Annotated in this window: 109 protein-coding genes, 5 pseudogenes, 2 riboswitches and 1 other annotated feature (1 of these 117 cut by a window edge); of the genes and pseudogenes, 66 read left to right on the forward strand and 48 right to left on the reverse strand. The window is 35.5% G+C overall.

Translation table 11 applies throughout. From position 1 onward, the window contains the following. From ABH961_RS23980 to ABH961_RS24030, 11 genes and pseudogenes are all read left to right on the forward strand, one after another. Nucleotides 1-193 carry the 3' portion of a class I SAM-dependent methyltransferase gene (locus ABH961_RS23980; protein WP_098076051.1) on the forward strand. Its footprint begins 386 nt before the window's first position, so 193 of the gene's 579 nt are visible here — the last part of the coding sequence; its start codon lies off the left edge, out of view; its stop codon occupies nt 191-193. Beyond that, the gene (locus ABH961_RS23985) at nt 193-807 is read left to right on the forward strand and encodes a DedA family protein (RefSeq protein ID WP_098076049.1); all 615 of its coding nucleotides are present in this window, start codon (nt 193-195) and stop codon (nt 805-807) included. The genes ABH961_RS23980 and ABH961_RS23985 overlap by 1 nt, the downstream gene beginning before the upstream one ends. A gap of 28 nt (nt 808-835) precedes the next feature. Then, nucleotides 836-1,537 (forward strand): response regulator transcription factor, encoded by a 702-nt coding sequence (locus ABH961_RS23990; protein ID WP_000033681.1) that lies wholly within the window; start codon nt 836-838, stop codon nt 1,535-1,537. Beyond that, nucleotides 1,521-3,029 carry a sensor histidine kinase gene (locus ABH961_RS23995; RefSeq protein WP_098076047.1) on the forward strand — a complete coding sequence of 503 codons (1,509 nt, stop codon included), beginning with the start codon at nt 1,521-1,523 and terminating at the stop codon, nt 3,027-3,029. The genes ABH961_RS23990 and ABH961_RS23995 overlap by 17 nt, the downstream gene beginning before the upstream one ends. Nucleotides 3,030-3,141: 112 nt before the next feature. After that, complete coding sequence (locus ABH961_RS24000; RefSeq protein WP_048541174.1) at nt 3,142-3,507, forward strand: YxeA family protein; 366 nt, start codon at nt 3,142-3,144, stop codon at nt 3,505-3,507. A gap of 183 nt (nt 3,508-3,690) precedes the next feature. Then, nucleotides 3,691-4,452: a rod shape-determining protein MreC gene (gene mreC, locus ABH961_RS24005; protein WP_176374057.1), complete on the forward strand. Its 762-nt coding sequence runs from the start codon at nt 3,691-3,693 to the stop codon at nt 4,450-4,452. Nucleotides 4,453-4,994: 542 nt separating this feature from the next. Then, nucleotides 4,995-5,117, forward strand: a complete 123-nt coding sequence (locus tag ABH961_RS24010; RefSeq protein ID WP_255256183.1) for a hypothetical protein — start codon at nt 4,995-4,997, stop codon at nt 5,115-5,117. Beyond that, entirely contained in the window at nt 5,092-6,954 is a 1,863-nt protein-coding gene (locus tag ABH961_RS24015) for an FtsX-like permease family protein (protein ID WP_404520159.1), read from the forward strand. Before ABH961_RS24010 ends, ABH961_RS24015 begins: the two co-directional genes overlap by 26 nt. Before the next feature lie 80 nt (nt 6,955-7,034). Then, the gene (locus tag ABH961_RS24020) at nt 7,035-7,856 is read left to right on the forward strand and encodes a peptidoglycan-N-acetylglucosamine deacetylase (protein ID WP_048541094.1); all 822 of its coding nucleotides are present in this window, start codon (nt 7,035-7,037) and stop codon (nt 7,854-7,856) included. Between the two features lie 17 nt (nt 7,857-7,873). Further along, nucleotides 7,874-8,530, forward strand: a complete 657-nt coding sequence (locus ABH961_RS24025) for a YkyA family protein (RefSeq protein WP_048541092.1) — start codon at nt 7,874-7,876, stop codon at nt 8,528-8,530. 145 nt (nt 8,531-8,675) lie between these two features. After that, nucleotides 8,676-8,789 (forward strand): annotated as a pseudogene (locus ABH961_RS24030) (LPXTG cell wall anchor domain-containing protein); the annotation flags it as partial. A gap of 537 nt (nt 8,790-9,326) precedes the next feature. Here ABH961_RS24030 and ABH961_RS24035 read toward each other — a convergent pair. The 3 genes and pseudogenes from ABH961_RS24035 to ABH961_RS24045 all read right to left on the reverse strand — a co-directional run bounded on the left by ABH961_RS24035 (nt 9,327) and on the right by ABH961_RS24045 (nt 10,454). Then, nucleotides 9,327-9,506 (reverse strand): cold-inducible protein YdjO-related protein, encoded by a 180-nt coding sequence (locus ABH961_RS24035; RefSeq protein ID WP_048541090.1) that lies wholly within the window; start codon nt 9,504-9,506, stop codon nt 9,327-9,329. 229 nt (nt 9,507-9,735) lie between these two features. Continuing rightward, nucleotides 9,736-9,951: pseudogene (locus ABH961_RS24040) on the reverse strand (Rpn family recombination-promoting nuclease/putative transposase); the annotation flags it as partial. A gap of 44 nt (nt 9,952-9,995) precedes the next feature. After that, entirely contained in the window at nt 9,996-10,454 is a 459-nt protein-coding gene (locus ABH961_RS24045) for a helix-turn-helix transcriptional regulator (RefSeq protein WP_048541088.1), read from the reverse strand. A gap of 216 nt (nt 10,455-10,670) precedes the next feature. Here ABH961_RS24045 and ABH961_RS24050 point away from each other — a divergent pair. From ABH961_RS24050 to ABH961_RS24060, 3 genes and pseudogenes are all read left to right on the forward strand, one after another. Then, nucleotides 10,671-11,022, forward strand: a pseudogene (locus tag ABH961_RS24050) (YxeA family protein). A 74-nt stretch (nt 11,023-11,096) separates the two neighbouring features. Continuing rightward, a complete protein-coding gene (locus ABH961_RS24055; protein WP_002096244.1) occupies nt 11,097-11,276 on the forward strand; it encodes a hypothetical protein in 180 nt (59 codons plus the stop codon). 43 nt (nt 11,277-11,319) lie between these two features. Beyond that, complete coding sequence (locus tag ABH961_RS24060; RefSeq protein ID WP_048541171.1) at nt 11,320-11,538, forward strand: hypothetical protein; 219 nt, start codon at nt 11,320-11,322, stop codon at nt 11,536-11,538. 39 nt (nt 11,539-11,577) lie between these two features. On the opposite strand, the gene ABH961_RS24065 is transcribed toward ABH961_RS24060, so the two are convergent. Continuing rightward, nucleotides 11,578-12,549: an Rpn family recombination-promoting nuclease/putative transposase gene (locus ABH961_RS24065; RefSeq protein WP_098137021.1), complete on the reverse strand. Its 972-nt coding sequence runs from the start codon at nt 12,547-12,549 to the stop codon at nt 11,578-11,580. Between the two features lie 151 nt (nt 12,550-12,700). Here ABH961_RS24065 and ABH961_RS24070 point away from each other — a divergent pair. After that, nucleotides 12,701-12,820, forward strand: a pseudogene (locus ABH961_RS24070) (DUF7003 family protein); the annotation flags it as partial. Between the two features lie 69 nt (nt 12,821-12,889). Here the strand turns inward: ABH961_RS24070 and ABH961_RS24075 are convergent. Both ABH961_RS24075 and hpt read right to left on the reverse strand, forming a co-directional pair. Then, on the reverse strand, nt 12,890-13,792 hold the full coding sequence (locus ABH961_RS24075; RefSeq protein WP_048541084.1) for a diacylglycerol/lipid kinase family protein: 903 nt from the start codon (nt 13,790-13,792) through the stop codon (nt 12,890-12,892). Nucleotides 13,793-13,878: 86 nt separating this feature from the next. Continuing rightward, a complete protein-coding gene (hpt, locus tag ABH961_RS24080) occupies nt 13,879-14,406 on the reverse strand; it encodes a hypoxanthine phosphoribosyltransferase (RefSeq protein ID WP_001047287.1) in 528 nt (175 codons plus the stop codon). 161 nt (nt 14,407-14,567) lie between these two features. Here hpt and ABH961_RS24085 point away from each other — a divergent pair, with 161 nt between their 5' ends. From ABH961_RS24085 to ABH961_RS24110, 6 genes are all read left to right on the forward strand, one after another. Then, nucleotides 14,568-14,783, forward strand: coding sequence for a hypothetical protein (locus ABH961_RS24085; RefSeq protein ID WP_048541082.1), 216 nt, complete (start codon nt 14,568-14,570; stop codon nt 14,781-14,783). 183 nt (nt 14,784-14,966) lie between these two features. Beyond that, nucleotides 14,967-15,296: a hypothetical protein gene (locus ABH961_RS24090; protein WP_048541080.1), complete on the forward strand. Its 330-nt coding sequence runs from the start codon at nt 14,967-14,969 to the stop codon at nt 15,294-15,296. A gap of 176 nt (nt 15,297-15,472) precedes the next feature. Further along, nucleotides 15,473-15,961 (forward strand): LPXTG cell wall anchor domain-containing protein, encoded by a 489-nt coding sequence (locus tag ABH961_RS24095; protein WP_048541079.1) that lies wholly within the window; start codon nt 15,473-15,475, stop codon nt 15,959-15,961. An 89-nt stretch (nt 15,962-16,050) separates the two neighbouring features. Beyond that, nucleotides 16,051-16,671, forward strand: a complete 621-nt coding sequence (locus ABH961_RS24100) for a class D sortase (RefSeq protein ID WP_048541077.1) — start codon at nt 16,051-16,053, stop codon at nt 16,669-16,671. A 39-nt stretch (nt 16,672-16,710) separates the two neighbouring features. After that, a complete protein-coding gene (locus tag ABH961_RS24105) occupies nt 16,711-17,400 on the forward strand; it encodes a response regulator transcription factor (RefSeq protein WP_048541075.1) in 690 nt (229 codons plus the stop codon). After that, entirely contained in the window at nt 17,397-19,247 is a 1,851-nt protein-coding gene (locus ABH961_RS24110) for a sensor histidine kinase (protein WP_048541073.1), read from the forward strand. Before ABH961_RS24105 ends, ABH961_RS24110 begins: the two co-directional genes overlap by 4 nt. A gap of 205 nt (nt 19,248-19,452) precedes the next feature. Here ABH961_RS24110 and ABH961_RS24115 read toward each other — a convergent pair whose 3' ends face one another. Beyond that, the gene (locus ABH961_RS24115) at nt 19,453-20,127 is read right to left on the reverse strand and encodes an energy-coupled thiamine transporter ThiT (RefSeq protein WP_048541017.1); all 675 of its coding nucleotides are present in this window, start codon (nt 20,125-20,127) and stop codon (nt 19,453-19,455) included. Nucleotides 20,128-20,212: 85 nt separating this feature from the next. Next, a riboswitch (TPP riboswitch) is annotated at nt 20,213-20,314 on the reverse strand. Nucleotides 20,315-20,508: 194 nt separating this feature from the next. Here ABH961_RS24115 and ABH961_RS24120 point away from each other — a divergent pair. Genes ABH961_RS24120 through ABH961_RS24130 form a run of 3 tightly spaced genes read left to right on the forward strand, consistent with a single transcriptional unit; the run spans nt 20,509 to nt 22,905 of the window. Next, nucleotides 20,509-20,736 (forward strand): FeoA family protein, encoded by a 228-nt coding sequence (locus ABH961_RS24120; RefSeq protein ID WP_000060518.1) that lies wholly within the window; start codon nt 20,509-20,511, stop codon nt 20,734-20,736. Next, on the forward strand, nt 20,733-22,721 hold the full coding sequence (gene feoB / locus ABH961_RS24125; RefSeq protein ID WP_098642334.1) for a ferrous iron transport protein B: 1,989 nt from the start codon (nt 20,733-20,735) through the stop codon (nt 22,719-22,721). The genes ABH961_RS24120 and feoB overlap by 4 nt, the downstream gene beginning before the upstream one ends. A 16-nt stretch (nt 22,722-22,737) precedes the next feature. Continuing rightward, on the forward strand, nt 22,738-22,905 hold the full coding sequence (locus tag ABH961_RS24130) for a FeoB-associated Cys-rich membrane protein (RefSeq protein WP_000989599.1): 168 nt from the start codon (nt 22,738-22,740) through the stop codon (nt 22,903-22,905). Nucleotides 22,906-22,940: 35 nt separating this feature from the next. Here the strand turns inward: ABH961_RS24130 and ABH961_RS24135 are convergent, their stop codons facing one another. Beyond that, the gene (locus ABH961_RS24135) at nt 22,941-23,519 is read right to left on the reverse strand and encodes a lipoprotein BA_5634 family protein (protein ID WP_098076029.1); all 579 of its coding nucleotides are present in this window, start codon (nt 23,517-23,519) and stop codon (nt 22,941-22,943) included. Nucleotides 23,520-23,921: 402 nt separating this feature from the next. On the opposite strand from ABH961_RS24135, the gene ABH961_RS24140 reads away from it, so the two are divergent. From ABH961_RS24140 to ABH961_RS24160, 5 genes are all read left to right on the forward strand, one after another. Next, entirely contained in the window at nt 23,922-24,587 is a 666-nt protein-coding gene (locus ABH961_RS24140) for a PspA/IM30 family protein (RefSeq protein ID WP_000110287.1), read from the forward strand. Between the two features lie 79 nt (nt 24,588-24,666). Then, nucleotides 24,667-25,071, forward strand: a complete 405-nt coding sequence (locus tag ABH961_RS24145) for a DUF350 domain-containing protein (protein ID WP_000220323.1) — start codon at nt 24,667-24,669, stop codon at nt 25,069-25,071. 21 nt (nt 25,072-25,092) lie between these two features. Next, nucleotides 25,093-25,599: a DUF4178 domain-containing protein gene (locus ABH961_RS24150; RefSeq protein ID WP_000051749.1), complete on the forward strand. Its 507-nt coding sequence runs from the start codon at nt 25,093-25,095 to the stop codon at nt 25,597-25,599. Nucleotides 25,600-25,611: 12 nt separating this feature from the next. Then, complete coding sequence (locus ABH961_RS24155; RefSeq protein ID WP_098076027.1) at nt 25,612-26,427, forward strand: DUF4247 domain-containing protein; 816 nt, start codon at nt 25,612-25,614, stop codon at nt 26,425-26,427. A gap of 98 nt (nt 26,428-26,525) precedes the next feature. Then, the gene (locus ABH961_RS24160; protein WP_087984897.1) at nt 26,526-26,744 is read left to right on the forward strand and encodes a hypothetical protein; all 219 of its coding nucleotides are present in this window, start codon (nt 26,526-26,528) and stop codon (nt 26,742-26,744) included. A gap of 95 nt (nt 26,745-26,839) precedes the next feature. On the opposite strand, the gene ABH961_RS24165 is transcribed toward ABH961_RS24160, so the two are convergent. Continuing rightward, nucleotides 26,840-27,712, reverse strand: a complete 873-nt coding sequence (locus ABH961_RS24165; protein ID WP_000411242.1) for a YitT family protein — start codon at nt 27,710-27,712, stop codon at nt 26,840-26,842. A gap of 187 nt (nt 27,713-27,899) precedes the next feature. Next, nucleotides 27,900-28,937, reverse strand: a complete 1,038-nt coding sequence (locus ABH961_RS24170) for a YdcF family protein (RefSeq protein ID WP_404520162.1) — start codon at nt 28,935-28,937, stop codon at nt 27,900-27,902. 710 nt (nt 28,938-29,647) lie between these two features. On the opposite strand from ABH961_RS24170, the gene ABH961_RS24175 reads away from it, so the two are divergent. Further along, nucleotides 29,648-30,397: an S-layer homology domain-containing protein gene (locus ABH961_RS24175; protein WP_098642336.1), complete on the forward strand. Its 750-nt coding sequence runs from the start codon at nt 29,648-29,650 to the stop codon at nt 30,395-30,397. 104 nt (nt 30,398-30,501) lie between these two features. Beyond that, nucleotides 30,502-30,735, forward strand: coding sequence for a spore germination protein (locus tag ABH961_RS24180; RefSeq protein ID WP_098076023.1), 234 nt, complete (start codon nt 30,502-30,504; stop codon nt 30,733-30,735). 167 nt (nt 30,736-30,902) lie between these two features. Here ABH961_RS24180 and cydB read toward each other — a convergent pair whose 3' ends face one another. Together cydB and cydA are read right to left on the reverse strand one after the other, a co-directional pair. Beyond that, nucleotides 30,903-31,931, reverse strand: coding sequence for a cytochrome d ubiquinol oxidase subunit II (gene cydB / locus ABH961_RS24185; protein ID WP_000017650.1), 1,029 nt, complete (start codon nt 31,929-31,931; stop codon nt 30,903-30,905). Next, complete coding sequence (gene cydA / locus ABH961_RS24190) at nt 31,921-33,270, reverse strand: cytochrome ubiquinol oxidase subunit I (RefSeq protein WP_048541033.1); 1,350 nt, start codon at nt 33,268-33,270, stop codon at nt 31,921-31,923. Before cydA ends, cydB begins: the two co-directional genes overlap by 11 nt. A 224-nt stretch (nt 33,271-33,494) precedes the next feature. Here cydA and ABH961_RS24195 point away from each other — a divergent pair, with 224 nt between their 5' ends. Then, nucleotides 33,495-34,058, forward strand: a complete 564-nt coding sequence (locus ABH961_RS24195) for a beta-class carbonic anhydrase (protein WP_048541035.1) — start codon at nt 33,495-33,497, stop codon at nt 34,056-34,058. Here the strand turns inward: ABH961_RS24195 and yidD are convergent. Beyond that, nucleotides 34,055-34,291, reverse strand: coding sequence for a membrane protein insertion efficiency factor YidD (gene yidD / locus ABH961_RS24200; RefSeq protein ID WP_000809334.1), 237 nt, complete (start codon nt 34,289-34,291; stop codon nt 34,055-34,057). The two genes, ABH961_RS24195 and yidD, sit on opposite strands and share 4 nt — an antisense overlap. Before the next feature lie 128 nt (nt 34,292-34,419). Between yidD and luxS the strand changes: the two genes are divergently transcribed. From luxS to ABH961_RS24220, 4 genes are all read left to right on the forward strand, one after another. Continuing rightward, nucleotides 34,420-34,893 (forward strand): S-ribosylhomocysteine lyase LuxS, encoded by a 474-nt coding sequence (gene luxS / locus ABH961_RS24205; RefSeq protein WP_001141371.1) that lies wholly within the window; start codon nt 34,420-34,422, stop codon nt 34,891-34,893. A gap of 128 nt (nt 34,894-35,021) precedes the next feature. Then, a complete protein-coding gene (locus tag ABH961_RS24210) occupies nt 35,022-35,786 on the forward strand; it encodes a MerR family transcriptional regulator (protein WP_404520165.1) in 765 nt (254 codons plus the stop codon). Further along, entirely contained in the window at nt 35,783-36,478 is a 696-nt protein-coding gene (locus tag ABH961_RS24215) for a DMT family transporter (protein WP_000126254.1), read from the forward strand. The genes ABH961_RS24210 and ABH961_RS24215 overlap by 4 nt, the downstream gene beginning before the upstream one ends. A 1-nt stretch (nt 36,479) precedes the next feature. Continuing rightward, the gene (locus ABH961_RS24220; protein WP_000312450.1) at nt 36,480-36,794 is read left to right on the forward strand and encodes a DMT family transporter; all 315 of its coding nucleotides are present in this window, start codon (nt 36,480-36,482) and stop codon (nt 36,792-36,794) included. A 26-nt stretch (nt 36,795-36,820) separates the two neighbouring features. Here the strand turns inward: ABH961_RS24220 and ABH961_RS24225 are convergent, their stop codons facing one another. Genes ABH961_RS24225 through ytzI form a run of 6 tightly spaced genes read right to left on the reverse strand, consistent with a single transcriptional unit; the run spans nt 36,821 to nt 38,205 of the window. Further along, the gene (locus ABH961_RS24225) at nt 36,821-37,051 is read right to left on the reverse strand and encodes a YczI family protein (RefSeq protein ID WP_071721099.1); all 231 of its coding nucleotides are present in this window, start codon (nt 37,049-37,051) and stop codon (nt 36,821-36,823) included. Nucleotides 37,052-37,062: 11 nt separating this feature from the next. Next, nucleotides 37,063-37,302: a hypothetical protein gene (locus ABH961_RS24230; RefSeq protein WP_000548108.1), complete on the reverse strand. Its 240-nt coding sequence runs from the start codon at nt 37,300-37,302 to the stop codon at nt 37,063-37,065. A gap of 27 nt (nt 37,303-37,329) precedes the next feature. Next, nucleotides 37,330-37,563: a DUF3953 domain-containing protein gene (locus ABH961_RS24235; protein WP_098076017.1), complete on the reverse strand. Its 234-nt coding sequence runs from the start codon at nt 37,561-37,563 to the stop codon at nt 37,330-37,332. Nucleotides 37,564-37,591: 28 nt separating this feature from the next. Next, nucleotides 37,592-37,822 (reverse strand): YczI family protein, encoded by a 231-nt coding sequence (locus ABH961_RS24240; RefSeq protein WP_048541040.1) that lies wholly within the window; start codon nt 37,820-37,822, stop codon nt 37,592-37,594. A gap of 43 nt (nt 37,823-37,865) precedes the next feature. Then, nucleotides 37,866-38,063 carry a DUF3953 domain-containing protein gene (locus ABH961_RS24245; protein ID WP_048541071.1) on the reverse strand — a complete coding sequence of 66 codons (198 nt, stop codon included), beginning with the start codon at nt 38,061-38,063 and terminating at the stop codon, nt 37,866-37,868. After that, nucleotides 38,056-38,205 (reverse strand): YtzI protein, encoded by a 150-nt coding sequence (gene ytzI, locus ABH961_RS24250; RefSeq protein WP_000472802.1) that lies wholly within the window; start codon nt 38,203-38,205, stop codon nt 38,056-38,058. Before ytzI ends, ABH961_RS24245 begins: the two co-directional genes overlap by 8 nt. Before the next feature lie 83 nt (nt 38,206-38,288). Between ytzI and ABH961_RS24255 the strand changes: the two genes are divergently transcribed. The 3 genes from ABH961_RS24255 (at nt 38,289) to ABH961_RS24265 (ending at nt 39,820) form a co-directional block, all read left to right on the forward strand. Next, nucleotides 38,289-38,606 carry a hypothetical protein gene (locus ABH961_RS24255; protein WP_000448410.1) on the forward strand — a complete coding sequence of 106 codons (318 nt, stop codon included), beginning with the start codon at nt 38,289-38,291 and terminating at the stop codon, nt 38,604-38,606. An 84-nt stretch (nt 38,607-38,690) separates the two neighbouring features. Next, nucleotides 38,691-39,170 (forward strand): antimutator 8-oxo-(dGTP/GTP)ase, encoded by a 480-nt coding sequence (mutTA, locus tag ABH961_RS24260; RefSeq protein ID WP_000276386.1) that lies wholly within the window; start codon nt 38,691-38,693, stop codon nt 39,168-39,170. Nucleotides 39,171-39,283: 113 nt separating this feature from the next. Next, nucleotides 39,284-39,820 carry a DUF3267 domain-containing protein gene (locus ABH961_RS24265; protein WP_098076013.1) on the forward strand — a complete coding sequence of 179 codons (537 nt, stop codon included), beginning with the start codon at nt 39,284-39,286 and terminating at the stop codon, nt 39,818-39,820. A gap of 103 nt (nt 39,821-39,923) precedes the next feature. On the opposite strand, the gene ABH961_RS24270 is transcribed toward ABH961_RS24265, so the two are convergent. Next, a complete protein-coding gene (locus ABH961_RS24270) occupies nt 39,924-40,595 on the reverse strand; it encodes an HAD family hydrolase (RefSeq protein ID WP_098642337.1) in 672 nt (223 codons plus the stop codon). 93 nt (nt 40,596-40,688) lie between these two features. Here ABH961_RS24270 and ABH961_RS24275 point away from each other — a divergent pair, with 93 nt between their 5' ends. Both ABH961_RS24275 and ABH961_RS24280 read left to right on the forward strand, forming a co-directional pair. Beyond that, nucleotides 40,689-41,801 (forward strand): hypothetical protein, encoded by a 1,113-nt coding sequence (locus ABH961_RS24275; RefSeq protein WP_098642338.1) that lies wholly within the window; start codon nt 40,689-40,691, stop codon nt 41,799-41,801. 214 nt (nt 41,802-42,015) lie between these two features. Next, nucleotides 42,016-42,243, forward strand: a complete 228-nt coding sequence (locus ABH961_RS24280; RefSeq protein WP_000849118.1) for a hypothetical protein — start codon at nt 42,016-42,018, stop codon at nt 42,241-42,243. A gap of 33 nt (nt 42,244-42,276) precedes the next feature. Here ABH961_RS24280 and ABH961_RS24285 read toward each other — a convergent pair whose 3' ends face one another. The 3 genes from ABH961_RS24285 to ABH961_RS24295 are packed head-to-tail and all read right to left on the reverse strand — an operon-like array spanning nt 42,277 to nt 44,859. Continuing rightward, nucleotides 42,277-43,083, reverse strand: coding sequence for an ABC transporter permease (locus tag ABH961_RS24285; RefSeq protein ID WP_088064640.1), 807 nt, complete (start codon nt 43,081-43,083; stop codon nt 42,277-42,279). Further along, on the reverse strand, nt 43,076-43,840 hold the full coding sequence (locus ABH961_RS24290; protein ID WP_098047246.1) for an ABC transporter ATP-binding protein: 765 nt from the start codon (nt 43,838-43,840) through the stop codon (nt 43,076-43,078). The genes ABH961_RS24285 and ABH961_RS24290 overlap by 8 nt, the downstream gene beginning before the upstream one ends. An 11-nt stretch (nt 43,841-43,851) precedes the next feature. Continuing rightward, nucleotides 43,852-44,859 (reverse strand): ABC transporter substrate-binding protein, encoded by a 1,008-nt coding sequence (locus ABH961_RS24295; protein WP_142330271.1) that lies wholly within the window; start codon nt 44,857-44,859, stop codon nt 43,852-43,854. 120 nt (nt 44,860-44,979) lie between these two features. Between ABH961_RS24295 and ABH961_RS24300 the strand changes: the two genes are divergently transcribed. The 3 genes from ABH961_RS24300 to ABH961_RS24310 all read left to right on the forward strand — a co-directional run bounded on the left by ABH961_RS24300 (nt 44,980) and on the right by ABH961_RS24310 (nt 47,896). Then, nucleotides 44,980-45,276: a DUF3986 family protein gene (locus tag ABH961_RS24300; protein ID WP_048541057.1), complete on the forward strand. Its 297-nt coding sequence runs from the start codon at nt 44,980-44,982 to the stop codon at nt 45,274-45,276. Nucleotides 45,277-45,287: 11 nt separating this feature from the next. Further along, nucleotides 45,288-45,518, forward strand: a complete 231-nt coding sequence (locus ABH961_RS24305; protein WP_048541060.1) for a hypothetical protein — start codon at nt 45,288-45,290, stop codon at nt 45,516-45,518. A 227-nt stretch (nt 45,519-45,745) separates the two neighbouring features. Then, a complete protein-coding gene (locus ABH961_RS24310; protein ID WP_141519941.1) occupies nt 45,746-47,896 on the forward strand; it encodes an LTA synthase family protein in 2,151 nt (716 codons plus the stop codon). Nucleotides 47,897-48,104: 208 nt separating this feature from the next. Here the strand turns inward: ABH961_RS24310 and ABH961_RS24315 are convergent, their stop codons facing one another. Both ABH961_RS24315 and ABH961_RS24320 read right to left on the reverse strand, forming a co-directional pair. Further along, entirely contained in the window at nt 48,105-48,914 is an 810-nt protein-coding gene (locus ABH961_RS24315; RefSeq protein ID WP_098068483.1) for an alpha/beta fold hydrolase, read from the reverse strand. Between the two features lie 16 nt (nt 48,915-48,930). Then, a complete protein-coding gene (locus tag ABH961_RS24320) occupies nt 48,931-50,961 on the reverse strand; it encodes a catalase (RefSeq protein ID WP_098076003.1) in 2,031 nt (676 codons plus the stop codon). A gap of 182 nt (nt 50,962-51,143) precedes the next feature. Here ABH961_RS24320 and ABH961_RS24325 point away from each other — a divergent pair, with 182 nt between their 5' ends. Continuing rightward, on the forward strand, nt 51,144-52,400 hold the full coding sequence (locus ABH961_RS24325) for an ATP-binding protein (RefSeq protein ID WP_404520170.1): 1,257 nt from the start codon (nt 51,144-51,146) through the stop codon (nt 52,398-52,400). Then, nucleotides 52,397-53,614 carry an ATP-binding protein gene (locus ABH961_RS24330; protein ID WP_404520172.1) on the forward strand — a complete coding sequence of 406 codons (1,218 nt, stop codon included), beginning with the start codon at nt 52,397-52,399 and terminating at the stop codon, nt 53,612-53,614. The genes ABH961_RS24325 and ABH961_RS24330 overlap by 4 nt, the downstream gene beginning before the upstream one ends. A gap of 263 nt (nt 53,615-53,877) precedes the next feature. Here ABH961_RS24330 and ABH961_RS24335 read toward each other — a convergent pair. Together ABH961_RS24335 and ABH961_RS24345 are read right to left on the reverse strand one after the other, a co-directional pair. Next, nucleotides 53,878-54,818 (reverse strand): annotated as a pseudogene (locus ABH961_RS24335) (collagen-like protein). Between the two features lie 215 nt (nt 54,819-55,033). Beyond that, nucleotides 55,034-55,198, reverse strand: coding sequence for a hypothetical protein (locus ABH961_RS24345; protein ID WP_048540847.1), 165 nt, complete (start codon nt 55,196-55,198; stop codon nt 55,034-55,036). Between the two features lie 123 nt (nt 55,199-55,321). On the opposite strand from ABH961_RS24345, the gene ABH961_RS24350 reads away from it, so the two are divergent. Continuing rightward, entirely contained in the window at nt 55,322-55,645 is a 324-nt protein-coding gene (locus ABH961_RS24350; protein ID WP_048540845.1) for an iron-sulfur cluster biosynthesis family protein, read from the forward strand. A gap of 195 nt (nt 55,646-55,840) precedes the next feature. Beyond that, on the forward strand, nt 55,841-56,746 hold the full coding sequence (locus ABH961_RS24355) for a DMT family transporter (protein WP_098068486.1): 906 nt from the start codon (nt 55,841-55,843) through the stop codon (nt 56,744-56,746). 28 nt (nt 56,747-56,774) lie between these two features. Here the strand turns inward: ABH961_RS24355 and ABH961_RS24360 are convergent, their stop codons facing one another. Then, nucleotides 56,775-56,996: a hypothetical protein gene (locus tag ABH961_RS24360; protein WP_000639043.1), complete on the reverse strand. Its 222-nt coding sequence runs from the start codon at nt 56,994-56,996 to the stop codon at nt 56,775-56,777. A 291-nt stretch (nt 56,997-57,287) separates the two neighbouring features. Between ABH961_RS24360 and ABH961_RS24365 the strand changes: the two genes are divergently transcribed. Beyond that, nucleotides 57,288-57,671, forward strand: coding sequence for an ATP synthase subunit I (locus ABH961_RS24365; RefSeq protein WP_060486665.1), 384 nt, complete (start codon nt 57,288-57,290; stop codon nt 57,669-57,671). Nucleotides 57,672-58,278: 607 nt separating this feature from the next. On the opposite strand, the gene pckA is transcribed toward ABH961_RS24365, so the two are convergent. After that, entirely contained in the window at nt 58,279-59,865 is a 1,587-nt protein-coding gene (gene pckA / locus ABH961_RS24370; RefSeq protein ID WP_048540837.1) for a phosphoenolpyruvate carboxykinase (ATP), read from the reverse strand. A gap of 228 nt (nt 59,866-60,093) precedes the next feature. Continuing rightward, a riboswitch (SAM riboswitch) is annotated at nt 60,094-60,215 on the forward strand. Nucleotides 60,216-60,384: 169 nt separating this feature from the next. Between pckA and metK the strand changes: the two genes are divergently transcribed. After that, entirely contained in the window at nt 60,385-61,584 is a 1,200-nt protein-coding gene (metK, locus tag ABH961_RS24375) for a methionine adenosyltransferase (protein WP_000163113.1), read from the forward strand. Between the two features lie 41 nt (nt 61,585-61,625). Here metK and ABH961_RS24380 read toward each other — a convergent pair whose 3' ends face one another. Genes ABH961_RS24380 through ABH961_RS24390 form a run of 3 tightly spaced genes read right to left on the reverse strand, consistent with a single transcriptional unit; the run spans nt 61,626 to nt 62,222 of the window. Continuing rightward, entirely contained in the window at nt 61,626-61,805 is a 180-nt protein-coding gene (locus tag ABH961_RS24380) for a hypothetical protein (protein WP_098075997.1), read from the reverse strand. 6 nt (nt 61,806-61,811) lie between these two features. After that, nucleotides 61,812-61,991, reverse strand: coding sequence for a hypothetical protein (locus ABH961_RS24385; protein WP_048540832.1), 180 nt, complete (start codon nt 61,989-61,991; stop codon nt 61,812-61,814). Nucleotides 61,992-62,045: 54 nt separating this feature from the next. Further along, nucleotides 62,046-62,222 (reverse strand): hypothetical protein, encoded by a 177-nt coding sequence (locus ABH961_RS24390; RefSeq protein WP_176519546.1) that lies wholly within the window; start codon nt 62,220-62,222, stop codon nt 62,046-62,048. Between the two features lie 99 nt (nt 62,223-62,321). Here ABH961_RS24390 and ABH961_RS24395 point away from each other — a divergent pair, with 99 nt between their 5' ends. Continuing rightward, on the forward strand, nt 62,322-62,831 hold the full coding sequence (locus ABH961_RS24395; protein ID WP_098047254.1) for a MogA/MoaB family molybdenum cofactor biosynthesis protein: 510 nt from the start codon (nt 62,322-62,324) through the stop codon (nt 62,829-62,831). Further along, nucleotides 62,828-63,430, forward strand: coding sequence for a molybdenum cofactor guanylyltransferase (locus ABH961_RS24400; protein ID WP_048540827.1), 603 nt, complete (start codon nt 62,828-62,830; stop codon nt 63,428-63,430). The genes ABH961_RS24395 and ABH961_RS24400 overlap by 4 nt, the downstream gene beginning before the upstream one ends. A gap of 285 nt (nt 63,431-63,715) precedes the next feature. On the opposite strand, the gene ABH961_RS24405 is transcribed toward ABH961_RS24400, so the two are convergent. The 3 genes from ABH961_RS24405 to ABH961_RS24415 all read right to left on the reverse strand — a co-directional run bounded on the left by ABH961_RS24405 (nt 63,716) and on the right by ABH961_RS24415 (nt 66,058). After that, a complete protein-coding gene (locus ABH961_RS24405; protein ID WP_098047255.1) occupies nt 63,716-64,858 on the reverse strand; it encodes a glycosyltransferase family 4 protein in 1,143 nt (380 codons plus the stop codon). Nucleotides 64,859-64,870: 12 nt separating this feature from the next. Next, nucleotides 64,871-65,404, reverse strand: a complete 534-nt coding sequence (locus ABH961_RS24410) for a phosphatase PAP2 family protein (protein ID WP_098047256.1) — start codon at nt 65,402-65,404, stop codon at nt 64,871-64,873. Between the two features lie 141 nt (nt 65,405-65,545). Beyond that, nucleotides 65,546-66,058: a gamma carbonic anhydrase gene (locus ABH961_RS24415; protein WP_000640203.1), complete on the reverse strand. Its 513-nt coding sequence runs from the start codon at nt 66,056-66,058 to the stop codon at nt 65,546-65,548. A gap of 74 nt (nt 66,059-66,132) precedes the next feature. Between ABH961_RS24415 and ABH961_RS24420 the strand changes: the two genes are divergently transcribed. The 3 genes from ABH961_RS24420 to ABH961_RS24430 all read left to right on the forward strand — a co-directional run bounded on the left by ABH961_RS24420 (nt 66,133) and on the right by ABH961_RS24430 (nt 68,319). Continuing rightward, nucleotides 66,133-66,936: an alpha/beta hydrolase gene (locus ABH961_RS24420; RefSeq protein WP_404520176.1), complete on the forward strand. Its 804-nt coding sequence runs from the start codon at nt 66,133-66,135 to the stop codon at nt 66,934-66,936. Nucleotides 66,937-66,977: 41 nt separating this feature from the next. Then, nucleotides 66,978-68,042, forward strand: a complete 1,065-nt coding sequence (locus tag ABH961_RS24425) for a tetraprenyl-beta-curcumene synthase family protein (protein WP_048540822.1) — start codon at nt 66,978-66,980, stop codon at nt 68,040-68,042. Between the two features lie 70 nt (nt 68,043-68,112). Continuing rightward, complete coding sequence (locus ABH961_RS24430; RefSeq protein WP_404520195.1) at nt 68,113-68,319, forward strand: hypothetical protein; 207 nt, start codon at nt 68,113-68,115, stop codon at nt 68,317-68,319. Nucleotides 68,320-68,357: 38 nt separating this feature from the next. Here the strand turns inward: ABH961_RS24430 and ABH961_RS24435 are convergent, their stop codons facing one another. The 7 genes from ABH961_RS24435 to mnmL form a co-directional block, all read right to left on the reverse strand. Next, nucleotides 68,358-69,659 (reverse strand): PepSY-associated TM helix domain-containing protein, encoded by a 1,302-nt coding sequence (locus ABH961_RS24435; RefSeq protein WP_048540818.1) that lies wholly within the window; start codon nt 69,657-69,659, stop codon nt 68,358-68,360. A gap of 115 nt (nt 69,660-69,774) precedes the next feature. Next, nucleotides 69,775-70,299 (reverse strand): tetratricopeptide repeat protein, encoded by a 525-nt coding sequence (locus ABH961_RS24440; RefSeq protein ID WP_048540816.1) that lies wholly within the window; start codon nt 70,297-70,299, stop codon nt 69,775-69,777. Further along, entirely contained in the window at nt 70,296-70,970 is a 675-nt protein-coding gene (locus ABH961_RS24445) for an aspartate/glutamate racemase family protein (RefSeq protein WP_048540814.1), read from the reverse strand. The genes ABH961_RS24440 and ABH961_RS24445 overlap by 4 nt, the downstream gene beginning before the upstream one ends. Nucleotides 70,971-70,994: 24 nt before the next feature. Further along, nucleotides 70,995-71,675 (reverse strand): hypothetical protein, encoded by a 681-nt coding sequence (locus tag ABH961_RS24450; protein WP_000457772.1) that lies wholly within the window; start codon nt 71,673-71,675, stop codon nt 70,995-70,997. 18 nt (nt 71,676-71,693) lie between these two features. Continuing rightward, nucleotides 71,694-72,527 carry an ABC transporter ATP-binding protein gene (locus tag ABH961_RS24455; RefSeq protein WP_048540812.1) on the reverse strand — a complete coding sequence of 278 codons (834 nt, stop codon included), beginning with the start codon at nt 72,525-72,527 and terminating at the stop codon, nt 71,694-71,696. Between the two features lie 136 nt (nt 72,528-72,663). Beyond that, nucleotides 72,664-73,236, reverse strand: coding sequence for a tRNA 5-(aminomethyl)-2-thiouridylate-methyltransferase MnmM (gene mnmM, locus ABH961_RS24460; protein WP_404520179.1), 573 nt, complete (start codon nt 73,234-73,236; stop codon nt 72,664-72,666). Next, the gene (gene mnmL, locus ABH961_RS24465) at nt 73,233-74,192 is read right to left on the reverse strand and encodes a tRNA modification radical SAM protein MnmL/YtqA (protein ID WP_404520181.1); all 960 of its coding nucleotides are present in this window, start codon (nt 74,190-74,192) and stop codon (nt 73,233-73,235) included. The genes mnmM and mnmL overlap by 4 nt, the downstream gene beginning before the upstream one ends. 111 nt (nt 74,193-74,303) lie before the next feature. On the opposite strand from mnmL, the gene ABH961_RS24470 reads away from it, so the two are divergent. The 10 genes from ABH961_RS24470 (at nt 74,304) to leuS (ending at nt 85,793) form a co-directional block, all read left to right on the forward strand. After that, nucleotides 74,304-74,567, forward strand: a complete 264-nt coding sequence (locus ABH961_RS24470) for a YtzC family protein (RefSeq protein WP_000840869.1) — start codon at nt 74,304-74,306, stop codon at nt 74,565-74,567. 15 nt (nt 74,568-74,582) lie between these two features. Next, on the forward strand, nt 74,583-74,732 hold the full coding sequence (locus ABH961_RS24475; RefSeq protein ID WP_001129345.1) for a hypothetical protein: 150 nt from the start codon (nt 74,583-74,585) through the stop codon (nt 74,730-74,732). Nucleotides 74,733-74,900: 168 nt separating this feature from the next. Next, entirely contained in the window at nt 74,901-75,923 is a 1,023-nt protein-coding gene (locus ABH961_RS24480; protein WP_048540806.1) for a DUF418 domain-containing protein, read from the forward strand. Nucleotides 75,924-76,154: 231 nt separating this feature from the next. After that, entirely contained in the window at nt 76,155-76,916 is a 762-nt protein-coding gene (locus ABH961_RS24485) for an ABC transporter ATP-binding protein (RefSeq protein ID WP_048540804.1), read from the forward strand. 16 nt (nt 76,917-76,932) lie between these two features. Further along, nucleotides 76,933-78,792 carry an FtsX-like permease family protein gene (locus tag ABH961_RS24490; protein WP_048540802.1) on the forward strand — a complete coding sequence of 620 codons (1,860 nt, stop codon included), beginning with the start codon at nt 76,933-76,935 and terminating at the stop codon, nt 78,790-78,792. A 343-nt stretch (nt 78,793-79,135) separates the two neighbouring features. Beyond that, nucleotides 79,136-79,702, forward strand: coding sequence for a tyrosine-type recombinase/integrase (locus ABH961_RS24495; protein WP_048540801.1), 567 nt, complete (start codon nt 79,136-79,138; stop codon nt 79,700-79,702). 34 nt (nt 79,703-79,736) lie between these two features. Continuing rightward, nucleotides 79,737-80,234 (forward strand): cation:proton antiporter regulatory subunit, encoded by a 498-nt coding sequence (locus ABH961_RS24500; RefSeq protein ID WP_048540799.1) that lies wholly within the window; start codon nt 79,737-79,739, stop codon nt 80,232-80,234. Nucleotides 80,235-80,237: 3 nt separating this feature from the next. Next, nucleotides 80,238-81,461, forward strand: coding sequence for a cation:proton antiporter (locus ABH961_RS24505; RefSeq protein ID WP_404520184.1), 1,224 nt, complete (start codon nt 80,238-80,240; stop codon nt 81,459-81,461). 256 nt (nt 81,462-81,717) lie between these two features. Further along, a complete protein-coding gene (locus ABH961_RS24510) occupies nt 81,718-82,911 on the forward strand; it encodes an MDR family MFS transporter (RefSeq protein ID WP_064474517.1) in 1,194 nt (397 codons plus the stop codon). A gap of 188 nt (nt 82,912-83,099) precedes the next feature. Continuing rightward, nucleotides 83,100-83,319 (forward strand) — a binding site (T-box leader). 65 nt (nt 83,320-83,384) lie between these two features. Continuing rightward, nucleotides 83,385-85,793: a leucine--tRNA ligase gene (leuS, locus tag ABH961_RS24515; protein ID WP_404520185.1), complete on the forward strand. Its 2,409-nt coding sequence runs from the start codon at nt 83,385-83,387 to the stop codon at nt 85,791-85,793. 26 nt (nt 85,794-85,819) lie between these two features. On the opposite strand, the gene ABH961_RS24520 is transcribed toward leuS, so the two are convergent. Further along, a complete protein-coding gene (locus ABH961_RS24520; RefSeq protein ID WP_064474519.1) occupies nt 85,820-86,248 on the reverse strand; it encodes a GNAT family N-acetyltransferase in 429 nt (142 codons plus the stop codon). Nucleotides 86,249-86,397: 149 nt separating this feature from the next. Here ABH961_RS24520 and ABH961_RS24525 point away from each other — a divergent pair, with 149 nt between their 5' ends. After that, nucleotides 86,398-87,570 carry a hypothetical protein gene (locus tag ABH961_RS24525; RefSeq protein ID WP_404520187.1) on the forward strand — a complete coding sequence of 391 codons (1,173 nt, stop codon included), beginning with the start codon at nt 86,398-86,400 and terminating at the stop codon, nt 87,568-87,570. 44 nt (nt 87,571-87,614) lie between these two features. Here the strand turns inward: ABH961_RS24525 and ABH961_RS24530 are convergent, their stop codons facing one another. The 5 genes from ABH961_RS24530 to ABH961_RS24550 form a co-directional block, all read right to left on the reverse strand. After that, nucleotides 87,615-88,037 carry a pyrophosphohydrolase domain-containing protein gene (locus ABH961_RS24530; protein ID WP_098080576.1) on the reverse strand — a complete coding sequence of 141 codons (423 nt, stop codon included), beginning with the start codon at nt 88,035-88,037 and terminating at the stop codon, nt 87,615-87,617. A 188-nt stretch (nt 88,038-88,225) separates the two neighbouring features. Beyond that, nucleotides 88,226-88,411 (reverse strand): hypothetical protein, encoded by a 186-nt coding sequence (locus tag ABH961_RS24535; protein ID WP_000038782.1) that lies wholly within the window; start codon nt 88,409-88,411, stop codon nt 88,226-88,228. Between the two features lie 90 nt (nt 88,412-88,501). Continuing rightward, complete coding sequence (locus ABH961_RS24540; protein WP_088047661.1) at nt 88,502-89,581, reverse strand: Ger(x)C family spore germination protein; 1,080 nt, start codon at nt 89,579-89,581, stop codon at nt 88,502-88,504. Beyond that, entirely contained in the window at nt 89,557-90,651 is a 1,095-nt protein-coding gene (locus ABH961_RS24545; RefSeq protein WP_141520099.1) for a spore germination protein, read from the reverse strand. The genes ABH961_RS24540 and ABH961_RS24545 overlap by 25 nt, the downstream gene beginning before the upstream one ends. Before the next feature lie 16 nt (nt 90,652-90,667). Then, on the reverse strand, nt 90,668-92,514 hold a 1,847-nt coding region (locus tag ABH961_RS24550), incomplete at its 5' end, for a spore germination protein (RefSeq protein ID WP_404520190.1).

Below are 92,514 nucleotides of genomic sequence, written 5' to 3' on the forward strand. Positions count from 1 at the left end.
AAAGCGCATTTTAAACAGTGTAATGGAAACGATACATGAGAATGGGGAATTTATTACATTTCAATATTCACTTGTAAAAAAGGGATTTATACAGCATTTCTTTCCTGAAATTACACTAGAAAAGGTGTGGCTTAATTTCCCACCAGCTTACGTCTTTAGTTGTAGAAAAGAGCTAAGGAGAGCATATGCATAATGGAGTTACATGAATTAATGTCATACATTGAGCAGTATGGTTATTGGGCACTATTTTTTTGTTTATGGCTTGGTATTATCGGTATGCCGATTCCAGATGAAATGATTGTCATGAGCGGTGGATTTGTATCATCAATGGGGATATTAAGTATGATTCCAGCCTTTTTATTAACGTATTTAGGTGTTGTATCAGGTCTTTCTTTAGGGTATATACTAGGGAAAATATTTGGCATAAAAGTGCTTAATAAATTGATGAAAAAGAAAAAGGCGAAGTACCTTTTAAAATCACAAGAAATAGTAGGGAAATATGGTCATTATGCATTAGTAATAAGTTATTTTATCCCCGTTGTGAGACATATCGTACCGTATTTGGTTGGAATGAATAATATGTCATTTAAAACGTATGCATTGTATTCCTATATGGCAGGACTTGTTTGGACGCTAGCTTATTTTATGATGGGCTCTGTATTCGGAAAACAGATAGAAACGATTGTAGCACTTGCGACGAAATATGGGATGTATTTAGGCGGGGGCATTATGATCATTACTATCATTTCTTATGTGTACATTCAAAAGAGGAATGCAGTAGTGAGTGAAATAAAGCAACATTCATAGTTTGGTAAATGATGCTGGAGGAGATTTTGTGAGTAAAGGAACGATACTTATCGTGGACGATGAGAAGGAAATTAGAAAACTTATCACTATCTATTTGAAGAATGAAGGTTACGAAGTATTACAAGCTGGAGATGGTGAAGAGGGTTTAGAAATAGTAAAGAAAAGAGACGTGCATCTAATCGTCCTTGATATTATGATGCCGAAAATAGATGGTATTCATATGTGTATGAAAGTGAGAGAAATAGCGGAAATGCCTATTATTATGCTTTCGGCAAAAACGCAAGATATGGACAAGATTTTAGGATTAACAACTGGCGCAGATGATTACGTAGCCAAACCATTTAATCCACTGGAACTCATTGCTCGTATTAAATCACAACTTCGGAGATATATGAAAATGAGCGGGACAAGTGTACAGGATGAAAATGAAATAGAAATTGGAGATATGAAAATTAATATAGTAACACGGCAGGTCATTATTGCAAATAAAGAGGCGAAATTGACACCTAGAGAGTTTGAGGTATTAGAATTGCTTGCACGAAATCAAGGAATGGTATTAAATGCAGCACAAATTTATGAAAGAGTATGGAAAGAGCAAGCTTTCCAATCCGATAATACTGTGATGGTACATATTCGGAAAATACGTGAAAAGATAGAGGCAATTCCAAGGAAGCCTCGGTACATTAAAACGGTATGGGGAGTTGGCTATAAGATTGAGAAAGATATTTGAACCGATAATATGGATGAATCAAGTTTTTAAAAAAATGATAGGTAAAATAGTGAGTCATTTGGAAAAGAGCATACGGATACAGCTAATGGCTACATTTACTTTTTGTACGTTACTCGGGGTATTAGTAGGATGGTCTTCATCTTCTTTTTTCGAGGATGCTAATAAAATTTCTATCATTGATTATGCATCAGGTATGGAAGCCATTGATGGACAGACACAAAGGCTTGTTGAAAGTATAACCGAGGAAGGTAAGGAAATTAATATACAAGAATTGCTTGATCAATTGAATCACCAAAATCAACTGAAGATTTTAATAATAGATGAGAATGGGAAAGTCGTTTATAAAACAAAGGGAGCGCCGGAAGAACAAATCAATCTTCATGAGACGATGCGTAATGTGATGGATTTTAAAATGGATCAAGTACGATATGTAGAGGCGCAAAGTTTAATTCAAGATGGAACTGAACAAAAGCGTAAGGAGTTTACAACTTTTTATCCGGTTACTGTTAATACGGAAAATATGTATATCATTGCAAGTGGTATACCACAAGGAAATGTGAAGTATATAGTGAATGATAGCAGCCCATTTCCATCTTTACTAGGTTTTATCACTTTTATACTATCTTTCTTTTATATAACGAAAAGGAAGATGAATCAGATTGAAGCGATGGCAGAAGGAGTAAGGGAGTTTTCGAAAGGTAATTTACAATATAAAATCAAACAGGCAGGTCAAGATGAAATAGGTTTATTAACTTCTAATATTAATCAAATGGCAGAAAAGCTTTTGGCTAATATAGAAAAGGAAAAACAAATAGAGAAGCAAAAAAGTGAATTAATTACAAATGTATCACATGATTTAAGAACACCACTTACTTCTATTATGGGGTATTTACGTTTACTAGGTGATGCGAAATATGAAAATAAAGAACAGCATGATGAGTATATAAAAATTGCCTTTTCAAAATCAGAGCAGTTGAAGATGTTAATAGAAGATTTGTTTGAGTATACAAAACTAACAGATGAAAATATGGCGTTAGATTCGCAAGAAGTGTGTATAAATGAACTACTTGATCAATTAATAGAAGAGCTAGTACCACAAGCGGAGGAGCATAATATTTCTTTTGTAAAAGAATTTCAGGAAGATCGTATATATGCTGTGGTGGACTCAGAAAAAATGGTACGTGTGTTTGAAAATCTTTTAATAAATGCAATTAAATACAGTATAGATAAAGCAGAAATTCGGGTTTTACTTCAAAAAGAAGAACAGCATATCAAAATTTCTATAGCGAATCATAGTGAAGAATTTACAAAAAAAGAATTAGAGAATTTGTTTGAGCGTTTTTATAAAAAAGATCAATCGAGAAGTAGAGCTGTAGAAGGTTCAGGATTGGGGCTTGCAATTGCAAAAAGCATCGTTGAATTGCACAAAGGAGAAATTCGAGCAGAATATGAAAATGGGGTTATTCAATTTATTATATTATTGCCAGTTTAATTAGAAGAGCATTAGGGAATTTGGTTACATTTTAATACGTAATAGTGCCGTAATTGATTTAGAGGAAGTCCTTTAAGTGGAAGTATCTGAGAAGAGGAGAATAGAAAGTTTCATGAAAAAAATAAGTGCGTTTATCGTATTGATTATAGTTGGAGTTACATTGCTTATAGTGAAGGGGGGGCCGATTGTAGATCAACTCAATCCATTTATTAAAGAAGATATTTATTATGCTGTTGTTGATAATGATGGTAAATATGGAGCTGAAAATAAAGGTTTTGCTAGATGGGAATATAAATTCAAAGGATATAATGAATCTGGTCAAGAGCAAAAGATTGCGATGACTGCTTCGAAACATTTAAGAATAGGAGCATATTTAAAGATTAGATCGAAAGGAAGTTATGGTATGAAATGGGAAGAAGTGCAGGGTGATGAAATACCAGCTAAAGCGAAAGAAAAAGTAACAATAAAACATATTTAGTTATAGAAATGATAAGTTGAACGATCAAGGTTCGAATGCAGTGGCAGTATATGATAGTTTCTAAATTTTTTATAAAGAAAATAAAGTTTATCTGAACTTTATCTAAACTCCATTTCTTCTGTATACAATCACTAGTATTCTATAGTGTGTGGATAAAAAGTGGTAAGGAGTAGCAGGATAATTATGCAAGTTTCTAAGAAGAAAATATTATTATTCCTTTCAATTGTTCTATTTGCTTTATTGATGATGTATGTATGTACGAATAATAGACATGTACAAAATATTATTCACAATATAGAAGACATCTATAAAGTATATAGAGAGAATCAGGTATTGAAAGGGAAAATTGAACATCAAGAATCGTTAAAGAGTAAAGTGCAAATATTAAGTGAGGAGAAAGAAAACCTTACTAAACTTATCAACAAAACGAAAGAATTAAAGGAACAAGGAAAATACAATTTAATTCAAGCTACAGTAGTAACTCGTGTAGCAGAAGAGTGGTATGGAGAAGTCACTATTGATAGAGGAGCACAACATGGTGTAAAGGTTGATATGGCTGTTATTACAGTGGACGGTTTTATCGGAAAGGTAGGGAGTATAGATCAATATACATCTGTTGTGAAATTAATTACGAATGATGAACGAACGAATCGTTTAGCAATCACCCTTCAAAATAATTCATCCATTTTAGGATTTGTTACAGGGTATGATAAGAAAAAACAGGCTCTTCGAATTGATAATATTCCATCAGATAAAGCGAAAGAAATAAAAATAGGTGATAGTATTATTACCTCTGAATTGAGTCAGAAAATACCACCTGGCCTTGAAGTAGCAGAGGTGATAGAGCAAGAACCGGATCAATATGGTCTTGCTTATATTATTTATGCAAAACCAAAGGCGAATTTATATGATTTAGAAGATGTAATTTTAATAGAACCTAAATAATAGTTTTATGTAGTGCCTTTGAGAGGTGAATTAGAAACGAAGAGAAGGAACGTAAAATAAAGAGTAAGAGGGATAAGGAAAAGTAAAACGGTACCAAATTTAATAATATATGGTTATATATTTATAATTTTTTTATTTTATCTTTATCTTATCTTTATCTCGGACAATTATAATGAAGAGGTAAACTGATGATAAGTGCAAAGTTATTAAGTATTACAGTGGGGCTTTTTTTTTGTACATTTTTAATATTAATTATTTATATAACCTCTTAAATAGGCTAGAAAACCTATTTAATATCCTTCGACTTTATATGTGTAAATATATTATTTGAGCGTGAGAATATTGATGTCAAAAGGTATATGAATCGGATTATAAAATGTTTGATTTGCATATTGTAATGTTTTTTCGGGAGTGTACATTACAAAAATGTAAGGATAATGTAAGAGGAATCAATATTGCTGTTTGTAGGGAAAAGATAAAATGATAGTTAGTGGCTATGAAAATAGCATGATCGCAGCACTAGTCAAATGACAGGAGGCAATATGAAAACTTTAATATTTGAAGAGAACGTTGTACAAAGAGGGTATAGTAAAAAGATGAATGTAGTACACCACACTGTAGAGAAGGTGGGTGTAGAGTGTGTTATTAAAACTTTCTATTTCTAGTATGAAAAAAATGATTAAGGATTATATCGTTTTATTAATAGGTCTTGTCATCTCAATTTCTATTTTTTATATGTTTCAAACGCTTGCGTTAAATAAAGAGTTTACAATGAATAACAGTATTATTGGTTCAATCGTATTTGTATTTCAAATAGGATCGATTTTGGTGGCGTTTATTACATTCTTTTATATTTTTTATGCAAACTCGTTTCTTCTCTCACTCCGGCGGAAAGAACTCGGCATGTATCTTGTTTTAGGGGCCAAAAAGAGTAAAATCAGCCAACTTTTATTTTTTGAGACATTGTCTATGGGAATGATTTCACTAGCATTAGGGAGTGTATTCGGAGCTATTCTTTCCAATTTCGTTAGCAAATTTCTAACGAAACAATTGGAAATTTCAGCGGAAGGTTATCAAGCATTTTATGGTCCTGCATTCAAAATAACATTTATATTCTTTAGTGCGTTATTTCTACTTACATCCGTTGTGAATGCCATTCGTATAGCACTTAAAACAGAACTAGATTTAATTCGTACAGAGCAGCAAACGGAGCGCATACGAATAAAAGGACCAGCCACAATATTGTTACTCTTATGTAGTTTGCTAGGACTAGGTGTAGGATATTATTTTGTAATCTTCGTAGGAATAAAAGATGCTGGTGCCATTATGCTTCCATTATTCACGATTACAATTGGAACATACCTTATATTTATTTCACTCTTACCTATGATTGTTAATAGGCTAAAGAAAACGCGCTATTTAAATGAGAAGAAATTAAATGCATTTACATTTGCACAATTGCAGTTCAGGGTAAGTAGATTGGCGAAAATATTAGGAACGGTAACGATGCTAATTGGACTAGGTGTGGGGGCAATGGCTGGTGGCATGTCTTTACAGAAAAATGTAATCCTTTCAGCAGAAAAAATGTCAGGGTATGATATTACAATTCATGATCCAGAAGCAGCGGATTATAAAGCTATGGAAAAAATGAAAATTGTAGATAAAAAACAATATAAATATAAAGTTGATAATGAGGCTGTTTACTATTTAAAAGAGGAATTATTAGCGAATCCTCCACTGTTGTTCGGAAAGAAAGAGACAACACATATTTTTGAACAACTTCCATCTTCGAGCTATAGGATGTTTAAGGGAGAGGAAGTTGATCCATCTAGTTCTACGTTACCGCTGAATTGGGATAAGAGTATGGATAGTGATTTTAGATCGAATATTTCTGTATATGATCGAAAAACTGTCTATATCGTCGACGAAAACCGGTATGAAGCAATTCAAGGTAATGAGCATATGTTTTTTATTGCTAAAATCGATAATATTTTACGGTATAAGACAGAGTTGAAAGAGATAGATAGTCGTCAAATCGAAAAAATAGCCGCTGCTATTAATAAGCCTAAGGAAGACGTATATTTACCAACAAACTATGGTGATTATGAATCTATGCTCGTCTTCTCAAAAGGAACTTCCTTTATGGGATTCTTTTTAGGTCTTGCTTTTTTAGCTATGATGGCAAGTTGTTTAATGTTTAAGATTCTTTCTGGAGCTACGAAAGATATAGGGCGGTATGAGATGCTCCGGAAAATTGGGGTACGTAAAGAATTACTTATACAATCTATGTATAAAGAATTAGGCATTGTATTTTTATTTCCAGCTATATTGGGTCTTATACACGTTTTGGTAGGAATGAATATATTTACATTTGTTAAGTTTTTTGTAAATCCATATGTGAATATTGGACTTCCGATTTGTATATTTTTAATCATTTACGGTGTCTACTATTTGATCACTGTTCAATTATATAAGAGGATTGTGCTTCCAAAGGAAAAATAGAATGGATGCCGGGGAAAGGGGTAAAAAACTAGAGTAATATTTTTATAAGTAAGTAATGGACGTAGAAAGGAATTAATAGAATGGGGAAACTGTTAAAGGTAAAGAATATAGTTGTAATGATGGTAGCTATAGTTGTAGTGGGAGGGACTTTTTTTGCATTTCAAGCGATAACTTCACCTGCAAAAGCGATAGCAAATCAAGAGAATCCAGTTCAAAATGCAAATGAACAAATAAAAGTGGAGATGAATAAGGTTGCACCAACGCAATTTAATGGTCAAACTAGGAAAATTGCCTATCTTACTTTTGATGACGGACCAGGAAAATATACGGCACAGTTACTAGACATATTAAAGGAAAATGATGCAAAAGCAACATTTTTTCTAATTGGTCAAAATGTAAAATCATACCCTGATTTAGTAAAACGAGAAGAAGCGGAAGGACACTACGTTGGTATGCATAGTATGACGCATAATAATAGAAAATTATATGCCCAAGGTGGCTACGTAGATGAAATGAAAGAGGATCAAGGCTTAATTGCTAGTATTCTCGGACATGCCCCAAAACTAACACGCCCACCATATGGTTCAAAGCCAGGATTACACGAAGAACTTCGTAATAAAGTTGTAGAAAATGGTCTTAGAGTATGGGATTGGACAATTGATTCATTAGATTGGGAATATAATAGTATATCAATTGATACTGCGAAAGCGAAAATTGTTCAAAATGTACTTGCTAGTGCGACAAATCCGAAAGAAGTTATTTTAATGCACGATATTCATCCGCAATCTATCGCTGCAGTACCGGCTATTATTAAAGGTTTAAAAGAAAAAGGGTATGAATTTGAAGCATATCATGAAGATGATCATTTCCCCTTGAACTTTATGCATGATAAACGAATGTAACATAGGAGGAATTGACATTGACTTATAAAGCGTTAACGATTACCGGAATTATATCTATAAGCTTATTGACAGGGTGTTTTGGCGCAAAGCCAGAAGCAGAATTGTACGTCGCATTTGAAAATGCAACGAAGCAAGAAAAGGCGGTTTCTGCAGATGCGAAAAAACTAGAGGGTTTAGAAAAACAAGGTCAAGAGTTATACAATCAAATTATAAATGATGGTAAAGATAGTAACCAAGCAATTATGCCGAAGATAGAGCAAGCTACAAAAAGCATGGACGAACGTGAAAAAGTATGGAACAAAGAAAAAGAAGCTTTTGAAAAAGCACAGGAAGTAATAAAATCAGTTCATAAAACTATAGATAAAATGGAAGATCCTGCTCTTCAAAAACAAGCAAAAAATATACAGGATATTTATAAAAAGCGCTATGCATCTTTTAATAAGATAAATGATTCGTATCAAAAGTTAATGGAATTTGAAAGAGAAGTATATAAAAGCTTAGGCGAAAAAGAAACGAACTTAAAAAAGATTAGTGAAAAAATTAAAGGTGTAAATCAAATGAATGAGAACATTCAACGAGAAAAAGAGAAATTTAATGGATTGACAAAAGAATATAACAAAGAGAAATTAGATTTTTATAAACAAGCGAAAATTAAAATTAAAGATGAGAAGTAAATACTTTATTCTTATATCATTTAATCTTATTTATTAAGTACAAAAGGAAAAAATCAAAAATAAAAGTTTGTTTCTTACTCAAAAATAGAATATAGAATTCAAGGGTCTCAAACTATTATAGTTTGGGGCTTTTTAATAGTCTTAAGGAGAAAAACTACCAAATACAGTATCAAATAGCGTAATAATGATGATGCTAAGTGCATGTCTTGTAGCGTTAGGATCTGTATTTGGATTTACTCGTCGTAAGATTCAAGCATAAAATTTTGTATGAGCCTATAAAAAATTGTCCTTCCGAAAGAGGTGTAGTATGTAATCCTAGATATAAATCTAGTAAAAGGTTATATTAGAGTGTTTTGAAACCATATAGAAATGATTGTAGCGAATTGATCTAATGAATATAGGCGTATAAAATATGATGTAAGATTTTCCGATATTTTACTTTTGTAAGAGAGGATACGTTATGTTATTGATTCTTAGCATCATTTTGATAGGAATTATGACCGGGATGAAAGTAGTAATTTCTTTGATAGTAGAGGTACAGAGAAAAAAGGTTTTTATGTATATTGTCTTAAGGGGAATGAGAGAACTCGAAATGGGAATTCTGCTCCTTTTTATTCAAAATGTAATTTATTTTTTAGTAAAGAATGATAGTTGGAATGAGTTTGAGATATTGAAAAAGCTTTGCGAGGATACGCAAAACTTTTTGTATAGTTTATTTGCTTTCGATGCACATTGTAAATAAGGAGAAAGAGAATCCTCTATGTTTCAGTTTATAGAAGGTGAAGAAGGGAATTTATTATATCTTTTGTAATAAGCGTTCGCTGCTTTCCATATCGCTTTTACATAACGGACATTTCGGTTCTGCTTCTAATGCAAAGTTTTTACGCATCCATCCACGGCAGTTTTCTTCTAGGCATTCCCATACAGCAATTGCTTCTGGTTCTACTACAGGTTTATCATTTTTTCTCCAATACATGTGATCGCTCCCTTAAATTGAAAAGTTTTTCAGAAAAACAAAAAAGGTTGTTAACGATTTTGTTAACAACCTTTTTTATATTAGTTCATTATACTTTATTTTTTGAAAAAATGCGAAGGTTAGTAATTGTTAAAGTATAGCAAAATAAGGATTATATAAGCTGAGGATTATAAATCATCGTTGAAAGCTTTGGTAATCATTCAATTTGATACAGTGTATACCGGCAACCTTCTCGGTGTTTTTCTACATCTTCTTCATGCCATTGTTTTGTTAACTTTGGAATTTCTATGTCATCACTTAGGCGTTTTTGCTGTTGTGTCTTCCATAGTATGCTTGTTGCATGGAAGACTTTTTGTTTTGAAAACATTATGAAGTTTAATAAATTTATCCGGCATAAATGGGTAAGTAGGGATCCCACCTCAAAATTTGGTTGGAGCGAAGAAGTTAGGTGGGAGTCGGGCTGCCCGGAAAAGCCCGATTAGTTGAACTTTATTGAGATGTTTTTGCCATTTCCATAAATCGCTTTTCAATTTCATCCAATTCGAATGAATGGCATATTCTGCGGTCTTCTTTATCTAAAATTCTATAATGTTGAGATAAAATATTTTGTTGTATTTGGTAACCATTTAATTCTTTTATTTGTCGCCACCACATTTTTCCTCCTAACGTCTTCGGGAAGGTCGTATTGTAATGTGTAAAAGCGATTGTTTTTATAATTTCATTCACATCATCCCCAAATGTCATCTGGACTGTATCGCTCTGTTCGAAGAGTGTTACGACGCAAACTGCACCTGACCATGTTAGCGTGCGTCTTCCTTTTTCAATTTCTACTAATGTTTTCTTCGATAAACCAATAACTTCTGACATTTTTTCTTGTGACAAATCGTTCTCAACACGAATGAGTTTTAATTTTGAATTAACGAGTTCAATAAATTCTTGTTTATCCATAATGCAGCTCCTTTTTTCTTGTGGTGTAAAATTACACCATGGATGTGATTTTGTCAATGGTAGTGTGAAAAGTTACTTTTTGCTGTTTGGATCTTTCTAATTAATATTTCACTTTTAGTTTAAGGAGATGTTAAGAAACCGTATGAGTTTTTATTAAGAAATACGCTCTATACTTAGAAACATCTTAAAGAAAACATAATGAAAGGCGGAATATAGATGAAAAGGTTTATTTTTGGAGCATTACTTGTTATCGTCGCAGGAGCGGCATATTTATTAAACGGGAGTGCTGCGATTGATAGAATGAATCCATCCATTCCTTGATTTAGAATATCGTTACGCAATTATTGATACAGATGAAAAAGAGTTAGGTGGAAATAAAGGGTTTGAATATACAGTTACAGCTTATGATGAGAATGGAGATAAGAAAGAAGTAACAATTGATGGAGTAGATAAATTACAAAAAGGCTCATACTGGCATGTCATTACGAGAGGTAAGTTTTTACATGATAAAGTAGAAATAGAGGTAGATAAAATTGCTGATGGCGCGAAGGCGAAGTTAGGATTATAAAGATAAAACCGATTCTCAATAAGGAAATTGGTTTTGTTATTTTATGGTAAAATATAAAGAGGGGAGTGAGGGTTATGCTACTCATCGTTAGCCTTATATTAATTGGGATTATGTGTAGTATGAGAGTCGTATCTTTACAGATGATAGAACGACAAAGGATAGAAGAGCGATATGTATATTGTCCAAAATGTGATGCGAAAATTCGGAGAGGAAATTCTGCTCCTTTTTGTTCGAAATGTAATTTAATATTTTAACTATAGGAAATCCGAAATCATTTTGTATGGTTTCGGATTTTTTATGTTGAAAATAGAAGAAATAAAGAGCGGAAAAAAATTTGAAAAAGGAATTGAGTATACGAATATTATTGAAGGATATCCCATTATTATGAAGTATTTCGTAGAGATAGATCGAGAAGTTTTGAGGGTGTTATTACCTGATGAAAGAGGGATTCTTTCTACTATGCTAGAGTGTAATGAATGTTATAAGACTAAATTGGATGATATCGAGAAAAGTTAATAAAAAAGAGCTTGAAACAACTCAAGCCCTTTTTTATTACTATTTATGTCCTAAGATGTGTTCAACCTCATGCACACTTAATTTACTTGCTTTAGCAATCGTTTCAAGTGGTATACCAAGATCATACATATTTTTAATCATTTGAATTTTCCCCTGTTGGACTCCTTCTTTTCGACCTTTTTCAATGCCCTGTTCAATGCCTTTTTCAATGCCTTTTTCAATGCCTTGTTTCATCCCTTGTTCCATTCCTCTTTTTATTCCTTCTGTCTCTGCATGGGCGAATTTTGCTGCTTCATCCATTAAAACTTTCTCCCTTGCATCATAGGCTTGTCGGAAAGAAGAATCTTGACTCATACGTTCCCATTTATTTATCGCTTTTTGTAAAATAGGGTCTTGGTTCATAGCAATATCCTCCAATAGTTTAGTTAAGTGCTCATCCTCATTGGCTGAAAGCAATAAGAGCCAACGAACAAATGGATCTTTCCACGGATTTACTTTTTCTTCATGCCATTGTTCAGTTAACTTTGGAATTTCTATAATGTGGATTTCTATGTCGTCACTCAGGAGTTTTTGTTGTTGTGTATTCCATAATATGCTCGTTGTATGGAAGGCTGGGTGTTCCGAAAACATTACGAAGTTTAGTAAGTTTATGGTGATGGTTTTGTGAAGTGCACTGTAGGGCATCCCTTTTTGTAGTTGAGATGTGTATAGTCTTCCCCAATAATATAAACTGCGTTTAACCATATCGTGATTATTATTGAGTTGTATTTCTACATTGACTTTTGTTCCTGTGTCTAATGTCGCTGAAATGTCTAAAATAGATAACTTATCTTCTTCATATTCCCTGTGTAAATGTGGATCTTCTAGTTGTAGAGAAGCAATGGGCGACTCTAAAGACTCTTGTAACATAGCGTTTAAAAATGCAATTAGAATATCTTCACTACCATTCGTACCAAACAATTGTTTAAATGCAAAATCAATGCGTAAATTAACTAACTGTTGGTTGAACAAAGTTTGTCCTCTCCCTTATATGAAGGTGCTTCTTTCCTTCATTGTATCTAAAAAGAACTAGGGCATGCAAACAGGAAAGTTTGCTATTTTTTTAGCAATATTATTAGAATGTCGCAAACAAATATGTCTATGTTATACTCTACTGAAAATTGAATTCTTCCAATCAGTAGCGGCTGCTATAGAGAAGAAAGATCCAAGTGTTATTGTGAATAAGGATTCTAATACGCACTGGAAAAATTGGGTGGAGTTTGATTACGAAAACTCATATTAAAAATGAAAGAGTAGACTAAAACCTTTCTAAGGAAAAAGACGAGCTAACATATCAGCTCGTCTTTTTGTATTACACAACCGCAGGATTATAAATCATCGTAAAGTGTCCTGGTAATAATTCAATGTGACAAGGTGTATGAAGCGAACTTTCTCCATCTGTATCTACTTCTTTTTCTTCTTCTGTTTCGATATGAATGGATTTCGCTTTTACGTGGAAGATGTCATTTTCATTTGAGTCTTCAAATAGTTTCTTTCCGATGTAATCTTTAAATGCTTGAATACCTGTTGATTTGACTACGAAAATATCAAGTGTTCCGTCATCACATTTTACGTTTGGAATAAAGGACGGGATACCGCCAAGATATTCACCGTTTCCAACTATAACAAGGACGGCTTCGTCTTCATATACTTGTCCATCGTACGTAATTTTTACGGGGAATGTTTCAGCATTTTTGACAGTTCGAATGGTGCTTAAATAGTAACCAATTTTCCCAAGCTTTGCTTTCTCTTCCGCATCGATATTGTTTGATACTTCAGAGACAAGTCCAATGCCCCAGAAGTTTAAGAAGTGTAGGTCATTTGCTTTTGCGACGTCAACTGGTTTTACATGTCCTTGTGTAATAAGTTTTGCTGCTTCTGCAATGTTTTGCGGAACGCCTAGAGTACGAGAGAAGTCATTGCAAGTTCCGCCTGGAATGATTGCAAGTGTAGGTCTAGTTTCAAGAGGTGCTAAGCCATTTGTGCATTCAAATACAGTGCCGTCACCACCAAAGACGATAATTAAATCTACTTTACTAGCAAACTCTTGGCAATATTTTGTTGCATCACCTTGTTTTTTCGTATGAAGGATATGTAGATCAGGAAAAGCTGCGGCAAGAGGTGGTACAATTTTCGTTAAATTTGTATGTAAGTCACCTTGACCAGCTTTCGGATTTACGATGAGGAGTACTTTTTCAAATTTTGTCTTTGTCATTTTTATTCTCTCCCTTTGTCTTTTACGAATCGTGATAGAAAATAAACTTCCACCAGTAATTGATGGTGGAAGTTTATTCTATTATATTATTCCGTTACAACTGAAGCGATAAATGGTAAGTTACGATATTTTTCTGCGCAGTCGATACCGTAGCCAACGATAAATTCGTCTGGAATTTGGAAGCCAACATATTCAGCTTTTAAGTCCACTTTACGACGCTCAGGTTTATCAAGTAACGTACAGAATTTCAATGCTTTCGGTTTATGCATAAAGAAGTGATCTTTTAAGAAGTGAAGTGTTAAACCAGAATCGATAATATCTTCTACGACAATTACGTTTTTTCCAGTAATGTTTACATCAATATCTTTTAATAGTTTTACTTTTCCAGTTGTTTCTGTTTGATTTCCGTAGCTAGATGCAGAAATAAAGTCGATTGTTACATCGTTTTTAATGTGACGAATTAAATCGGCAGCGAATACGAAAGATCCTTTTAATACAGCGATTACTACGATTTCTTCTCCTTCAAAGTCACGTTCGATTTGAAGTGCTAGTTCTTTTACTTTTTCTTGTAATTGTTCTTCAGAAATTAAAGTATCTTTTATTTCAAGATTCATTGGAGTCCTCCTACAGTGTAAAACTTGTGAACATTTCGACTGTAAAGGAAAGAAGGGGAAAAGTCAAAGAAGATATAAGTTTTTTACAGAAATCCCCACAAAATAGTCAGATGATATGATATACTGATCATATAAAGAAAACGCTTCCAAAAAGGGTGATTATGATGAGAAAGAAAGAGTATACAAGTGCAACATTTATAAAAGCATTACTTTTAACAATTGTTCTTGGTAGTTTGGCTTACATAATTGATGTACCAGCGATTCGAATTTCACTAATTGGAATGACTTTAGTATTAGGCGCAATTTCCCACGGTATGATGTCACAGCTACAAGAAGCTGGAGTGGATCATATGAAAGATCATATAGATAAGAAATGAGAAACCTTCACGTATAGAGAGTGAAGGTTTTTTGTTTCTTACAAAAATGTAAGGTAGTTGTAAGGCAAATCGATAGTTGCATAGTAGTGTTTTGGATAAACTATAAGTGTAAGGTAAAAGGCAAGCATATTTTAGGTAAATTAAGTTTTAGGCACTCTATATGTGAAAAAGGAGTAGGAGGGCATGGAGAAACGTTGGACGACCTTTTCTTTTTTAGCAACTAGCAACACCGTAATGCTAGCTGGCGAAATGGATTTTTTGCACTTGTTTGATCGAGAAGACGATCATTCTTCTAAATTTACAATGAAATGGAATAAATGGAGCGAAAGTTGTAGGTTGGAAGAAGAGGCCCCTAACGAAGAGCAAAAGATTATTTTGACAAACCCTATTAAAGCGTGGGTTGTTCAACGTCGTAAGTGTAACGTCAAAAATCACTTAAAGAAAACTGAGCCGAGACAATTAGTTATCGCTCCGGCCCGTTCTACTTCTAAATCACGCGAAAGTAACATGTAAATATTGAGACACACACCCGAAAAAACATCGCATATATTGCGATGTTTTTTATTTTTCTACAATGAAATCTTTAAATGAAATATATTTCATCTGCATCTTATATTTATATCTCTTGTTTATTCTAGTGATACATCCGATGCGAGTTGATGTGAATAAAATATAAGGAGAGAATGAAGATGAAAAAGAGACTATTACCAATTTGTGCAATGGCACTTTTAACAGTAGGATATTCTTCAGTAGCGAGTGCGGATACTGGAACAGTAACAAAGGAAGAACAGGCGCAACTGCAGCAAGATAAAGCGAAAAAAGAAGCAGTGATTAAAGAACAGCAAAAAAGTGAAGAAGAGAAAAAGCGAATAGCGCAAGAGCAGTTGAAAAACGATAAGGCGAAAAAAGAAGCATTGATTAAGGAACAACAAAAAAGTGAAGAAGAGAAAAAGAGAATAGCACAAGAACAGTTGAAAAATGATATGGCAAAAAAAGAAGCAGCACAAGTACAACAAAAAAATGGTGCGGTAAAAAAAGAAGTAGCGAAGCCAGCTGTACAAGGTGAAAAATTACCAAACACAGCATCTAATAATGTAGCAATGATGGCACTAAGCGCATGTCTTGTAGGGATAGGGACATTATTTGGCTTGAAACGTCGCAATAAAGTTAAGGCGTAAATAAAATATTGTCCTATAAAGAATGGAATAATTTCATATATTAAAAATGGTAGGTTATTCCTACCATTTTTGGCATGGAGGGATGAAACATGAAGTTACTCAATTATATCGGTATCATATTGATGGCTATAGGACTATTTATGGGATCATATTATGCTATGGAATGGTATAAAGGAAAAAGCTCTGCTCAGCAACTAACGAAGGAAGAAATAAAGAGTCTTAACAATATACAACATGATCAACTTTTACATGAAACCCCCGTAACTTCTCAAGTGCCTTCTTCTCAAACAGAGCATAAAGAAGGAGAAAAGGTAGCACTGTTACATATACCGAAAATAAAGAAGAAGTTTTCTGTATATTGGGGAGCGGATGATGCAACGCTGAAAAAAGGGGTTGGAATGTTCGTTAGTGATGTAACGACAACGCCATCTGGAGGGGGCCATACTGTACTAAGTGGGCACCGGGATACTGTCTTTACAGATTTAGGAGAGTTAAAAGAAAAAGACACTCTTGTTTTAGAGTATGATAATAAAACGTACACATATGAAATTCAAAAGACGTGGATTACCCATGCGGATGATCGCACTGTTATTATAAAAAAAGAAGAATCGATATTAACACTAACGACTTGCTATCCATTTGATTATATAGGGGATGCACCAGATAGATATATTATCGAGGCGAAGTTAACAGCTAGTTATTCAAAATGAAGTGATAGTTTCTGAAAGCGGAAGGGGGATACATAAGTTATGTCAAAAAACATTTTAATTGTGGAAGATGAAGATATTTTGCGTGAAATATTAAAAGATTATTTTCTGAGCGAGCAATATGTGGTGTTTGAAGCAAGAGACGGGAAAGAGGCTTTAGTTGTATTTGAGGAAGAAGAGGTTGATTTAGTTATTTTAGATATTATGTTGCCAGAACTTGATGGATGGTCTGTTTGCCGAAGGATCCGTAAAACATCCGAGGTTCCTATCATTATGCTGACGGCACGTGTAGATGAAGATGATACGTTACTTGGATTTGAACTTGGGGCGGATGACTATGTGACGAAGCCGTATAGCCCACCAATTTTATTAGCAAGAGCGAAAAGGCTGTTAGAAAGTAGAAAAGTAACGAAGCAACTTCTAGAGAATGAAGATGATATATTATCCATCCATGGTATTCACGTCCACTTCCCATCGCGCACTGTTACGGTAGATAGGACAGACATTAATTTAACACATACTGAATTTGAAATATTAGCGTATTTCATGAAAAATCAAGGGATTGTTTTAACGCGAGAGCAACTCATTTCAAGAATTTGGGGATATGAATTTGCTGGTGACGATCGAACGGTTAATAGTCATATTCGTAATTTAAGAAATAAATTAGGAGAGAAAGCAAAGTGCATTACAACTGTAGTACGAACAGGTTATAAATTTGAGGGGAATGTATGAGAAAGGGGATTGTACTAAAATTATTTGCCCTCACAACAGCATTATGTATGTTAATTTTAGCGACGATATTTATTGGACAAACGATATTTTTTAAACAATATTATGCGAATCGAAAAGTAGAAGATATTAAAGTGAATTTAAATTCCTTTGAGAAGAATTATTTGAATTATGCAGGAAGTGCAGAAGGAATTCAGAAGCTGGAGCAAGATTTTTTAAGAGAAAATAATACGTGGATTACAACGTTAGATCAGAATGGGAATTTAAAACATGCGGATGATTTTTATTTTGAAGTAACGATAGATCGTAGGCAACAAAAGAGCTTTGGACAACAAATATTCAAAATTCCTTTATATAATCTCATCAATATAGAGGAGATTGATAACAAATCATCAGAGCATTTTTTAGGACAAGAGATTTATTTTTCTGGAGTGAAAAAAGAAGATAGTTTTATTCCATTCTCTTTCTCATTAGGTAAGCAAAATTTAAGTGGATCTAATAAACCGTTAGAAAAAGCATTTAAGGAGAAAATGAAATTAGATGAGGAGAAAAGGAGAGCTGCTGGGGAGCAACTTGCTAAGGAAAAGAAACCAGCTGTCCAGGAAGAATCTGCTCAAGAATTAGATGCTTACATAAGTGGGCGTGTTACGAAAGTTCAGCTTCCTGATGTAACAGGTCCTATAAATCCAATTTATAAAAATAGTATCTTCTTAGATAACATAAAAGAATTTCAAACTAATTTATTATTAAAAGAGAGCAAGCACATACAATATGCAATACAAACAATGGACTATGAAAAAAATGATATTAAATATAAATTATTAATCAAGCCAACAAAAGAAAAAGATGGATCAGTAACTTATATATATGCGATGGCTTCTTTACAGCCTGTAGATGAAGCTGTACAAATGGTGCAAGATTACTACATTTACATCATTGCATTTGTAGTTGTTCTTATTTTTCTAGCGTCATTCTATTATTCAAAACAAATTGCAAAGCCGTTATTAAAAATAAATGATACGACGAAGAAAATAGCGCATTTAGATTTCACAGAACAAATACCAATTACTTCAAAAGATGAAATTGGTGATTTATCGAAAAATATTAATGTATTATCCAATAAACTCCATTCCCATATTGGACAGCTAGAACAAGATATTGAAAAGGAAAGAAAATTAGAAAAGACGCGGAAAGAATTCATTTCTGGTGTTTCGCATGAACTAAAAACACCGCTGAGTATTATGAAAAGCTGTATTTCTATTTTAAAAGATGGAGTAGCTGAGCATAAAAAGGAGTATTATTTTCAAGCGATGGAACGGGAAGTAGATAAAATGGATACATTAATTTTGGATATGCTGGAGTTAGCTAAATTTGAGTCAGGCACATATAAAATGAAAATGGATTCATTTTATATCGATACAGTAATGGAAGATATATGTGAACACCTTTCTGTAGAAATAGAGAAAAAAGAACTTCGTGTTCATAAAAATATAGGTCCATTTGAAGTAGTCGCAAATCAAGGACGGATTGAACAAGTGATCGTGAACTTCATTACGAATGCCATACGTTATACACCAAATAAAGAAGATATTATCATTTCTACAATAGATGAGAAGGATCGTATAAAAGTGTGTATTGAAAATAAAGGCACTCACATTGAAGAAGAGCAATTAGATAAAATTTGGGATCGTTTTTATCGCGTGGATGCAGCTCGCCAGCGTTCACAAGGTGGAACTGGGCTTGGTCTAGCTATTTCTAAAAATATTTTAGAATTACACGAAGCTGAATATGGGGCAGAAAATACAAAAGATGGTGTATTATTTTACTTCTATTTACCGAAAAAAGCGTAGACAATGTAATCTACGCTTTTTTAATTTATTTTCATATTATCTTTACCTAATCTTTATTTTTAAGCGATATAATCTGGTTAGAAAATGAGGTTATGTAAGGAGTCGATGAACCGTGCATAGCAATTGGCTAAGTATAATGGTATTTATTTTCTTTTGTGTATTTATTGTATTTTTAATTGATATTACGATATGAAAAAAAGAGCGCTCATGAAGCGCTCTTTTTCTTCGAATTCAGTTGATAAGCATTGATGCTTTTGAATAAACGTGGTGAAGTGATAAATAAAAAGATAAGTAAAACGGTACATAGAATATAGGAACCAATCATTGTGCTACCGTTAAATATTAAAGAATATAGAACTGCTGATTGGCCTTTCGGTGCATATTGTCCCCAGAAAATAATACCGGCAATAAAGTGACAGAAGTAGCGAGCAAAGCTACCAACAAATGTGGCAACAATAATGTAACCAATAACTTTCTTTCCTTCGTTTTGTTTTTGTGAAGGTTTGTCTTTACGGCTACTTAAATTGGATTGTTCTAAGCTATTTACATTGGATGTTAAAAGTGCTTTTTGAATTGGTCGATAGAATAAACCAGCAAATCCAATGAATGCGAAAGCAACGAAGTATTCAATTAGTACTTGAATTGGTGTGACGATAATGGCATCGCCTACGACAATTTGTAATAATCCCCAAATTAAGCCTCCTAAGAAAGCCATTTTGAAGCCCCAGCGATATGCGATAATAAAAATAGGAATCATAGCGAATGAGATGGAACCACCTGTTGCTGATATTTTGATTGAAAGTGGTAAAATGTCGATGACCAGGGCGAAGGCTGCAAGAATTGCAGATTCGATCATCGCTTGTAAATTGGTGTTACGCATGTTGTCTCCCCCTAAATCCAAGTTGTACAAAAAAGAATAGATATCATAGGAGGATACGAAATACGTAAATAAAAAGAGGTATGTATTTCGGACGTTTGCACAATCCCTGCGTTAGCATTAACTAACAGGTTCGAAGGGTCGGAACGAAGTGTTCCCTCTCAGCGGCATGGCTCCCCCAGTGATAACGAGATTCTTTATTTGCTATTGTTTATTGTAAGCGAAATGGATGAGAATGGCAAACGAATACAGTATGACAATGATTGAAATAGAATTGTAGCGAAATATTAATAAATATGAAGCAAAAGGGTATAGTACAAGAGAAATAGAGTGTGCTATAATTTTTTTGAAAATAATTATCATTCTCTTCTGAGGGGGAAGGTTATGAGCTTAGTAGATATTAAAATCGGTGAGAAAGTGTTAGTAAAAAGCGTTCAGTCTTTAGATCATTTACTAAAGAGAAGATTGGCTGCTTTCGGTCTTTCTGAAGGAAGCGAACTTCGCATGAAGCAGAAAGCGATGTTCAAAGGTCCTTGTACATTGGAGTGTCGTGGACAGTTAATTAGTATTCGTCATTGTGACGCGAAAATGATAAAGGTGGAATTAGCGTGAATAAGGTAGCTTTGCTAGGGAATCCGAATACAGGGAAGACATCATTATTTAATGCACTTACTGGTTCTTATGAATACGTAGGAAACTGGAGCGGTGTAACAGTAGAAAAGAAGGTTGGTAAATTAAAAGATAAGCAAGGGACATTAATTGATTTACCAGGTGTTTATGATTTGAATCCAGTTTCGCGTGATGAAGGTGTCGTTACAAATTTTCTACTAACAGACGAATTTCATCATATGTTAAATATAGTGGATTCTTCGCAATTCGAGAGAAATATGCATTTAACGTTGCAATTACTTGAGTTTGGAAAGCCGGTTTCAATCGGATTAAATATGGTCGATGTGGCAAAGCAACGAGGCATTGTAATTAATGTAAAACGATTATCAGAGTTATTAGGTGTAACAGTCGTTCCTGTCGTTGCAAGAAGCGGAAAAGGTTGTGAAGAACTACTTACGACTCTTAAAGAAAATGAAAAAAACGAGAAAAAGCCATTCATAATTTCATATGGTGTACAGATGGATGAAGGAATTGGACAGGTAATTTCTCTTTTAGAGAAAGCGAATTACAAGCATCCAAGATGGTTAGCTCTTCAATTTTTAAGTAATAACGAAGTAGTAGAAAAAGAAATGAAAGCATTACCAATTTATAAGGAACTTGCAGCCATTCGATCTCGCTTAGAAGGAAAACTTGATTGTACGTTGGAGGAGCACATTTACAAAACTCGTGAAGCGTATATTGAAAAGTTAAAAACAAATGTTATGCGGCATGAGAAAGAAGGAAAAATTCCTTTTTCGGAAAAAATTGATAGATTAATTACACATAAAATTTTAGGACTTCCAATCTTTTTAGCAGTTATGTTTTTTATTTTTCAGGTTACGTTTACGTGGATTGGTACACCTTTATCCGATATGTTAGATGAGTTTTTTGGTGGCCAGCTTACGGATTGGGTGACGGCTGGACTTACAAGTATTGGAGCTTCTCATTTTATTCAAGCACTCGTTACAGAAGGTATTATTGCCGGTGTTGGTGCTGTATTAGTATTCGTTCCACAAATCTTTGCACTATTCTTTTTCATTTCATTATTAGAAGATTCAGGGTATATGGCGCGAATTGCAGTTGTTATGGATAGAATTATGGAGTTCTTCGGTTTAAACGGAAAAGCGTTCATTCCGATGATTATCGGTTTTGGATGTAATGTTCCAGGTATTATGGCAGCGAGAACGATTGAACAAGAAAAAGAACGTTTACTTACAGTTCTTGTAACACCGTTTATGTCTTGTTCGGCACGTTTACCTGTATATGCATTATTTGCGGGAGTATTCTTCCCTCAAAGTCAGGCAACTGTTGTGTTTTCTTTATATGTTGCAGGTATTGTTCTTGCGTTATTAGTTACAAAAATTATGTCTCTTACCATTTTAAAAGCGGAAAAATCTATTTTCGTTATTGAACTACCTCCTTACCGTGTACCACAAGCGAAAACGTTATGGTTAAGTACGTGGGAGAAAGGGAAAGGATTTGTTCGTAAAGCAGGTACATTTATCTTCGGTGGTTCTGTTGTCATTTGGTTATTAAACTACGCAGGTCCATCAGGATTTGGTGTTGACATGGGAGACAGTTACTTAGCGATGATTGGTGGATTTATCGCACCACTATTTGCACCACTTGGATTTGGAACGTGGCAAGCTGCGGCATCCCTTTTAACAGGATTTTTAGCAAAAGAAGTTGTCGTTTCTACAATGGCAATTATTTATGCGGTGAAAGAAGATGTGCTAGGAAATGTAATGGGAGCGCATTATACGGCGCTATCAGCATATGCATTTATGTTCTTTATTTTATTATATGTTCCGTGTTTAGCGACAGTAGCCGTTATTAAACGTGAAACAGGATCAGCGAAGTGGACGATTTTCTCTGTCGTATATCCACTCGTTGTTGCTTATGTATTAACGCTTATTATATACCAAGTTGGATCCTTACTCGGATTCTAGAAGGAGATGTATTAGGGTGATGGTCAATATTATAATTGGAGCTATCATTTTTGGTTATGCAGCATATACGTTAGTGAATTTTGTAAAGAGAAGTAAAAAGGGAAAATGCGCAGCATGTTCTTTAAATAAGTCATGTCAGTCGCAAACTTGTAGTCCGGATATGGAGCAAGTTGCTCATAAATAGAAAAAAGCTTTGCGAATTCGCAAAGCTTTTTTGTTTTACTTTTTAATTTTTACAAGTTGAGAAGCTTCTACGCCGTTGTAGCCAGGGAATTCTTTACTTGGGTCTTTATCGAATTTTAATACCCCAACAGATTTTTCATCACCTTTTATATTGCTGTAAGTTGCGTCATCAACAATTGCATACATATCTGTATATGCACGGCCACTTCCGATAATTGTATTGCCTTCGTATTTTAATTTTGCACCATCAAGTGTAGCATTTTCTACTTTTTCTTTAGCAAATAATACACCTTGCTCTGCTGTTATAGCTGGCAATTTATCAAGTGGTTTCGTGTCGTCTTTTTCATCAACTTTGCTAAGTAACTCTTTCTTCACCAGTTCTTCACCAGTTTTCTTATCCATAACAAGAACTTTTTTACCTTCTAATGTAGTCATTTTCATTTTATAGAAGTCTTTTTCTTTCACTTCTTTTTTGTTTTTATCTGTAATTTGTTGAACTTGTTCTTCTGATCCGTACAGTACAAAACCGTTTGCTTTCTCTCCTAATAAAGAACAACCTGATAATGCTCCAAGTGAAATTGCTGCCGCTAATCCGATTCCTACTAATTTTTTCATGATGATTTCTCCTTTTATATGTTTTATAGTCAATACATTTTTGTATTAGTTCCGAAATGATGAGAAGCTTGTTTGTTGCTTCTAGTATTAGTGTATAAGAAATATTGCAACGTAACTATCGAGTTAGCTTACAGTAACATTACACTTATGTAATTTAGTGAAAGTGCACAAAAGTAAGTTAATTTTAAAGAGAAATAATGAGGATATATTAGAAATACAATATTGTATCAAGAATGTCATATTATATTGGCTGTATTTTGGAAATAACATGTAAGGACATATTAGTTTTGTTATAATAAACACGTAGGCTGTAAAAATGAATATTCTTTACTGTTAAGGGAGATTTTTCAGTTTTCCAAGTAGTGAATTTGAAATATGAGGTAAGTCATAGGAGGAATTAGAATGTCTGTATTTAAACGATTACGAGATTTAACAATGTCGAATGTATATTCATTAATTGAAAAAGCGGAAGATCCAGTTAAGATGACGGATCAATATTTACGCGATATGCAAGCGGATGTACAAGAAGCTGAGAAAAGTGTAGCAGCTCAAATTGCACTTGAGAAGAAATTCAAAATATTATTTGAAGAGCAAGAAGCACTTGTGAAAAAACGTGAAGAGCAAGCTCATATGGCTGTTCAAGCAAGCAATCTTGACCTTGCGCGTCGTGCTCTTGAAGAAAAACAAAATGCAGAGCAAAAGATGAATGAATATAAAGCAAGCTATGAGCAAAATAAAGCTGCTGCTGATAATCTTCGCCTGAAGCTAGAAGAAATGCGTAAGCAATTAACAGAGCTGAAAAATAAACGTGAAACACTTGTAGCACGTGTAAATGCGGCGAAAGCACAAAAGAATATTAATCAGGCGATGTCTGGATTTGATTCAAACTCAGCAAAAGCTGGCTTAAGCCGTATGGAAGAGAAAGCTCTTCAATTAGAGGCTGAAGCAGAAGCAAGTGGCGAAGTTTATAAAAAAGAAAAGTCATTAGATGATGAATTCGCAAGCTTAAATAAAAATTCTGCTGTTGACGATGAATTAGCTCGTATTATGAAGCAGTATGAGAAATAATATAGAATAGACAAAGAAACCGACATGTCTGAAGAGAATTCATGTCGGTTTTCTATTACTTTTTAGAGGAGGTTTTGCAATGACATGGACAAATGTGTTAGCCATGCTTGTATGGACTGGAGCAAGTGCAGTACTTTTATTTGCAATTATGTGGGTTGATTCAATTTTTACTAAATACAATGATTTAAAAGAGATAAAGAATGGGAATACAGCTGTAACAACTCGTTTCGTTATGAAATTATTCGCGCAAGGGTACATTTTATCTCAATCCATAACGAAAGCAAACGACTTATGGCAAGCACTACTTGCATCAGCAGTTTCTTTCGTTATTTTATTAGTGGTAGAAATGTTTATCGAATTTGTGTTAAAGAAAATGTCCGGTTTAGATTTAGAAGAAGGTACGAAAGAAGGCAGTGTTGCGCATGCGATGTTGGCCGGATCATTACATATAGTTGGTGCACTTATTTTAGGTGCTTGTTTATAAAGAGAGAAGGAGGGGTAAATCATGAGTTTATTTAAACGAATTAAAAATATAATGAAGAGCCCAGAACCGCCGAAACCGGAGAAGAGTTTGTTAACGTTAGCTCCTGGCGATATGATTGAAGTTTCATTAGTCATGTACGAATTAACTGGAAAAACGAGTATGCATTCTCGTAAAGAAATTGTTTTAACACTGCAAGACGGGAAAGATATTCGTTATTTAAAAATTGAAGACCGTGAAAATACGTATTACAAATTATATACACCAATTGATGGTCGTTTAGATTCGATTGATGAAATTCCGACAACAATTGAAATGGATGATACGGAGTACCATATGGAAGAGCAATATAACGGACGTGTTGTTGTGATGGGAAAAACACCATTCTCTGCTTCAGAAGAACAGCACGTATGGGAATTCCAATCAGATAATCGAAAATTATTACGTATTGAATGGCAAAATGGTCGCACAATGATGTATGAGGGAGAAGCAATTATTCCTGCTGATGTACAAATTATAAGAGCAACGTAAGGGGGCGTAATCATGTCAAACCGATTGTTTACCATGATTAAATCGTTCGTAATCCCTATACTTGCTATCGTTCTATTACTTGTTGTTGCTGGATATGCCTTATCAGGTTGTCAAGGCGGACAGACAAAGTCGATTCAAGACCGTTATCCACTAGAATCTGTCGCAAAAGAAGGTAAACAAGAATCTTACGTGTATAGGGCCGCCAATCGGTCAGTTCCTGAAGTCGCAAAGGAACTCATTAATGAAAGAGAACCGAAGCAAGCATCTAAAGAAGACGAAAATCAAATGTTCCTCGTTTATTCTGATAAGATTTATAACCTGCAAAAGGATAAAGAGAAACCTTCTGATACGTTAATTGAAATAAGTAATAAAGAATTTGTCCGTCAAAATTATCAACCATCCTTCCTGCAAGGATATATTATGGGAAGTATTTTAAACGATATATTCGGTTCACGAAAATCATCATACGGTGATTATCGCGGATATAATGACAGACAAAATCATAAACCGGTTATTCCAGAGAGACCGCCTACGAAAGAAGAAAAGAAAACCCCGCCTCCAATTACGAAGGAAGGGAAAGGATCTATCATTAAGCGAGGCGATAATGTAGATTCGAAACCTTCCGTAGGAGATACAGGAAGTATTACGAAAAAAGGAAGTAGTCCGCCTCCGCCTTCTACTGGAAGCAAAGGAAAAATTACAAAAACACCAGGTGGCTCGAGCGGATCAGATGTGAAGCCGAAATCATCTATTAAAACGCCGCCAAGGAATACATCTCCTCCGAAAACGAGGGTCGGTGGTTCAGGAAAAATTACGAAGAGAAGATAGTTATAGAGACCGGAAAGTAGCATGTGCTTTTCGGTCTTTTTATTATGGGAATTAATTCCTTTTAGCTGGTGCAATTAAGTTATAAGGGGGAGATTAGTATGACTATATATAAAAGGTTTAGTTTGATTATGTTCCTCGTCTTATTCCTCAGTTTGCTTATTAGCACAACGATGAAATTTCACTTTGTGGTAGGTATTCTATGGATACTATGTACATGTACTCTTTTTCTATATGTTCCGCTGCGCTTTCAACATGAAGTGCCTGCCTTTCAAAAATATGTAGCATGGATTAAGAGAGGAAGAAGATGGGGAGAGTAAAATTATATCAGCGATTATTAGAATATATCGACCGCAACTTAATAATAAGAAGAGGGTGTGCCAAATTGTTGGCACACCCTCTTTATTCATAATGATTAATGAATATCACGTTTCTTAAAGTTACCGCCTTTTACTTCTGCTACGTCATAAACTGTAATAAAGGCATTTGGATCGATTTCATTAATCAAGTCTTTCATTTTACTTTCTTCTAAACGGTTAATTACACAAGAAATTTCTTTGAATTTCTCTCTTGAATAACCACCATAGACTTCATTGTATGTTGCGCTTCGGCCTAAACGATCGCGAATTGTTTCTACCATTAATTCAGGTTCTTTCGTAATGATTTTAAATGTTTTCGAACCACTTAAACCAACTTCAACGATATGAATCACTTTAGAAGCGATAAAGTAAGCAATTGCCGAAAGGATAGCTCCTTGAAGACCGAATACTGTTGATACGAAAATAAATACGAACATGTTTAAGAATAAAATAAGGTCACTTGTTCCAAAAGGTAACTTACGAGAAAGTAATACAGCTAGCATATCGATTCCATCTAATGCGCCGCCGTTACGTAATGCTAGTCCCATACCGAAACCGATAATAATACCACCAACAACTGTAACGAGTAGTGTATCGCCTTCAATAATAGTAGGTATTCCGTGCATAACAACGGTACCTATTGCTAATGAAGCAATCCCGATAATAGAATAAATTGCAAAGCTTTTACCTATTTGTTTATATCCTAACCAAACGAAAGGAATGTTAATAACTGCGATTAGAGCTCCTAATGGCAATCCAAATAATCTTGAACTAACGATACTTAAACCAGTCACACCACCGTCTGATACGTTATTTGGAATTAATACCGCTTCTAATCCGTATGCTGTGATAAATGCCCCAATAATAATCATCAAAGCTTTTGAAGCGATTTTTAGCTTATTGGGCTTGTTTTTGATAATTTTCTCCATGTAATTTCCTCGTTTCAAACTAGTTTCTTATTTGTTACGTAATTCACACCTAAATTTCATTTTAACATTTAATTTGAAAAATTTCTCCTTTAATGGATGTATGCAGGGAATATTATCACCATATTATCTTTAAAATATTTTTGAAATGAGTATAAGAAATCCCATCCTTTCAAAGGATGGGAGGTTATTAAGAAATGATAAAACTAAGCACGGATAGGAATAAAGAAAATCCTAAAATAGCTCCGCAAACTTTCATATGACGTTTACGTCCCATCACAACGATTGCGACATACTCACGAATCATTGCATTAGGCCAGTAATAAAATGCAGTTTTTGATCCGATTCCTTGGCTATTAAGCCCCGCTTGTCTTGCATATATACCAGCGCGGAAAAGATGGAAATTATTCGTTGTAAAAATACTTCTATACTTACCTTCAGGTTTTAAAGACTCCATAATTTCTTTAGAGAACGACATATTTTGATATGTGTTTACAGAGCGATTTTCTTGCACTGTATGTTCAAGCGGAATACCTTTTTCAACAGCGTACTTTTGCATCGCTTCCGCTTCTGGAAGACCTTCATCTGGACCTTGTCCACCAGAGAAAATGATTGTTGGTGGTGTATTCACAGCGGCTTGTTTCCAGTAAAAGTCGATTGCTTTATTAATACGACTTGCAAGTAAAGGTGGTACTTTATCATTAATTAAGCCACTACCAAGAACGATGATGAAATCTTGATTACGTCTTGGTCTGTTGAATTGGTATAGAAAATAAGCACTTAAAAAGTTAGATAAGTGTATAAAGAAATATACGGTTATAAGGGAAATACCTGCAAAAATAGGCTCTAAATGTGATGAGACCAAACTTGCTGGATTTATGATAGGAAGTAACATAAAGAATAATATCCCTAAAGCAGCAAGGAGTGTTAAACAGTTAGTGAAACGTCGTCCTTCTCGCTTCAGTAAAATTCTAGCATTAAGAAATAACCCAAACATTAAGGCAATAATACCGAAAGGAAGCATAATGAGAAGTGCTAAAATAGGTAAAATTATAATATAGCGTAAGACATCACTACTTGAATTCACAGATATAATTACACAAAAAAGAAGGAAAAAACAGATAAAGGTATTAAATAAAAAGCCGTTTATTATTTTTCGTGGATCTTTTAAATAGGAGATAAGAAAAATAATAAACAATATAAGAGGAATAATTCCGAAATACAGCATAAATATAGTACACCTCGACTTGTATAAGAATTTGACATACCTTTTATATTACATGATTTTATAAGTGAAAATGAAAGAAAAAGGATTTTGAATTTTCTCAATAAAATGTATGGATACATATGTTAAAATGTATGTAAGGCGATATATTAAAAGTAAAATGGTTGAAAAGGCACTCTATGGAGTGTCTTTTCTTTTTTTCATGTAATTATGCATATTATATTTATTTTCAAGTGAAGAGGATTAAAATATAAGTGATAGGCAGACTATATAAAGCAGAATTTCTTACAAACATTTCCCTCTACTTTTTGTATCTAACAATCGTATAACAATAAATAATTCTGTTTTATAGCGTCTGTTTATGAAAGGTGCCCTCTTTGAAGGCACCTTTTTATTGTTTCATGTAGATACTTTTCACTGTTGATATAGTGGAAAGTATCTATACTAAACATTAGCAATCTTCCGTATAAACATTATCAATTTACTATATATTCCAGTGGTGTTAACCTACATATGAAAGGCTTTCTTTTTCAAAATATTACCCCTAATAAATTTTTGAAGAAGTCAACTGTCTCCAAAATTGCCATTCATGCTTAGCAAAAAAGAATCCAATTGGATTCTTTTTTGTGTTCGACATAATGTGACAAAAATATATTCAATTAATTTATTATACTGTTATACGGTTATTGTAGTAAAGAGAAGGAGACTTAAGTATGGGATTTAAAAAATTAATTTTAACAGGTGCAATTGTTGCAACTACAGCATTTACTTCAATTGGAACAGCGCAAGCAAGCGCAGATTTTAAAGATGTTCCTAACAATCATTGGTCTTATAAAGCAATTTTAGATTTAACAAGTAAAAATATTGTTAGTGGGTACGGAAATGGAATTTTTGGGTTTGGTGATGATGTGACTCGTGAGCAAGTTGCTAGACTTATGTATCTTCAGCTAAAGCCGGAATCGAAAGAGAATTACAATAATCCGTATAATGATATTAATGATCATTCAACAAATTTTAAAAAGGAAATTTTAGCATTAATAGAAATGGGGATTTTTGCAGGGGATGAAAAAGGAAACTTTAGACCAAAAGCTTCTTTGACTCGTGAAGAAATGGCTCAAGTATTAACAAATGCATATAAATTAGTGGCAAAATCAGAGCATGCATTTGTAGATGTAGATAGAAAATCATGGTCGAATAAAGCGATTAGCGCTGTGCAATCTAATAAAATTTCCGCGGGAACAGGCGATAATATGTTTTCACCTAAGATGAATGTGACCCGTGAACAATATGTACAGTTCTTATATAATGCGACATTACCATATGAGGAAAGACCAGGAGTAAATCAAGAGCCAAAGCGCTGTGCTAATTGTAAAGAAGCAAACGATGCTGGATTTTATGATATTACAAGAGATAGTCCGTACTATGGTAAGCATTTAGATCGTGATGGCGATGGAATTGCTTGAGAGAGAGAGAAGAGCGGTAAATAAAAAAGCACTCACCCTGAGTGCTTTTTCTTATGGAAACATGCTATTTTTTTAGGCGATTCTCATAAACTAAAAGTAAGGAAATGAAAGTAGGTGACAAAATGCCGTCAGTTGTGGAAGGGGTTATTATTGAAAACTGCAATGGAACGATTAATTTAGGAGATAAATATAACGTGCAGCCGATTGAAAAAACGAAAGCTTATAATGGATCAGGATCATCGAATACAGGAAAAAAAGTACAAACATTTAGTGGTATTAGTACAGCAGATGTAATGGATAGCGATGTGTATGATCAAGTCATTCAATCCACGTTATAATTTTTATATGCAAAATTGCATAAAGTAACATGTTTGTTGTGTGTTACACTTTAGCTGTGAGCTGTTAATGATTCTTCTTTATTATAGTTGTTAGATTAGAAATATAACATCTTATCGAAAATCATACGTACAAAAAAGGCACTTCAAACGAAGTGTCTTTTTTTATTTTAGTGATACCCTTTAGCAGAGTCTTTATGAATTTTATTTTTAAAGATACTGTAGCTCCAAAGTTGATATCCAATAACAATTGGTACCATAACCATTGCAACGAAGAACATAATTTTTAAGTTTAATTGACTACCAGCTGCGTTGTATAACGTTGTACTATAAGCATCGTTAATACGTGACGGTAACATTCTTGGGAACATGCCTGCAAAGCCAGTTGTCATAAACATTGCGATTGTTAAGCAAACGAATGTGAATGCAAGACCGATTTTATGTTTGTACACCATAATAAGTGCGAGTACACTCATTAACATGGCAAGTACTGGCAGAATGAATAGTACAGGATATTCTGTGAAGTTTTGGAATAAATTTGTACGATTTGCAGTTGCTACATAGAAGATAGCTAAAATGATAGCAGCAGCCATTGAAAATGGTCTTGCAATTTTATAAGCACGATCAGATACTTCACCAGTCGTTTTAATCATAACCCAAAGGGCGCCAGATACGACGAATATAGCAGTGAAGAACAGACCACCTAAAATACCATAATGATTTAGTAAGCTTAGTAAATTTCCTTCATAGCCATTTTTTCCGATTTGTAGTCCGTAATAAAGGTTAGCGAACGTAACACCGAATAAGAAGGCGATTAGGAAACTACCAATTGTAAATGCCCATTTACAAGTTTTTTGCCAAATTGGTGAATCGTCTTTATGCATAAATTCAAGTCCGGCAGCACGAGCAAACAGTGCGAGTAATACTAAAAATAGTGGTGTATATAGGTAACTAAACATATTTGCATATGTGACTGGGAAGGCAGCAAATGTTGCGCCACCAGCTGTAATTAACCATACTTCATTACCACCCCAGAATGGGCCGATTGCTTCTTGTAATTGATTTCGTTCTTGTCGGTCTTTCGCAACGAAAGGAAAAATCATTCCGTTACCAAGTGCATACCCATCAAGAATGAAGTAAACTGTCCAAATCACGCCCCATAAACCAAACCAGATGATTGCAAGCATATCATGAGACATGAGCTGCACCTCCCTCAGTAGCAGGTTCTTCTAATGCTGCTGGTCCTTTTTTCGCGAACTTTAGCATTAAGTATACATCTGCGATTAAAAGTAATGTGTAGAACAAGATTAAACTAATTAATGAGAACCAAATTTGTGGAACAGATATAGGTGATACAGATTCTGCTGTACGCATTAGTTTATAAACTGTCCATGGTTGGCGACCTACTTCGGCAACAATCCAACCAGCGTTAATTGCGATATATGGTAGTAAGACAGACCATATTGTAATTTTTAAATAACGTTTTGAGTTTTCTAGTTTTCCTTTTCGGTTTAAATAGAAGCCATACCAAGTTAATGCCATAAAGAACATACCAAGTGCAACCATTAAGCGGAAGCTATAGTACACGAGGTTAACATTTGGACGTTCATCTTTCGGGATATCTTTTAAACCAACAATTTCGCCATTAAATGAGTTTGTATAAAAGAAACTCCCTAGTTTCGGAATAGTAAGGAATTCAAAGTTCTTTTCGTTTTTTACATCAGGAATTTGAACAATCGAGAAGCCTTGTCCTTTTCCAGTTTCCCAAACAGCTTCCATCGCAGCACCTTTTGCTGGTTGATATTTAGCTGCTGATACACCAGACTGATGCCCCATAAACGGTGTAACAGTTGCAGCGAATAAACCTAACATTAAGCCAAACTTAAATGATTTTTTGAAGAACTCCACTTCATTTTTACGTAATAAATGATAAGCACTAATTGCCATAACGAAGAAAGCACCAACAATATAACAACCAATTACAGTATGGAAGAACATGTTCCACGCATATGGATTTGTCACAAGTGCCCAGAAATCATTTAGTTCAGCGCGGCCGTTACGTACGACGTAGCCAACAGGGTTTTGCATAAAACCGTTTGCTGTAATAATCCAAAGGGCGGAAATATTTGTTCCAAGTGCAACCATCCACATACAGAAGGCACGGAACTTTGGTGAAATTTTGTCTTTACCGAATAACCATATTCCCATGAAAGTAGATTCTAAGAAGAAGGCAACGAGTGCTTCGATTGCGAGAGGTGATCCGAAAATATCTCCCATATATTTGGAGTACTCAGACCAGTTTGTTCCAAATTGGAATTCCATCGTAATCCCAGTTATAATCCCCATTACGAAGTTAATTGTAAATAATTTACCCCAGAAATTTGCCATTTTACGGTATGTTGGATTCAATGTGCGGGCGTATTGAGTTTCCATACATGCTACTAAAATAACAAGTCCGATTGTCAAAGGTACAAATAAAAAGTGATAAAAAATAGTAATTGCAAATTGAAAACGACTCAGTAACAGAACGTCGGACATAATGAATATTCACTCCTTTTTTACATTATCTACAATCAGTTTATAGTGAAAATACGTTTTAAATAGGAGGGACTTGTTACAAAGGTGTGTGTATATTTTGAAAGAATTATGTCGGTTATCTGAAAATATCTTATTTTCACTATAAAGTAATATCCTTTTTGAGGTTTTTAAATTTTGGTACACTATATAAGTAATGTAAATGAGAGAAAAGAGGGTTCTTTACTATGAAGTCATTAGAAGAGATTTTACAATACAATGAAAAATTCGTTGAAGAAAAAAAATACGAAGAGTACGAAACAGGTAAATTTCCAAACAAAAAGATGGTAATTATCTCTTGTATGGATACTCGTCTTGTTGAATTATTACCGAAAGCGATGAATATGCGTAACGGTGATGTGAAAATTATTAAAGTAGCAGGCGCTGTTATTTCACATCCGTTTGGGAGTATTATGCGTAGCATTTTAGTTGCTGTATATGAACTTGGTGCTGATGAAGTTTGTGTAGTTGGTCACCACGATTGTGGTATGGCAAAAATTGAAGCAAGCAGTACAATTGAGAAGATGAAAGAGCGCGGTATAACAGAAGAGAAATTAGATACACTTCGTTATTCTGGAATCGATTTAGAAAGATTCCTACAAGGATTCTCTAGTGTAGAAGAAAGTGTAGAACATAGCGTATCAATACTTCGCAACCATCCATTACTTCCTGAAGAAGTACCTGTTCACGGTCTTGTTATAGATCCTGACACAGGAAAATTAGATCTAGTTGTGAATGGTTACGACAATTAAGAATTTACTTTGTCATCCTTTTTATCTGGGACAGGATCAAATCCTCCCGGGTGGAAAGGGTGACATTTTAATATACGCTTACATGTAAGCCAAAATCCTTTCAGAGCACCATGTTTTTGAAATGCTTCTAATCCATAATGAGAGCAAGTTGGGTAAAAGCGGCACGTTGGTGGTGTCATTGGAGAAATGAATTTTTGATAAAACCGTATAATGCCAATAAAAATCTGTTTCATAATGGTCTCCTTTTCAGCATAGTCTTAAAGTATTATAGCACGACTGTACATAATACTTTACTAATGTTGATTTCCGTTATATCATATTGGATATAACGGAATTAAATTAAAAGCGGGAGAGATGTTGTATGCCATCAGTAGAAAGCTTTGAATTAGATCATACGATTGTAAAGGCGCCTTATGTAAGACATTGCGGAGTTCACAACGTAGGTAGTGACGGTATTGTAAATAAATTCGATATTCGTTTTTGCCAACCGAATAAACAAGCAATGAAACCAGATGTTATTCATACGTTAGAACATTTATTAGCATTCAATTTACGTAAATATATTGATCGTTATCCGCATTTTGATATTATCGATATTTCACCAATGGGCTGCCAAACAGGATATTATCTTGTAGTAAGCGGAACACCAACAGTTCGAGAAATTATTGATTTATTAGAACTGACATTAAAAGATGCGGTTCAAATTACAGAAATTCCAGCTGCAAATGAAACGCAATGTGGCCAAGCGAAGCTTCACGACTTAGAAGGAGCACAACGCTTAATGAACTTCTGGTTAAGCCAAGATAAAGATGAACTTGAGAAAGTATTTGGATAGAAAGAAAAACTGCCTGTGAAAGGGCAGTTTTTTTATTTGTAGAAATGTATGGTATGAAGAGTATTGACTTTAACGTATACGTCAAAGTTTATAGTAGGGATAAATAAAGTAAGTAAAGGGAGGAAATGATGGATAAGTATAGCATTGGCGAAATTTCAAAAGAAACGAATGTAACGACGAGAACACTTAGATATTATGAGGAAATTGGATTGTTAAGACCGTCTTATGTTGCTGATTCAGGATATCGTTACTATTCAAAAGATGATGTAATTACATTGCAGCAAATCACAACTTTTAAAAAGCTTGGTTTTAAGCTTTCAGAAATAAAAGAAGTATTAAAAGAAGAAAAGGGGATTTCAGAAGAAGGAAGATGGAAAAATGCGATTCAAAATGAAATTCAAACAATACAAGGGGAAGTAAAAAGATTACAGGATTTAGAAAAGCTACTATATACAGCATTTCATTCCATTGAATTAACAGGAGAGCTTAGAACAGAAGATTTAATGTTATTTATAAAATCAGTACAGGGAATTGATCAGAGGGAGAAATTTTGGAAAAGATATTTTAATGAGGAAGAGCAGCAGATTATTCAGGGCTTACCAACATTTGAAGAAAACGATAAAAGAACGAAAGAGTGGCTGCAAGTATTAAGAGAAATTCACGAGCGTATAAATGAACCAGTAGATTCACCAGAAGTTCAACAATTGGCGGAAAAAGTAGTGACTTTTTCCATGCATATATTTCAAGAAGATGAACAATTAATAAATAAGTATTGGGAATTAATTAGACCTGAAGAGGGGGAGATTGCAAAAGTATATGGACTTGATTCGGAAACAATGAAATATATAGATGAAATGGTAGATTATTATTTGAAAAAGGAGGAAGATAAATGACAGCTATGCAAAAAGAGAAGCTATATGGAAAGGGGCACGCACGATTAGAGCGGCAATACTTTTATAAACATGTGGGCATTTTCATTCTTGCGCAGCTTTTATTTATTTTTCTAATAGGGCTTGTACCAGCTCAAGAGTTACCAAGTGGATCTTATATTCTTCATATGAAAGAATGGATTTTGAATAAACAAATAGGCTTTTATAAAAATGAAACTGTTAATACCATTATCAGTGTTTGGACATCGGTGCTCATTATTCATTTTATATGGGCGATGTCGTATATCTTTTTTCCGAAAAAGAAACGTAGTTCGCTAAAGCAAGAAACACGACAAGAGGTAAAAGAAGGAGTGGAAAAGAAAAAGGAGATTAGTACAAATAGGGCGTGGCTGTATTTAGTATTTGGAGGCTTAATCGAAATATATTGGGCAACAGGATTAAAAACAAATTCGATGAGCATTTTGACACTTATTGCAATTTTAGTTAGTTTTCATCTATTAATTGAAGCAACTAAAAGAATCCCAATTGGAACGGCATATGCAGTATTTACTGGAATTGGGACAGTGGGAACGATAGTAGTAGATATTTTATATTTTAAAGAGCCATTTTCGTTTATTAAAATTTTCCTTGTTTGTTTTTTAGCACTATTTATTATCGGATTGAAATTTAGTGGCGACAAGGAAGAGGTGAAATAAAATGGCGTGGATGTATTTAATTATAGCTGGGCTTTTTGAAATTGTCGGTGTAATTGGGATAAAGAAAGTAGCAAAAGATAATAATTGGACGAATAATATTATTTTAATAGGTGGATTTATTATTAGTTTTCAATTTTTAACGATGGCGCTCCAAGAAATTCAGTTATCAATTGCATATGCAGTTTGGACTGGAATTGGGACGCTCGGGGCAGCAGTTGTCGGTATTTTATTTTTTCAAGAGCCGAAAAATGCTTTTCGGATTATTTGTATCGTTGGAATTATGGGGACGATTATTGGGTTGAAAATGGTGAGTTAAAGAAGAGCAAAACATGCTCTTCTTTTTTATGAAAGTATACTAGACACCCCAACATATAAAACAAAGGCAGAACCGAGAAAATAAACAAATGCTTTTGCTTTTTGCCGCTCTTTTATTTCATCGATTCCAAAAAGGATAAACATAATACTCAAAAGGATAAAAACGTATGGTAAAAGCATAGAGAGGTTTGCGAAGAAGCTGAATAGGGCGAGAATAAGAGCGATAGTAGCTATTATAATTCGAATGTTTTTTAACATATAATCCTCCTTTAAAAGAACATTATAAATGGAATAACAAAAACAATCGTAAAAAGACTTAAACCGATGCTAATAGTTCCAATTTGTTTTTGCTGTTTTTGAATCGTCTCAATTCCTACTAAAATGCCATATAAACTAAAGAGGAACAAAATGATAGGTGAAAAGATTTGAAAGTTCATTGTAAAGGTGCTGTATAAGCATAAGATTAAAGTAATAAAAACGATGATGAGTTGTATTTGTCTAATATGCATTTTAGCCCTCCTTAGTAGAAAGAGAAGTTACCGAGAGAAAATAATAACAATAGCAACGATTAAAGTGAATACGCCAGAAAAGAAGGAGAGTGTACTATGTACTTTCTTTTGTTTCTGTTTTTCTTCTGCGCTCATGATGAAGGTCATAACAGATAAGGCGATGAACATATAAGGCATTGTAACAAGTGCGTTTGTCAACATTCCGGATAAAGCGAGAGCGATGACGATAAGAGCCGATACAATTCGTAATATTTTTAGCATACAAATCTCCACCTTTTAAATAGATTATTTACCGAAATATTTCTGAGAAGCCAAGCAGTAAAGCACCAGCTCCAACCATGAAAGCAAGTATGCTGCTAGATTGTTTCTGTTTTTTTATTTCCTCTAAACCTATAGTGAAAGCCATAGCCCCTAAGAAAATGAACATGTAAGGCATAATGTCTCTGTTACCGCTAATAAATCCATAGATTGCTATAGATAAGGCGATAAGTGCAAAAGTAATTCGAACGCCTTTTAACATAAAAGCCCTCCTTCTAGTTTATGTAGGTAATGATGAGAACAATCTAAATGAAAGCACCTGCAACAATACAAATAAATCTAGTTCCTGAATCCTTTTTCCTTATTTGTTCAATGGTAATAAGAAACAGTAAAACTCCTAATAGAGATTGTGAAAGTGGTAGAAAGTTATGTTGACCTGCCAGTAAACGAATACTGAATATGATGTGGGCTAAAATAAGTAGTATATGAAGCGTATTATGAATTCTTCTTGCTGTTTTTTGTATAAGGGTTATCTTCTGGCTTATCAACAGAATGTTTATAAGCGTAGCCTTTATTAATCGTCATGACGGAGAGTACTAGTATGACTAGGACGATTATAATACCGATAATTAATATTTTGAACATGGAATCCCTCCTTTTCTTTATTTTACATAATTTTGTAATTGATGAAAACAATAGAAATTAAAAGGATGAAAGAAGGGTGTTACATGGAGACGAAAAAAACATATTATATATCAATAGGAAACGGTCAAATTTCACAAGTGAAGACGGCGGATACGTATAATTTTGAGATTTCCGCAAGTGATGAGGAAATTACGGAGTTAAGAGAGTATTTTGATCAAGCATATGTAGAGGATTTAGGTTCATTTGTACGTTCTCACGTTCCATTTGTTGAGTATCATCACGATTCGAATAATGACCGATATGATGAACAACTACAAAAAGCATATAAAATGATTTACGATTTAGGTAATCATGAGACGAAAGAATTAGTCGCGCAAATGGGAATAATCAATGGATTGTAATTGGATAATATTATGCAGAAAAGCGAGAATATGCTACAATTTGTGGTAGGAAAAACTTGTAACCATCAATAGGGGAGTAATGGCATGTACAAATTTAAAGATTATTACCACAATACTGTACAATTATCGTTTGAACGTTATCCATTTTCTCCTGAGCCAAAGCATGTTTGGGTTGTATGCCGGTACGGGGATCAATGGTTATTAACGCATCATTTACGTCGCGGTCTTGAATTTCCAGGTGGTAAAGTAGAATTAGGGGAAACACCGGAAGAAGCGGCAGTTCGAGAGGTTCATGAAGAAACCGGCGGCATAGTTTCTGATTTAACTTACTTAGGACAATATAAAGTATCTGGAAAAGACAAAATAATCATTAAAAACATTTATTTTGCAACAATTAGTGCGGTAGAAGAACATACGCATTACGAAGAAACGAAAGGATCTGTTTTATTAACAGACATTCCTGATAACATTAAAACGGATAGAAAATTTAGCTTTATAATGCGTGACGATGTACTGGCGCGCACGATGAAACATATAGAAGAAATCGGCTGTTTTACGAAGTAAAGTGGCCGGTTTCTTTTTTTTGTGTGTAAGAATAAATGTAAATATATCTTTACATTATTTTGGGTATATTATACAATTTTGTAAATATATATTTACATTTTAGGAGGGGGAAGATGGATAAAAGAAAAGAAACGACTGTTACTGTTTCGATGGGGAAATTAAATTTCTATTCATGTTGTATAGCATTTGCTCTGGCGATTGGAGTTAGTTTTTTACATTCACTTCTTTCAGGTGAGTTTCAAATTGAAATTACGTTACCAACCTTGTTTCTTTTTATTATCGCAATGATTGTTCTTGTTTGTATTCATGAAGCGATACATTTAATAGGGTTTCGCTATATCGGTGATGTTCCGTGGAGTGAACTAAAATGGGGTGTTAATTGGAAATTAGGTGTTGCATATGCTCATTCTAAACAGGCGATTACAGTAAAGCAAATGAAGAAAGTGTTAATGCTGCCGTTTTTACCAACTGGAATTTTGCCAATTGTAATTGGGTTAGCTACGAACGTGCAATCCATCTCATTTTTAGGGATTTTACTAACAGCAGGTTGTATAGGTGACATTGCCCTATATCAAAAAGTATCAAAGTTTCCAGAGGATGCGCAAGTTAAAGATCATCCGAGTAAACCGCAGTTTACAGTATATGAATAATAAAGGAAGGGGAGGCGCTAGAGTAGCGACCTCCTCTTGTTGTTGTCACTTTTTTTCGGTAAGTCGATATATTGCAAAAATCGCTGATGTAATTTATTTACTATTATTTTGTTTTCAGCTCTATCTCTACAAACGAAAGCACCTCCAACAAATCATTCACTACACGTGGATGTTCAAAGTCACTCCAAAACAAATCTCTCTTCCACACACCAAGAATCCCTACTCGTTCAGAACCAAGCACATCGTTTTCTGGATGATCTCCAACGTAAAGACACTCTGCGGCCTTAACGTCTAGCTTTTGCAAAGCTCGTTCGAAAATTTCAGGATGTGGTTTTTTAATCCCTTCCGCTTCTGAAACGAGAATTGTATTTGTATACGTATGTATGTTTAGTGCACGAAGATTGTTCATTTGAAAGTCAGTAAAGCCGTTTGTAATAATGCCAATTTTAATATTTTGCTGTGTTAAACGTTGGAGTAATTCATGCATATTTTGGAAAGGGATACAATGATGTTGAAAATTTGTAATGTAGTCGTGCAGCAGTTGCTCTGGTGTTAAAGTGGTAATGTTGTATTCGCAAAGGAGAGTAGCATATACTTTATCTTTCCACGTATAGCCATTATTATCTAGCTCAAGAAATCGAGAACAATAATCTGATTTTTCTATGTTCATTAAATGAGAGGCAAAGCGATTATATTGATCATGAATAAATTGTTCTAGAGATTGGGGCCGATCTAATAGTGTTCCATCTAAGTCGAATAAGATTGCTCGAATCATGGGAAACCTCCTTACAGTTTGTATAATTAATTATCGCATATTCGTTAAAAAATGATTATGATATTTTTGTAGAATGGAACGACGGAGGTTTATATGAAGGAACTGTATGGCAAGTTAGTAGGGGTGATCGTCGCAATTGGTTTAATAGCAGGATGCGATAGTTCTATGAAGAGTGTGAAGGAAAAAGAAGTTTGTAAAACAGAAGAAGAATGCGTGGAAATAGGAGATAATAAACTTCAAAAAGTATATGAAAAAATAGATGGATTATCTGAGCTTGAAGCAGTAGAAGATTATGATATAGAAGAGCATGAAAATGCGGATATGAAAGGGGCAGAGCAGAAAAAAGAGGATGACGAAAATTATTTCTTTTTAGCTTCTTATTATATTGATGGTGATGAAATTGTAGATCCTTATTTTGAAAAAATAGAACGAAAACGTTTAAATAAAGTATTCGCTGAAGATAAAGAAGCGAAAGAAGAGGTGCTACAACAGCGTCAAGATAGAGGGTATCATGAAGACTTATGGGATATGTACCGTACTCTCATTCCAGCTAAATATCGCGGGAATATAACAGAATTTGATTTAATAACGGACGGTTATGACGGCGTTGTTGCCCACGTTATGCCTAGTATGGAGAATCCGAAAGATTGGATTCTTAGCTTAGATACGCTTGATTCTGCGGTAAATATCGATGAAGTGATGAAAACATTAATTCATGAGACGGCTCACGTGTTGACACTCGGGCATAAGCAAATACCAGTAGATGAAAAGTATGTAAAGGATTTTGAAGAAGATAAAGATAATTCAACATACCGAAATGACTGTGGAACTCTTTTCTTACAAGAGGGGTGTGCGAAGGGAAAATCTTATATTAATCAATTTTATAACTCTTTCTGGAAGGACATTGAGCAGGAGTGGACAGAAAAGAAAGTGGAAGAAAGTGAAGAAACTCAAATTGAATTTTTTAAAGAAAAGCATGAGGAGTTTGTATCACAGTATGGAACGACAAATGTAGCGGAAGATATTGCAGATACGTTTACAGCATTTATGTTGCAAGATTCAAAAAAGGTGAAAGAAGGATCGGAGTTAAAGTATAAAAAAATTGCGTTCTTCTATCAGTTCCCTGAGCTTGTAAAAATGAGAGCGGAAGTGTTGTCGGGATTAGATGATATCTCAAAAACGATAGAACAACAAAGCGGACAATAATGAAAGGTATATATTTTAGCCAAGAAAACGTAAAGAATTTTAGTTCTTTGCGTTTTTTATGTTGATAAAATTGAAAATTCTGTCTTTTTTCAAAAAAGAAGAAGGAACTGAAGCTTTAAAAGAGAATTAGTATAAAAATGTCACAAATTAGACACAATTATAATGCGCATATTGTAGGGACTATAAGTTTACTCTCAAGGAGGTAATGAAACGTATGAAAACGATTCTTGCGGTTGCTGGTCTCATTTGGGTAATGTCTCACGGTTTTCCGATTTTTGAAGGAGAGCAAATTCGTAGTGCATTAAATAAAAAGTATGATGATTATCATGTAATAGATCGAAAAGAAAATGTCGTTACAGTACGTGTGAAAGATTGTTTCCATACAGTTACGGTTGCGGATGGAAACGTTACAAATGAAACAAAGATGTGTGATAAAAGGTAAAGAAAGAAGCTGACTATAGTCTATCGTCCTAAGTCAGCTTCTTTTTCGTTTTCCAATTAAAAGTTTTTCAAATGCCTCAACAAACACATACATAAGTGTTGCGAGGACGCAGGTGAGTAGTACGCTCAGTAAGACGAGCGTGAAATTAAACACTTGGAATCCGTAGCTAATTAAGTAGCCAAGACCTTGTTTAGAGACGAGAAGTTCGCCGAATATAACACCGACCCATGATAAACCAACGTTCACTTTTAACGTTGAAATAATTGCTGGGAAGGATGCAGGGAGAACGACTTGCTTATAACATTGCCATTTATTTGCGCCAAAGGTGTCCATCACTTTTATATAGTTAGAATCGACTTCTTGAAATGCGCTGTAAATAACGAGAATGGTAATGATGATGGAAATGATTACCCCCATTGCAATCGACGAAGAAATATTTGGACCGAAGATTACAATAATAATGGGTCCAAGTGCCACTTTTGGCATGGCGTTTAGGACGACGAGATAGGGGTCGAGCACGCGAGCGAGAAGTGGCATCCACCAAAGAAAAGTAGCGATAATAGCGCCGAGCACTGTTCCAAGAATGAAGCCTACTCCTGTTTCAAGTAATGTCGTCCATATGTGAACCCAAAGCGAACCGTCAATCCATTTACTAAGGAAGAGATCCCAAATGCTTGAAGGAGAGCTAAAGAGTAAAGGATCAATCCACTCTTTTTTGCTAGCTATTTCCCATAGTGAAAAGAAAAGAATGAGCAGTAAAAGCTGCAGTGAGCGTGCTAACCATGCGCGCTTGCGTTCTTTTTTCTGAAACTGTTCATGTAGTTGCTTTATATTATCCAATTCGCTCCAGCTCCTTCCATATATCTTGGAAGAGGGATGGGAAGTCGTGATGATGGCGTGATTCTAACGGTGATAAGGAACGGATGCTTTCAGGGACGATAAATGTTTTTGCAATTTTCCCGGGATTCGCTTGTAGTAAATAAATACGATCACTCATCGCAATGGCTTCTTCAATATCATGTGTTACGAGTAGTGACGTTTTCTTATATTTGCGTAGTAAGTTGAAAACGAGATCTTCTAGTTTCAATTTCGTTTGATAATCGAGCGCTGAGAATGGTTCATCTAGCAATAAAATTTTAGGATCGGTCGCTAACGTTCGAACGAGAGCGGCACGTTGACGCATACCGCCGGACAGTTCACGAGGGTATTGCTCTTCTACATCATGTAGGCCGACTTGTTTTAAAAGCTGTAAAGTATGTTCTTTCGTCTGTTCATTGTAAATTTTTCGGGTGTGAAGTCCGAGCATAATATTTTCTTCAATTGTTTTCCAAGGAAACAAGTAATCTTGCTGCAACATGTACCCCATAGATGAAGTTTTCGTTGTAATAGGCTCACCATCTAAAAAGACGATGCCTTCAATTGGATCAAGCAGCCCAGCAATAATGGAGAGGAGTGTCGTTTTGCCGCAACCACTTGGACCGAGTATAGAAATAAATTCGCCTTCTGCCACTTGTAAACTCATGTCTTCGAGAATCAATTTAGCATTCTCTTTTTCGAAAAAGCAGTGAGAAACGTTACGTATTTGTAAAAAACTCATACACTTCGCCTCTATTTCTTAATAATGCTTTCGGCAATTTTTGTATTGACGAGCGCTTCATGTGGAACTTCTTTTTGTAATTCGCCAGCTTCTTTCATAATCGTTTGGAGCTGTTTCCATTCTTCAACATCTAATAGCGGATTTGTTGCATAAGAATGTTGCTTTTTATAACGTTCAATTACTTTTACTGTAATGTCCTTTGAAGTGTCTTTAAATAACGGAGAAACGGCATCAGCAATCTCTTCTGGACTATGTGTATCAACCCATTGTTGTGCTTTATAGAGAGCACGTGTGAATTTTTCAGCAGCAGCTTTATCTTTCTTTAAGAAACTTTCTTTTGCCATGAACGTTGTATACGGAACAGTACCAGATTCATTTCCGAATGAAGCGACAATATATCCTTTACCTTCTTTTTCAAATATACTTGCAGTCGGTTCAAAGAGCTGTACAAATTCCCCAGTACCAGATGCAAAGGCACTTGCAATGTTAGCAAATTCGATGTTTTGAATTAAGTTTGTATCTTTGTGGGGATCAATGCCATTTTTCTTTAAAACGTATTCTCCAACCATTTGCGGCATGCCGCCTTTACGTTGTCCTAAAAACGTAACACCTTTTACGTCATTCCAATTAAAAGAGTCTAATTTTTTACGCGAAACTAAAAATGTTCCGTCTGTTTGTGTAAGTTGTGCGAAGTTAATGATAGGGTCTTTTGCACCTTGTTGATGAACGTAAATAGACGTTTCAGAACCGACGAGAGCAATATCAATTCCGCCAGATAATAGGGCGGTCATCGTTTTATCTCCGCCAGCTGTTGTTTGGAGGTCAATATTTAATCCTTCATCTTTAAAAAATCCTTTTTCAATCCCGACATATAACGGGGCGTAGAAGAGAGAATGGGTAACTTCGCCGATGCGAATGTTTTGCGTTTGTTCTTTCGTACCTTCCTTTTTACTACTGCAAGCAGCAAATGTGAAAACAGCTAGTAACATGATGCAAAAAACAGCTATTAATTTTTTCACTATATGACACCTCCTAGAAGTCACTCTACAAGCATGATATGTAGGTAAGTGCCCATATGTGAGTGTAGATAGCAGGAATTTTTTGGGTGATAAAGAAGTACAAATATAAGGGGTGATAAAATGGATTACGAATATGATGATAGCGTACATTTACATCTTGATTATTTCGGAACAGAATATGATATGGAATCGATTGCTTATAAGCGGAAGAATGAAGACGTGTGGGATGTGTATTTTAATTTTGGGGCATATGGTCTTCAGAAAGATGAGCTTGAGACAGGTAGATTTATGGACGAATATGCTGGTCATTACATTTTTTCTGTACATGCGCGTGATCTTAGCTGGGAATTTGGAAGTGCTCAATTTGAAGAGTGGGTTTTGAGAAATCAAATAGTAGAAAAATCGCTGCAAAAATAGGGAGGAATTTTGTGGTCGATTTTCTTATTTTTTTGTTCATTTTCGTAGTCGGATTTTTTATTATGCAAGTACTCGTTTATCGATTTGCAAAGAAAAACATTCAAAAATATACAAAAATAAAATGGATTCATATGTGGCTAGAGATGAATATGAAAAAAGGACCGAGATTAGATCTTTTTGATTTTGTAGTTATCGTACTTGTATGTATTATATGGAAAGTATGGATGTATTCTCTTGTGTAATAAATATGCCTATATTTGTTAAAATGAAGGAGAATCTGTCATTGTTGATAGGTTCTTTTCTTATGTTAATCATTTTGAACAGCATCATTCATTTATGCTGTTAGAATATAGAGATGAAGAAGCTATATTTTTAAGAAGAAATTAAGGATACGCATGTATAATACAAACACATAGGGAGACTAACTGCATACAAATATGTTATTTTGTATAGGACAACATGTTCGTTGATGCGAGACGAAGGGGTAAAGGAAAGAGGGAATAAATTGCGTTTTAATGTTTTTACACAGCGACGAAGAAGAGATGAATTTCATTTTAGTTTCTCGGCTCAGCAACCGAGACCGAGAAAGAATCTATTAATTTCTATCATTCTTAGTGGAATGTGGGCGATCTGTTTAGAAACGCTATTCTTTGTTATGTTAAGGTCTTTCGAATTTCAGAGAACTAAAGATTTTTTTAATGGGGAAATACCGCTAAGTATACTCATTATTGTTTTGTGGAGTGTACTACTATACATCATTCATTTGAATAAAGGCATTAGTCATAAGCTTAGGCCGACGATTCAAGCTTACATCTTATTATTTTTAATTGCTCATGCAATAAATTGGATATATATTATGATGCAGGAGAATATGAGTCTTGTATCAGTGAATAACTGGGTTTATGAGCGATATGGACAGTATATATTAAGTTTATTATTTATTTATATGGTATATGTTTTTGTGTATAGTTTACTTGGACGAATCTTTTTGAGCGTCACGATAATAAGTTTGGTGCTAATTGTTTTTGGGATTGTGAACCATTTTAAACTCATTTTTAGAGGAGATCCATTCTATCCATCTGATTTCACACAGATTACTCAAATGCAGTCTGTTATACCAATGGTTATGGACTATTTTAGTTGGTGGAATATATTTTTGGGAATATTCGGGATTACCCTGCTTGTATATTTAATTATGTATATACGAAAGCATACTCCAGTTATAAAGCCTAATATAATTACGAGAATTATTTTCATATGTGCTTCTACGTTTATGGTGTATGCATATAGTAATTATCCTAATACATTTATGAGTAATGTATTGCAAAAATATGGGGTAACCTTTGTGGCTTGGAATCAAAATATAAACTATGCTGATAATGGTTTTGTTTTAGGATTTGTCAGTAACTTAGACACGACTGTCATTGAGAAGCCAGAAGAATATTCAAAAGAAACTATGCTACAAATTTCAAATAATATAAAGAAACAATATGGAAGCAATGTAGGGAAAAAAGAAAAGACCGAGAAGCCAAATATTATATTTTTCATGAGTGAAGCTTTTTGGGATCCAACAAAGCTAATGAATCTTTCATTTAGCGAGGATCCGGTGCCGAATTTACATCACTATATTGAGAATTTTCCGGGTGGACAAACAGTATCTCCTGTATTCGGGGGAAACACAGCGAATACAGAATTTGAAGCGTTAACGAGCTATTCAATGAGCTTTTTAAAGCAAGGTTCTATACCATATCAACAAGCGGTGACAGGGCAGAGAGAAATTCCGTCTATCGCAAGTGAATTGAAAAAACATGGATATTACACGAATGCAATTCATGCTTATGGAAGATCATTTTATAAGCGGGATGATGTATATAATGTTTTAGGAATTGATAATTTCAATGCAGAAGATACAATGAACAACGTAGAGGTAGATGGGGATTATATTAGCGATGTATCTATTAGCAAAGAAATAATAGAGGAATTGAATAAGAGAAAGCAACCTACGTTTATTCATGCAGTTACGATGCAAAATCATTTTCCATTCAATCCAGGAAGATTTGAAGAAAAGCAAATAGAAATTAGCGGATTAACAGATGAGGGATCGAAGGCAGAATTAGAAACATATACTGAGGGTGTACGTCGTTCTGATGAGGCTCTAAAATATTTAGTAGAACAAATTCAAGAGCTGGAAAGACCTACTATATTGGTTTTCTTTGGAGATCACTTACCAATATTAGGGGTAAATAAAGCTATCTATGAAGAAGCTGGATATATAGAGAATGAAGAAACTATAAATGAAAGGTTAGCTATGTCAGAAACACCATTGTTAATGTACGCAAATTTCGATTTGCCAAATGACAATTTAGGTTTAGTAAGTCCGATTTATTTTTCTAATCTTGTTTTGGATTATGCAGGGATCAATAAATCACCGTTTTATCAATTTTTATCGGAAATGCATAAAGAAATACCAGTCCTTAAAGATGAGTTAAAGGTTAATAAAGATGGGGAAGAGATAACAGATTTAACAAAGAAACAAAAAGAAATGTTAGAGCAATATAAAATGATCCAATATGATTTACTTGCTGGAAAGCAGTATAGTAAAGATATACTTTTTAAATAGAACAAACAAAAAGAACTTGTATAACGATACAAGTTCTTTTTTTTATAGTATTTAACGGGGTAACCAGACAAGCTGGGTTTAGGGAGTATTACCTGTACATTTAGTATAAATGAAAATGTAATCGTTTTATTTATTGATTTGTGAGAAACATGTGAATTTTAATCTTTTCAAAAAATGCGTTCCAATTGAAGCGATTTGGTATAGATTTTTATGAATGCAAAAACTTTATAAGTTCTTCGTTTAATTCATCCGCTTGATCGATCGGGGAGCCGTGACCACTATTTGTAAGAGGATGTAACTGAGAATTTTTAATCCGCTTTTGCGTAAGTTCAGCGCTTTTGTAAGGGATAAGTTGATCGTGAATACCGTGGAATATTTTTGTTGGGACGTTAATTTTACTTAAATCTTTCGTTACATCTTCATTTGCGGCAGCTTGCAATATTTTGATGAGAGCGTAGGAAGCAGACTGCATGCCGAGATAAGAAAACCATTCTAACGTAGCAGATCCTAAGTTTCTATTGAAAAATGATAAAGATACATCATTTAAAAATTTTGGCATATTGGCATACATTTGATTAATGAGGGTATCTGCTTGTTCTTTTGGGACACCATAGGGAGATTCTTGATTTTTAACGAAAGAGGGAGAAACAGCATCGATTAATACAAGTTTAGAAATACGACGGCCATTGTAGCGGGACATGTACCGAATAGAAAGAGCGCCACCTACTGAAAAACCGACTAATGTAGCATTTTCTACTTGAAGTGCTTCGAGAACAATGGCGATATCGTCTGCTAAACGATCGTATGTGTAACCAGTCCATGGTTTATCAGATTGCCCGTTTCCGCGTATATCCATAGCGATACAGCGGAAACCATGCTGTGGTAAAACATTGAGTTGATATTGGTACATTTGATGATTTAAAGGCCAGCCATGAACGAAAAACACGGTTTTACTACCGGGCCCAGGATTAACGTCTTGCACAAAAATATGCACATCTTTCTCGACGGTAACAAACATAAATTATCCCCCTAACCTATTCATATGCTCTATCCCAAAAGCGTTGTTTCGTCATAGCTTTAATAAATTCATTCGCCAGGAGTGTAGGGTTCTGTTCTATTAAGACACCAGGCTTTCCTTTAATATTTAAAGATTGAATAACAGTAGATCCATTTTGGAAGGCACCGATTGGTTTAAAGTGATTATATGATTCTACGACAAATGAACTCGCTTTATTAAGAAACTGTTCATCGAGGTTTCCTCCAATAAGAAGTAGACCATCATAAAGAAGTGAGGATCCTGTTAAAAAAGTATCATTCACGTCCCAACGTACATTTTGCGTTCCTTGTACAATACCTAATCGTTCGGAAACAATCACTGGCTGCAACCCAACTTGTTTGAATTGATTTAGTATATATTGCGCGTTTTGTCCGTCATATCCATTTGCAACAATGACACCTACTCGTAATGTATTAGGGCTAAATGTCGTATTTGCCATACTGAGTGCTGGCGATGATTTCGTAACGCCCGATTCTTGAATATTTGGGACTTTTGCTCCGATCGCTTCAGCGACTAACGTAGCTAGTTCACTACTAATATGTCCAATCATATTTACGACTTGTTGACGGACTGATTTACTTTTTACTTTTCCTAATTCAAAGGAGAAGGCTTGCATAATATGAACCTTTTCGACGTTACTCATACTATTCCAAAATAAACGTGCTTGAGAGAAATGATCTTTGAAACTGGCGGCTGTTTCTCTCGTTTTATGCCCTGATACAGTGGAAGGATATGTAACGAACCCACCCTTTGTACCAGGTACAGTGTAAGGAGTGTTATTTGCTAAGGAATTATTATGGTAAGCGATTTTTCCTTTATCAATTATATATTTAGAGGCACCATCTCTTTGATTGTTATGAAATGGGCATACTGGACGGTTAATCGGTAATTCTTGATAATTTGTACCGACGCGTGCCAATTGAGTGTCTGTATAAGAAAAGAGCCTACCTTGTAAGAGCGGATCATTGGTGAAATCAATACCACGGACGATACTTCCAGGATGAAGTGCGACTTGTTCCGTTTCAGCGAATACATTATCGACGTTGCAATTTAATGTCATTTTTCCGATGATTTTAACAGGGAAATCTTCTTCAGGCCAAATTTTTGTCGCATCTAATATATCGAAATCGTATTTAAATTCATCCTCTTCTTCTAAAATTTGAATGCCAAGTTCGTACTCAGGATAGTTTCCAGCATTAATATTTTCCCATAAATCACGGCGATGGTAATCTGGATCAGCACCACCTAATTTTTGCGCTTCATCCCAAATTAATGAGTGAATGCCAAGCTTCGGTTTCCAGTGAAATTTTACGAATCGTGACTTTCCATTTTTATTCACTAAGCGAAATGTATGAACGCCAAACCCTTGCATCATTCGAAAACTTCTTGGAATGGCACGATCAGACATAATCCACATCATCATCGCAGCCGATTCTTGGTTATTGGCGATGAAGTCCCAAAATGTATCATGTGCTGTTTGTCCCTGTGGAATCTCATTATGCGGTTCAGGTTTAAGGGCGTGAATAAGATCAGGGAATTTAATGCCATCTTGAATGAAAAAAATAGGAATATTGTTTCCGACTAAATCAAAATTTCCTTCTTCTGTATAAAATTTAACGGCGAACCCTCGTACATCTCGATTTGTTTCATTCGCGCCTTTTGATCCAGCCACTTCAGAGAAGCGAACGAAAAGGGGTGTTTTTTTTGAAGGGTCTTGTAAAAAGTGGGCCATTGTTAGTTCTTCTAAAGATTCATATAGCTCGAAAACACCATGCGCACCGTATCCACGTGCGTGAACGACTCTTTCAGGAATTCGTTCACGGTCAAAATGAGCAAGCTTTTCTCGCATTAGGAAATCCTCTAGAAGGGTAGGACCACGATCACCAGCGGTTAAAGTATTTTCATCATTTGAAATGGTAACACCTGTATTTGTCGTCATTTTCTTTCCTTCATTCTCACGCGTGAAGGATTCCAGTTGTTCTGTTTTTTTATTTTTTTTGCCGTCCACATAAAACACCTCCCATAATATACGTATTATTGTTTATAGCTTTTATGCTTATATAGCCTGAAGATACTCTGCTTTATTGGGATTATTTTCCTCAAATGTTCGATTTATCTTTGTTTGTCTATGAAAATCATTTATTATAATAAATGGTATTCTTCGAGATATTATTTTGAAGGGGTGTTGAAGTGAAAGGAAGTTTTCTATCATATAAAGAAGAAGAAAGGAATGCAAAAATTTTTTTATGGGTGCTATATGTCATTGTTGTTTCATACCAAATTTTCTATGCAATCGTATTAGAAAATAAATCATTAACGGATAGGGGACATAGCATAATATGGCAAGTTATTTGCGGAACTGCAATACTCGGTGTGAATGTATATTTAATAAAAAAAGAGAAAGCGAACCTTGTTAAATATGCATGTGTATTTGCATACATAGGAATAGAAATCGTTAATATACTTTCGTATATGCTTTATAATGAGGCGGCATTTGATGGAGTAAATATAATAGAAATTATTTTCATCTTCTTTGTACCTATATTTTTAAATAAAAAATATTTTGTGTTTGTACTTTCGACAATTGTAGGGAAATATGTTATTTATTTATTTGTATTAAAGGAAGTAAAAGGATTTATGTTCCTCATTATGTATACACTCGTATTAATAGCGGCATACATCATTTTAAATCGATTTATACAATACCTTTCAGCGGTCAAGGAAAGTATTATGATTGCTAGTGAATCACAAAAATTAGCAGTAATCGGAAAAATGGCAGCGACAGTGGGACATGAAATTAAAAATCCACTTGCTTCATTAAAAGGGTTTACGCAATTACAACGAGAGAAGCATGAGGAGGACCCTATTTACGAACAGATGATATTTGAAATAGAAAATATGAATAATATGATAAGTGAGTTAATGGAAGTTGCTACATGTAAACCTTCTGTTTATAAGAAACATAATATAGGTGAAATTGCATTACAAGTAGTAAAAATTGTTCGCGAAAAAATGAATGAATCTAGCGTCCAGTTTATTTCTAATGTGGAAGAAAAGACGATAGAAGTTGAATGTGATGAGCGGAAAATAAGAGGAGTCTTTCTATATGTCATAAAAAATGCTTTGGAGGCAATGGAGCAAGGTGGCACATTAGAGTTACGGTTAGAAAACAAAGGACAAGATTATGTAATGCTAAGTGTAATTGATAATGGTTACGGTATTAAGAAAGAAAATTTAGCTCGTGTTAAAGAGGCCTTTTATACAACGAAACAAGATAAAATTGGCCTAGGACTTACTGTAGCGAATCGGCTTGTTACTGAGCAGCATCTTGGTGAATTACATATTTCAAGTGAAAGAGATATTGGAACTAGAATAGATATTATGCTCCCGAAGCAACGTGGAAATAATGAAATTCAAGAGGGAGAAAAGCTAGGAGTTACGATATGAATAAAGACGATATATTTAAAAATGAAGAAATGAAGGCACTGAAAATATTTTTAATTTTATTTTTCATTATATTTTTTGTATACGATCTTGCCTACGAATTTATTGTACCTTTAATAGGAGGAGAGCAAGAAGGAGTAGGACAATTTGAAGATGGTTTAGGTTTATGGCTTTATTTTCTAATGGTGATTTTGTTTTGTATTGGAGTATACTTCATGAAATGGAAGAATCCATTTGCAGTGAAATATATTATTCTAATTGGATATAACCTATTAGATTTTATCCATAATTTTATGATTTACTACGGTAGTGATGCTGAGTTTGATGGTGGGAATATAGTAGAAGGATTTTTTATTTTATTTGCCCCACTCTTTGTGAACAAAAGGTATTTTTGGTTAATCACTGGTATACTTGTTGGGAAATACGCTCTTATAGGAATCATTATTCACTCGTCACTCGTTTTAATCCCGATGGCATTATATAGCGTATTTACTATCATATGCTGGATTATGTTTTTAAGGTTTCAATCTTACGTTCGTACGCTTGAGATGATGGATAAAGAAATACAACAAACAGAAAAGCTAGCAACTGTTGGGAAAATGGCTACAGTTATTGGTTACAAAATTAGAAGACCTCTAGCTAATTTAGATAAATTTGTTAATAAGCAAGCAAATAAATATCCTGAGGATAAAATATATAGTGATATTATGAAACAAGAAGTAGAACGAATTCATACAATCGCTACAGAACTTAGTGGATTTGAGAAATCTAAATCACTAGAATCAGAAGTTCATAATATAGAAGAAATTATCGCTTATGTTATTCGAGTTATGGGAAAGCCTGCTTTAAAGCAAGGAGTGCACATACAAGGTATTTATAGTAAAGACATACCATTGATTACATGCGATGAAAAACGATTAAAGCAAGTATTTTTTAATTTAATTAAAAATGCGATTGAAGCAATGTCAGTTGGCGGAACGATTACGATTAAAGTGACTGTAGAAGATGCAATCATTGTTCAAGTTAAGGATGAAGGTTGCGGTATTCCAAAAGACAAAATTCCGAAGCTAAATGAAGCTTTTTACACAACGAAAGAAACGGGAACAGGTTTAGGTTTAGTAGTTACAGAAAAAATTATTAAAGACCACAACGGTAAAATGAGTTTTGAAAGTGAAGTTGGGGTTGGAACGACTGTGAAGATTGTATTGCCAATGTAATGAAAAAAATTTAAAAAGGGAGATTACTTATTTGAGAGTGATCTCCCTTTTTTATTGTGGATGAGAGTAAGGCATTCTGATAAAGGTAGGCGAGTTAATTATATTAACATAGTGTATATAATTCGAAATCCAATATATGGATAAATTTACAATGATAGTATATACTAAACTTGTCTGTTATTTGTTTTAATTCATTTGTATTTCTATTTGCTGACCCGAATCTCGGGTCTTTTTTTGTTAAATAAATTATTTTTTAGTAAGGGCTATATATCAGTGATTAAAAAAATAGAATATACAGCACTCGCAGTAATTCCAGGGTTAATATGAAGGGATATAGCATCTCCTCTCGAAACTGAGTTTCCAGTTGTAATGCTAGTCCAAGTTACAGTAGCGGGACCTACTGCTGGATTAGGATTAAACACTTGAATTTGTCCTGATACAGTATCCGTTGGTTTAATTGAAAATACTATAGTTCCTGTAATTTTGTCAGTGGTAAAGTAAGAGTAGATAGGATGTAACTAGAGGTAGGGGCAGTGAGGTTTGTTGGAACATTCCTGCAAATATTAATCGTATAAACAGCAGCAGGTAAGTTATTTACATTTATAGATGCAGCGAAGCCAACTATACTACCGGCTCCAGCAGTGACATATGGAATAACATTGGAGTCAATTCCAGGAGAACCCGCTATACGTTGAAAACCAGCATTTGTTCCTTGAAAAACAATACTTTTCGATGAGGCACTACCGGTGATGCCAGTAGGCCCGGTGATGCCAGTAGGTCCGCTTTCTACTAATACGATATAATCTGGAGATACATTCGGAAATCCTTGAGGTGCATCTTTTTTTACAACATAGCCGCTGCTCGTATACGTGACAACTTGTCCTTTTTTATAGGTGGGAGCGGCTGCTAGACTAAAGGCGGTAGTACTTTGTAAACCAGCTCCTGTACCCCCAGTAGCGCCGATAGCTCCAGTGGGCCCAGTGATGCCGGTGGGTCCAGTGATGCCAGTGGGTCCAGTGATACCGGTGGGTCCAGTGATGCCAGTGGGTCCAGTGATACCGGTGGGTCCAGTGATGCCAGAAGGTCCAGTGATGCCGGCAGAGCCAGTGTTTCCAGTAGGTCCGGTGCTACCAGTGGGCCCGGTGTTTCCGTTAGAACTACTATTGCGTCTGCCGTCGCAACTAAAACAATTACGTGGGTACATGTATGTTCTCCTTTCTATATTTTGAAAAACTAGTTTTAAAAATAGAACCACTATATACATATTATGAATTCTATATTTTTGTGTGTTCAATCGTATTGTGTATAGATTTTAAAATAGAGAGGAGAGTTGAATCGTTATAGAGCCAACGTTTCTCTTGTGGGCCGAAAGTAACACCTAAGTCAAAATTAAGCTGCAAATAAATCTTAAAGTCCTTCTTATTTTTTCATAGCAAAATAAGAAGCGGTTAGGAAAAAAATAAAGCCTACAATCCAACCAATAGAAGGAGAATAAGGAAGTATATGTTGTAATAGCATTCCGCTAGAAATAAAAAAGCTACCGAGTAGGCTTAAGAAGATGGGGTATCGCAGTAATTTGAACATGAGTGATACAACCTCCTTTATTACATATATTGTATATTAGTCTTAATTTTCTGTATATAAATTTAAGAGAAAATGGTGGTACAATGTATGAAGGATATGAGAAGAGAGGATGAAGATTAACATATGTACGTTACTGTAACAGAAGCAGCATATAAAAAGATTATGGATACGATTCCAAATGAAGCGAAATATATAAAGTTATTTTACGATAATGAAGGTTGCGGTTGTGTAATGAGCGGAATTATCGATTTAGTAGCTGTAGCAGAAAAAGATGAGCGCGATGTGGATATCGAATCTAGCGCAATGAATTTTATCGCAGATCGCACAAAGCTTGTATTTATGGATGATAAGTTAACAGTTGATTGGCATGAAGTTGGAGGAACTTTTCAGCTGAAGAGCCCAAGCCAATTTTATAATCCAAATATGAAGTTACACGTTCGAGTGTAAGAAAGAAAAGATGGTCCAAAATATTTTTGGACCATCTTTTTTTATTGTCTAAGTTGCTATATTTAAAAAATCGCTGATATATTTTCATGTACTAAACAAAGAAAACCTCTCCATACAATACAAAGGTTTTTTCACATAATGAAATGTACATATGATTGAATTTTCTGTATAATCTTATTTGCGGAGGGGATATGCATGAGAAGATGGGGGATTGAGTTATTAATTTTAGCAGTCGTTATTATTTGGGGGATTAATTTTACGATTGCTAAATATGGACTTTTAGAATTTACAGCAATTGAGTTTACTGCACTTCGGATGATATCGGCGGCACCGCTTATGTTACTCCTTACATTTTTTATTGAAAAGTCGGTTTATATGGAACGAAAGGATATACCTAGATTAATCATCGTTAGTGTTGTAGGTATTGTACTGTATCAAACGTTATTTATGGAAACTGTCAAATATACGTCCGCTACAAATGCCTCTTTACTCATTTCTATTTCACCTATTTTTACAACTGTATTTGCTATTTTTTTGAAACAAGAAAAGTTTTCTTCTCGAAAGCTCATCGGTTCTATAATTGCCTTTTGTGGTGCTGCATTAGTTTTAGTAGCAGGGCATTCGCTTGCTAGTTCTTTTTATGGTAACGGAATTGGACTTATTACATCAATATGCTGGGGGCTTTATCCTGTTTTAGCAGGTCCATTAATTAAAAAATATTCAGCACTACGTGTTACCGCATGGTCAGCATTAGTTGGCGCGATTCCGCTTTTATTGTTAAGTGGACCACATGTATTTATAATGCCATTTCACATTACACATGGAATGACACTATTCGCTTTACTATATTCCATTTTCTTTGTAACAGTATTTGGTTTAGTGATGTGGTATGTTGGTATTCAAAAAATTGGCGCGTCACATACGATGGTATATATGTATATAACGCCACTTGTAGCTGTTTTATTTGCAGCTATATGGGCAAATGAATATGTATCATTTCAACAAATAATCGGTGGAATTATTATTTTCTTCGGTCTATGGTTTGTGAAATCGGAGAAAGTGAAAATTCATTCTACTGCGGGGGAACCTATATCAAAATAGGAAAACAGATCACCTATGATCTGCTTTCCTATTTTTTTATTTTTGGTAAGAAGACGAGAAATAAGATAGCAGTAATAAGTGGAATTAAGTTTAAAAATGGAATACGGAAGAGTGTGATAAGAATAATACCTGGAAGAAGAACACCGAGGACAGCGTAGAAAATACTATGATTTTTCGTGTACCAATACAATGAAAGTCCAATAAGTGCAGGGATAATGAGGTGAATGAGAGCCATTAAAAAATAAATCATTAGACGCCCCCTTTATTTGTGTACTTATTACATCATATCCGTATGTTCATAGATTGATATCACTTTTTTCATAAATGGACGAAAAATGTTTGGAAAAACGTCACAAATTATGAGGATATGATGTTTGAAATCTTGTATAATATTATTTCCTGAAAACATTCAAACAACATAAACATACTGTTTATGTTGTTTTTAATTTGAGTGAAATGAATTTTAAGTAGTATGAACTCGAAAGAAATGAGTTATACAGCTTTTGTTGGATAGATAAAAATTACTGAAGAGGAGAACAGCATGATTAGTATGTCATTAAGATCATTTAAAATTCAATCGTATTATTTACTAGGTTTTCTTTTGCTAGGATGGATGTTAACACCGTTTTCAGCTCATTTTCTAGGTGCTGGAATTGGACTTATCGTAAGTATGTATTGTGTTTGGCTTTTAGGGAGACGAATTGAGAAGCTTGGAGATAGTATCGTAAAGAAAACGAAAGCACCGACGCTCGGTATGTTTAATCGTTTTGCAGCTGCCATTTTGGGCGCTGTTATTATGTACGAAATTGAGCACCACATGGTTATGTGGGCATTTGCAGTAGGGATTCTGGGTGGTTATTTCTTAATCGTTGTGAATTTAGGCTACTATAGTATGAAAGATGAGGAAGAATTAACAAAAGGCTAAAAAGATAAAAAGCCTCTTTTTAGATGGAATAGAGGATCCGGCGAGGGGGAGTTACAATAGGAAGCATAATTTTGCATAAAATACAGGTTTCGGCTTCCTATAAGCTAACATGAAATCACGTATTAGTATGACTCTTATGTTCTTAAAAAAAGGTGGATATAATACAACAAATTATTCCGGTAATTAGAATAATATATTTTATCGTTTCATTTGTATGCTCAAATAAATTAACGTTAAGCGTCACAAGTCCCCAAAACATTTGGATCGCTCCATAACTGAATAAAATTTTTCCTGTACGAGAAAAATTTTTCATAGCCCTCATCCTTTCCTGTATATGTAAATTGTATCATAAAAAACTCAAAACGAATGATTATAAAATGAATTTTCAGCAAAATTAGGATGTTGGTATGTAATTTTATGAACTAAGTCATAGATGGAGAGATAAGATATAGAAAGAAGCTTACGTTAAAAACGTAAGCTTCTTTTTTATGTAAGTGTGTATAACCGTTAAGCCGCATTGGGTTTTGTCGGTGAGTACACGGAACTTTACGGTTACACGACACTTATTCATATGAGTAAAAGGGGTATTCCAACAGAAAGTTTGTACTTAAGCGATTGGACCGCCTAAGTTAATAATATCTTCAGAAACGCTGTCGAACTTTTTGAAGTTCTCTTTGAATTCGCTCGCAAGCTCGATTGCTTTCTCTTTATAAGCAGCTTTATCAGCCCAAGTTTGTTCAGGCATTAACACTTCGTCAGGTACACCTGGTACGTGAAGTGGAACTTCAAGACCGAAGATGTCATGTTTAGCTGTTTCAGTTTTCGCAAGTTCGCCGCTTAATGCTGCTTGAATCATTGCACGAGTGTAACCTAAGTTCATACGTTTACCAATGCCGTATTCGCCACCAGTCCAGCCAGTGTTTACTAAGAATACTTTCGCATCGTGTTTCTCGATTTTTTCACCAAGCATTTCAGCATAGCGAGATGCATCAAGTGGTAAGAATGGTGAACCGAAGCAAGTTGAGAATGTTGCTTGCGGAGATGTAACGCCGCGCTCTGTTCCTGCTAGTTTACTAGTGTAGCCACTTAAGAAATGGTACATAGCTTGTTCTTTTGATAACTTACTGATTGGAGGCAATACGCCAGATGCATCAGCCGTTAAGAAAATGATTGTATTTGGGTGTCCAGCAACACTTGGCAGTACGATATTGTCAATCGCATGCATAGGGTATGCAGCACGAGTATTTTCTGTTAAAGTAGTATCGTTATAGTCTGCGATACGCGTTTGGTTATTAATGATAACGTTTTCTAAAACAGATCCAAATTTGATTGCATCGAAAATTTGTGGTTCTTTCTCGTGAGAAAGGTTTACACATTTTGCGTAGCAACCGCCTTCAATATTGAATACACCGTTATCAGACCAACCATGCTCATCATCACCGATTAATTTACGGTGTGGATCAGCAGATAATGTTGTTTTACCTGTTCCAGATAAACCGAAGAATAGTGCTACGTCGCCTTCTTCACCTACGTTTGCAGAGCAGTGCATAGAAAGAATATCTTGTTCAGGTAGTAAGAAGTTCATAATAGAGAAGATTGATTTTTTCATTTCTCCAGCGTATTCTGTACCACCAATTAGTACGATACGTTTTTCGAATGAAACCATAATGAATGCTTCAGAGTTTGTACCGTCAACAGCTGGATCAGCTTTGAAATTCGGTGCAGAAACAATTGTGAACTCTGATTCATGAGTTGTTAATTCTTCTTCAGTTGGACGAATGAATAATTGATGTACAAATAAATTGTGCCATGCATATTCGTTAATAACTTGAATTGGTAGGCGGTAATTGCGGTCAGCGCCTGCAAATCCATTGAAGATGAATAACTCTTCTTTTTCTTTTAAGTATTCTAAAACTTTAGTGTATAATTTATTAAAATGTTCTTCAGAAATCGGTTGATTCACTGCTCCCCAAGCAATTTTGTCAGCAACCGATGCTTCTTTCACAATAAATTTATCTTTAGGAGAACGTCCTGTATATTTTCCTGTTGAAGCAGAAACGGCACCAGTAGAAGTTAATTTCCCTTCATTTCGCATTAATACTTTTTCCACTAATTGCGGAACACTTAGTTGAATCTGTGCATTGCTTCCGTTCAATAATTCGTGTAAACCAATTTGGACATTCACAGTACTCATATTTATATACCATCCTTTTCATTTAATGAAATATTTCTCGTAATCCCCAACAATAGTATAACACAATTATATAAATAATGTATACTATTTATTTCTTTTTGTTTGTGTGAATGTATTATTTCCTTATTAATATTTCATTCCAGGCGTATTGAGAAAAACTTTCAGGAAAATGTGAATATTAATTGACAAATGAATATCATTTCTTTAGTATAGGTTGGGACGGATACTCTCTTATCCCGAGCTGGCGGAGGGACAGGCCCGATGAAGCCCAGCAACCTCACTTGTAGTGGTAAATACAGGTGAATAGGTGCTAAAACCTGTGCGAGGCTAACGGTCTCGAACGATAAGAGCAAAGGGCAAAAAGCAGTATGCAAGTAGCAAATTAAACCTTTCCTCTATGCAAAGTAGGAAAGGTTTTTCTGTATGCTTGTGTGGGAGAATAAATGTATGTCGCAGTTTGTGGCAAATTAAGGATGAGTTCCGTACAATATATACAATTACTGTAGGGAGGTTTACCACATGACAAAAAAACGTCATCTGTTCACATCTGAGTCTGTAACTGAAGGACATCCAGATAAAATTTGTGACCAAATTTCTGATTCAATTTTAGATGCGATCTTATCAAAGGACGCAAATGCACGTGTAGCTTGTGAAACAACTGTAACAACTGGTTTAGTATTGGTAGCGGGGGAAATTACGACTTCTACTTACGTAGATATTCCAAAAATCGTTCGTGAAACAATTCAAGGCATTGGTTACACACGCGCAAAATACGGATTCGATGCAGAAACTTGTGCAGTTTTAACATCTATCGATGAGCAATCTGCTGACATCGCTATGGGTGTTGACCAAGCGCTAGAAGCACGCGAAGGTCTAATGACTGACGCTGAGATTGAGGCAATTGGTGCGGGAGACCAAGGTTTAATGTTTGGCTTCGCATGTAATGAAACACAAGAATTAATGCCACTTCCAATCTCGCTTGCTCACAAATTAGCTCGCCGTTTAACTGAAGTACGTAAAGATGACACATTATCATACTTACGTCCGGATGGAAAAACGCAAGTTACAGTTGAGTATGATGAAAATGGTAAACCTGTACGTGTAGATACAATCGTAATTTCTACACAGCATCATCCAGATGTTACATGGGAAGAAATCGATCGCGATTTAAAAGAGCATGTAATTAAAGCTGTAGTTCCAGCAGAATTAATGGATGGAGAAACGAAATTCTTCATTAACCCAACTGGCCGCTTCGTAATTGGTGGACCACAAGGTGATGCTGGTTTAACAGGACGTAAAATCATCGTTGATACTTACGGTGGATACGCTCGCCACGGTGGCGGTGCATTCTCTGGTAAAGATGCAACGAAAGTTGACCGTTCTGCAGCATATGCAGCTCGTTATGTTGCGAAAAACATCGTAGCAGCTGGTCTTGCTGACAAAGCAGAAGTACAACTTGCATACGCAATTGGTGTAGCACAACCAGTATCAATTTCAGTTGATACATTCGGGACTGGTAAAGTATCTGAAGACGTACTAGTAGAACTAGTTCGTAACAACTTCGATCTTCGCCCAGCTGGTATTATTAAAATGCTAGACTTACGTCGCCCAATTTATAAACAAACAGCAGCTTACGGCCACTTCGGACGTACTGATGTAGACCTAACATGGGAACGTACAGACAAAGCTGCAGCTTTAAAAGAGCAAGCTGGTCTATAATATATGAAAAAAAGCTTTGCGCCGTGAGCGCAAAGCTTTTTTTATTTTGTTTTACTTACAATTTGAATGCATGAGTTACAATACACTTCGCCGTCTAGCTCAATATACTTTTTCATATTCGTCATGCCACTTGCCGGAAAAGGCATATGAATCCATGCCTTTTCATACGTTTGTATTTCTTTTTCACATGATTTGCAAAGGATTGGTTTCTTCTGGAACATATGTAATCAACCTTTCATGTGGCGTGCTTTACCTGCGCAAAAGGCACTGCTTAGTAAAAATAGTGTTGCGAATATAATGCTTACTAATGTAGCGTATGGAATTGCGCCTTTTAGAGAAAATCCGACAGTAATGGAAGCGATGAATAAGAGGATGAATGTTGTTGTTAGTTTTTTATAAAGTTCCATAGTAAGTAGACCTCCTTATTTAAAGGTAGAACGTTTAAAAATAAAATCTACTATCTAGGCAAGTGCAAGAGGAATTAATGTGCTAGTCAAATAGTAACGAATACCACCATCAGGCATAATTACATATAATTTTAAAAAGTTAATATCGAACCCGTAAGCGATACATTGAAAAAGGGATAATATAATTAGGAATGGTATAATGGGTACGGATCGTTTCATATTTTGAATCATGTAAAGCTCCTTTATATGGATAAACATACTTATATTGTATCATGTTGAATTCTTCGCTTCATACATAATTTTACAATAAAATGAAAGGAAAGATGAAAAATGAGTGTTAATGAACATAAAAAACAAGCACCAAAAGAAGTGCGTTGTAAGATTGTGACGATTTCCGATACACGTACAAAAGAGACAGATAAGAGCGGACAACTATTACATGAATTGTTAAAAGAGGCAGGGCATACAGTGACCTCTTATGAAATTGTAAAAGATGATAAAGAAAGTATTCAGCAAGCAGTGTTAGCTGGTTATCATAGAGAAGATGTTGATGTCGTGTTAACAAATGGCGGAACTGGTATTACGAAGCGTGATGTGACGATTGAAGCAGTATCAGCGTTATTACATAAAGAAATTGTCGGGTTTGGTGAGTTGTTCCGCATGATTAGCTATTTAGAAGATATCGGAAGCAGCGCAATGTTAAGTAGAGCGATTGGTGGTACAATTGGGCGCAAAGTAGTTTTCTCGATGCCAGGATCGAGCGGAGCAGTTCGCCTTGCGATGAATAAATTGATTTTACCGGAATTAGGTCATATTACATTTGAGCTGCATCGCCAATGAGTAAGTATGCTGGAATTGTATTAGCAGGCGGTATATCGAGTCGATTCGGTGAGCCGAAAGCGTTAGCAATTTGGAAGGGAACTACTTTTGTTGAGCATATTGTGAAAGTGATGGGAAATACTTTGCAAGACATTGTAGTAATTAGCCATACTGATATAAAAGAGCGAGTAGAGCAACTCGTACAAGTTCCTGTTATAGAAGATATTCCGCATTATAAAGGAAATGGACCACTTGCCGGCATTGTATCAGGTATGGAATATATAGAAGCAGATTGGTACGCTATTATGCCTTGCGATGCGCCAAATGTTTCGCGCGAATGGTTTACCATTTTGCTAGAGCAAACGAGTAATGAATATGATGCGGTTGTACCTATTATTAATGGAAGAAAACAACCGTTACTTGCAGCGTATCATAACCGTATGAAAGAAAAGATTTATGCTTTGCTTCAGGAAGAAAAAAGAAGTGTGGGCCAGCTTTTATTACAATGTAATGTAAAGTATGTTGCTGGAGAAGATGTACAAGCGAATGCGGATTGGTTTATAAATGTGAATACGAAAGAAGAATATGTGCAGGCTCAAAAAAACCTTTCAAATGAATGAAAGGTTTTTTGATATACAGAAATTGGGGAACAATTACTGTATAAAGGTATGTGAGTAAGTTGATTTTAAGGGGAATTCTTAAAATCAATATACAGTTAGTTAAAACACTGTATAACCATATATTAATTTTTATGGGTTTTTATTACAAGTCTGTTTAGTTATGTTTATTTTTGATATAATGAATATAGAAATAAAACAATATTTAACCTTATGTATCATTTATGAAACTAAAATTTATAATTGTGTAATAAACTCCCTTCGTCTAGTTGAAGGGAGTTCTTCTGTTTAAGCGAGTAATTCGGATGCGGTGTTCTGAAGGACGGTTTCGTATTGGGCAAGTAACCCACGGAAAATCTCATCCCAGCTTTTTGTTTTAGCATAAGATGAAGCCGCTATGCTCATTTGCATAAGTTGCTCTTCATTTCGCAATAAAGAATGGATGGATGATAGAAATGAATCCGCATGTTTGGGCGGGCAAAGAACTCCTGTCTGTCCATCCGTAATAATATTTTTAACCCCGCCACTATTTGCACCGATGACAGGTGTACCGCATGCAAGTGATTCGAGTACGACATTTCCGAACGTTTCAGTAGCGGATGGAAATACCATGATGTTAGAACAAGCATATGCTTCAGCTAAATCCTTACCTTGTAAATATCCAGTAAAAGTGACATTTGTATTCGGAACAGCTTCACGTAAATTTATTGCTAGAGGACCGTCTCCTATAATGAGCCAATGAATATCGTTTCGAGTATGCGCTGTTTTCGCGATAAGGTGTTGTAACGTATCAATATCTTTTTCAGGGGCAAGCCGTCCAACATAGGAAAGGACATACTTCGCTGTAATATTATATTTTTTTCGGAATAGGTCTGTATTGTAAGATGGATGAAAGAGTGTGCAATCTACACCGCGTCCCCATATGGAGAGGGCCTGAAAGCCTTTGTTTTTTAGTTGGTGTAACGTTTCAAAGGAAGGAACGAAATTTTTTTGCATATGACTATGAAACCATTTTAAATAGTTCCAAAGCATATTAGAGAGAAATTCGATTTTGTAATAGCGTAAATAAGCATCGAAATCAGTATGATAAGAACCGACAACTGGGATGTTTAACTTTTTTGCATAATACAATCCACAAAGTCCCATGTTGAAAGGTGTGGCAATGTGAATAATGTCAGGCTTAAAGGAAAGAAGTTCTCGTTTAATGCGCGGAGTAGGAAAAGAAAAGCGACATTCTGGATATAATATTGTTAACGGGATACTTCTCATCTTGTTCACATTAGCCACGAAATTATCTTCAGCTGTATGCTGAGGAGCGAAAACAGAATAGGCGATCTTTTCTTTCTGAAAATAACGTGTTAATCGTTCTAATGTTTTCGCAACTCCGTTAACTTGTGGCGTAAAAGTATCGGTAAAAATGGCGACTCTCATCATATCACTCCTTTATGTGAAAAGTGGGATGAATTGATAAAAAGAGATGATGCCAGAGCAAGTGCCGAGGCACATACCGACGAATACATCAGACGGATAGTGAAGCCCTAAATAAATGCGAGAAATACCAACGCATAATGCTAACGGTAATAGAAAAGCAAATATGCTTGGATTATAGCAAATAAATGGAATAAGGACAGAGAAAACGGCTGTTGTATGACCAGACGGGAAAGAGTGGTCTTTTAATGGATGGACTGGATATTTCGCATCCTGAATTGTTAAATAAGGACGTTTTCGCGGATACCATCTTTTTAATATTTGTACAGGAACATGGCTAATTGCTAAAGAAATAGCAGTTGCGATTGCAGCTTGATGCAAAGTCCCTTTTGCAAAAATTAAAAAGAAAAGTGTGAGTGCGATTGAGAAAGTAGCACCACCGATATGAGTAATATTGCTGAAAAAGATATTTAATGTTTTTTGATCAAAGTATCGGTTAATTCCTTTGAAAATGTAACATTCTATTTTATAAAGTCCACTGACCTTCATGAAAATTCTCCTCCCTCGTTTACATATATATGGAGATATTAGCTTTTATTTTAATAAGATTTTATTGAGGGAGTAATAATGTTTTGTAAAGAAAAAGTTAGTTTTCATCAAAAAAGCTGCCAATCTTATGGCAGCGGAAATTTATTTCTGTAATGATTTATAGTATTGACCTTTTTCAACATATTGTGTGCGAATTCGCTCCATGTCTTTACGGTCTTCCTCTGTTAACTCACGAACGACTTTCGCTGGGCGACCGAACGCTAACGTGTTTGGCGGGATTTTCTTTCCTTGAGAAACGAGGCTTCCAGCACCGATAAAGGCTCCTTCACCAATTTCAGCACCATCTAATATAATAGATCCCATTCCAATTAAAGCATCTTTTTTAATATGACAGCTATGTAAAATAACTTGATGCCCAACTGTAACATCGTTTTCTAAAATAAGAGGGTACTGCGGGCTTTGATGAAGTGTACATTGGTCTTGTACATTTACTCGGTCTCCAATGATTGTTGGTGACACATCGCCGCGTATGACTGTATTAAACCAAATACTTGATTCCTCACCAATGGAAACATCGCCTGTAATGGTAACATAGTCAGCGATAAAAGCACTACTCGCAATTTTCGGATTTTTTTCTTTGTAAGGGTATATCATGTAAAGCCTTCCTTTCCTAGAGACTAGTTTTAGTGTATCAAATTATGAGAAAGAGTGAAATGGAGGAGAGCCGTATGTGGAATTATGAAGCAGAGGAAGCGAAAGCTGTCGTTGTTATCGTGCACGGCGCAATGGAATATCACGGACGTTACGAAGCCATTGCGGAAATGTGGAATCATATCGGCTACCACGTCGTAATGGGGGACCTTCCGTCACACGGAACGACTTCAAGAAATAGAGGACATATTGATTCATTTGATGAATACATAGAGGAAGTTAAATTATGGGTGAAAGAGGCAAGAAAGTATAGGTTACCTATTTTTATATTTGGTCATAGTATGGGTGGTCTTATTGTCATTCGTATGATGCAAGAAACGAAGAGAGAAGATGTAGACGGCATTATTTTAAGTTCGCCATGTTTAGGCTTAGTAGCTGGACCTTCAGCACCACTTCAAGCTGCCTCAAAAATATTAAATATTATTGCTCCAAAATTGCAATTTGCAACGAATCTTACAGTGGAAATGTCCACTCGTAATCATGAAGTTAGGGACGCGATGGAGAATGATTCATTGTTCTTGCGCAAAGTATCAGTACGTTGGTATAGTGAATTGATTAAGTCTATCGAAATTGCTCATAAAAAAATAGATGATTTTCCAGATGTTCCGCTCTTGCTAATGCAAGCTTGTGAGGATAAACTTGTAGATAAAATACGTGTCCGCACTTGGTTTGATAATGTTAAAATAAGTGATAAGGCTTTTAAAGAATGGCCGAATTGTTATCACGAGTTATTAAATGAGTATGAGCGTGATGAAATTTTGAATTATATTCAGTCATTTACTGAAATACGCATCAATAACATAATAGAAACAAACAAATAAGTAAATTATTTGTACATCGAATAGAGGAGATGAAGGAAGAAGTGAACGTACCGAGTAATCCCATAACGCTCATGGCGAAAGTATACCGTGATGTGTTTCCGGTAGTACACCATGAGCTAGCGGTGTGGAAAGAGCGTGCCTACCATATTCCGAATGATGAGCTTCATAGTCAGGCAATCGCGAGTATTGAGAATAAAACGTTTCATTGCGAAGGCGGTGGTATTTTAGCACTGTTAGCAAATGAGCACCGAGAGGAATGCATTCGTTTTATCGTAGCGTATCAAACAATCAGCGATTATTTAGATAATTTATGTGACCGCAGTACATCACTTGATCCGAATGATTTTGCCGCACTGCATGAATCTATGTTAATGGCATTATCACCTGAAGTAGAAGGTGGCGGTAATTATTATCGCTATCGTGATGACCAAGACGATGGTGGTTATTTAGATGAACTTGTTGAAACATGCCAAGATGTTTTAAAGAAAACGAAGCACTATGACAAAATTGCTCCTGTTCTTCATGAACTTGCTTGTTATTATTGTGATTTGCAAATTCATAAACACGTGAAGTTAGAAGAAAGAGAACCACGCTTACAAAAATGGTTTGAAGCACATAAAGAAAATTTACCTGAAATGAGCTGGTTTGAATTTTCAGCATGTGCCGGTTCTACACTTGGAATCTTCTGTCTTGTAGCATATGCATTTCATGATGAATTACATGATGAAGATATTGCGAAAATTAGACAAGGATACTTCCCATACGTACAAGGACTTCACATTTTACTTGATTATTTCATCGATCAAGAAGAAGACCGTATAGGCGGGGATTTGAATTTCTGTAGTTATTATGAAAACGAGCAAGCGATATTAGATCGTATGAAACATTTTGTAGAAGAAGCAGAGAAGAGCATTGGTGATTTACCTCATGCGAAGTTTCATCGTCTCATAAGCCGAGGGTTACTTGGTATTTATTTATCAGATCAAAAAGTATCAGCACAAAAGAATATGCACAAAATGGCACGGCGCATTGTAAAATACGGAGGGCTTACTTCACGATTCTTCTATTGGAACGGGAAGATGTACCGAAAGAAAATGGCGCAGTGATGAATAAAACCACTCATGTAGAGTGGTTTTTGTTATAATATGGTAAAGGTTGGTGGTGGAAATGAAGTGATTGTTTCAAAAGCTATATGAAAATATTGAAGTAACGTTACTCATGCTACTTTCCATTTCATTTGTAACTGGAATGTATATGATGATGAATAGGCCAAGTGGTCCTACTATGATGGATTATGTGTCGCAAGTAATAATTGGCACAATTATTATTTTAGATATCGTGTTCTTAATGAATAGTAGAAAAAAACAAACGAATAGTAAATAAAAAAGCATTTGTACACGAGAGTACAAATGCTTTTTTATTTATGATCGTATTTTTGCAAATACATATATAAGAAGTTCAATCGCAAAAATAACTAAAACAGATAGTCCAAATAAAGGCATGACAGCGCCTAGTATAACCATCATGATAAAGAAAACGAGTACGCTTTTCTTATCTCTTTGCTTTGGCGGTGCTGCTAATTTTCCTTTCGGCTTTCTTGCAAACCACATTTTTGCTCCGTAATAAATAAGAAGTAATAAAGATAATGTCGTTAGTAAGCATAATATTTTATTTGGCCATCCGAATAAATGTCCTTCGTGAAGCGGGATACCGTAAGTGAACCATTGTGCAAATAATCCATAATCACGATAGTCCGTTTTTGAAATGAGTTTTCCGCTATATTGATCAAAGTAAGCTGTTATTTCTTCATTTGGTGCCACATCCATGCCCGTAATACCAGAACCGCTCGATTTCGAAACGGTGAATACACCTTTCGGATCAGTTGGTAGTGAGATAACGTATGGCTTCTTTATTTCAATTCCTTTTTGTAATTCATCGACAGAAATTGTTTTTAGCTCATTTGAATTCGATTCAGGAGGAGCTTCTTTTCTTGTTGCCCACGGCAATTCTTTTACCTTTGATTCAGGCGGTGCCATATACAACTTTGGATATCCAATCGATTCATTCGACGATGCGATTTTATAAATTTGGTTACCCATAAATCCTGACCATGGCAATCCAGATGCGACTAACAAAACGAGTGGAATTGTAAATATAATACCGATAATAGAATGACGTCGTTTTGCTTTTTCTCGCTTAGTGGATGCCGGTGTGTTTTTGAATTGGCGTATACTCATATACAATCCAGTCACAATTAAAAAGATTGTCCAGCATGCCGCAAGCTCTACAGTATAGTTGACGACAGTGCCACCAACTAAAAGAGAACTATGTAATTCCCGCATTATATTGGCAAACGTTTCACTTGCATTTTGATCTCCAATAATTTGATTATTGCTATCTAAATACACATATTTTTGTTGCCCCGTATATTCATTTGCAATAGTAAGCCTCGTATTATAATCCCCATTAAACTCACTAATTTTCGCCACACTATAATGTGGATATTTTTTCTCTGTTAAGGAAATAGAATCAGACATCGAAATAGATTCCGTTTGGGCGCTCTTCCCAAAATATAAATCTTTATAGATGAAATCTTCAACTTCTTCCCGAAATAAATACCCAATTCCGCTCAGTGACAACGTAATAAGAAGCGGTGTAATAAAAAGCCCAGCATAAAAATGCCAACGCCAAAAAATGTAATGAAGCGAACGATTTACTTTCATACTTTCAGTTCCCCTAACCTTTCCTATATGAATAACTACTTATTTAATATAGCGAGATTAAGTGTGATTACTTTGAAAGAATTGTGAAGAAAGTTAAAAGTTTTTAGAGCAGATTTTATCGGCAAGACATACAATACGCAATGCAAAGCTTAGTTGAATGAATTAGCTCTTCATTTCCTTTTTGTAGTCTGATTTGAAGTGCCTTTTGAAAATAAGATAAGGCAGTATGGAAGTCACCTTCATCTAATTTGCTTTTTCCATAATGTTGGTAGAAGAAGTCTTCATAGGCGGGTAAGTCTGGTAGTGTTTGTAGAAGTTCGGTAAAGAGTGCATTTGCAGCAGGAAATTTTCTTTCCCAATGATATGTATGTGCAAGACGAAGTTTGTTAATAAAAAGCCCTTGGATGCTGTCCGTTTGTGTGTAATATTCAATTGCCTCCTGTAAGTAATATTTACTTTCAGAAAGGTTGCCAGCGATTCGTTCATAAACGCCGATTAATCCGCAGCTCTTTCCATATAACGAATCTTCATGTAAATGTTCTTTCAAAAATGCAATCCCTTGCTTCATTTCAGCAAGGGATATAGGTTTTTCTCTAAGGTTTTCGTCAAATGTGTATCCCATTTCAAAAGGTATATTCATTTGGACCCCCTTATATTTTTTGCATACATCTCAACAACACCCTCAGCAAGACATTGAGCAGAATCCACAAAATCCTCACTCGCCACAACATTCAAATCAGTACATGCGATGATAGCAGTATCTATTTCATCTTTTAATTGTAAAACGAGCGCGCTCCATAATTTGCGGGCTTCTTCAATTTCTCCGCCTTTAATACAAGTAATAATTTGATTAATGCTTTCCTGCCATTGTTCGTTATGAATGTACTCTATATTACGCTTTGCAATCCCGTCTTGATAAATACCAGCTTGGATTGTCGCTTCTGTTGCGAGAAGCGTGACTCTTTTTATATTTTCAGGAATTGTTTGTAACGTCTCATCGACGATATTTAAAATCGGAATGGAAAGAGAATGTTGTAATTCCTCAAAATAAAGATGCGCCGTATTGCACGGCATAGCAATAAATTCTACGCCAGTACTTTCAAGTTTTTGTGCTCCTTCAATAATCGCTTTTTTCATCGCTTCGTGATCAATAGGGCGATCCATGTAAAACGGTGTTGGGCACGAATAGATCATCATATGAGGAAAGTCCATATCATGTTTTGCTCCGTATATTGTTTGACACTTTGCTACAACTGTATCGACGAATGGCCCAGTCGATTTTGGTCCCATTCCTGCTAGTATTCCGATCATTGTTTTGTCTCCTTTAATATGTAATTAAAAACGTTTTTTGCGAACGATAAAAAGAAATAAAGTAAGTAATAAAAATGAATATAGGATAGCCCAAGCTGTGAGCCATAGTGTGTGAGTCAGTATATTAAATTTGTATTGTCCAAGCATTAGAAAGCTTTCGACAGGTGGTAAAAACCATAGTAACTCTTTTTTAAACCGGATGGAGGCGATCGTTATAAGTAATATAAATGTCAGGCTAAGCCAAGCTGTGCTTGCTTTTTGAATCATATTTCTAGTAAATAAAGTTGCAATTGAAATTCCTAGTATAGAGAAAGACATGTGAGCGAGAAATCCGACTAGAAATAAAGAAACTGTCATTTCTTCATTAAACATTTGCAAAATAATTGGGTAGATTATGGATATAAAAGATAAAACAGTACAAATGAGAAGAGCCGTAATGTATTTACCAACATATAGTGCAGAAATATTATTTGTGTGAGAAATAGTAATTTGTTCTTGTACAGGGTCTTCCGTATGAAAAATTGTGACTGTAATCCAAGCAGATAATAAATAAAGTGCGAGTGCCGTTTCTAAGTATGTCGGTACAATAGGAGTCGGTTTATATGTATATACAAAAAGTAAGCTCACAAAGTACATCGCAATAGGAGGGACGTACTTATACGATTTTGTATAGTCGAGAAAATGGTAACGAATAAGCGCAAACATAATGAACCTTCTTTCGATTTAAAAGTTAGGTTGTAGCAGTGTGATAGATGCTTTTTTATGTAATAAAAACTGAAGCATTTCGTTTGTATATTCTTTTTCGATTTGTAGTTGAATAAGGTTTTGATTTGAATTGTGTACAACGTGTATAAATCCTAATTGTTTCCGTAGTTCTATCGCTGAAAATGTTTCATGAACGATTGCTTCAATATAGACTTGTTCTGCCCTTTTTTGCACAGCGGTATCTTCTGCGATTGTATGATTTGCTAACGTCACAATTCTATCGGCGAAGTTTTCTAGTAGTTGCTTTTCGTGACATGTGAAGAGTATAGATATGCCTTGTTGTTTTAATGAGAGTAAAATATGTTCTAATTCTTGCTGAGAGTTAGGATCGAGCCCAGAAAGCGGTTCGTCTAAAATTAATAAATGGACGTCTGTAAGTAATGCTTGCATAATACCAGTTTTTTGTTTCATACCTTTTGAAAAGTTTCGTACAACGGAATGCCTTGCATGATGTAAATGAAAAGATTCAAGAAGCATCGGAATTTTATCTTTTAAATATTTTGTTGATAAACCGTGAATGTGGCCGAGATGATATAAATAATCCTCTAATGTAAAACGAATCCCTTCAGGAAAATGTTCAGGTACATAGCCAATTTGTATATGTTCTTTTCTTTGAAGTGTCCCTGCCGTAGGTGAAATAAATCCTGCAATTATTTTGAGTAAAGTACTTTTTCCAGTCCCGTTCCCGCCAATAATAGCGAGTGCCTCTCCTTCTGGAACGGATAAATTAATGTTGTCTAGTATAAGTGATTTGCCGTACTTCTTTTGAATTCCCCTTAGTTCTACTAGCAAAGTTCTATCCTTCTTTCTTCAAATAGTGTATACATCCATTATATAGGAGAATAAGAAAAAGACGTGCAATGAGTGCACGTCTTTTTTTGTTATGTTTTGTCGAATCGTCGATATATCGAAACAATCGTTGATATAATTATCGCTTCTCAATCGCCACAATAAATGGCGGGTTATTTTGCTGGTTAATGAAGCCGTATCGCAGTACGTGAGCTTGTTTTTGGTCTAGTTCTTCTGTAAATTTGAGAACAGCGTCGCGTTCTACTTGTCCTTCTGGGTGTCCGTGGTAAATGACAAGGACGATGATTCCTTCAGGTGCCATTACTTCTAGTAATTGTTCAATTGCCGAGAGTGTTGAGTTCGGTTTTGTAACGATATGCTTGTCACCACCAGGAAGGTAGCCTAAGTTGAAGATAGCACCTGTTACTTTTCCTTTTGCGTCTTCTGGTAGTACAGATAAAAGTGTGTCGTGACTGTCGTGAACTAAAACAGTACGTTCAAAAAGCTTTTTTTCTTTTAGGCGGATAGTAGAGCTTTCAATTGCTTCTTTTTGAATATCAAATCCAAATACTTTTCCGTTATCTCCAACGATTTCAGCTAGGAAGCAAGTGTCATGTCCATTTCCTAAAGTTGCATCTACAGCGTAATGGCCTTCTTTAACAGCCGTTTGCAAGAGTGTGCGAGCAAACGGTAATACACGTTCTAATTTCATTTTTGTTTCTCCTCATTTGCATATTTTCCTTGCCAGCTTCCGCGGCGTACAAATTCTGCATCGATGGAATTTAATACTTCCCATTTATTTAAGCTCCACATTGGGCCAATCATTAAATCAGGCGGACCGTCACCTGTGATGCGGTGTACAATTACGTCTTCTGGAATCATTTCAAGTTGGTCAACAACGAGACTTACGTAATCTTCAAGAGAAAGGAATTCTAATTGTCCTTTTTCATATTGCTTCACCATTGGCGTTCCTTTTAATAAGTGAAGTAAATGAATTTTAATTCCTTGTACGTCAAGCTTTGCTACTTCACGAGCTGTTTCCATCATCATGTCGTAATCTTCAAGCGGAAGACCATTAATAATATGAGAGCACACTCTAATACCATGCTTACGTAATTTATTTACACCTTCCACGTAAGATGGGTAATCATGAGCGCGATTAATAAGGTTTGCAGTTCGTTCGTGAACAGTTTGTAAACCGAGTTCAACCCAAAGGTATGTGCGTTTATTTAAGTCCGCTAAATATTCAACGACATCGTCTGGTAAGCAATCTGGACGAGTGGCGATAGAAAGACCGACAACGTCTTTTTCTGCTAGAAGCGGTTCGAATTTTTCTTTTAAAATTTCAAGTGGTGCATGTGTATTTGTGTACGCTTGGAAATAAGCGATACATTTTCCGTCTTTCCACTTCGAGCGCATTTTTTCTTTCATTTCATGATATTGCGTTATAACATCATCGCGGCGATCACCAGCGAAGTCACCAGATCCGGCAGCACTGCAAAATGTACAACTGCCGTAAGCAACTGTACCGTCACGGTTCGGGCAATCGAAGCCAGCATCTAATGAAACTTTAAAGATTTTTTCACCAAATTCATTTCGTAAATGGTAATTCCATGTATGATAACGTTTATTGTCGTTTGTATATGGAAAAGGGTTTTGAACCTTCATTACTTTCCCTCCTAAGCCGAGTCAAAATGAAACAAAATCCATTATAACATACTCATAAGGTAGAGATGGAAGGGACACACTAAAGGGGAATTGAAGCAAGGAGGGACAATTATGGCAGAGCGTCAATCACTTGAATCGTATATTACACAAGCAGAACAAGCGGTGGAATACGCGAAAGAACAATTAGACCAAGGCATGAGACAAGAGCATTACAATACGATGGAGTATTCAGATGCGCAGTTACAATTAGAACAAGCATATAACGATTTACAAACGATGCAACAACATGCGAATGATGAGCAACGTGAGCAATTAAATAGAGCACGTATGGCAATTCGCCAACTGCAACATCAAATGATTATTACACCGCACTAATAAGGAGTGAATGTAATGGCGAAACGTTCAGATCAAAATAATCCAGAGCAAAAAACACAAAATGGACATAACGCTGAGTTTTCGAATGAACTTGATCCAGTTGTTCAAGTGAAACAGCGCAACAGTAAAAAAGGACAGCCTCAAAGATCGAAGCAATCAGAGTAAACCAGGTCGCAATATGACCTGGTTTTATTTTGTATCGCAAAAGTCTGATTAAAGCTTCATTTTACTATATGACAATAATGTAAGATTCCTGTAAGGTTTGTCGATAGTTGTAAGATAACATGTCCAGTAGAGTAAGGGAGGATTAAATTTTGGACAAGGAGTTGCTTTATGGGGAACAACATTACAAACAAACGAATTGATGAGTTAGATTACATTCGTGGCTTCGCATTACTGGGGATTATTTTAGTGAATATTCTTGCACTACTTAATATTAAAATTCCAGATCCTAATACAGTAGATGCTAGCTATCAAAGGTTTCTATACTTATTTGTAGAAGGTCGTTTTTTCTCGATTTTCTCATTCTTATTTGGAGTAGGATTCTACATCTTCATTACAAGAGCAATTGCGAAAGGGAAGAATGGATACGTTCTATTTCTACGCCGCGTAGTTGCACTATTTATTTTTGGTTTAATTCATCAAATGTTTCAGCCTGGAGAAGCACTAGCGTTATACGCAATTTGTGGATTAGTCGTTTTACCGTTTTATAAAGCGAAAAAAGAAGTGAATGTAGTAATCGGTCTTATTCTTACGATAGCTTTTAGTATTATGGCAACTAAGGAATTATTACCATTAGGTTTAATTTTATTAGGTCTTGCTGCGGGGCAGTATAAAGTGTTTGAAAATCTTTCAGCAAAAATCAAACAAGTCGCTATTTTTACAGGTGTCATGTTTGTTTTAAGTGTTGTAGCGTTATGGTATCAATATGGGCACGTTCCTGCTGAGCCATTCGTAAATATGATGCTCATGAATGAGGATGGAACAATGGACGCTGCAGGTCAATTCTTAAAAATTGGCGTTACAGTTGGATCAATTATTTCAGCTTTCTATGTAGGAGCATTAATTTTATTACTTCAGTTAAAACCAGTTCAAACATTGTTAGCACCACTGAAATACTACGGTCGTATGGCTTTAACAAATTATATCGGACAAACTGCAATGATTTTAATTGCTGGTAGCGTATTTAACTTTGCAGGAAACTTAACGTACATACAGACGTTATATGTATGTATTGCAATTTACGCTATTCAAATTGTGTTTAGTGTGATTTGGATGAAAATCTTTAAAATGGGTCCACTAGAATGGATTTGGCGTGTTATTACGTATTGGACGGTAACACCTTTAAAGAAATAAAGAGAGAAGTGGGCTGTTCCTTTTGTGGAACAGCTCATTTTTATTGTTATCTTTTGTCGGTAAGTCGATATATTTTGAGAATCGCTGATAAAATTTCATTTACGAACGAACCTTACACGTGCATCTTTTTTATATTACAAAAGTGTAAGGTAATTGTAATGTTAACAAATAGCAGTTCCTTTCCAAAAGGCGCAAAATAGGTAATGGAAAAACAAGCGTAGGAGGATATATATGACGAAACCAGTTGTAGACGTGAAAAACGTTCAAAAAGTGTACGGTAAAAAGGGTGAGAATCAATCACAAGCGTTAAAAGGTGTTTCATTCTCAATTCAAGAGGGTGAGTTTGTTGGGATTATGGGACCATCTGGTTCTGGTAAAACGACATTGTTAAATGTAATTTCAACGCTTGATAAAGCAACGGGCGGCGTTGTTGAAATTGCGGGTACGGATATTACGAAAATGAAGCAAGGTGAGCTTTCTGATTTCCGTTCACAAAAGTTAGGATTCATTTTCCAAGACTTTAACTTATTAGAGAACTTATCTATTTATGAAAACATTGCACTTCCGCTTTCTCTTCAAGGTGTTCCATCACGTAATATTGGACCGAAAGTAGAAAAAGTAGCGGATATGTTAGGGATTACAGAAATTCTTCAAAAGTATCCATCTGAAGTATCTGGTGGACAGAAACAACGTTCAGCAGCAGCGCGCGCGCTTGTGCATGAGCCGGCAATTATTTTAGGGGACGAGCCAACAGGAGCTCTTGATTCTAAAAATGCAGCGAGTTTACTTGATGCGATGACAAACTTAAATGAAGAACAAGGCGTATCTATTATGATGGTTACACATGATCCGTATAGTGCAAGTTATTGTCAGCGAATTTTATTCATTCAAGATGGTGAGCTATATAAAGAAATTCATCGTGGTGGTACGCGTGAAGAGTTCTACAAAGAGATTTTAGATGTACTTGCAGATTTAGGTACACAAAAAGCGTAAGAAAGGAGGTTCCAGTATGTTATTTAAACTTTCCATGTCGGGGCTGAAAAGTAAGCTGAAAGATTATATCGTCTTACTTGTCGGTCTTGTCATGTCGATTTCAATTTTTTACATGTTCCAAACGTTAGCGCTGAATAAAGCGTTTATCGAATCTAACTCAGTTATTCAATCAATTGGATTCGTATTCCAAGCAGGTTCATTTTTACTAGCTATTATAACGTTCTTCTATATTTTATATGCGAACTCTTTCTTATTATCTCTTCGTCAAAAAGAGTTCGGTATGTATATGATGTTAGGAGCAAAAAAGCATAAAGTTACATTACTTATGTTTATTGAAACGATCGTATTAGGCGCTGCGTCTCTTGCGATTGGTATTACAGTTGGTGTAGGACTTGCAGAAGGTATCGGACAGTTATTAATGAAACAGCTTGAATTTGCTGGTGAAGGATATAAAGCATTTTACCTTCCATCTATGACAGTTACTTGCATCTTCTTCTTTGCACTATTTGTATTATCAGCAATTATGAACAGTATTAAATTATCACGTATTTCTGTACTGCAACTTGTACATGCGGATGCACAAACAGAGCGTGTTGCGGTAAAAGGAAAAATGACAGGTGTCGTTGCAATCCTTGCTGTTATTTTATTAGGAATTGGCTATGCATCAATGATTTACATGGAAAAACTAAGAGAAATGGGAATCCTTATTGCATTAATTACAACAACAGCTGGTACTTACATGCTATTTGGATCACTTCTTCCAGTTATTATTAAAAAGTTAAAAAGTAATAAAAAGCGTAGTGAAAAAGGGCTTAACGCTTTTACATTTGCTCAATTAAATTTCCGCATTAATAGTTTAACGAAAGTACTTGCGACAGTAGCGATGTTAGTAGCGCTTGGAGCTGGTGCGATTTCAGGTGGCATGGCGTTTAAAAATAACGTTATAAAAATGGTTGATGGTTTAGTAATATATGATTCAGTAGTTCATAATCCAACAGCTGAAGAAAAGAAAATTTTAGATGGTATTACATTTAAAGAGAAAAATGAATATCGTTACAAAGTTGATGATAAGTATGTTTATTACGTAAAAGAAGATTTAGAGAAAAATCGTCCTTTAATAAAAGATATGGCGAATATGAAGTCAATGAAAGATTTAGTGAATACAAAGAACGTTTCAGCGGAACTACCAGTAGGTGCAGTTTCTAGAGAAATGAATGAAAAAGATGCGAATACTAAAGAGCTTTCAGTAGAATGGGTAGATGCTTTTAGTTCAATTCATCCCTATTATATAAGCGAAGATCATGCAATTAAAATTGTAGATCAAAAAATGTACGATGGGATAAATGGTAAAGAAGGTATAGCATTTATCGGAAAAACAGAAGACTTTTTAACATATAAAAAAGAATGGAAAAAACTTGACGAGTTGCAGCTAGATAAATATAAAAATGTAACAGCTGAAAGAATGAGCAGTAAATATCAAACTTACGATATGTTCTATGGGATTGCGAGTGGAACAGTATTTATGGGGTTCTTCCTTGGAATTGCATTCTTAGCAATGATGGCAAGTTGTTTAATGTTTAAAATTCTTTCTGGTGCATCAAAAGATATTACGCGTTATCAAATGCTTCGTAAAATCGGTGTGCGCCGTGAGTTATTAACGAAATCGATTTATAAAGAGTTATTTTTAGTATTCTTATTCCCGGCAATTGTGGGTATCACTCACGTATTAGTTGGTATGAATATTTTCGGATTTATTTTAGTTGATCCGTACTTCCGTATTTGGGTGCCAATCGTAATTTTCGTAGTTATTTATGCGATCTATTACTTCATTACAGTTCAATTGTATAAAGGTATTGTTCTTCCGAAAGAAGATTAATACGTAAAAAGCCGAGTGAAAGCACTCGGCTTTTTGTATTTTCAGAAAAAATACTTTAATGTTACTGAAATATATAATATAATGTAAATAAGTAACATAATATATGAGTATCAGCAACCGAAAAGTGAAAGGAGGAATCCGATCTATAGGAAGAAGCTGAATTTGTACCCCCTATTTTTTCTACCCACACCGTATTTGTACAATCATAAATTTCCAAATGAAAAATTGTCGTAAGAGTATATTGTGAAAATAATGGATAATACATGGAAATCTCATAGCATGATAAGGTAAAATGGACAGGATAATGAGAAAATTACCGTTCATAAGATGAGGAGATACATGTATGGAAGTTGTAGAGGCATTAAAAGATATAAGCCAAATTGAGGATATGAAAAAGTATTTAAAAGAGCACTCGCAGCGAGATTATCTTTTATTTGTTATTGGGATCAACACCGGATTAAAGATTACTGAGCTACTTAGTATGAAATTTGAAGAGGTATTAAATGAAGATGGAACTGTTAAAGAGTTTTATTCTCTTCCTGTAAAAGATGAAAAATTTAAACAAGATATTTATTTAAATACAAAAGTAAAAGAAGCGCTTTTAGAGTACGTACAATCTATTAATGCTCAAAGAGAAAACTACGTATTTCAATCTAATAAAACGACAAATTCAATTACGCGCCAACAAGCGTATCGTGTAATTCATAATGCTGCTGAAGCAGTTGGGATTGTTGGTAAAATCGGAACAAACTCAATGAGAAAAACGTTTGGATTTCATGCATACAAAAGAGGAATAGCGATTGCGCTATTGCAAAAGCATTTTCATCACGCGACTCCATCAGAGACGCTCAAGTATTTAGGAATCTCAAAAGATGAGAAGTTTAAAACAGAGATTGATGTAGATTTGTAAAAGCCGTAACTAAAAAATTTAGGAGGCGGAAAATATGAATATTAGAGAGAGTGAACTACCGGGTATTGGTTGTAAGTTTGAAGTAATCACAAAAGGTAATGAAAAAATGGTTATCGTTATTCATGATGATGGCCGAAGAGAAATGTATCATTTTGATGCGGATCACGATGAGAGTATTTCAAGCATTTCTCTTCGTGATTCTGAAGCGAGACAAATTGCGGCTATATTAGGCGGAATGGTATATAGGCCGCAAGCGCTAGACACAATTGAGATGGCTTTTGAAGGATTATCAATTGAATGGTTTAAGGTGGAGAATCATGCACCAGTAGTACAACAAACAATTGGTAGCTTACATGTCAGAAAAACATATAACGTAACGATTATTGCTATTTTGAAAAAGAATATGAAGAAATTCTTTAATCCAGGTCCAGACTCTATTATTGAAGCTGGCGATATGCTCGTATTATCGGGTGAAAGACATGAAGTGAAAAGAATTATTAATGAATTGCTTTCAGCAGGAGGTGATTCCTAATCGATGGATACTTTAATCTTTGAAGTTGGAACTGCGTTAGTATTATTAGCTTTTGCAGCTATCCTCGCTGCGAAGTTAAAGTTCTCGATTATTCCGTTTCTCATTATACTCGGTATGTTAGTGGGGCCTCATGCCCCAGATTTAGGACTTATCGATTTAAGGTTTATTGAAAGCGGAGAAGTTATTTCCTTCCTAGGCCGTGTTGGTGTCATATTCCTCTTATTCTATTTAGGTTTAGAATTCTCAATAAAAAAATTAATTAAATCAGGAAAGTCGATTGCTTTTGGGGGTAGTGTTCATATATCGCTTAATTTCATATTAGGTTTACTTTATGGATATGTTATGGGCTTCCCTTTATTAGAAACGTTAATTATTGCTGGAATCATTACAATTTCATCGAGTGCAATTGTTGCGAAAGTAATTGTTGATTTAAGAAGATCTGGTAATAAAGAGACTGAATTAATATTAGGAATCATTATGTTTGATGATATCTTTTTAGCTGTATATTTATCAGTCGTTTCAGGGTTAGTACTCGGTGGTGCAACATCATTTGTAGGTGCTCTTACATCGGTGTTAATCGCGGTAGGGTATATGCTACTATTCTTTGTAATCGCTAGAAAAGCTACGCCGTTTCTAAATAAAGTATTAGATATTTCGTCAAATGAAATTTTTATTATCGTAATATTCGCTATTTTATTCTTTGTAGCAGGATTTTCAGAAACGATTCATGTTGCTGAGGCAATTGGAGCATTATTGTTAGGACTCGTCTTTTCTGAAACAGAGCATAGTGATCGGATTGAGCATCTCGTCGTTCCGTTTCGTGACTTCTTTGGAGCCATATTCTTTTTCAGTTTCGGTTTAAGTATAGATCCGTTTTCACTTGGAGGAGCAGTGTGGTTGGCATTAGGAGCAGTTTTCATTACGCTCATCGGTAATTTTACAGCTGGAATGATGGCGGGACGTAAAGCCGGGTTATCGCATAAGGCTTCTACGAATATTGGTTTAACACTCGTATCACGCGGAGAGTTCTCCATTATTGTAGCCAATATCGGCATTGCGGGTGGTTTAATGGCAACGATTAAACCGTTCTCTGCACTGTACGTTTTAATATTAGCATCGTTAGGACCGTTATTAACGAAAGAGTCTTGGAGAATATATTCCTTACTAGATAAAATCTTTAAATGGAGTGCGAAAGAACGTGCGAAGCGAGAAAAAGAAGTTGGATAGTATACAAAAAGGGAGACTGCATGAACGTCATGCAGTCTCCCTTTTTTATATATTGTTGTTGATGTCGTTTTTTTTCGGTAAGTCGATAGATTCCCAAAATCACTGATATATTTTTAAGTGACAATTTATATAATTTCATTTACCGAAAAACCATTATCTGAATTTCATCAACTATTAATCAGTTGCCTTCCTATTTAAAAACGACTACAATTTTACTGTTATAGATGAACGAAAAAATAGAATAGGAGGGGAGACTATGCCAAGGAAAGTATGGCTATTAGTAGCTGGGATGATTATTAATGTCACGGGTGCTTCTTTTTTATGGCCTTTTAATACAATTTATTTGCATGATCACCTAGGGAAATCTTTATCTGTGGCCGGAATGGTATTAATGATCAACTCGCTTACTGGTGTAATCGGAAACTTGCTCGGCGGTGTTTTATTTGATAAATGGGGCGGTTATAAATCAATTTTATTAGGGATTATTATTACACTCGTATCGATTTTAGGTCTTGTGTTCTTCCACGGTTGGCCGTTATATGTTGTGTGGCTAGCATTAATCGGCTTTGGTTCTGGAATGGTCTTCCCATCGATGTATGCGATGGTCGGTACGGTTTGGCCAGAGGGCGGAAGACGAGCATTTAATGCGATGTATGTTGGACAAAACGTTGGTATTGCGATCGGAACAGCGTGCGGTGGTTTAGTTGCATCTTACCGTTTTGATTATATTTTCTTAGCTAATTTTATTTTATACTTTGTTTTCTTCTTAATTGCTTTTATTGGATTCCGTGGTATGGAAGACAAGAAAGAGCCAGGAGTGCAAAAAGAAGTCGAAACGAAAAAAGGCTGGACACTTACACCTGGATTCAAAGCACTTCTTATCGTATGTGTAGCATATGCTTTATGCTGGGTTACATATGTACAGTGGCAAGGGGCAATTGCAACACATATGCAGGAATTAAATATTAGCCTCCGCCATTATAGTTTATTATGGACGATAAACGGAGCGATGATTGTTTGTGCGCAGCCACTAGTTAGTATGCTAATTCGCTGGATGAAGCGTTCTTTAAAACAACAAATTATGATTGGAATCGTCATTTTTGCGGCGTCATTCATTGTATTAAGTCAAGCGCAGCAATTTACGATGTTCCTCGTTGCGATGGTAACATTAACAATTGGTGAGTTATTTGTATGGCCAGCAGTTCCGACCATTGCAAATATACTTGCGCCAAAAGATAAGTTAGGATTTTATCAAGGCGTTGTAAATAGCGCAGCGACTGTAGGGAAAATGTTCGGACCGGTCGTTGGCGGAGCAATTGTTGATTTATACAATATGGAAGTATTGTTTATAGCAATCATGGTAATGCTTGTAGTAGCGATTATTGCAACGAGTATGTATGATAAACGAGTAAAAGTAGAAGAAACAGTTGAAGAAAAAATTGCAGTTTAGTTTGACGGAACATGTAACATGTTTTAGAATATATTTAAATAAAACAACCTTTGGAACAAGGGAGATAGCTCGGCTGTCCTAAGACTAATTCGTTAGTTATGAAGAGTAACGATTAACCGAGAAGCCTTAGCTTCAAGTAAGCTCTTTAGAGATACGAAGTGATGGGTAGTTCACATTAACTTATATTTGTAATAACAGTGAGAAGGAGTAGTAGTAATAGAAGCTGGTTTAGAGAGTTGACGGTCGGTGCAAGTCAATCCACGTTTCGTTATGAACTCGCCTTTGAGTTGCAGTTGTGAAACTAATAGTAGCAATTGCCGTTAATCCACGTTACGGATCTAAGCGAATGTATATTTGTACATTAATTTAGGGTGGTACCGCGGGAATCTATAACCTCTCGTCCCTTTCTAGGGATGAGAGGTTTTTTGTATTTTGGGCGGTGAAAATAAATAGAATTTCAAGGAGGGTATCTCATGAGCTTTAATCATCAAAATATTGAGAAGAAGTGGCAAGGGTACTGGGAAGAGAATAAAACATTCCGTACGCCAGATGAGACAGAAAAACCAAAATTTTATGCACTAGATATGTTCCCATATCCATCAGGTGCAGGCCTACACGTAGGACACCCAGAAGGTTATACAGCGACAGATATTTTATCTCGTATGAAGCGTATGCAAGGATATAACGTTCTTCATCCAATGGGATGGGATGCATTCGGTCTTCCAGCAGAGCAATATGCACTTGATACTGGAAACAGCCCGGCAGAATTTACAGAGCTTAATATTAATACGTTCCGTAATCAAATTAAAGCATTAGGTTTCTCTTACGATTGGGATCGTGAAGTAAATACAACAGATCCAAACTACTACAAGTGGACACAATGGATCTTCCTAAAACTATTTGAAAAAGGCTTAGCTTACGTTGATGAAGTACCTGTAAACTGGTGCCCAGCACTTGGTACAGTACTTGCAAATGAAGAAATCATTGACGGTAAGAGTGAGCGCGGTGGACATCCAGTTGAGCGTCGTCCGATGAGACAGTGGATGTTAAAAATTACAGCTTACGGAGATCGTCTATTAGAAGATCTAGATGAGCTTGATTGGCCAGAAAGCTTAAAAGATATGCAACGTAACTGGATCGGTCGTTCTGAAGGTGCAGAAGTACACTTCAACATCGATGGTACAGACGAGAAATTCACAGTTTTCACAACGCGTCCTGATACACTATTTGGTGCGAGCTACTGTGTACTTGCTCCAGAGCATGCGCTTGTTGCAGACATTACAACAGCAGAGCAAAAAGAAGCTGTAGAAGCTTACATTAACTCTGTTAAAATGAAGAGCGATTTAGAGCGTACAGAACTTGCGAAAGAGAAAACTGGTGTATTCACTGGTGCTTACGCAGTTAACCCAGTAAACGGTGAGAAATTACCAATCTGGATCGCTGATTACGTTCTTGCAACTTACGGAACAGGTGCTGTAATGGCAGTTCCAGCTCACGATGAGCGTGATTATGAATTCGCATCAGTATTCAATCTTCCAATGAAGGAAGTTGTAAAAGGCGGAGACATTACGAAAGAAGCATACACAGGTGATGGTGCACACGTAAACTCAGCATTCCTTGATGGTTTAAATAAAGAAGAAGCAATCGTAAAAATGATTGAATGGCTTGAAGTAACGAGCGCAGGAAATCAAAAAGTAACGTACCGTCTACGTGACTGGTTATTCAGCCGTCAACGTTACTGGGGTGAGCCAATTCCAGTAATCCACTGGGAAGATGGCACAATGACAGCTGTGAAAGAAGAAGAATTACCATTAGTTCTTCCGAAAACAGAAAACATCCGTCCTTCAGGTACAGGTGAATCACCACTTGCTAACATTGAAGAGTGGGTAAACGTTGTTGATCCTGAAACTGGTAAAAAAGGTCGTCGTGAAACGAATACAATGCCACAATGGGCTGGTAGCTGCTGGTATTACCTACGTTACATCGATCCAAACAATAGCGAAGCACTTGTAGATCCTGAAAAAGTAAAACAATGGCTTCCAGTTGATATTTATATCGGCGGAGCAGAGCACGCTGTACTTCACTTACTATATGCTCGTTTCTGGCATAAAGTATTATATGATATCGGTGTAGTTCCAACGAAAGAGCCGTTCCAACAATTATTCAACCAAGGTATGATTCTAGGTGAAAACAACGAGAAAATGAGTAAATCAAAAGGTAACGTTGTAAACCCTGATGATATCGTAGCAAGCCATGGTGCAGATACACTTCGTCTATACGAAATGTTCATGGGACCATTAGATGCTTCGATTGCTTGGTCTGAAAATGGTCTTGACGGAGCTCGTCGTTTCCTAGATCGCGTATGGCGTCTATTCATTCAAGATAATGGTGAATTAAGTGAGAAAATTACTGATGCACCAAATAAAGAGCTTGAAAAAGCTTACCACCAAACAGTGAGGAAAGTAACAGAAGACTATGCAGAGCTTCGCTTCAACACAGCGATTTCTCAAATGATGGTATTCATCAACGATGCATATAAAGCTGAAACACTTCCGAAAGAATATGTAGAAGGTTTCGTAAAAATGATTGCACCAGTTGCACCTCACATCGGGGAAGAACTATGGAGCAAACTTGGATACAATGAAACAATCACATATGCAAGCTGGCCAACATTTGATGAGTCTAAACTTGTAGAAGATGAAGTTGAAATCGTTGTTCAAATTATGGGCAAAGTTCGCGCGAAACTAACAATGAGTAAAGACGCATCAAAAGAAGAAATGGAACAACTTGCACTTGAAGCAATTCAAGACCAAATCGAAGGAAAAACAGTTCGTAAAGTAATTGTTGTTCCTGGAAAACTTGTTAACGTTGTTGCAAACTAATGTATTTTTAAAAAAGCTCAGAGCATCTATGCTCTGAGCTTTTTTGTGTAGAAAATAATTTCAGGATCTCCTTCATCTAAATTTTCAACTATTCCACTACGTACAAATCCATTCGTACTAAAAACTTTCTGCATACTATCGTTTGATTCGTTTGTCGAAGAAAAGATTTTTTGAGTAGGAGAATGACTTAACATATATGAGATTAACGAGCTTGCATAGCCGTGCCTTCTTTTCGCTGGCGAAACGATGATTAATGAGAGGAAAGTACAATCAAAGAAATTTGTATCGTATGTTAGAAAACCAGAGATAGAATTGTTCTCTTTTACAATGATGCATCTGCCCTCATTGATAGTATGTTTAATATAATCTCGTCTACTATCATCTCCGATTACATCAATATCTATATGTAAGATTGCATCTAAGTCATTGATAGAAGCCTTTGTTACGTTTTTCAATGGAAATACCTCCCGAAAAAATATTCAGTTAATTAATTTTAGCGTGAAAGAAGAAAAAGGAGCGGAATTCCCATACAGACAAACACCTATTTTTCTATAGGAAATATGATAAAAAAGGTAGGCTAAATTGAGTAGAAGAGGTGAAAGGAATGAAAGGGATGGACAATAATGCACCACATGGTTTCTTCGGAGGCGAATCGGACAGTTATACACAAATGATGTTAATGGGAGGAGCTGGCCAACAAGGGTACGGTGGAATTCCGAGCTGGATGGGAGGGGCTGGCCAACAAGGATACGGTGGAATTCCGAGCTGGATGGGTGGAGCAGCAGGAGAATTCCCAACATCGGTAGCTGGCATGCAAACTGGAATGCCTACATCAATGGGGGGATTTTCGACATCAGGGGCTGGAATGCCTACAGTAACAGGAGGATTTCCGACATCAGTAGCTGGCGTACAGACAGGATTTCCAGTAGGAGCACCAACTACATTTCCTTCTTTCGTTGGAGGAGTGCAGACCGGATTTCCGGTACCGGGAGTAGGTGTTGTAGCTGGAGGAATAGGTGGGTATCCGCAAGTTGTTCACGGTCATCATGGACATCACCACCATCAAGGTCAACACGGTCATCATGGACACCATCATCACCAAGGCCAACATGGCCATCATGGACACCATCATCACCAAGGTCAACACGGTCATCATGGACACCATCATCACCAAGGTCAACACGGTCATCATGGACACCATCATCACCAAGGTCAACACGGTCATCATGGACACCATCATCATCAAGGCCAACACGGTCACCATGGTCATCAACAACAAGTACATCACCACGGTCACCACCACATTCATCCGCAAGCTGTTCTTTATCAAACGCACCAAGGCCAGCACGGTCATCAAGGTCATCAAGGTCATCAAGGTCATCAAGGTCATCAAGGTCATCAAGGTCATCAAGGTCATCAAGGTCATCAAGGTCATCAAGGTCACCACGGTCAGCACGGTCATCATGATCATCACGGTCACCATGGTCATCAACAACAAGTACATCACCACGGTCAGCACGGTCATCAAGGTCAACACGGTCACCAAGGCCAACACGGTCATCAAGGTCAGCACGGTCATCAAGGTCAACACGGTCACCAAGGCCAACACGGTCAACATGGCCAGCAGGGTCAACAACACCCACAATATCAGCAATATCAACAACAGCAACAATCTTCTCCTTGGGCAGGTGGAATTGGAACGGGAGCAGCAGGAGCAGCGGCAGGAGCAGCTAGCATTAGTGGAGCAGCAGGACACGCGGGACACGTGGGTCATTAATGAATCGCAGGAAAAAAGACATAATAAAAAACTGCTAGGAAATCCTAGCAGTTTTTTTCAGTTTCTTTGCGCTGACGTTCGATTTCAGCACGAAGTTGTGGTTCTGGTGCTTGCCAGCCTTCTGGTTTTAGAATTTTGCCGTCACCTTCACGGAATCGAGGTTTTCCATCAGGGAATAGTTTTGCCATGTTTGCGTTATTTACAATTTCGAATCCTTTATCAGGACGTACGCCCATTTCGGCAAACGTTCCGAATGCAAAGTAAATAAGGTCAATTAGTGCATCATATTGATCTTCAACAGTCGTCGCTTCTAGAAATTCTTCTAGCTCTTCTTGCATAAAACTTGCACGGATTTTTGCACGCTCTTCTGTTAGTTTTGTTGGAGTATTTGTCACAGGATGTCCGAACTCTTCATGCATTTTTGCAACAAGTTCGTATCCTTTATCTAAACCTTTTTCGTTTATCATGTGGTTTCATCCTTTCTCGCTTTGTGCCGAATCTCATTGTAACATAAGGTGATTATGAAATGAAAAAGGACTGTTCAAAAGTTTCATCTTTTAGTTAAGATAGGGAAAGATTATATCGACTAAACGACAAAACATAACCCATTATAAAAGAAAGCCATCCCGGAATACTTTTGGGACGGCCTTGCTCGTTATTTTTCTTCTTTTATTAAAATGGATAAAATAAGATCGATGCCAAACATACCAACGAGCAACATTGGAATAACGACAAGTAAATAACGTGTGAAGGAAACATTTTTTAAGTATGTATGAGCAAATAAAAAGACGCCGAGAAATAAAATACCATTTAAAATAGGCTTTACTAATTTTTTAGACATAAGCTCCCCCGTAAATATCTTCTCTCTCTATCTAAAATAAAAACTCCTCTATCCGTTGTATCATGCTGGAGAGAGGAGTTCAATCATTTCTCATTCGATTACACCAGAATTTGTAATATTAACGGTGTATTTTACTTTAATTGGCACATCTTTGTACATTTTTCGCCACTCTTCTAATTTAAATGGACGATAATGTTGTCTATATTTTGCTCCAAGTCCAAGAGGGTCAACATTTAAGGATTTAAACTGTTTAATTAGTTTTGTAGCTTTTGCATCTAACTGTTTCTCAACCGCTTTCGCTATTTTTTGCGTGTTCTTTTTATTTTCTAAGTTGAATTTTCGAGATAATTCTTGAATACGAGCTTCCATTTTCACATGAATATAGAAAGACGGTTTTCCATTTTTTATAGTTACTTCGTAGGTAGGAACGGAACGGATGTTATTAATCATTGCATAGCCAGGATTGGTTTTAAATTCATGTGAATCTAGGCGGTGCTTTTCTAGCAGTCCTTTGAAAACAAACATATCGTGGTACTTAATTGTGCCGACTAACTTATCCTTTTTCAAGAGACCGATACCAGTAATCTTTATTTTATCTCCATGTTTTTTTAGGATAGGCATATAGGAATCCTGTCCTTCACGGTAGTACCTGAAGGCGCCTAAATACAAATTGTCAGTTGGCAAAGGCCCAGTGTCCATATTATGTTCTAACATTTTTTTTATATAAATCGCAACATTGTAAGAGGTACTATATTTTCCTTTAAATAGTTCAGTACCACTGCCTTCTAATAGTCCAACATACAGTGAGTTACCAATATTCACATCTCGAATCAATGTATCAAAGGAAGTTGATAATCCTTTTTTAGCAATCTTTGTTGTGAATAAGGCAACACGCATTTGACCGCTTGCGAACGGTTGCGAAGATTCTAAAGATGTATCTGCCTTTACTTGTTTTACTGCGTTTCCTGTTCCTTCATAGACTTGAACTTTATTTCCCTTTTTTTGTACAGGGCAAACGAATGTAACTTTTACTTTATTATCTTTTGCTGTATCGAAGGCAGTTCCTTGAATGAGCTGAACATCATCAATAATATTTTTTTGTAAACAACCAGTTAGACTGAAGACACTGATGCAAATAAGAAGTATTAATTTTCTTTTGATTTTTTCCATTGTTTTTTCACCCACACAATAATAAATAGAATTGGGATGTATACATAGATAAGCCAAAAACTAACTTTAGATACATTGCTAATAAAATCATTAATATCATGCCTGTTCGTTAGAAGTTGTGAAACAACTAAGGTGATAAGCATAAATGCGATTAAAATACCTCGTTGCTTCACACGAAAGATTTCATGCGTTCCTCTAGTTGCGGCCCATAAAGGTAGGATAAAGCTGGTAATAATAACGAGAGCATAACCAGAAATAGCAATATACTCAAGTCGCTCAATAAAAGGAAGCTTAATAACTTGTGTCATGGACAGTTGAGACCAGATTGTTTTGAGTAGTTGTTTTTCGCTAAAGAATGTAAAAGCGAGAATGGTACTAAACAAATATAGAATATTGGAAAATAATGCCCCGTATTGTGCGAATTTATGGGATTTCTCTGGCTCTTTAACAAATGGATAAATCATCAGGAAAATTTCAAATCCTGTCATGCTATAAATAGATAGTTGAGCTGCTTTCAAAATATCGGTAAAAGAATGTGAAAATATTGGAAGTAAGTTATCCCAATGTGAGAATTTTAAAATGAAAAGGCTTAGAAAAAGATAACCTAATGTCCCACCAACAGAAATAACACAAATTCCTGCAATAACGCGAAAACCTGATGAAATAATGTAATAACTTATTAAACATAAAAAGAATGTGAGCATCCAGGTGGATGCACTAGGAAACATCCACACTTGAATAATTTCGACATATGTTCTAACAACAGAAATGCTTACAATGAAAAAATAAGCCATAAAAATGATATTAATACCATTTCCGATCCATTTTCCAAAAAGTTGTTTATGTAAATCAATTAAGTTTCCTTCTACAGTTTTTAATGAATAATACATCATCCAGATGATAATATGAATAATGATTCCTGTGAGGAGAACCCCCATCCAGCCGTCGTATCCAGCAGCTTTTGCAATAATTCGAGCGAACCCGAGAACACCAGCACCAAACTGTGCACTGTGAATTAAGAAGAAAACAAAGATAGGAGATATTTGATATTTTTCTTGAACTTTACTCATCAATGCACCTCATTTCTTACTCATCGAAGTCTGATCTATGTTTTGTTGAAATTCCTTTTGCTGCTTTTTTTACATGTTGTGGTCTTGCTTGTACATCTCTTGTATCAATCATTGTTAAAGGAAAACGAATCCAAGAATCCTTAACGGATTGTTGTCTTGTCGGATAAAACAAAGCGTACGGTTTACGTAAGGAAGTAAGCCTGAATAGATGAGTAAATAAAAAGATAAATCCAAGAGAAATCCCGAAGAGCCCTCCTATTTCTGCGAATGCTAGAAACGGAAAACGTAGTAATCGAACTGCATTACCCATTTTATAAATAGGTGTAATAAAGGAAGCAAGTGCTGATAAGGCAACGATAATTAATAAAATGTTACTCGTTAAACCAGCTTGTACAGATGCTTGTCCGATTACGATACCGCCTACAATACCGAGTGTTTGACCAACTTTCATCGGTAACCTCGCGCCAGCCTCTCTTAATAAATCGATTGCGAGTTCTAAAAAGAGTGCTTCAATTAAAGGTGGGAACGGTACTTGCGCCCTTGATAAAATCAAAGTTTCAAGTAAATCACTCGGAATGAGTTCATAATGATAATTTAAAACTGCAACATATAAAGGTGTAGCACAGATTGAAAATAGAACAGCGATAAGGCGTAAAATGCGTGAAAATGTAGCGTATAACCAAGAGACGTTATAGTCTTCTGGTGAAATGAAAAAATCGAAATAGGATACAGGTGTTAGTAAAACACTTGGAGAACCATCCACAAAAATAGCAATTTTCCCATCAATGAGTGCTTTTGTCACTCTATCAGTACGTTCTGTATTGATATAGAGAGGGAAAATCGACTTTTCACCCATTAGTTCTTGTATATAAGCACTATCATTAATTTGATCATATTCAAGAGCACGTAATGACTCCTCGAGAAAATCTACATTATCTTTTTCGGCGAGGTTGTCTAAATACATCATGACAACTTTCGTTTTGGAAAATTCGCCGACAATCATTTCTTTTGTTTGTAAATCTAAAACAGGAAGGCGTTTTCGTACTAAATTAATATTCGTATCAATAGCTTCTACAAAGCCTTCTTGTGGACCGATAACTGTTGATTCATTTAATGGAGGGCTTGGTGCCCGGTAAGTATCAATTGCAATGTTTGCAAGCATACACTTTTGATCTTGCTGATTCAATTGAATAATTGCATGTCCCTTTAAAACCATGTCCTCAATTTTTTGTAAGTCGTTCGTAATTGTAATACCACTCATCGGAATATGTTCTTTTAGCTCTTCTAATGAAGTACAAGGTCGTTCTAACAGAATAGGCATTAAATATTTCTGTAATTTCTCTCCATCAAGTGAAGGACGATAGTAAGAAATCCAATAAGGCATCGTTTCATCATCAGATGTGTGATAATTAACAAAATCACTAGACTGTTTAAGCTTTGCTATTAAATCTTGTAGAGAATGAATACGGTCTTTTTCTGGTTTCGTAAAATCATAAATACTATTATTTCCAGAGTTTTGCTGTTTATCTTGAGATGAGTTATCTTGCTTAGAGCTTTGCTGTTGATCTTGGGCCGAGTTGTCTTGTTTAGAATTTTGTTGCTGATTCTGATCCGAGTCGTTTTGCTTAGAGTGTTGTTGCTGATTCTGATCGGAGTCGTTTTGTTTAGAGTGTTGTTGATTCTGATTCGAGTCGTCTTGTTTAGAATTTTGTTGTTGATTCTGATCCGAGCCGTTTTGCTTAGAGTGTTGTTGTTGATTCTGATCCGGGTCGTTTTGTTTAGAGTGTTGCTGATTCTGATCGGAGTCGTTTTGTTTAGAGTGTTGTTGATTCTGATTCGAGTCGTCTTGTTTAGAATTTTGTT

It is taken from the genome of Bacillus sp. RC251, assembly GCF_044908765.1.
In the GTDB taxonomy this organism is placed as follows: Bacteria; Bacillota; Bacilli; order Bacillales; family Bacillaceae_G; genus Bacillus_A; species Bacillus_A wiedmannii.

Bases quoted from the DNA above. Each gene is read 5' to 3' on its own strand.
- ABH961_RS23985 (WP_098076049.1), top strand. From the start codon at position 193: ATGGAGTTACATGAATTAATGTCATACATTGAGCAGTATGGTTATTGG.
- ABH961_RS24000 (WP_048541174.1), top strand. From the start codon at position 3,142: ATGAAAAAAATAAGTGCGTTTATCGTATTGATTATAGTTGGAGTTACA.
- mreC (WP_176374057.1), top strand. From the start codon at position 3,691: ATGCAAGTTTCTAAGAAGAAAATATTATTATTCCTTTCAATTGTTCTA.
- ABH961_RS24010 (WP_255256183.1), top strand. From the start codon at position 4,995: ATGAAAACTTTAATATTTGAAGAGAACGTTGTACAAAGAGGGTATAGT.
- ABH961_RS24020 (WP_048541094.1), top strand. From the start codon at position 7,035: ATGGGGAAACTGTTAAAGGTAAAGAATATAGTTGTAATGATGGTAGCT.
- ABH961_RS24035 (WP_048541090.1), bottom strand. From the start codon at position 9,506: ATGTATTGGAGAAAAAATGATAAACCTGTAGTAGAACCAGAAGCAATT.
- ABH961_RS24045 (WP_048541088.1), bottom strand. From the start codon at position 10,454: ATGGATAAACAAGAATTTATTGAACTCGTTAATTCAAAATTAAAACTC.
- ABH961_RS24055 (WP_002096244.1), top strand. From the start codon at position 11,097: ATGCTACTCATCGTTAGCCTTATATTAATTGGGATTATGTGTAGTATG.
- ABH961_RS24060 (WP_048541171.1), top strand. From the start codon at position 11,320: ATGTTGAAAATAGAAGAAATAAAGAGCGGAAAAAAATTTGAAAAAGGA.
- ABH961_RS24075 (WP_048541084.1), bottom strand. From the start codon at position 13,792: ATGACAAAGACAAAATTTGAAAAAGTACTCCTCATCGTAAATCCGAAA.
- hpt (WP_001047287.1), bottom strand. From the start codon at position 14,406: ATGAATCTTGAAATAAAAGATACTTTAATTTCTGAAGAACAATTACAA.
- ABH961_RS24085 (WP_048541082.1), top strand. From the start codon at position 14,568: ATGATGAGAAAGAAAGAGTATACAAGTGCAACATTTATAAAAGCATTA.
- ABH961_RS24090 (WP_048541080.1), top strand. From the start codon at position 14,967: ATGGAGAAACGTTGGACGACCTTTTCTTTTTTAGCAACTAGCAACACC.
- ABH961_RS24095 (WP_048541079.1), top strand. From the start codon at position 15,473: ATGAAAAAGAGACTATTACCAATTTGTGCAATGGCACTTTTAACAGTA.
- ABH961_RS24100 (WP_048541077.1), top strand. From the start codon at position 16,051: ATGAAGTTACTCAATTATATCGGTATCATATTGATGGCTATAGGACTA.
- ABH961_RS24105 (WP_048541075.1), top strand. From the start codon at position 16,711: ATGTCAAAAAACATTTTAATTGTGGAAGATGAAGATATTTTGCGTGAA.
- ABH961_RS24110 (WP_048541073.1), top strand. From the start codon at position 17,397: ATGAGAAAGGGGATTGTACTAAAATTATTTGCCCTCACAACAGCATTA.
- ABH961_RS24115 (WP_048541017.1), bottom strand. From the start codon at position 20,127: ATGCGTAACACCAATTTACAAGCGATGATCGAATCTGCAATTCTTGCA.
- ABH961_RS24120 (WP_000060518.1), top strand. From the start codon at position 20,509: ATGAGCTTAGTAGATATTAAAATCGGTGAGAAAGTGTTAGTAAAAAGC.
- ABH961_RS24135 (WP_098076029.1), bottom strand. From the start codon at position 23,519: ATGAAAAAATTAGTAGGAATCGGATTAGCGGCAGCAATTTCACTTGGA.
- ABH961_RS24140 (WP_000110287.1), top strand. From the start codon at position 23,922: ATGTCTGTATTTAAACGATTACGAGATTTAACAATGTCGAATGTATAT.
- ABH961_RS24145 (WP_000220323.1), top strand. From the start codon at position 24,667: ATGACATGGACAAATGTGTTAGCCATGCTTGTATGGACTGGAGCAAGT.
- ABH961_RS24150 (WP_000051749.1), top strand. From the start codon at position 25,093: ATGAGTTTATTTAAACGAATTAAAAATATAATGAAGAGCCCAGAACCG.
- ABH961_RS24155 (WP_098076027.1), top strand. From the start codon at position 25,612: ATGTCAAACCGATTGTTTACCATGATTAAATCGTTCGTAATCCCTATA.
- ABH961_RS24160 (WP_087984897.1), top strand. From the start codon at position 26,526: ATGACTATATATAAAAGGTTTAGTTTGATTATGTTCCTCGTCTTATTC.
- ABH961_RS24165 (WP_000411242.1), bottom strand. From the start codon at position 27,712: ATGGAGAAAATTATCAAAAACAAGCCCAATAAGCTAAAAATCGCTTCA.
- ABH961_RS24170 (WP_404520162.1), bottom strand. From the start codon at position 28,937: ATGCTGTATTTCGGAATTATTCCTCTTATATTGTTTATTATTTTTCTT.
- ABH961_RS24175 (WP_098642336.1), top strand. From the start codon at position 29,648: ATGGGATTTAAAAAATTAATTTTAACAGGTGCAATTGTTGCAACTACA.
- ABH961_RS24180 (WP_098076023.1), top strand. From the start codon at position 30,502: ATGAAAGTAGGTGACAAAATGCCGTCAGTTGTGGAAGGGGTTATTATT.
- cydB (WP_000017650.1), bottom strand. From the start codon at position 31,931: ATGTCTCATGATATGCTTGCAATCATCTGGTTTGGTTTATGGGGCGTG.
- cydA (WP_048541033.1), bottom strand. From the start codon at position 33,270: ATGTCCGACGTTCTGTTACTGAGTCGTTTTCAATTTGCAATTACTATT.
- ABH961_RS24195 (WP_048541035.1), top strand. From the start codon at position 33,495: ATGAAGTCATTAGAAGAGATTTTACAATACAATGAAAAATTCGTTGAA.
- yidD (WP_000809334.1), bottom strand. From the start codon at position 34,291: ATGAAACAGATTTTTATTGGCATTATACGGTTTTATCAAAAATTCATT.
- luxS (WP_001141371.1), top strand. From the start codon at position 34,420: ATGCCATCAGTAGAAAGCTTTGAATTAGATCATACGATTGTAAAGGCG.
- ABH961_RS24210 (WP_404520165.1), top strand. From the start codon at position 35,022: ATGGATAAGTATAGCATTGGCGAAATTTCAAAAGAAACGAATGTAACG.
- ABH961_RS24215 (WP_000126254.1), top strand. From the start codon at position 35,783: ATGACAGCTATGCAAAAAGAGAAGCTATATGGAAAGGGGCACGCACGA.
- ABH961_RS24220 (WP_000312450.1), top strand. From the start codon at position 36,480: ATGGCGTGGATGTATTTAATTATAGCTGGGCTTTTTGAAATTGTCGGT.
- ABH961_RS24225 (WP_071721099.1), bottom strand. From the start codon at position 37,051: ATGTTAAAAAACATTCGAATTATAATAGCTACTATCGCTCTTATTCTC.
- ABH961_RS24230 (WP_000548108.1), bottom strand. From the start codon at position 37,302: ATGCATATTAGACAAATACAACTCATCATCGTTTTTATTACTTTAATC.
- ABH961_RS24235 (WP_098076017.1), bottom strand. From the start codon at position 37,563: ATGCTAAAAATATTACGAATTGTATCGGCTCTTATCGTCATCGCTCTC.
- ABH961_RS24240 (WP_048541040.1), bottom strand. From the start codon at position 37,822: ATGTTAAAAGGCGTTCGAATTACTTTTGCACTTATCGCCTTATCTATA.
- ytzI (WP_000472802.1), bottom strand. From the start codon at position 38,205: ATGTTCAAAATATTAATTATCGGTATTATAATCGTCCTAGTCATACTA.
- ABH961_RS24255 (WP_000448410.1), top strand. From the start codon at position 38,289: ATGGAGACGAAAAAAACATATTATATATCAATAGGAAACGGTCAAATT.
- mutTA (WP_000276386.1), top strand. From the start codon at position 38,691: ATGTACAAATTTAAAGATTATTACCACAATACTGTACAATTATCGTTT.
- ABH961_RS24265 (WP_098076013.1), top strand. From the start codon at position 39,284: ATGGATAAAAGAAAAGAAACGACTGTTACTGTTTCGATGGGGAAATTA.
- ABH961_RS24270 (WP_098642337.1), bottom strand. From the start codon at position 40,595: ATGATTCGAGCAATCTTATTCGACTTAGATGGAACACTATTAGATCGG.
- ABH961_RS24275 (WP_098642338.1), top strand. From the start codon at position 40,689: ATGAAGGAACTGTATGGCAAGTTAGTAGGGGTGATCGTCGCAATTGGT.
- ABH961_RS24280 (WP_000849118.1), top strand. From the start codon at position 42,016: ATGAAAACGATTCTTGCGGTTGCTGGTCTCATTTGGGTAATGTCTCAC.
- ABH961_RS24290 (WP_098047246.1), bottom strand. From the start codon at position 43,840: ATGAGTTTTTTACAAATACGTAACGTTTCTCACTGCTTTTTCGAAAAA.
- ABH961_RS24300 (WP_048541057.1), top strand. From the start codon at position 44,980: ATGGATTACGAATATGATGATAGCGTACATTTACATCTTGATTATTTC.
- ABH961_RS24310 (WP_141519941.1), top strand. From the start codon at position 45,746: ATGCGAGACGAAGGGGTAAAGGAAAGAGGGAATAAATTGCGTTTTAAT.
- ABH961_RS24315 (WP_098068483.1), bottom strand. From the start codon at position 48,914: ATGTTTGTTACCGTCGAGAAAGATGTGCATATTTTTGTGCAAGACGTT.
- ABH961_RS24330 (WP_404520172.1), top strand. From the start codon at position 52,397: ATGAATAAAGACGATATATTTAAAAATGAAGAAATGAAGGCACTGAAA.
- ABH961_RS24345 (WP_048540847.1), bottom strand. From the start codon at position 55,198: ATGTTCAAATTACTGCGATACCCCATCTTCTTAAGCCTACTCGGTAGC.
- ABH961_RS24350 (WP_048540845.1), top strand. From the start codon at position 55,322: ATGTACGTTACTGTAACAGAAGCAGCATATAAAAAGATTATGGATACG.
- ABH961_RS24355 (WP_098068486.1), top strand. From the start codon at position 55,841: ATGAGAAGATGGGGGATTGAGTTATTAATTTTAGCAGTCGTTATTATT.
- ABH961_RS24360 (WP_000639043.1), bottom strand. From the start codon at position 56,996: ATGATTTATTTTTTAATGGCTCTCATTCACCTCATTATCCCTGCACTT.
- ABH961_RS24365 (WP_060486665.1), top strand. From the start codon at position 57,288: ATGATTAGTATGTCATTAAGATCATTTAAAATTCAATCGTATTATTTA.
- pckA (WP_048540837.1), bottom strand. From the start codon at position 59,865: ATGAGTACTGTGAATGTCCAAATTGGTTTACACGAATTATTGAACGGA.
- metK (WP_000163113.1), top strand. From the start codon at position 60,385: ATGACAAAAAAACGTCATCTGTTCACATCTGAGTCTGTAACTGAAGGA.
- ABH961_RS24380 (WP_098075997.1), bottom strand. From the start codon at position 61,805: ATGTTCCAGAAGAAACCAATCCTTTGCAAATCATGTGAAAAAGAAATA.
- ABH961_RS24385 (WP_048540832.1), bottom strand. From the start codon at position 61,991: ATGGAACTTTATAAAAAACTAACAACAACATTCATCCTCTTATTCATC.
- ABH961_RS24390 (WP_176519546.1), bottom strand. From the start codon at position 62,222: ATGATTCAAAATATGAAACGATCCGTACCCATTATACCATTCCTAATT.
- ABH961_RS24395 (WP_098047254.1), top strand. From the start codon at position 62,322: ATGAGTGTTAATGAACATAAAAAACAAGCACCAAAAGAAGTGCGTTGT.
- ABH961_RS24400 (WP_048540827.1), top strand. From the start codon at position 62,828: ATGAGTAAGTATGCTGGAATTGTATTAGCAGGCGGTATATCGAGTCGA.
- ABH961_RS24405 (WP_098047255.1), bottom strand. From the start codon at position 64,858: ATGAGAGTCGCCATTTTTACCGATACTTTTACGCCACAAGTTAACGGA.
- ABH961_RS24410 (WP_098047256.1), bottom strand. From the start codon at position 65,404: ATGAAGGTCAGTGGACTTTATAAAATAGAATGTTACATTTTCAAAGGA.
- ABH961_RS24415 (WP_000640203.1), bottom strand. From the start codon at position 66,058: ATGATATACCCTTACAAAGAAAAAAATCCGAAAATTGCGAGTAGTGCT.
- ABH961_RS24420 (WP_404520176.1), top strand. From the start codon at position 66,133: ATGTGGAATTATGAAGCAGAGGAAGCGAAAGCTGTCGTTGTTATCGTG.
- ABH961_RS24435 (WP_048540818.1), bottom strand. From the start codon at position 69,659: ATGAAAGTAAATCGTTCGCTTCATTACATTTTTTGGCGTTGGCATTTT.
- ABH961_RS24440 (WP_048540816.1), bottom strand. From the start codon at position 70,299: ATGAATATACCTTTTGAAATGGGATACACATTTGACGAAAACCTTAGA.
- ABH961_RS24445 (WP_048540814.1), bottom strand. From the start codon at position 70,970: ATGATCGGAATACTAGCAGGAATGGGACCAAAATCGACTGGGCCATTC.
- ABH961_RS24450 (WP_000457772.1), bottom strand. From the start codon at position 71,675: ATGTTTGCGCTTATTCGTTACCATTTTCTCGACTATACAAAATCGTAT.
- mnmM (WP_404520179.1), bottom strand. From the start codon at position 73,236: ATGAAATTAGAACGTGTATTACCGTTTGCTCGCACACTCTTGCAAACG.
- mnmL (WP_404520181.1), bottom strand. From the start codon at position 74,192: ATGAAGGTTCAAAACCCTTTTCCATATACAAACGACAATAAACGTTAT.
- ABH961_RS24470 (WP_000840869.1), top strand. From the start codon at position 74,304: ATGGCAGAGCGTCAATCACTTGAATCGTATATTACACAAGCAGAACAA.
- ABH961_RS24475 (WP_001129345.1), top strand. From the start codon at position 74,583: ATGGCGAAACGTTCAGATCAAAATAATCCAGAGCAAAAAACACAAAAT.
- ABH961_RS24480 (WP_048540806.1), top strand. From the start codon at position 74,901: ATGGGGAACAACATTACAAACAAACGAATTGATGAGTTAGATTACATT.
- ABH961_RS24485 (WP_048540804.1), top strand. From the start codon at position 76,155: ATGACGAAACCAGTTGTAGACGTGAAAAACGTTCAAAAAGTGTACGGT.
- ABH961_RS24490 (WP_048540802.1), top strand. From the start codon at position 76,933: ATGTTATTTAAACTTTCCATGTCGGGGCTGAAAAGTAAGCTGAAAGAT.
- ABH961_RS24495 (WP_048540801.1), top strand. From the start codon at position 79,136: ATGGAAGTTGTAGAGGCATTAAAAGATATAAGCCAAATTGAGGATATG.
- ABH961_RS24500 (WP_048540799.1), top strand. From the start codon at position 79,737: ATGAATATTAGAGAGAGTGAACTACCGGGTATTGGTTGTAAGTTTGAA.
- ABH961_RS24505 (WP_404520184.1), top strand. From the start codon at position 80,238: ATGGATACTTTAATCTTTGAAGTTGGAACTGCGTTAGTATTATTAGCT.
- ABH961_RS24510 (WP_064474517.1), top strand. From the start codon at position 81,718: ATGCCAAGGAAAGTATGGCTATTAGTAGCTGGGATGATTATTAATGTC.
- leuS (WP_404520185.1), top strand. From the start codon at position 83,385: ATGAGCTTTAATCATCAAAATATTGAGAAGAAGTGGCAAGGGTACTGG.
- ABH961_RS24525 (WP_404520187.1), top strand. From the start codon at position 86,398: ATGAAAGGGATGGACAATAATGCACCACATGGTTTCTTCGGAGGCGAA.
- ABH961_RS24530 (WP_098080576.1), bottom strand. From the start codon at position 88,037: ATGATAAACGAAAAAGGTTTAGATAAAGGATACGAACTTGTTGCAAAA.
- ABH961_RS24535 (WP_000038782.1), bottom strand. From the start codon at position 88,411: ATGTCTAAAAAATTAGTAAAGCCTATTTTAAATGGTATTTTATTTCTC.
- ABH961_RS24540 (WP_088047661.1), bottom strand. From the start codon at position 89,581: ATGGAAAAAATCAAAAGAAAATTAATACTTCTTATTTGCATCAGTGTC.
- ABH961_RS24545 (WP_141520099.1), bottom strand. From the start codon at position 90,651: ATGAGTAAAGTTCAAGAAAAATATCAAATATCTCCTATCTTTGTTTTC.